Below are 112604 nucleotides of genomic sequence, written 5' to 3' on the forward strand. Positions count from 1 at the left end.
TGCGGGATCAACGGCGTAGTGGAGTCGATGAACTCCTGCAGGTCGCGCCGCAACTTGTCCAGGTTTGCCCCACACGCGCGCAAGACCGTGGCCGCAGCCTCGTTATCCAGGAGCGCCAGCAACAGGTGCTCGACGGTCATGAATTCATGCCGTTTTGCCCGCGCCTCCTTGAAGGCGAGATTGAGGGTGACTTCGAGCTCTCGATTCAACATGACTTCACCTCGCTCCCAAACATCCGCATCAGCTTTCTTTCTCTATCTCACACAACAGTGGATGCTGGCTTTCCCTCGCGTACTGATTGACCTGCATGGCCTTGGTTTCGGCGATGTCGCGGGTGAACACGCCGCAAACGGCCTTACCCTGAGTATGCACTGTCAACATGACCCGTGTGGCTTGCTCGCGATTCATGCTGAAGTACGACTCAAGCACCTCTACCACGAAATCCATTGGCGTGTAGTCATCGTTGAACATGATGACCCTGTACATCGGCGGAGCCTTCAGGGCCGGTTTGGATTCCTCAACCGCCAGTCCAGTGCCCTCGTCTTCCAGGGGATCAGGACGGTCATGATTGAATGTTAGTCGAATCTGGCTACTTGCATGCATGCTGAAATAAAAGGCTTCGCCATAGAGAAAGTTGAAGGTCGGCACGTACTTTGACCCACATCGCAGGCGCAGACGAGAGCGCCTTGACTAACCACAAAACGGTGTTACAAACAATGGATACCCACTAGAGGGTATCGGGCGTTCCGAAGCCCAGTCTTTTCTAAGGCTGCAGCGGAATCGTGTAGTGGATGATACTCCAGCGATGGAGTCCTTTGCAGAGGGATATCAGCATGCTCAGCGGTAAGGTCAAGTGGTTCAACAACGCCAAGGGCTATGGATTCATCCTTGCTGACGGCCGAGACGAGGACCTGTTCGCTCATTACTCGGCTATTCAGATGGATGGTTACAAGACGCTCAAGGCCGGCCAGCCGGTCAGCTTCGAGATCCTGCAAGGTCCCAAGGGACTGCATGCGGTCAACATCCAACCGATCAGCGCCAATGCCAGCAACGCCACCACCTCGTCCGCTACCAGCGAGCAGGTGCAGAGCGTAACCGCCGAGGCCTGACCCTCCCCCTGACGCCTTTCGGCGCAGCCAAGAAAAAGGCCGGTCATACCGGCCTTTTTCATGCGTTTGTCCCGCCTTACATCTTGGCGATCATCGCCTCACCGAATTCCGAACACGACACGAGCTTGGCACCGTCCATTAGGCGCTCGAAGTCATAGGTCACGGTCTTCGCCGCAATGGCACCGTTCATGCCTTTGATGATTAGGTCGGCAGCTTCGACCCAACCCATATGGCGCAGCATCATTTCTGCGGAAAGGATCAGCGAACCAGGGTTGACCTTGTCCTGCCCAGCATACTTTGGCGCAGTGCCATGGGTTGCTTCGAACATGGCTACCGAGTCGGACAGGTTGGCCCCAGGCGCGATACCGATACCCCCCACCTCAGCTGCCAATGCATCGGAGAGATAGTCGCCGTTCAGGTTGAGGGTAGCGATCACGTCGTACTCCGCCGGGCGAAGCAGAATCTGCTGCAGCATGGCGTCTGCGATCACATCCTTGACCACGATGCTCTTGCCGGTATTGGGGTTCTTGAACTGCATCCAGGGACCGCCATCGAGCAGTTCGGCACCGAACTCATCGCGGGCGAGCTCGTACCCCCAGTCCTTGAAGGCGCCCTCGGTGAATTTCATGATGTTGCCTTTGTGCACCAGGGTGACCGAGCTGCGGTCATTGTCCACGGCGTACTGCAGCGCCTTGCGCACCAGGCGCTTGGTGCCCTCCTGGGAAACCGGCTTGATGCCGATACCGCAGCCTTCGGTGAAGCGGATCTTCTTGACGCCCATTTCCTCGGTGAGGAACTTGATGACTTTCTCCGCCTCGGGCGAACCGGCCTTCCATTCGACACCGGCGTAGATGTCCTCGGAGTTCTCGCGGAATATCACCATGTCCACGTCGCCAGGCTTCTTAACCGGACTGGGCACGCCTTCGAACCAACGCACCGGGCGCAGGCAGACATAGAGGTCGAGCTGCTGGCGCAGAGCCACGTTGAGGGAGCGGATGCCTCCACCGACCGGAGTGGTCAGCGGGCCCTTGATGGACACTACATAGTCACGCACGGCATCAAGGGTTTCCTGTGGCAGCCAAGTGTCCTGATCGTACACCTGGGTGGCCTTCTCGCCCGCATAGACCTCCATCCAGGCGATCTTGCGCTGACCGTTATAGGCCTTCTCGACGGCAGCATCGACGACTTCGATCATGACCGGACTGATGTCCACGCCAATACCATCGCCCTCGATATAAGGAATGATCGGGTTGTTCGGTACATTCAGGGAATTGTCGGCACTTACGGTGATTCGCTCACCGGCCGGCACCTGGATCTTCTGGTATCCCATGCTGAACTCCGTTTGGTGGTTGAACCCTGTAGCAGCCCCTGAGGGTAGCCCAGTTACATGGGGGCAACCACATCTTATTCCTTAGTCTAAAAGGCTCTGGTGCGTCACCCTGTCGATAGAGTGGTATACTGCGCGCCGTGACTTTCCAGTCATCGAGGTCCGAGTAGTCTGGGACCAGACCCCTCTCCTCGCCGCGACCGCGTCGCCACCCTGACCCGGTCGCACAACGTTTCTACTGGCGCCCCCTATATCCCCGCGGCAACTCTCGAATGTCGACTCTGCGGAGTCGAACTAAAGCGTCCACCAAGGCGTATCGAGATTCTGTGCGCGCCCAGCAAAGAAGAGAGTCTTAGTAGATGTCTAACCGCTCGAAGATCACCTACACCTTCACCGACGAAGCACCCGCCCTCGCCACCTACTCGCTGCTCCCCATCGTCAAGGCCTTCGCTGCCTCTGCCGACATTGACGTCGAAACCCGAGACATCTCTCTTGCAGGACGCATCCTCGCCTCGTTCACCGACAAGCTCGGCGACAAGGCCATCGAGGACGATCTGGCCTACCTGGCCCGCCTGGCCACCGCGCCGGACGCGAACATCATCAAACTCCCGAACATCAGCGCCTCGGTCCCGCAACTGAAAGGCGCCATCGCCGAGCTGCAAGCCCTGGGCTACGCCGTGCCGGACTTCCCGGAAGATCCGCAGACCGATGAAGAGAAAGACACCCGCGCCCGCTACGCCAAAGTCCTGGGCAGCGCCGTGAACCCGGTTCTGCGTGAAGGCAACTCCGACCGCCGTGCACCGGCAGCAGTCAAGGCCTATGCCCGTAAGCACCCGCACAGCATGGGCAAGTGGAGCATGGCTTCCCGCTCGCACGCAGACTACATGCGCGGCGGCGACTTCTTCTCCAGCGAACAGTCGGTCACCATTCCGAAGGCAGGTGAAGTCCGCATCGAGTTCATCGGCAAAGACGGCAAGGTCGAGGTCAAGAAGAAGCTCGCGATGCAGGAAGGCGAAGTCCTCGACAGCATGTTCATGAGCTGCCAGAAACTGCGCGCCTTCTTCGAGAAGACTCTGCAAGACTGCAAAGAAACCGGCGTCATGTGGTCCCTGCACGTCAAGGCGACCATGATGAAGATCTCCCACCCGATCGTCTTCGGCCACGCCGTGACCGTCTACTACAAGGACGTCTTCGAGAAGTACGGCCAGTTGTTCGACGAGTTGGGCGTCAACCCGAACAACGGCATCTCCAGCGTCTACGAGAAGATCAAATCCCTGCCGGCCTCCCAGCAGGAAGAGATCCTCCACGACATCCACGAGGTGTACAGCCACCGCCCTGAAATGGCGATGGTCGACTCGGTCAAGGGCATCACCAACCTGCACATCCCCAGCGACGTGATCGTCGACGCCTCCATGCCGGCCATGATCCGCAACTCCGGCCAGATGTGGGGCAAGGACGGCAAGCAGAAAGACACCAAGGCAGTGATGCCGGAAAGCACCTATGCCCGCATCTACCAGGAGATGATCAACTTCTGCAAGACCAACGGCGCCTTCGACCCGACCACCATGGGCAGCGTACCGAACGTAGGCCTGATGGCGCAGAAGGCCGAGGAATACGGCTCGCACGACAAGACCTTCGAGATGGAAGCCGACGGCACCATGCGCGTGGTCGATGCCGACGGCAAGGTGCTGATGCAGCATGAAGTCGAAGCCGGTGACATCTGGCGCGCCTGCCAGACCAAGGACGCCCCGATCCGTGACTGGGTCAAGCTGGCCGTTACCCGTGCCCGCCAGTCCAACACCCCGGCCATCTTCTGGCTGGACCCGGAGCGCGCCCACGACAACGAACTGCGCAAGAAGGTCGAGCTGTACCTGAAAGACCACGACCTGACTGGCCTGGACATCAGCATCAAAGGCTACAACGAAGCCATCCGCACCAGCATGGAGCGCATGATTCGCGGCCAGGACACCATCTCGGTGACTGGCAACGTGCTGCGCGACTACCTGACCGACCTGTTCCCGATCATGGAACTGGGCACCTCGGCGAAGATGCTGTCCATCGTTCCGCTGATGGCGGGCGGCGGAATGTACGAGACCGGCGCCGGCGGTTCGGCTCCGAAGCACGTACAGCAACTGGTCGAAGAGAACTGCCTGCGCTGGGATTCCCTGGGTGAATTCCTGGCCCTTGCCGTGTCCTTCGAAGAGGAAGGCATCAAGACTGGCAACGCCAAGGCCAAGATCCTGGGCAAGACCCTCGACGAAGCTACCGGCAAGCTGCTGGACAACAACAAGTCCCCGGCGCGCAAGGTCGGCGAAATCGACAACCGCGGCAGCCACTTCTACCTGGCGATGTACTGGGCCCAGGCCCTGGCTGCGCAGAACGAAGATGCCGAACTGAAAGCGCACTTCGCTCCGCTGGCCAAGACCTTGACCGAACAGGAAGCGGCCATCGTCGCTGAACTGAACGGTGCCCAGGGCAAGCCCGTGGACATCGGTGGCTACTACCGCTCCAACCCGGAGAAAACCAGCCAGGTGATGCGTCCGAGCGCCATCTTCAACGCCGCCATCGACAGCCTGAACTGATCCGTCGCACAGCGTGAACTGCGAAAACCCCGGCCCGGTGCCGGGGTTTTCGCATTCTGGGGAACGGCTCCGCCGAAAACTCGCTCCTATTACGATAGGCACCTGGACACCCCCTGTCCGAGGCTATGATGAGCGTTTTTCTCCAGAGGACCATCCATGCGCTGGCAACCCCACATCACAGTTGCAACCATCGTCGAAGACCAGGGACGCTTCCTGCTGGTAGAGGAAGAGTCCGCCGGCAAGGCCGTACTGAACCAACCGGCGGGCCACCTGGAAGCCAACGAAAGCCTGCTCCAGGCCGCCGTGCGCGAAACCCTCGAGGAAACCGGCTGGGAAGTCGAGCTGACCGCCGTCACCGGAATCTACCTCTATACCGCGCCGAGCAATGGAGTCACCTACCAACGCGTTTGCTTCGCCGCCCGCCCGCTTAAACACCGACCGGAGCTGCCGCTCGACGCCGGCATCATTGGCCCGCGCTGGCTGACCCGCGACGAGCTGGAAGCCCGCAAGGGAAGCTGGCGCAGCCACCTGGTAGCGCGCTGCATCGACGACTACCTGAGCGGCGAGCGCTTCCCCCTGGCACTGATCCGCGACAGCGAACTGCCCGCGCCGAGCCCGGCCTGATAGAATCCCGCTTTTGCACCGACTTCCGCGATCGCCTGCCATGTCTGAATCCAGCCTCACCAGCACCCCTGCCCCGTCCTCCAAGGGCCGCGTCATCGTCGGCATGTCCGGCGGCGTGGACTCCTCGGTTTCCGCCCTCCTGCTCAAGGAGCAGGGGTACGAGGTGGAAGGCTTGTTCATGAAGAACTGGGAAGAAGACGACGGCACCGAATACTGCACCGCAATGACCGACCTGGCTGACGCCCAGGCCGTCTGCGACCGAATCGGCATCAAGCTGCACACCGCCAACTTCGCCGCGGAGTACTGGGACAACGTTTTCGAGTACTTCCTCGCCGAGTACAAGGCCGGGCGCACGCCGAACCCGGACATCCTGTGCAACCGCGAGATCAAGTTCAAAGCCTTCCTCGACTACGCACTGGCCCTGGGCGCCGACCTGATTGCCACTGGCCACTACGTGCGCCGCCGCGACATCGACGGCCGCACCGAACTGCTCAAGGGCCTGGATCCGAACAAGGACCAGAGCTACTTCCTGCACGCCGTCGGCGGTGAACAGATCGCCAAGACCCTGTTCCCGGTAGGCGAACTGGAGAAGCCGGAGGTCCGTGCCATCGCCGAGAAATACGGCCTGGCCACCGCGAAGAAGAAGGACTCCACTGGCATCTGCTTCATCGGCGAACGTCGCTTCAGCGATTTCCTCAAGCAGTACCTGCCGGCGCAGCCGGGCGACATCGAGACCACCGAAGGCAAGGTCATCGGCCGTCATGCCGGGTTGATGTACCACACCATCGGCCAACGCCAAGGCCTGGGCATCGGCGGCATGAAGAATGCCGACGACAGCCCCTGGTACGTGCTCGAGAAGGACCTGGCGCGCAACGTGCTCGTCGTCGGCCAGGGCAACGACCATCCGTGGCTGTTCTCCCGGGCCCTGCACGCCTCGAGCATTTTCTGGGTCAACCCGATCGATCTCGCCCAACCGCGCGTCCTGCGCGCCAAAGTGCGCTATCGCCAGGCCGACCAGAATTGCGTGCTCGAGCGCACGACCAACGGTTATCGCGCCTTATTCGACGAACCGCAGCGCGCCGTCACTCCCGGGCAGTCGGTGGTGTTCTACGACGGTGAAGTCTGCCTCGGCGGCGGCGTCATCGAATCGGCCGAACCGGCCTTCGCGAAGGAGCGCGCATGAGCGACCGCCGCGATCAACTGATTGCCCTGGCCGGGGTTTTCGAAGCGGCCGCCCTGGTGGACCGCCTCGCCCGCACCGGCCAGATCCCGGAAGCGCCGCTGGCCTGCATGCTCGGCAGCCTGCTGGTGCGCGATCCGCAGACCACCCTGGACGTCTACGGTGGCGACAACCAGAACCTGCGCGAGGGCTTCCGCGCCCTTGCCAGCGCCCTGGAACGCGACCCCAACAGCCTGCAGCGCGAACCGCTGCGCTACGCCCTCGCGCTGATCGGCCTGGAGCGCCAACTGGCCAAGCGCGACGACATGCTCGACCTGATCGGCTCGCGCCTGGATCAAATCCAGCAGCAGGTGCAGCATTTCGGCCTGGTCCACGAGAACGTCATCGCCTCCTGCGCCGGCCTCTACCAGGACACCCTCAGCACCTTCCGCCAACGCATCCAGGTGCACGGCGACATGCGCCACCTGCAGATCAACGCCAACGCCGCGCGCATCCGCGCCCTGCTGCTGGCCGGCATCCGCTCCGCGCGCCTGTGGCGACAGCTGGGCGGCAACCGCTGGCAGATGGTGTTCGGCCGGCGCAAGCTGCTGAGCGAATTGCGCCCGATCCTCCGCGGCCAGGACTGAGCCGCACGACAGGCGCCCACGAGGACGCCTTCCGTACAGCAGCAAGTACGGGCGTAGGCGCCGCCGTTCGTGTATGATGTGCGCCCTTTTCGTTGACCGACAGCTACGAGAACGCCCCATGCAGCTTTCCTCCCTTACCGCGGTTTCCCCCGTCGACGGCCGTTACGGCAGCAAGACCAGCGCCCTGCGTCCGATCTTCAGCGAATATGGCCTGATCCGTTTCCGCGTCCTGGTAGAGGTCCGCTGGCTGCAGCGCCTCGCATCGCACGCCGGCATCCCTGAAGTCGCCCCCTTCTCCGCCGAAGCCAACGCCCTGCTGAACAAGCTGGCCGAGGACTTCCAGCTGGAGCACGCCGAGCGCATCAAGGAAATCGAGCGCACCACCAACCACGACGTGAAAGCCGTGGAGTACCTGCTCAAGGAGCAGGCGGCCAAGCTGCCGGAACTGGCCAAGGTCAGCGAGTTCATCCACTTCGCCTGCACCAGCGAGGACATCAACAACCTGTCCCACGCCCTGATGCTGCGCGAAGGTCGCGACCAAGTGCTGCTGCCGCTGATGCGCCAGATCGCCGAGTCGATCCGCGCCCTGGCCGTCCAGTTCGCCGACGTCCCCATGCTCTCCCGCACCCACGGCCAGCCGGCTTCGCCGACCACCCTGGGCAAGGAACTGGCCAACGTCGTCTACCGCCTGGAGCGCCAGATCAAGCAAGTCGCCGGCATCGAGCTGCTGGGCAAGATCAACGGCGCCGTGGGCAACTACAACGCCCACCTGTCCGCCTACCCGCAGGTCGACTGGGAAGCCAACGCCCGCGAATTCATCGAAGGCGACCTGGGCCTGAACTGGAACCCCTACACCACCCAGATCGAGCCGCACGACTACATCGCCGAGCTGTTCGACGCGATCGCGCGCTTCAACACCATCCTCATCGACTTCGACCGCGACGTCTGGGGCTACATCTCCCTCGGCTACTTCAAGCAGAAGACCGTCGCCGGCGAGATCGGCTCCTCGACCATGCCGCACAAGGTCAACCCGATCGACTTCGAGAACTCCGAAGGTAACCTGGGCATCGCCAACGCGATCTTCCAGCACCTGGCCAGCAAGCTACCGATCTCCCGCTGGCAGCGCGACCTGACCGACTCCACCGTGCTGCGCAACCTCGGCGTCGGCTTCGCCCATAGCGTCATCGCCTACGAAGCCAGCCTCAAGGGCATCGGCAAGCTCGAACTGAACGCCGCACGCCTGGCCGAAGACCTGGACGCCTGCTGGGAAGTCCTGGCCGAGCCGGTACAGACAGTAATGCGCCGCTACGGCATCGAGAACCCCTACGAGAAGCTCAAGGAACTGACTCGCGGCAAGGGCATCAGCCCGGAAGCCCTGCAGGTGTTCATCGACGGTCTGGACATGCCCGCCGAAGCCAAGGCCGAGCTGAAGAAGCTGACCCCGGCGAACTACATCGGTAACGCTGCCGCCCAGGCCAAGCGCATCTGACATGCGCTGAACTTTTGCACGCCCGGCTGTGCGGGGCGTTTTTGTTTCAAGGACTTACATATGAATTCTGCTATTCCTCTTGAGCTCCTGGGCGGCATCAGCGCCGACGAATTCCTTCGCGACTACTGGCAGAAAAAGCCCCTGCTGGTCCGCCAAGCCCTGCCCGGCTTCGAGAGCCCGCTGGAGCCGGACGAACTGGCCGGCCTGTCGCTCGAAGAGAGCGTCGAGTCGCGCATCGTCCTCGAACATGGCAAGACCCCGTGGGAAATGCGTCGCGGCCCCTTCACCGAAGAAACCTATAAAGAGCTGCCCGAAAACGACTGGACCCTGCTGGTGCAAGCGGTCGACCAGTTCGTACCGGAAGTTGCCGAACTGCTGGAACACTTCAAGTTCCTGCCCAGCTGGCGCATCGACGACGTCATGATCAGCTACGCCGCTCCCGGCGGCGGCGTCGGTCCGCACTTCGACAACTACGACGTCTTCCTGCTCCAGGGCCATGGCCGCCGCCGCTGGAAGATCGGCCAGATGTGCGACGCCGACAGCCCGATGCTGCCGCACGCCGATCTGCGCATCCTCGCCAACTTCGAACAGAGCGAAGAGTGGGTGCTTGAGCCGGGCGACATGCTCTACCTGCCGCCGCGCGTCGCCCACTACGGCATTGCCGAAGACGACTGCATGACCTACTCGGTCGGCTTCCGCGCACCCAGCGCCGCCGAAGTGCTGACCCACTTCACCGACTTCCTCGCCCAGTTCCTCTCCGATGAGGAGCGTTACAGCGACGCCGGAATGGCCGCAGTGAAGAGCGGCGAAGACCAGCACAAGATCCAGCGCGACGCCCTCGATCGCCTGAAGAACCTGTTGCAAGAACACATGAGCGACGAGCGCCTGCTGCTCACCTGGTTCGGCCAATTCATGACCGAGCCGCGCTATCCCGAACTGGTTACCGGCGAGGAAATCGACGACGGCGAACTGCAACAGGCTTTGCGCGAAGGCGCAGTACTGGTGCGCAACCCAAGCGCTCGCCTGGCCTGGAGTGAAGTGGATGTCGGCCTGCTGCTGTTCTCCAGCGGCCAGAGCGTCGTCCTGCCCAAGCACATGGAGCCGCTGCTCAAGCTGGTCTGCTCGGCCGACGCCCTTCACAGCGAGAACCTAGGCCAATGGCTGGCCGATGAGGATGGGCGTAAGCTATTGGCCGAATTGGTCAAACAGGGCAGTTTGGAGTTCGCCGATGAGTAACAAGATCAGGGTTCGCCTGGCTGACTGGCAAAAGGACAATGCCGACTTGCGGCGCATTCGCGAAGCCGTGTTCATCGCCGAGCAGGCTGTCCCTCCGGAGCTCGAATGGGACGCCGAAGACGCAGAGGCGGTGCACTTCCTGGCCTTCGAAGGCGACTACGCGATTGGCACCGCGCGCCTGCTGACTGACGGCCACATCGGCCGCGTTTCGGTCCTCAAGGACTGGCGAGGCCTGAAGGTTGGCGACCTGCTGATGCGCGCCGCCATCGAAGAAGCCGAGCGCCGCGAGCTCAAGCGTCAACTGCTGACCGCCCAGGTCTACGCCATTCCGTTCTACGAGCGACTAGGCTTCAAGGTGGCCAGCGGCGAATTCCTCGAAGCCGGCCTACCCCACGTGGACATGGTCCGCGAAAGCGCCTGAGGAATCGCCATGAACGACGCCCCGGAACACGACGGAACCCCGGACAACCTGCCGGACATCGAATTCCAGTCGCCGGGGCGCTTCAGCGTGCACAACCCTGACAGCGAGCTGCCTGCCCCACCCACCTGGGAGCCGGCACCTTTCCAGCTCGGCGCCCACAGCCAACTGGAGCGCTTCAGCGATCCGGAAACCGCCCGCGCTCATGCCCTGGCCCTGATGCAGCAAGCCGCCCGCAGCCTGAGCCTGTACAGCCCCGACCTGGAACCCTGGCTATACAACTACGCCAGCATCCAGGACGCCTGCACTCGACTGCTTCTGCGTCACCCGCAGAACCGTCTGCGCATCCTCGTCCGCGACAGCAGTCGGGCCATCAAGGAAGGTCATCGCCTGCTCAACCTCAGCCGGCGCCTGTCGAGCAACTGCCACATCCGCCTGCTCAACCCGGACTACCCCAACCCGGAGCAAGCGTTCCTGCTCGCAGACCAGAGCGGCCTGCTACTGCGCACCGAACCTGCGATTCCCGCAGGTCACACCCACTACAACGATCCCGGACGGGTTCGCCAACTGCAGGCGCAGTTCGACCAGGCCTGGGACACCAGCCTATCCGACCCGGACCTGCGGAGTTTCCTGCTGTGAGTCATCGCCGAATCGCCCTGCTGCTCGCCTGCGCCATCAGTTTCGCCGCCCAGGCCGAGCCGCGCACCGAAATCCTCCAGCTGAGCTATCGCACTGCCGACGAGGTATTGCCGGTCGTCCAGCAGATACTCGGCAACGAGGGTCGCGTCACCGCTTACGGCAGCCAACTGATCGTCAATGCAGAGCAATCGAAGATTCGCGAGCTGCAGCAGGTGCTGGAGCAGATCGACACCCGCCCCCACCGCCTGCTGATCACCGTCGACACCAGCGACTCCAGCCAGCGCGACAGCAGCGGCTACGCGGTGAATGGCAGCGTCAGCGCCGGCAACGTGGAAATCCAGAGCGGGCGCAGCCAGGTCAACGGCAGCAACCAGGTCCGCATCATCAACAACTCCACCGCCAGCCGCGGCGGCGGCATGCAGCAAGTTCAGACCACCGAAGGCTCTCCGGCGATGATCCAGGTCGGTCAGAGCCAGCCCGTCTACAACGTCGGTGTCGGCCCGTACGGACAGGTCTACAGCCAGACCGAGTATCGCGACGCCAACCGCGGCATGTATGTAACCGCGACCCTGAGCGGCAACATCGTCCACCTCGACCTCAGCACGCGAAACGATCGCTTCAACAGCAGCTACCCCGGCGCCATGGACACCGCGAGCACCGACACACGCCTGACCGGCCGGGTCGGCGAGTGGATCGAAGTCGGCGGCGTCAGCCAGAGCAGCCAGAACAACCAGGGCGGCCTGACCCGCAACTACAGCACCCAAGGGCACAGCGACAGCAGCCTGCGCGTCAAGGTCGACGTACTCGACTGAACCTCCCCGAACCGACCAGACAGTCTCCGTTAGACCTTCGTGTAGTAGTCCAAAAAAAACACTACAAAACGTTTGACGAACATTTGTTTGAAAGGCATGATGGCCTCGCTCCCGCTAACCAGGGGCCCTGAATAGGGCCTCCGGATCGAGCTCCGGCCCACTCGCCGAACTGATCCGTGTTGTTACAGCCCACAAGGCGAAATGACGAGGTTGCGACTGGCAAGAAGTTGTCCTGAGGGACGGGGAAGCAACCACGTATCAGCAAGATGGTCGAATGCAGCCATTCGCCCTCGCCCAACGGCAGCCACGAGCCGGCAAGCGATCTCGAATGCCACCGCTGCGGTCATCTACCTGTTCGCCCGCTCCACCCCTCCTCTCAGCGTCAATCCTTCCTTCCGGTCGTCATTTCGCCATCTGCGGCGAGCATCCCGCTTCAATACCGTGAATTCACAGGTCTTGCGTGGGAAGTCGGTGCTCAACCAACACATTTTTTGAAGGATTGTTGACCATGTCCGCATATCAGAACGACATCAAGGCCGTTGCCGCCCTGAAAGAGAAGTTCGGCAGCAGCTGGAGCGCTATCAACCCCGAGTCCGTCGCCCGTATGCGCGCCCAGAACCGCTTCAAGACTGGCCTGGACATCGCCAAGTACACCGCGGCCATCATGCGCAAGGACATGGCCGAGTACGACGCCGACTCCTCCGTCTACACCCAATCGCTGGGTTGCTGGCACGGCTTCATCGGTCAGCAGAAGCTGATCTCGATCAAGAAGCACCTGAAGACCACCAACAAGCGCTACCTCTACCTGTCCGGCTGGATGGTTGCCGCGCTGCGTTCCGACTTCGGCCCGCTGCCCGACCAGTCCATGCACGAGAAGACCGCCGTTTCCGGCCTGATCGAAGAGCTGTACACCTTCCTGCGCCAGGCTGACGCCCGCGAACTGGACCTGCTGTTCACCGCCCTGGACGCCGCCCGCGCTGCTGGCGACAAGGCCAAGCAGGACGAAATCCAGGCTCAGATCGACAACTACGAAACTCACGTAGTACCGATCATCGCCGACATCGACGCCGGTTTCGGCAACGCCGAAGCGACCTACCTGCTGGCCAAGAAAATGATCGAAGCCGGTGCCTGCTGCATCCAGATCGAGAACCAGGTTTCGGACGAGAAGCAGTGCGGCCACCAGGACGGTAAAGTGACCGTTCCGCACGAAGACTTCCTCGCCAAGATCAACGCTGTTCGCTACGCCTTCCTCGAGCTGGGCGTTGACGATGGCGTGATCGTTGCCCGTACCGACTCCCTGGGCGCCGGCCTGACCAAGCAGATCGCCGTTACCCGCCAGCCGGGCGACCTGGGCGACCTGTACAACTCCTTCCTGGACTGCGACGAAATCAGCGCGGCCGAACTGCAGAACGGCGACGTGGTGATCAACCGCGGCGGCAAGCTGCTGCGTCCGAAGCGCCTGGCTTCCAACCTGTTCCAGTTCCGCAAGGGCACCGGCGAAGACCGTTGCGTCCTGGACTGCATCACCTCGCTGCAGAACGGCGCCGACCTGCTGTGGATCGAAACCGAGAAGCCGCACGTTGGCCAGATCAAGGGCATGGTTGACCGCATCCGCGAAGTCATCCCGAACGCCAAGCTGGTGTACAACAACAGCCCGTCGTTCAACTGGACCCTGAACTTCCGTCAGCAAGTGTTCGATGCATTCGTTGCCGAAGGCAAAGACGTCTCCGCCTACGACCGCGCCAAGCTGATGAGCGTCGAGTACGACGAGACCGAACTGGCCCAGATCGCCGACGAGAAGATCCGCACCTTCCAGCGCGACGGTTCGGCTCACGCAGGCATCTTCCACCACCTGATCACCCTGCCGACCTACCACACCGCCGCTCTGTCGACCGACAACCTGGCCAAAGGCTACTTCGCCGACCAGGGCATGCTGGCCTACGTGAAAGGCGTTCAGCGTCAGGAACTGCGTCAGGGCATCGCCTGCGTCAAGCACCAGAACATGGCTGGCTCGGACATCGGCGACAACCACAAAGAGTACTTCGCTGGCGAAGCCGCTCTGAAAGCCTCGGGTAAAGACAACACCATGAACCAGTTCCACTAAGGAACAGGTTCGACCGGCCCCTCGGGGCCGGGAGGCACCTCGCAGAACCCCGGCTTATGCCGGGGTTCTGCTTTTTGTGCAGCTATAAGAAGAGCTTGGCCGCCGCGCCAGACGCACCACCCTCCTCCGCCAAGGGCAACGCCAGCCATGCGTGCGAGCTTGATGCTCCCCACACGCGTAGAGGACGAACCATGCCCAAGCGCAATCGCCTGGCCCTTGCCGCCAGCCTCATCCAACGCCTACCCCACCCCATGCACGAACCGCTACTCAGCCGCCTGTTCGGATCCCAGGTGCATTTCGCCGGCACCGCTCAGGTGCGCATTCAGCGCATGTCCCAGCATGAAGTCCGAATGAGCCTGACCAATCGCCGACGCGTACAAAACCACATCAAGGGCATCCACGCCGCCGCCATGGCATTGCTGGCCGAGTCGGCGAGCGGCTGCGTGGTTGGCATGAATCTTCCGGACGACAAACTACCCCTGATTCGAACGCTCAAGGTCGACTATCTCAAGCGAGCCCAGGGCAACCTGCATGCCACGGCCACGTTGAGCGATGCACAACGTCAGGCGATGCAGGAGCAGGACAGGGGCCAAGTCGTCGTCGAGGTGACCATCCTGGACGAAAGCCACGAGCAGCCGATCCGCTGCGAAATGCACTGGGCCTGGATCAAGCGCTGACTCCCCCCGAGCAGAGGGGTGGCCGCCAGGGTATTTCCCGCGAGAATAGCGCCCCCAGGAATCCGGCAACTAAAAGTGCCGGCGCATATATGTAGTAAAGTTACGGATAAACGACACTGCAATTGATAATTATTATCATTAATAGCACTGCAAAAAGACTTTCTTCGTAATCACAACAATGCCATTCGACCAAAGCCTGAGCCGCGCCAACCCAGGCGCGGAGCGGCCTGCAGCCGGGCTTGGAACAAAATGGCAAAAGCCTTTTGCCCAAGTTAGAAGCATCTGTTTGTGTTAGAAAAATTTACTTGCTGGAGGCTTTGGGCATAAAATTGAACGGATCACTTGAACCCTTAGCTCACTATTCTTGAGTCGGGTTCGTTCAATCGGGCAAAAGCCCGCCCCCCAAGACCACCGTTTATTTGTAGGAAGGAGTATCGGCATGCCCAACCCAGCTGAACTTGCAGCACAACACTGGGGACTCGCCGCCTTCCTTCTAGGGGTCGTAGGCCTGCTGGCCTTCATGCTAGGGGTTTCCTCGCTGCTCGGCAGCAAGGCATTTGGTCGCAGCAAGAACGAGCCCTTCGAATCGGGCATCGTTCCTACCGGCAGCGCACGTCTGCGCCTGTCGGCAAAATTCTATCTGGTCGCGATGCTCTTCGTGATCTTCGACGTCGAAGCCCTCTTCCTCTTCGCCTGGTCCGTGTCCGTCCGTGAAAGCGGCTGGGCCGGTCTGATCGAGGCAACCATTTTCATTGCAATTCTGTTGGCAGGTCTTGTCTACCTCTGGCGGGTCGGCGCGCTCGATTGGGCACCGGCGGCACGTCGCGAGCGGCAGGCGAAGCTAAAACAATGAGGCTTTGGCGATGCAATACAAACTTACCCGGATCGACCCCGATGCGGCCAATGATCAGTACCCGATCGGCCAGCGCGAAACGGTAGAAGACCCTCTTCTGGAGGATCAGGTCCACAAGAACATCTTCATGGGCAAGCTCGAAGATGTTCTCAATGGCGCCGTCAACTGGGGTCGCAAGAACTCGCTGTGGCCCTATAACTTCGGCCTGTCTTGCTGCTACGTGGAGATGACCACGGCGTTCACCGCGCCGCACGACATCGCCCGTTTCGGCGCCGAAGTGATTCGTGCATCACCGCGTCAGGCGGACTTCATGGTCATCGCCGGCACCTGCTTCATCAAGATGGCCCCGGTCATCCAGCGCCTGTATGAGCAGATGCTGGAACCCAAGTGGGTGATCTCGATGGGTTCGTGCGCCAACTCCGGTGGCATGTACGACATCTACTCGGTAGTTCAGGGGGTCGACAAGTTCCTCCCCGTGGACGTTTACATCCCCGGCTGCCCGCCCCGTCCGGAGGCTTTCCTGCAAGGCCTGATGCTGCTGCAGGAATCCATCGGCCAGGAGCGTCGCCCGTTGTCCTGGGTGGTTGGCGATCAAGGCGTCTACCGCGCCGAAATGCCTGCCCAGAAGGACCTGAAGCGCGCAGAACGCATCCAGGTCACCAACCTGCGCAGCCCCGACGAAGTGTGAAACGGACCTCCACGAGAGGCCCGTTTTCACTCCACCGTTGACCGATAGCGACCGAGACCATGACCGCAGACTCCGCTCTGTATATCCCGCCCTACAAGGCAGACGACCAAGATATCGTCGTCGAACTGAATTCGCGTTTTGGCGCCGAGACCTTCACCGTCCAGGCTACCCGCACCGGCATGCCGGTTCTCTGGGTACCCCGTGAGAAGCTGATCGACGTCCTGACTTTCCTGCGCAACGTGCCCAAGCCCTACGTGATGCTCTACGACCTCCACGGGGTCGACGAGCGCCTGCGCACCCACCGCCGCGGCCTGCCGAATGCCGACTTCAGCGTGTTCTATCACCTGATGTCGCTCGAGCGTAACAGCGACGTGATGATCAAGGTCGCGCTCTCCGAGGGCGACCTGAACCTGCCCACCGCCACCCGTATCTGGCCGAACGCCAACTGGTACGAGCGTGAGGTCTGGGACATGTACGGCATCCACTTCAATGGGCACCCGCACCTCGCGCGCATGCTCATGCCGTCGACCTGGCAGGGTCACCCGCTGCGCAAGGACTACCCGGCGCGCGCCACCGAGTTCGACCCCTACGCCCTCTCCGCTGCCAAGCAGGAACTGGAGCAGGAAGCCCTGCGCTTCAAGCCCGAAGACTGGGGCATGAAGCGTCACGGCGAGAACGAGGACTACATGTTCCTCAACCTGGGCCCGAACCACCCTTCGGCCCACGGCGCCTTCCGCATCATCCTGCAACTCGATGGCGAAGAGATCCTCGACTGCGTTCCGGAGATCGGCTACCACCACCGTGGCGCCGAGAAGATGGCCGAGCGTCAGTCCTGGCACAGCTTCATTCCTTACACCGACCGTATCGACTACCTCGGCGGGGTGATGAACAACCTGCCGTACGTGCTTTCGGTGGAGAAGCTCGCCGGCATCAAGGTGCCGCAGCGCGTCGACGTCATCCGCATCATGATGGCGGAGTTCTTCCGCATCCTTAACCACCTTCTGTACCTGGGTACCTACATCCAGGACGTCGGCGCCATGACTCCGGTGTTCTTCACCTTCACCGACCGTCAACGCGCCTACAAGGTGGTCGAAGCCATCACCGGCTTCCGCCTGCACCCGGCCTGGTACCGCATCGGTGGCGTCGCCCACGACCTGCCGCGCGGCTGGGACCGTCTGGTCCGCGAATTCCTCGACTGGATGCCCAAGCGCCTGGACGAGTACGAAAAGGCCGCCCTGAAGAACAGCATCCTGCGCGGCCGTACCATTGGCGTTGCGCAGTACAACACCAAGGAAGCACTCGAGTGGGGCACCACCGGTGCCGGCCTGCGTGCCACCGGCTGCGATTTCGACCTGCGCAAGGCGCGCCCCTACTCCGGCTACGAGAACTTCGAGTTCGAAGTGCCGCTGGCGCACAACGGCGACGCCTATGACCGCTGCATGGTCAAGATGGGCGAAATGCGCCAGAGCCTGCGCATCATCGAGCAGTGCCTGAAGAACATGCCCGAAGGCCCGTACAAGGCCGACCACCCGCTGACCACGCCACCGCCCAAAGAGCGCACGCTGCAGCACATCGAGACGCTGATCACCCACTTCCTGCAGGTTTCCTGGGGCCCGGTCATGCCGGCCAACGAATCCTTCCAGATGATCGAAGCGACCAAGGGCATCAACAGTTACTACCTGACGAGCGATGGCAGCACCATGAGCTACCGGACCCGTATCCGGACGCCCAGCTTCGCGCACCTGCAACAGATTCCGTCGGTCATCAACGGCAGCATGATCGCCGACCTGATCGCCTATCTGGGCAGCATCGACTTCGTTATGGCCGACGTGGACCGCTGATCATGAGCACCCTCATCCAGACTGACCGTTTCGCCCTGAGCGAAACCGAGCGCTCGGCCATCGAGCACGAGATGCATCACTACGAGGACTCCCGCGCGGCGTCCATCGAAGCCCTGAAGATTGTCCAGAAGCAGCGCGGCTGGGTACCGGACGGCGCCATTCCGGCGATCGCCGAGATCCTCGGCATCCCCGACAGCGACGTCGAGGGCGTGGCTACCTTCTATAGCCAGATCTTCCGCCAGCCCGTCGGCCGCCACATCATCCGCGTCTGCGACAGCATGGTCTGCTACATCGGCGGCCACGAGTCGGTGGTCGGCGAGATCCAGAAGCAGCTCGGCATCGGCCTCGGCCAGACCACCGCCGACGGCCGCTTCACTCTGCTGCCAGTGTGCTGCCTGGGCAACTGCGACAAGGCTCCGGCCCTGATGATCGACGACGACACCCACGGCGACGTCGTCCCCGCAGGTGTCGCCAAACTGCTGGAGGCCTACGCATGACCCGCCTCACCTCCTACGGCACGCCCAACCGCAGCCCGCGCGCTGCGGAAACCCACCCGCTGACCTGGCGCCTGCGTGACGACGGCGCCCCGGTCTGGCTGGAGGAGTACCAGGCCAAGGACGGTTACGCCGCTGCCCGCAAGGCGCTGGCCGAAATGGCCACCGACGACATCGTGCAGACCGTCAAGGACTCCGGCCTCAAGGGCCGTGGCGGCGCCGGCTTCCCCACCGGGGTGAAGTGGGGCCTGATGCCCAAGGACGAATCCCTCAACATCCGCTACCTGCTGTGCAACGCGGACGAGATGGAGCCCAACACCTGGAAGGACCGCATGCTCATGGAGCAGCTGCCGCACCTGCTGGTGGAAGGCATGCTGATCTCCGCGCGCGCCCTCAAGGCCTACCGCGGCTACATCTTCCTGCGCGGCGAATACGTCGACGCGGCGCGCAACCTCAACCGCGCCATCGAAGAAGCCAAGGCCGCCGGCCTGCTGGGCAAGAACATCCTGGGCAGCGGCTTCGACTTCGAGCTGTTCGTCCACACCGGTGCCGGCCGCTACATCTGCGGCGAAGAAACCGCGCTGATCAACTCCCTGGAAGGCCGCCGCGCCAACCCGCGTTCCAAGCCGCCGTTCCCGGCCGCCGTGGGCGTGTGGGGCAAGCCGACCTGCGTGAACAACGTCGAGACCCTGTGCAACGTCCCGGCCATCGTGGCCAACGGCGTGGACTGGTACAAGACGCTGGCGCGCCCGGGCAGCGAAGACATGGGCACCAAGCTCATCGGCTTCTCCGGCAAGGTGAAGAACCCCGGCATCTGGGAACTGCCCTTCGGCATCCCGGCCCGTGAAGTCTTCGAGGACTACGCCGGCGGCATGCGCGACGGCTACAAGCTCAAGGCCTGGCAGCCGGGCGGCGCCGGCACCGGCTTCCTTCTGCCGGAACACCTGGACGCCCCGCTCTACGCCGCCGGCGTCGCCAAGGTCGGCACCCGTATGGGTACCGGCCTGGCCATGGCGGTGGACGACAGCGTCAACATGGTTTCCCTGCTGCGGAACATGGAAGAGTTCTTCGCCCGCGAGTCCTGTGGCTGGTGCACACCGTGCCGCGACGGCCTGCCGTGGAGCGTGAAGATCCTGCGTGCGCTGGAGCGTGGCGAAGGCCAGCCCGGCGACCTCGAGACCCTCGAGCAGCTGGTCAACTTCCTCGGCCCCGGCAAGACCTTCTGCGCCCACGCGCCGGGTGCCGTCGAGCCGCTGGGCAGTGCCTTGAAGTATTTCCGTCCCGAGTTCGAAGCGGGCGTCTCCCGCCAGGCTCAGGCCGCGCCGAAACCACAGAGCGTCGGCGCGTAAAGCTTTGCAGCCGGGCCCGCGGGCCCGGCGATGTTTCGTTGCAGCGCCGCGGTTGCCGCAGGCCCAACGAAGCCGTGATTTCTATTAGCCACGCCCGCTGACAACGGGCCAACGAAGAACTTGAACCATGGCCACTATCCACGTAGACGGCAAGACGTTAGAAGTCGATGGTGCGGACAACCTGTTGCAGGCCTGTCTGTCCCTCGGACTCGACATCCCCTACTTCTGCTGGCATCCGGCGCTCGGTAGCGTCGGCGCCTGCCGGCAGTGCGCGGTCAAGCAGTACACCGACGAGAACGACAAACGCGGTCGTATCGTCATGTCCTGCATGACCCCCGCCACCGACAACACCTGGATTTCCATCGACGACGAAGAGTCCAAGGCGTTCCGCGCCAGCGTCGTCGAATGGCTGATGACCAACCACCCGCACGACTGCCCGGTGTGCGAGGAAGGCGGTCACTGCCACCTGCAGGACATGACGGTGATGACCGGCCACAACCAGCGCCGGTACCGCTTCACCAAGCGCACCCACCAGAACCAGGAGCTCGGCCCGTTCATCGCCCACGAGATGAACCGCTGCATCGCCTGCTACCGCTGCGTCCGTTACTACAAGGACTACGCCGGCGGCACCGACCTGGGCGTCTACGGTGCGCACGACAACGTCTATTTCGGCCGTATCGAGGATGGCGTGCTGGAGAGCGAGTTCTCCGGCAACCTGACCGAGGTCTGCCCGACCGGCGTGTTCACCGACAAGACCCACTCCGCGCGCTACAACCGCAAGTGGGACATGCAGTTCGCCCCGAGCATCTGCCACGGCTGCTCCAGCGGCTGCAACATCAGCCCCGGTGAGCGCTACGGCGAGATCCGCCGCATCGAGAACCGCTACAACGGCTCGGTGAACCACTACTTCCTGTGCGACCGCGGCCGCTTCGGCTACGGCTACGTCAACCGCGAAGACCGTCCGCGCCAGCCGATGCTGATGCTCAGCAAGCAGAAGCTGACCCTCGACGGCGCCCTCGACCAGGCCGCTGCCCTGCTCAAGGGCCGCAAGGTCATCGGTATCGGTTCGCCGCGTGCCAGCCTGGAAAGCAACTACGCGCTGTCCGAACTGGTCGGTGCCGGCAACTACTACAGCGGCATCTCCGCCGACGAACTGCAACGCCTGCGCCTGGTGCTGAAGGTGATGCAGGAAGGCCCCCTGCCCTCCCCCACCATCCGTGACATGGAAGACCATGACGCGGTGTTCGTGCTCGGCGAAGACCTGACCCAGACCGCTGCCCGTATCGCCCTGGCCCTGCGCCAGTCGGTCAAGGGCAAGGGCGAGGACATGGCCGCCGCGATGAAGATCCAGCCGTGGCTCGACGCCGCGGTGAAGACCATCGCCCAGCATGAGAAGAACCCGCTGTTCATCGCCAGCCTGGCCGAGACCCGCCTGGACGACGTCGCCGCCGAGTGCGTGCACGCAGCGCCCGAAGACCTCGCCCGTCTCGGTTTCGCCGTGGCCCACGCGATCGATCCGAGCGCCCCGGCCGTCGCCGGCCTGGACCCGGAAGCCGCCGAGCTGGCCAAGCGCATTGCCGAAGCCCTGGTCGCCGCCAAGCGTCCGCTGGTCATCGCCGGCACTTCGCTGGGCAGCAACGCCCTGATCGAGGCCGCCGCGAACATCGCCAGCGCCCTGAAGCAGCGCGAGAAGAACGGCTCGCTGAGCCTGGTGGTACCGGAAGCCAACAGCCTGGGCCTGGCTCTCTTCGGTGGCGAGTCCGTCGAAGCCGCGCTCGAGCAACTGACCTCCGGCGCCGCCGATGCCGTAGTGGTACTGGAGAACGACCTGTACCGCCGCGCCGACGCTGCCCTGGTGGATGCCGCGCTGGCCGCCGCCAAGCTGGTCATCGTCGCCGACCACCAGAAGACCGCTACCTCCGACAAGGCGCACATCGTCCTGCCGGCGGCCAGCTTCGCCGAAGGCGACGGCACCCTGGTCAGCCAGGAAGGCCGCGCCCAGCGCTTCTTCCAGGTCTACGACCCGGCCTACTACAACGCCGACATCCTGGTCCGCGAAGGCTGGCGCTGGCTGCACGCGCTGCACAGCACCCTGGAAGGCAAGCGTGTCGACTGGACCCAGCTCGACCACGTGATCGACGCTGTCGTCGCCGCCAAGCCGCAACTGGCTGGCATCCGCGATGCTGCGCCGAACGCCTCGTTCCGCATCAAGGGCATGAAGCTCGCGCGCGAGCCGCACCGTTACTCCGGCCGCACCTCGATGCGCGCCAACATCAATGTCAGCGAGCCCCGCGCTCCGCAGGACATCGATACCCCGTTCGCCTTCTCCATGGAAGGCTATGCCGGCAGCACCGAACCGCGTCAGCAGATTCCCTTCGCCTGGTCCCCGGGCTGGAACTCGCCGCAGGCCTGGAACAAGTTCCAGGACGAAGTCGGCGGTCACCTGCGCGCTGGCGATCCGGGCGTACGCCTGATCGAAGCCAAGGGCGACGCCCTGTGGTTCAGCGAAGTACCCGCGCCCTTCCACGTCCCGGCCAGCCAGTTCAAGGTCGTGCCGTTCCATCACCTGTTCGGTAGCGACGAGACTTCCTCGCGCGCCGCGCCGGTGCAGGAACGCATCCCGGAAACCTACGCAGCCCTGGGTCGTGACGAGGCCGAGCGCCTCGGCCTGGCCGAAGGCTGCCTGGTGCGCCTGACCGTCAAGGGCCAGGAGCTGCGCCTGCCGCTGCGCATCAGCGAAGAGCTGGGCGCCGGTCTCGTTGCCCTGCCGGCCGGCCTGGCCGGTATCCCCGCCGGCGTGTTCGGCAGTGTCGCTGAAGGTCTGCAGGAGGCTGCCCAATGAGCTGGCTGACACCCGCGCTGCTCGCCGTTCTCATCGAGGTCATCAAGGCCATCGTCATCCTGCTCGTGGTCGTCGTCTGCGGCGCCCTGCTGAGCTGGGTGGAGCGTCGCCTGCTGGGCCTCTGGCAGGACCGCTACGGTCCGAACCGGGTCGGCCCCTTCGGGGCCTTCCAGCTCGGTGCGGACATGATCAAGATGTTCTTCAAGGAAGACTGGACCCCGCCGTTCGCCGACAAGATGATCTTCACCCTCGCCCCGGTCATCGCCATGGGCGCGCTGCTGATCGCCTTCGCCATCATCCCGATCACCCCGAACTGGGGTGTGGCGGACCTGAACATCGGCATCCTGTTCTTCTTCGCCATGGCTGGCCTGACCGTGTACGCGGTGCTCTTCGCCGGCTGGTCGAGCAACAACAAGTTCGCCCTGCTCGGCAGCCTGCGCGCCTCGGCCCAGACCATCTCCTACGAGGTGTTCCTGGCCCTGTCGCTGATGGGTATCGTCGCTCAGGTCGGCTCGTTCAACATGCGCGACATCGTCGAATACCAGGCCCAGCACCTGTGGTTCATCATTCCGCAGTTCTTCGGCTTCTGCACCTTCATCATCGCCGGCGTCGCCGTGACCCACCGTCACCCGTTCGACCAGCCGGAAGCGGAGCAGGAACTGGCGGACGGCTACCACATCGAGTACGCCGGGATGAAATGGGGCATGTTCTTCGTCGGCGAGTACATCGGCATCGTGCTGATCTCGGCGCTGCTCGTGACCCTGTTCTTCGGCGGCTGGCACGGCCCGTTCAACATCCTGCCGCAGATCCCGTTCATCTGGTTCGCGCTGAAGACGTCCTTCTTCATCATGCTGTTCATCCTGATCCGCGCCTCGCTGCCGCGTCCGCGCTATGACCAGGTGATGGCCTTCAGCTGGAAGGTCTGCCTTCCGCTGACCCTGATCAACCTGCTGGTGACCGGCGCCTGCGTGCTCGCGGCCCAGTAAGGAGAATCGCCATGATCAAAGAAATTCTGCACATCGTGCATGGCACCTACACCCAGCTGCGCAGCCTGGTGATGATCTTCAGCCATGCCTTCCGCAAGCGTGACACCCTGCAATACCCCGAAGAGCCCGTGTACCTGCCGCCGCGCTACCGCGGCCGCATCGTCCTGACCCGCGATCCCGACGGCGAAGAGCGCTGCGTAGCCTGCAACCTGTGCGCCGTGGCCTGCCCGGTCGGCTGCATCTCGCTGCAGAAGGCCGAGACCGACGACGGTCGCTGGTACCCGGAATTCTTCCGCATCAACTTCTCCCGCTGCATCTTCTGCGGCCTGTGCGAAGAAGCCTGCCCGACCACCGCAATCCAGCTGACTCCGGATTTCGAGATGGGCGAGTTCAAGCGCCAGGACCTGGTCTACGAGAAGGAAGACCTGCTGATCTCCGGCCCCGGCAAGAACCCGGAATACAACTTCTACCGCGTCGCCGGCATGGCCATCGCCGGCAAGCCGAAAGGCAGCGCGCAGAACGAAGCCGAACCGATCAACGTCAAGAGCCTGCTGCCGTAAGGAGACGTCGCGTGGAATTCGCTTTCTACTTCGCCGCCGGCGTCGCCGTGCTGGCAACCCTGCGGGTCATCACCAACAGCAATCCGGTGCATGCCCTGCTCTATCTCATCGTTTCGCTGCTCGCCGTATCGATGACCTTCTTCAGCCTCGGCGCTCCGTTCGCCGGCGCTCTGGAAATCATCGTCTACGCCGGCGCGATCATGGTGCTGTTCGTCTTCGTGGTGATGATGCTCAACCTCGGCCCGGCCATCGCCGAGCAGGAACGCAAGTGGCTCAAGCCCGGCGTCTGGGTCGGCCCCGGCGCGCTGTCGCTGGTGCTGCTGGTCGAGCTGCTGCTGGTCCTGGCCCGCACCCCGAGCGGTGCCGGCATCGGCCACACCACCGTGGACGCCAAGGCCGTCGGCATCAGCCTGTTCGGTCCTTACCTGCTGGTCGTCGAACTGGCCTCGATGCTGCTGCTGGCGGCTCTGGTCGCCGCCTACCACCTCGGCCGCCACGAAGCGAAGGAATAACCCCATGAATGCAATCCCCCTGGAACACGGGTTGGCACTCTCCGGCGTGCTGTTCTGCCTCGGCCTGGCCGGTCTGATGGTGCGCCGCAACATCCTGTTCGTTCTGATGAGCCTGGAAGTGATGATGAACGCCGCCGCGCTGGCCTTCGTGGTCGCCGGTAGCCGTTGGGGTCAACCCGACGGCCAGGTGATGTTCATCCTGGTGCTCAGCCTGGCCGCGGCCGAGGCGAGCATCGGTCTGGCGATCCTGCTGCAACTGTATCGCCGCTTCCATACCCTCGATGTCGACGCTGCAAGCGAGATGCGCGGATGAACCTGCTGCCCCTCACCTTCCTGTTCCCTCTGATCGGCTTCCTGCTGCTGTCTTTCTCCCGCGGCAAGTGGTCGGAAAACCTCTCCGCGCTGGTCGGCGTCGGCTCGGTCGGTCTGTCCGCCCTGTCCGCCTTCTGGGCGATCTGGAGCTTCCACAGCGCACCGCCCGCCGGCGGCGCCTACACCCTGGTCCTCTGGCAGTGGATGAACGTCGCCGGCTTCGCGCCGAACTTCGCCCTCTACCTGGACGGCCTGTCGGTCACCATGCTCGGCGTGGTTACCGGTGTCGGCTTCCTGATCCACCTGTTCGCCAGCTGGTACATGCGCGGTGAAGCCGGTTACTCGCGCTTCTTCGCCTACACCAACCTGTTCATCGCCAGCATGCTGTTCCTGGTGCTGGGCGATAACCTGCTGTTCCTGTACTTCGGCTGGGAAGGCGTGGGCCTCTGCTCCTACCTGCTGATCGGCTTCTATTACAGCCATGTACCGAACGGCAACGCGGCGCTGAAAGCCTTCATCGTCACCCGCGTCGGCGACGTGTTCATGGCCTTCGGCCTGTTCATCCTGTTCCAGCAACTCGGCACCCTGAACATCCAGGAACTGCTGGTGCTGGCGCCGCAGCACTTCGCCCAGGGCGACCTGTGGGTCAGCCTCGCGGCCCTGGCGCTGCTCGGTGGCGCGGTCGGTAAATCCGCCCAGCTGCCGCTGCAGACCTGGCTGGCCGACGCCATGGCCGGTCCGACCCCGGTTTCCGCACTGATCCACGCGGCGACCATGGTGACCGCGGGCGTCTACCTGATCGCCCGCTGCCACGGCATCTTCACCCTGGCGCCGAACGTGCTCGAGCTGGTCGGCGTGGTCGGTGCGGTGACCCTGGTCCTGGCCGGCTTCGCCGCCCTGGTGCAGACCGACATCAAGCGTATCCTCGCCTACTCGACCATGAGCCAGATCGGCTACATGTTCCTGGCCCTGGGCGTCGGCGCATGGGATGCCGCGATCTTCCACCTGATGACCCACGCCTTCTTCAAGGCGCTGCTGTTCCTTGCCTCCGGTGCGGTGATCGTCGCCTGCCACCACGAGCAGGACATCTTCAAGATGGGCGGCCTGTGGAAGAAGCTGCCGCTGGCCTACGCGAGCTTCATCGTCGGTGGTGCCGCCCTGGCTGCCCTGCCGCTGCTGACCGCCGGCTTCTACTCCAAGGACGAGATCCTCTGGGAAGCCTTCGCCAGCGGTCACCAGAAGCTGCTGATCGCAGGTCTGGTCGGCGCCTTCATGACCTCGCTGTACACCTTCCGCCTGATCTTCATCGCCTTCCACGGCGAAGCGAAGACCGAAGCGCACGCCGGCCACGGCATCAGCCACTGGCTGCCGCTGTCGGTGCTGATCGTGCTCTCGACCTTCGTCGGCGCGCTGATCACCCCGCCGCTGCACGGTGTGCTGCCGGAAAGCGTCGGCCATGCCGGCGGCGAAGCCCAGCACAGCCTGGAAATCGCCTCGGGTGCCATCGCCATCGCCGGCATCCTGCTGGCCGGCCTGCTGTTCCTCGGCAAGCGCCGCTTCGTCAGCGCCCTCGCCCAGAGCGCGCCGGGCCGCTTCTTCGGCACCTGGTGGTTCCATGCCTGGGGCTTCGACTGGCTCTACGACAAGCTGTTCGTGAAACCCTATCTGCTGCTCTGCCGCCTGCTCGGCCGCGACCCGATCGACCAGTCCCTGGTCCTGGTGCCGCTGACCGCCCGTGGTGGACACAAACTCCTCAGCCTCACCGAGAACGGCCGCCTGCGCTGGTACGCCGCTTCCCTGGTGGGTGGCGCCGCGCTGCTGCTCGCCGCGCTGCTGCTGGCCTAACGAATTCACGGAGAGATTGAGCCCGTCATGATTCTGCCCTGGCTAATCCTGATCCCCTTCATCGGCGGCTTCTTCTGCTGGATCGCCGAATACACCAGCAAGTCCCTGCCCCGCTGGGTCGCGCTGGCGTCGATGTCGCTGACCCTGGCCCTGAGCCTGTGGCTGTGGCACACCGGCGACTTCCACCTGGCGCCCGCCCCCGGCGGCGCGCCGCAGTGGACCGCGGAGTTCCACATCGGCTGGATCGAGCGTTTCGGTATCAGCATCCATCTGGCAATGGACGGCCTGTCCCTGCTGATGGTCGCCCTGACCGGTCTGCTCGGTGTGCTGTCGGTCCTCTGCTCGTGGAACGAGATCCAGCGTCGCGTCGGTTTCTTCCACCTGAACCTGCTGTGGATTCTGGGTGGCGTGATCGGCGTGTTCCTGGCCGTCGACATGTTCCTGTTCTTCTTCTTCTGGGAAATGATGCTGGTGCCGATGTACTTCCTCATCGCGCTCTGGGGTCATAGCTCGGACGATGGCAAGAAGACCCGCATCTACGCCGCCACCAAGTTCTTCATCTTCACCCAGGCCAGCGGCCTGGTGATGCTGGTGGCGATCGTCGCCCTGGTCCTGGTGCACTACAACGCCACCGGCGTGCTGACCTTCAACTACGCCGAACTGCTGAAGACCCCGATGAGCGCCCACGTCGAGTGGCTGCTGATGCTCGGCTTCTTCGTCGCCTTCGCGGTGAAGATGCCGGTGGTTCCGGTGCACTCCTGGCTGCCCGATGCCCACGCCCAGGCGCCGACCGCCGGTTCCGTGGACCTGGCCGGCATCCTGCTGAAGACCGCTGCCTACGGCCTGATCCGCTTCGCTCTGCCGCTGTTCCCGAACGCGTCGGCCGAGTTCGCGCCCATCGCCATGACCCTGGGTCTGATCGGTATCTTCTACGGTGCCCTGCTGTCCTTCGCCCAGACCGACATCAAGCGCCTGGTGGCCTTCTCCAGCGTGTCGCACATGGGCTTCGTGATGATCGGCATCTTCTCCGGCAGCCCGCAGGCGCTGCAGGGCGTCGTGGTGCAGATGATCGCCCACGGCCTCTCCGCTGCCGCGCTCTTCATCCTGTGCGGCCAGCTGTACGAGCGCCTGCACACCCGTGACATGCGCAAGATGGGCGGCCTGTGGTCGCGTATCCCGTACCTGCCGGCCGTGGCCCTGTTCTTCGCCACCGCGTCGCTGGGCCTGCCGGGTACCGGCAACTTCGTCGGCGAGTTCCTGATCCTGCTGGGCACCTTCAAGACCTGGACCTGGACCATCGTCATCGCCACCTTCGGCCTGGTGTTCGGTTCGGTCTACTCGCTGATCATGATCCACCGCGCCTACTTCGGCCCGTCGAAGGCGGACACGCCGATCGCCGGCCTGAACTTCCGCGAGCTGAGCATGGTGCTGGGCCTCGCCGCCCTGCTGGTCCTGCTCGGCATCTACCCGCAGCCGGTACTCGATACCTCCGCCGCCACCATGCACGGTGTGCAGCAATGGTTCGACTCCGCCCTTTCCACCCTTGCCGCACGGTAGTCGCGAAATGACCTTCACGATCCAACACTTCATCGCGCTCCTGCCGCTGCTCATCACCAGCGCCACCCTGGTGGTGGTGATGCTGGCAGTTGCCTGGAAACGCAATCACCAGCTGATCAGCACCCTCACTGTGATCGGCCTGAACCTGGCGCTGGTCTCGATCTTCTGGGCGGTCAAGGCCACCCCGATCGCCGTCACCGAATTGATGCAGATCGATAACTTCGCCCTGTTTTACTCGGCGTTGATCCTGGTCGCCGCCCTCGCCTGCTCGACCCTCGCCCATGCCTACATGGAGAGCTACCCGGGGAACCGCGAAGAGCTCTACCTGCTCCTGCTGCTGTCCACCGCGGGCGGCCTGGTGCTGGTAGCGGCGCAGAACCTGGCCGGCCTGTTCATCGGCCTGGAGCTGCTGTCGGTGCCGGTCTACGGCATGGTCGCCTATGCCTTCTTCAACCGTCGCAGCCTGGAAGCCGGCATCAAGTACACCGTACTGTCCGCCGCCGGCTCCGCCTTCCTGCTGTTCGGCATGGCCATGCTCTACGCCGAGTCGGGCACCCTGACCTTCGCCGGTCTGGGCGCTCAACTGGCCGAAGGCACCGTGCACGGTCCGCTGCTGACCATCGGCGTCGGCATGATGATCGTCGGCCTGGGCTTCAAGCTGTCGCTGGCGCCCTTCCACCTGTGGACCCCGGACGTCTATGAAGGCGCCCCGGCGCCGGTGGCAGCCTTCCTCGCCACCGCCTCCAAGGTCGCGGTCTTCGCCGTGCTCCTGCGTCTGTTCCAGATCGCTCCGGCGGCCCTGCACAGCGGCCTGCTGCACACTGCCCTGGCAGTCATCGCCGTTGCCTCGATCCTGGTCGGCAACCTGCTGGCGCTGACCCAGAGCAACATCAAGCGTCTGCTCGGCTACTCGTCCATCGCTCACTTCGGCTACCTGCTGATCGCCGTGGTGGCGAGCAACGGTCTGGCCGTGGAAGCGGTGGGCGTGTACCTGACCACCTACGTGGTCACCTCGCTGGGCGCCTTCGGCGTGGTCACCCTGATGTCCACTCCGTACAGCGGCCGCGACGCCGATGCCCTGTTCGAGTACCGCGGCCTGTTCTGGCGCCGTCCGGTGCTGACCGCCGTGCTGACCGTGATGATGCTGTCCCTGGCCGGCATCCCGCTGACCGCCGGCTTCATCGGCAAGTTCTACGTGATCACCAGCGGCGTCGAAGCGCACCTGTGGTGGCTGGTCGGTTCCCTGGTACTGGGCAGCGCCATCGGCCTGTTCTACTACCTGCGCGTCATGGTCACCCTGTTCCTGGTCGAGCCGAACCTCAAGCGCCACGACGCTCCGCTGAACTGGGGCCAGCGCGCCGGCGGCATCATGCTGGTAGCCATCGCCCTGCTGGCCGTGCTGCTCGGCGTCTACCCGCAACCGCTGCTGCACCTGCTGCAGCAATCGGGTCTGACCCTGCTCGCCGCCGGCTGATAGCCACAAGCGACGATGAAAACCCCGCCTCGGCGGGGTTTTTTATTGCCCGCTCGATAGGCGCTCACGCGAGCAGCCAGTTGCAAAGGATGATGCAGGGAGGCTCTTGCTCCTTTACTACTGTTCAACAAATCGTTCACTCCCGGATAGCCTGAACGCACACCCCAGCGCCCGAAAGGAGCGTCATGGCGAAGCGCCATAAGGCCTCTAGCGCACACCCCACCAACTGCCCGACAAAAAATTGCCGGCAATCCGCAAATAACTGTAAAGAAAAGCGCACAAGCGCCGATAAGCTGACACCACCCCCACTTTCCCCATGGAAGGACGCTCCCATGCTGTCTCGCCGCTTCTCCATCCAGTGGAAGATCACCCTCCTCTCCGGTCTCTGCCTCCTCGGCGTGGTATCGCTGCTCGCCGGCCTCTCGGTCTATCGCATGCAGCACAGTACCGAGCTGGTGAAGGAATCCAGCACGCACATGCTGGGCAATGCCGCCGAAGCCCGGCTGCGCGCCCGCGGCGAAATCCAGGCGATGCGCATTCAGCGCTATTTCATGGATGCCTACCGCTACGCGCAGTCCTTCTCGCGACAGGCCTTGGCACTGCGCCAGACGGCTACCCAGCGCGGTCTCGCCCCACAGGTGCTGCGTGAGGAGCTTGCCCGGCAGATGCAGGAAGCCGTGGCTGCCAACCCCGAACTGCTGGGGCTGTATGTCGCCTTCGAGCCGGATGCCCTGGACGGAGCAGACGCCCCCTTCGCCGGGCAAAGCGCCAATGGCTCCAATGAGAAAGGCCGCTTCTCGCTCTACTGGTCCCAGGCCACCGTGGGCAAGCTGGAAGCCGACAACATGAGCGAATCCATGCTCGCCGACACCAGCCCCGGCCCGAGCGGCGCCGCCTACAACGCCTGGTACACCTGCCCGAAAGCCGGCAACAAGGCCTGTGTGCTCGAGCCCTACGTCGACGAAGTCGGCGGCCGCAAGATCCTCATGACCAGTATCGCCCTGCCATTGCTCGTCGACGGCAAGCTGGTTGGCGTACTGGGTGTGGACATCGCCCTCGACCGCCTGCAGGAGATCGCCAAGCAAGGCAGCGAGGAGCTCTATGAAGGCCAGAGCCGCGTGGCCATCGTCAGCGCCTCCGGCCTGCTCGCCGGTTACAGCGCCGATGCCGGCAAGCTGAGCAAGAAGCTGCAGGACATCTATCCCGGTCAGGGCAGCGAGCTGCTGCAGGCGATGGCCGCCAACCACGCACAAGTGCTCACCCACGACGAAGAACTGCGCGCTCTGCAACCGCTCAAGCCGATTCCCGAGGCGCAGCCCTGGGCCGTGCTGATCGACGTGCCACTGAAAGCCTTGCAAGGTCCGGCGCTGAAGTTGCAAAGCGAGCTCGACGAACAACGCACCCAAGGCACCGCCATAGAACTCGGCCTCGGCCTGCTCGCCGCCCTCCTCGGCCTGCTGCTGGTCTGGCTGACCGCCCGTGGTGTGACCCGCCCGATCCTCGGCGTGGCCGGAATGCTGCGCGACATCGCCAGCGGCGAGGGCGACCTGACCCAGCGCCTGAAGTACCAGGGCCAGGACGAACTCGGCGAGCTGGCCGGCTGGTTCAACCGCTTCCTCGACAAGCTGCAACCGATCATCCGCGACGTGAAGGCCTCGGTGCAGGATGCCCGCGCCACTGCCGACCAGTCCGCCGCACTGTCGACCCAGACCAGCGCTGGCATGCAGCAGCAGTTCCGCGAGATCGAGCAGGTCGCCACCGCGTCCCAGGAAATGAGCGCCACCGCCCACGACGTGGCCAACAGCGCAGCCATGGCCGCCGACGCCGCACGCGGCGCTGACGGTGCCACTCGCGATGGCCTGTCGGTGATCCAGCAGACCACCCAGGTGATCGACAGCCTGGCCGCCGACATGACCCAGGCGATGAGCCAGGTCCAGGGGCTGGCGTCGAGCAGCGAGCAGATCGGTTCGGTGCTGGAAGTGATCCGTGCGATCGCCGAGCAGACCAACCTGCTGGCGCTCAACGCGGCCATCGAAGCGGCCCGTGCTGGCGAGGCCGGTCGCGGTTTCGCGGTGGTCGCCGACGAGGTCCGCAACCTCGCCAAGCGCACCCAGGATTCGGTGGAAGAAATCCGCCAGGTCATCGAAGGCCTGCAGAATGGCACCCGCGAAGTGGTCGGCGCGATGCACAGCAGCCACCAGCTGGCGCAGGGCAGCGTCAGCCAGGTCGAGCAGGCGGTCGCCGCGCTGCAACGCATCGGCGATGCGGTGGGCGTGATCAACGACATGAACCTGCAGATCGCCAGCGCCGCCGAGGAACAGAGCGCGGTGGCCGAGGAGATCAACCGCAACGTGGCGGGCATTCGCGACGTCACCGAATCGCTGTCCGGCCAGGCGCAGGAATCGGCGCAGATCAGCCAGTCGCTGAACGAATTGGCCAACCATCAGCAGGGGTTGATGGGGCAGTTCCGCGTGTAAACGAAAAGGCCCGCTGATCAGGCCGTGTGAAAAAACGCTGTGAGCAAGGCAAAACAAACGCCCCGACTGGTTCGGGGCGTTTGTTTTTCGGAGGGATCAGCCCATCAACTCGATCAGGCGACGCGCGCCGAATACCCACTGTTTCAGGTTACCGGAGGGGTGTTCGACGATCGCCCGGCGCTTGGCCATCATCTCCGGCCGGGCGTCCAACCTTGCTCGCCTGCGCCTTGCTGAAGCCAAGTCGCCGCAGATCCAGTCGTGCCACATAGGCCTCGATCACGCGGACCAGATGTTCTTCAGGGAGCAACTCATCCAGCGACACCGGAAACAAGCTGCCCTGACCACGCCCTTCACCGCGGATATAGCCCATGAACGACAATGCCCGTATCGATCGATACGGGCATTGTCTTTGGCTTGCACTCAGACCGCTAGGTTTTCACACGGTCTGATATGCCGGCCTTGTTCTTTCCAGAGGTGGGCTTGGCGAAGAGCGTATAACCGTTCGCGGATATACGCTGCCTCACCTCGCGTATCGGTAACGCCGTGGCCGAACCTGGCACATCCAACACCGCCAAGTTCATCTCCGAGCAGACCGGCAACCAAGGTCGAACGGCGTATAACGCGGAGCGTTATAAGCCCTACGCCGCTGCCCGCCTTGGCAACACCACCCGCACCCGCAAACCGCCCAGCTCGCTGCTTTCCAGCAGGAGCTTGCCGCCGCAGGCCTCGGCGATATCGCGAGCGATACCCAGCCCCAGACCGTGGCCGGCCACCTGCTCATCCAGCCGGGTGCCGCGTTCCAGCACGCTCTCGCGCTGGTCCGCGGCGATCCCCGGGCCGTCGTCATCCACCTGCAGCAGGTAATTGTCGGCGCCCTTCTCCACGCGCAGGCGCACTTCGCCAGCGGCCCATTTGCAGGCGTTGTCCAGCAGGTTACCGAGCAGCTCCAGCAGGTCCTCGCGGTCGAACGGCAGGCGCAGGCCCGGCGCCGACTGGCAATCGATGCGCAGCTGCTGGCCGTGGATCAGCTGCAGCATCTCGCGCAGGCTCGGCAGCTCGGCGTCGCAGTCGAAGTGCGCGCCCGGCAGCGCCTCGCCGACCAGGCGCGCGCGGCCCAGTTCGCGGGCCAGGCGCTGGTCGATCTGCTCCAGCTGCTCCTGCAATACCCGCCGCAGTTCCGGCTGGGTACGCAACTCGTCGCGATCCGCGAGGCTGATCAGAACGGCGAGCGGCGTCTTCAGCGCATGGCCGAGATTGCCCAGCGCATTGCGCGAGCGTTTGAGGGTGTCCTCGGTGTGCTGCAGCAGGTGGTTGACCTGCTGTACCAGCGGCTCGAGCTCTTCCGGCACCTGGGTATCGAGCTGGCTGCGCTGGCCCTCCTGCAGCTGCGCGATCTGCTGGCGCACCTGCTCCAATGGGCGCAAGGCGCGGCGCACCGCCAGGCGCTGGAAGAACAGGATCAGCAGCAGCGCCAGCGCGCCGGCGCCCAGGCCGAAATTGCGCAGGCGCTTGAAGCTCTTGAGGATCGGCGTGTAGTCCTGCGCCACGCTGATCTGCAGGTCGTAGCCGAAACGCCGGTAGTCGCCGCGGTAGACCAGCAGGCGCTGGCCCTCGGGGCCCTTGACCAGGCCCGCGCTTAGGCCGGGGCGGTCCTGCACCTTGAGTTCATGGTCCCAGAGCGAGCGCGAACGCAGGTCGGTCTGGCCGTAATGGATCTGGAAGTAGCGCCCGGAAAACAGCCGCTCATAGGCAGCATCGACCCGCTGCGGGTCCAGTTGCGGCCCCGTCGGTCCACGGGCGATCGCCACCAACAGACTCTGCGCCTCGTCCTGCAGGCCGTTGGCCAGGTACTGCCGCAGCCCCTGGTCGAACAGCCACAGGCCGGTCTGTGCGAGGACCAGGCCGACTACCAGCAATACCGCGGCGAGGCCGAAGCCCAGGCGCCGCTGGATGGAAATCAAGCCACGCCCCCGCTGTTGCCGGCGAAGCGATAGCCCTGGCCACGGCGGGTCTCGATGATCTCGCGGCCGAGCTTGCGGCGCAGGTGATTGACGTGCACCTCGATGACATTGGAGTCGCGCTCGGTCTCGCCGTCGTAGAGGTGCTCGGCCAGGTGCCCTTTGGACAGCAGTTGGCCGGGATGCAGCATGAAGTAGCGCAGCAGGCGGAACTCCGCCGAGGTCAGGTCGATCTCCCGCCCATCCTGCAGCACGCACTGGCGCGACTCGTCCAGGCTCAGGCCGCCGGCTTCGAGTTGCGCCTGGTTGGCCACGCCATGGGCCCGCCGCAACAGCGCCTGGATGCGCAGGAACAGCTCCTCGGGATGGAAGGGTTTGGTCAGGTAGTCGTCGGCGCCGGCTTTCAGCCCGTCGATGCGCTCGGCCCAGGAGCCGCGCGCGGTGAGGATCAGCACCGGCACCGCGATCCCTTGCGAACGCCACTCGCGCAGCACATCTAGGCCCGGCCGGCCGGGCAGGCCGAGGTCGAGGATGATCAGGTCGTAAGGCTCGCTGGCGCCCTGCACCGCGGCGTCGCGGCCGTCGGCCAGCCAATCCACCGCGTAGCCCTGGCGCGTCAGCCCGGCGAGCAGTTCATCGGCGAGGGGCACATGGTCTTCCACCAGCAGCAGGCGCATCAGTCGTCTTCCTTATCCGAGAGGATGCGCCCGTCGCGGGCATCCAGTTTCAGTTCGCGCACCACGCCGCCGGAGGTCAGCAGCTCGATCTCGTAGACGTAGGAGTCGTGCTCGCGATCCAGTTCCGCCTCCAGCATCCGCGAGCCGGGATAGAGTGTCTGCGCACGCGGCAATATCGCCTCGAAGGGCTGGATCACACCCTCGCGTGCCAGGCTCAGGGCCTCGTCCTGGCTCAGGTCGCGGGCCAACGCCGAGCCGCTGCAGAGCAAGGCGGCGCAGAGCGCGTATCGCAGAGGATAGGTCATCGAAGGTCCTGTCGATCCTGGGGCAGATTGCCGCCCGCCACGTCCGTTTCGAGCGCGCAATCGTACACCCTGGCGCAGGCCCACGCGGACCGGCGGGATGCGCCCGCCAGCGAGGCGACGATCGCGGATGTCAGTAATTTCACCAGATGATTCCCACAGAATTCCACTGTGCGCAGCCTAGCCGGAGGGTATTAAACCAACCTGAATGCCGGCAGCGGCCTCATTCACGGTGTGAAGTTTCCTAGTGTTCCTGGGCCTGCGTTTATAATTCGCGGCTCGCCGGAGAGAGCCCGCATGACCGCCATCCACATCAAGTCCCCCGCCCTCACCCTCAAGGCCGGTGCCCGCGCCTTGCGCCGCATCCGCGAGAACGGCCTGGCGCCGGCCGATGTCGGCATCCTCCCCGGCGCCGCCGGCGGACCCAAGGCACTGGGCATCCAGGGGCTCGACCTCGCTCTGTTCGGCGACTGGCTGCCACGCGCGCCGCGCGAGCGCTCGCTGATCGGCGCCTCCATCGGCTCCTGGCGCTTCGCCAGCGCCTGCCTGCCGGATGCCGCGCGAGGCATCCGCCGGCTCGGCGAGCTCTATACGCAGCAGTGCTTCTCGCGCAACGCCGACATCTTCGAGGTTTCCGCCAGTTGCACGCGCATGCTCGACGACCTGCTCGACGGCCAGGACGCCCAGGTCCTGGCCAACCCGCACTACCGGCTCAACGTGGTGGTGGTGAAGAGTCACGGCCGACTCGCTGACGACGCCAAAGGCACTCTTGGTCTAGGGCTGGGCGCGGTGATTCGCGACAACCTGCTCGGCCGCCGCCATCTGCATCGCCACTTCGAGCGGGTCATCCTGCACGACGCGCGCCTGGCTCCGCCGCTGGAAGCGCTACGCGACTTCCCCTCGCGCTGCCTGCCGCTGGACGTCGGCAACCTGCGCCACGCGCTGCTCGCTTCCGGCTCCATCCCCATGGTGATGCAGGGCGTGCGCGACATCCCCGGTGTCGGCCCGGGCACCTACCGCGACGGTGGCCTGCTCGACTATCACCTGGACCTGCCCTACCAGGGCGGCGACGTGGTGCTCTACCCGCACTTCACCGACAAGGTCATCCCCGGCTGGTTCGACAAGGGCCTGCCGTGGCGCCGCGGCGACGCCGGTCGCCTGCAGGATGTGCTGCTGCTCGCTCCGTCGCGCGAATACCTGGCTCGCCTGCCCCACGGCAAGCTGCCGGATCGCAAGGACTTCAAGCGCTACCTGGGCGATGACGCCGGACGCCAGCGCTACTGGAACAAGGCGATGGAAGAGAGCCGGCGGATGGGCGACGAGTTCCTCGAACTGGTCGATGGCGGGCGGCTGGGCGAGCACCTGCAACCGCTCTGAATTTTGTTCGCGAGCAAGCTCGCTCCTACGCAAAGCGCCATTCGCGGCGACTGTAGGAGCGAGCTTGCTCGCGAACCATCTCTACCCCGGCTGCCCATCCGCACGGGCGGACCACAGCATCGGCCCGTAGTACCAGGCGAAGACCAGGAAGGCCGAGGCCCAGCAAAGCGCCGCGAGTATCAGGCCGGCCAGCGGCATCCAGGGCACCAGCAGCACCCGCGCCGCCACGCCAAGGTTGAGCAAGGCGAAGGCCCACCCCATCGCCGCCGGTGGTTGTAGCGCACGGCCGGTATGGCCGAGGGTGACGCGGGCGATCATGGCGAGGATCAGTCCGCCGATGCCGCCCAGTGTCAGCGCGTGCAGCGGCAGGCTCGACGGAATGCCGAACGACAGCGCCGAGAGCGTCAGACCGACCAGCGCTACGGCCATCCAGGCATAGGCCAGGTGCAGCGACCAGAGCAGCGGCACGCGCCAGAGGTCGCGGTCGTACCAGCGCCCCAGGCGCAGCAGATGACCGGTTGCCAACAGGCCGAACAACGGCGCCAGTAACGGGCCCGGCTGCAGCGTCAGGCCCAGCGCACTCAGCAGCGCGAGCAGCAAAGTGCCGAGGAACAGCACCCAGTCCAGCCACGGCCAGGCCGGCACCTGCGCCGTGCGCCCAAGGCCGCGCTGGGTGAAGAAGGGAATCACCCGCCCGCCGATCAGCGTCATCAGCGCCGCCACCAGCCAGAGCGCAGCGAACACGCCGCCGCGTTGCCAGGTCTCGTTGCCGCTGGCCAATCCGGCCATGACTTCGGCATCGGCCAAGGTGAACATCAGAAGAACGGCCAGCACCGGGTAGTTTCGAACCTGGCGCACCTGCACCAGGCTGCGGCCGACGAACCAGGCCAGGGCCGGCGCGAAGGCCAGTTCCAGTACCGCCGCCAGCCACCAGGGTGCGCCAAATAGCCAGACCAACCGAGCCGCCAGCCAGAGGCCGGCCAGGACGCGCAGCGGCGAGCCATTCAGCCCCGGCCGCCCGGTCCAATTCTGCACGGCGGTAAGCAGGAATCCGGCGACTATCGCCAGCGCGAAGCCGAACACCATTTCGTGGCGATGCCAGCCCAGCCATCCGCCCAGCGGCTGCCAACCCGGCAAACCGAAGAGCGCGGCGAGCCAGAGCGGCACCGCGAGAGCGGCGAACAGCGCGCCACCCAGGAAGAAGGGGCGAAAGCCCAGCCGCCACAGCGGCGGGATCGCCAGCAGCACACGGCGATCAAGCAACAGCACAGCACTGCTCCCACTGAGGCTCGCGCATCTGGCGCTGGGCGATCAGGCGCAGCACGTAGCCAAGCTTGATCGAAGTCGGACCGAGGATGGTGAGGCCGTGGGCCGCGACCAGGGCCGGCAGCGCCAGGTACTGGTCGATGAAATAGGCGCCGAAGATCCCACCCAGCAGCATGGCGACACCCGCGCAGAGCAGGCTGCTGGAATGACTCAGGTTGCGTTGCGGACAAGCGAAGAAGCCTTTCATCACACACCTCCGGTAAGGATGGCCGGCCCAATTGGGCCGGCCGGCATTGCATCAGGCCTCCAGCGCGCTGGCCGGGCCGAAGAACTCGTAGTGGCTCTGCGCCTCGGGCACGCCCAGCTCGCGCAGGTGGCGTTTCACCTGGGCCATAAAGGGTTTGGGACCGAGGAAGTAGGCGTCCAGGTCGCGCTCGGCCGGCAGCCACTCGCCCAGCAGTTGCTGGCTGAGGAAGCCCTCGGCATGCGCCTGGTCGGTTTCACGCGGTTCGCTGTAGCAGAAGAAGTGCAGTAGCTGCGGGTGCTTGCTCGCCTGGCGCTCGATGAACTCGCGGAAGGCGTGCACGCCGCCGTGGCGGGCACAGTGGATGAAGTGCACCACGCGGCCGGCATCCAGCGCGCGCTGCAGCATGGCCAGCGCCGGGGTGATGCCGACACCGGCGGTGATCAGGGCAACCGGCTTGTCGCTGTCGCGCAGGACGAATTCGCCGGCCGGCGGGAACAGGTCCAGCTCGTCGCCTTCGTGAAGTTCGTCATGCAGGTAGTTGGAGACCTTGCCTTCGGGCTCGCGCTTGACGCTGATGCGGTACTCGCGGCCGTTGGCCGGAGCCGACAGCGAATAGGTGCGGCGCACTTCCTCGCCGTCCAGCACCAGACGCAGACCGATGTACTGGCCGGGCTGGAAGTCGAGCAGCGCACCGCCATCGACCGGCTGCAGGTAGAAGGAAGTGATTTCCTCGCTCTCGGCCACCTTGCCGGTGACACGGAAACGGCGGGCGCCGCGCCAGCCGCCCTTATCGGCCTCGTTCTTGGCGTAGGCGGATTCCTCGGCGCCGATCAGGATGTCGGCCAGTTGCTGGTAGGCCGCGGCCCAGGCGGCAATCACCGCGTCGGTGGCGATTTCCGCGCCGAGCACTTCACGGATGGCGCGCAGCAGGCAGGCACCAACGATCGGATAGTGTTCCGGCAGGATCTGCAGGGCGACATGCTTGTTGACGATCTGCGCCACCAGCGGGCCGAGTTGCTCCAGCTCGTCGATGTGACGGGCATACATCAACACGCCGTTGGCCAGGGCGCGCGGCTGGTCGCCGGAGGCCTGGTGGGCCTGGTTGAACAGCGGACGCACTTCGGGATATTCGCTCAGCATCATCTTGTAGAAGTGCTGGGTCAGGGCTTCACCGCCGGTTTCCAGCAGCGGGACGGTGGCCTTGATCAGGGTGCGGTGTTCTTGGGACAGCATGCGTATCTCCTTGGAGCGCAAGACGGGTTGGGGTCTGCCTGTGCTGTTTCAGGAACCGTGCCATCCGTGCGAGCCAGTATTTACGGGACTTCCAGACGAGAAGAGGTCATAATGACCCGCGCCATTTCGAGTCAATTCGACTGCACGAGGTCAAAATGACCAGCAACCCGCTGCTCGCCACCCTGCTCCCCCTGGTCGACGACCTGTCGCGCGAACTGCCTGAAGCGGAGCGCTATCGCCGCTTGCTGGAAGCGCTGCGCCAGCTGCTGCCCTGCGATGCCAGCGCGCTGCTGCGCCTGGAAGGCGAACAACTGGTGCCGCTGGCCGTGGACGGGCTGAGTCCGGACACCCTCGGCCGCCGCTTCAAGATTGCCGAGCACCCGCGCCTGCGGGCCCTGCTCGAGCGCCCGGAGCCGACGCTGTTCGGCGCCGACTGCGGCCTGCCCGACCCTTATGACGGTCTGGTGGAAGGTGTCCATGGCCACCTCGAAGTGCACGACTGCATGGGCTGCCCGCTGTACCTCGACGAACAGCCCTGGGGCCTGCTGACCCTCGACGCCCTGGAGCCCGGACGCTTCTCCGGTGGCGACCTGGACAACCTGCAGGCCTTCGCCAGCTTGGCGGCCGCCACGGTCAAGGCCAACCAGCGCATGCTCGACCTGACCCGCCGCGCCGAGCAGGAACAGCAGCGCGCCGATGCCTACCAGCGCGCCGCCGGCGAAACCCCGCGCGAGCTGATCGGGCAGAGCCCGGCGCACCGCCAGCTGGTCGACGAAATCCAGTTGGTCGCCGGCAGCGACCTCAGCGTGCTGGTCACCGGCGAGACCGGCGTCGGCAAGGAGCTGGTGGCCCAGGCGATCCACCAGCAGTCGCTGCGCCACGCCCAGCCGCTGGTCAGCCTGAACTGCGCGGCGCTGCCGGAAACCCTGGTGGAGAGCGAGCTCTTCGGCCACGTCCGTGGCGCCTTCTCCGGCGCGGTCGGCGAGCGCCGCGGCAAGTTCGAACTGGCCGACGGCGGCACCCTGTTCCTCGACGAAGTGGGCGAGCTGCCGCTGGCGATCCAGGCCAAGCTGCTGCGCGTGCTGCAGAGCGGCCAATTGCAGCGCCTGGGCTCGGATCGCGAGCACCATGTGGATGTGCGCCTGATCGCCGCGACCAACCGCGACCTGGCCGAAGAAGTGCGCGCCGGACGCTTCCGCGCCGACCTCTACCATCGCCTGAGCGTCTACCCGTTGCGCGTGCCGGCGCTGCGCGAACGGGGCAACGACATCCTCCTGCTGGCCGGCTACTTCCTCGAACAGAACCGCCCGCGCCTCGGCCTGCGTAGCCTGCGCCTGAGCGCACAAGCCCAGGCCGCGCTGCTCGCCTACCCCTGGCCGGGCAACGTCCGCGAACTGGAGCACCTGATCGGCCGCGCCTCGCTCAAGGCCCTGGCGGCGAGCCCCGAGCGACCGCGCATCCTGACGCTGGAAAGCAGCGACCTGGACCTCGAACAGGCCCTGCCTGCGCCCGTTGGTCCCAACGATGAGCTGCCGCGCCTCAGCGTACCGGCAGCGGCCGGCGAATTGCGCCCGGCGCTGGACGCCTTCCAGCGCCAGCTGATCGCCGCCAGCCTGCAACGCCATTCAGGCAACTGGGCGGCCGTTGCTCGAGAGCTGGGCGTCGACCGGGCGAACCTGAATCGCCTGGCCCGGCGGCTGGACCTGAAATAGACCGGGCATCGGCTATCTTTTCCGGCAGGCCGCAGCATTCACCCACCGGCGTGCGGCAACCAGCCCGAGGAGAAGGTCCATGCGTCAGCTTGTCGTGTTCCTCGCCGTACTCGCCCTGACGGGCTGCATCTCGCCCAATCGCGGCCGCCCGATCGACTACGGCGAGTTCCCCGCGGCCGAGTACCAGGCGCTCGCCACCTACGGCACCGCGCACGTCAGCGGCCGCGCCTTCGCCAAGAACCGCGCCGGCAACATCAAGCCGGCGGCCGGCCAGGAAGTCTCGCTGATCCCGGCGACCGACTACATGAAGCCCCTCCTCCAGGCCTACACCGAACAGCGCCCGATCACCGCGCCCGACCCGCGGGCTCGTGCCTATACGCGCCAGGTCCGCGCCGACAGCAATGGCAACTTCAACTTCGTCCAAGTGCCGGCCGGCCGCTACTACCTGACCTGCCAGGTGAACTGGGAAGTCTCAGGCACCAGCGGCCCGTCCACCGTGGGCGTGTTCGTGCTGTCGACGCTGACGGTCCGCGAGGGCGAGAAGGTCGAGGTGCAGCTGACCCGCTGAGGCCACGGGCGACCTGCCGGCAGACGGGCGCCCTGCCCTGTACACAAAACGGGTATAATTTGCGCCGCTCTTTCCGCTCCAAGCCTTCGGCTTCTGATTCATAGGTCAATCTTCGTGGAATTGTTCAAAGAGTTTGTATTCGAGTCCGCCCACCGCCTGCCCCATGTGCCGGAGGGCCACAAGTGCGGCCGCCTGCACGGCCATTCGTTCCGCGTGGCCCTGTACATCGAGGGCGATGTCGACCCGTACACCGGTTGGATTCGCGACTTCTCCGAGATCAAGCAGATCTTCAAGCCGATCTACGAACAGCTCGACCACAACTACCTGAACGATATCCCCGGCCTGGAAAACCCCACCAGCGAGAACCTGTCGCGCTGGATCTGGCAACAGGTCAAACCGCTGCTGCCGGAGCTGTCGCGCGTACGCGTGCACGAGACCTGCACCAGCGGCTGCGAGTATCGCGGCGACTGATAGCGTCGAGCCGGGCAAACGAAAACGCCGTTTCTCCTTCGGGGAAACGGCGTTTTTCATTCAGGCCAGAGATAAAGACATGTAGGAGCGGCCCATGGCCGCGAATCGCGCGCATGGCGCGCTCCTACAGGGAGCATCGGTGTGGGGGATTTTCGCGGATAAGATCCGCTCCTACAGGGCAACCTCTCCAACGCCAAACAAAGAGCCCCGCCTAAGCGGGGCTCTTTCATGGGCGAGAAGCTTAACGCGAGCCCGCCGCGCGGCCGCCCTTCTTCTTGCCCGAAAGCAGGTGCGAGAACACCGCGTGCAGGTCGCCGGAAGCGCTGTCGCCTTCCAGGTTCAGCTTGTCATCGATGTGCGCCATGTGGTGCATCATCAGGGTCACGGCCTTTTCCTTCTCGCCCTTCTCGATGGCATCGAGGATTTCGTTGTGCTCGTCGAACGAGCAGTGCGAACGGCCGCCCGCCTCGTACTGGGCGATGATCAGCGAGGTCTGCGACACCAGGCTGCGCTGGAAGCTCACCAGCGGGGCGTTCTTCGCCATCTCGGCGAGCTTGAGGTGGAACTCGCCGGACAGGCGGATACCGGCGCCGCGGTCACCGCGGGCGAAGCTGGCCTGTTCCTGCGCCACCATCTCGCGCAGCTCGGCCAGCGGCTCGGCGCTGGCGTTGTCCACGGCCAGTTCGGTGATGGCGCGCTCGACGGTACGGCGGGCAAAGAGGATCTGCCGCGCCTCGTCGATGCTCGGGCTGGCCACCACCGCGCCGCGGTTGGGACGCAGCAGCACCACTTGCTCATGAGCCAGGCGTGACAGCGCGCGTCGAATGATGGTGCGGCTGACACCGAAGATTTCCCCCAGGGCCTCTTCGCTCAGCTTGGTGCCGGGCGCCAGGCGCTGTTCGAGGATGGCGTCGAAGATGTGCGCGTAGACGATCTCGTCCTGCGTGCCGGTGCGGCTCTTGCCATTGCGCGGCTGCTTCTTGATCTGTTGCAACGGGTCGGTCATGGGGTGCGGAACCTTGTGGGCTGGGCGGCGGCTGGGTGCGATTGTCCGCACCGGGCGCCGGGCACGACGAAATGATGGCCATCAGTGTACACAAAACGCCCAGTACCGCGCATCCGCCCTCTGCCGCGGAATTCGCCGCATTACGCGTCAGTCCCGACGCATTCCTGGCGGCGATTCGGAGGAAATCGTCTGAGAAATTGTTTGTAAGGGCGCCTCGAAAACGTACGAAACATTATTTGATTTTTTTGTATACAACCGCATAATCCACGGCGTGATTTCCTGACCTTTCAGTCAGAAAAACGCAACCCTCACAACCTTCCGTTGCGCAAGGGACAGGTGAACCAGCCGACGGCAAGGACCTACAACAAAAGCGTTGAGGAGTACCCGCTGTGGAAAGCACCAAACAAGAACAACAAGCCTATTCATCTAGCCCACCCGCCAGCGGCCTGCTCGAACGCCTGTTCAAGCTCAGCCTGCACGGCACCACGGTGAAGACAGAACTGGCCGCAGGCCTGACGACCTTCATCACCATGGCCTACATCATATTTGTCAACCCGAACATCATGGCCGATGCCGGCGTGAACCACGGCGCCGCCTTCGTCGCCACCTGCCTGGCCGCCGCGCTGGGCTGCTTCCTCATGGGCCTGTACGCCAACTGGCCGGTGGGGCTGGCGCCGGGCATGGGCCTCAACGCCTTCTTCACCTACACCGTGGTCAAGACCATGAACTACAGCTGGGAGATCGCGCTGGGCGCGGTGTTCATCTCCGGCGTGCTGTTCATGATCCTGACCTTCTCGCGCATCCGCGAATGGCTGCTCAACAGCATCCCGCCGAGCCTGCGCTTCGCCATGGGCGCCGGTGTCGGCCTGTTCCTCGGCCTGATCGGCCTGAAGACCGCCGGCATCGTGGTAGCCAACCCGGCGACCCTGGTACATGTCGGCGACCTGACCAAGCCCGGCCCGCTGCTGGCGGCGATCTGCTTCCTGATGATCGCCGTGCTCGAGTACCGCCGCGTGTTCGGCGGCATCCTCATCAGCATCCTCACCGTCACCGTGGCCGGCATCGGCCTGGGCCTGGTGAAGTTCGGCGGCGTGTTCTCGATGCCGCCGAGCCTGGCGCCGACCTTCCTGGCCATGGACATTTCCGGCGCCTTCAACGTGACCATGGTCAGCGTGATCCTGGCCTTCCTCTTCGTGCACATGTTCGACACTGCCGGCACCCTGATGGGCGTGGCGCAGCGCGCACACCTGGTGCGTGACGACGGCCGCATCGAGAACCTGTCCAAGGCGATGAAGGCCGACAGCGCCTCCAGCGTGGTCGGCGCGGTGCTCGGCGTACCGCCGGTGACCAGCTACGTGGAAAGCGCCGCGGGCGTCGCCGCCGGCGGCCGTACCGGCCTGACCGCGGTGACCGTCGGCGCACTGTTCATCGCCGCCATGTTCTTCGCCCCGCTGGCCGGCATGATCCCCGCCTACGCCACCGCCGGCGCGCTGATCTACGTGGCCATGCTGATGATGGGCGGCCTCGCCCACATCGACTGGAAGGAACACACCGAGACCATCCCGGCCATCGTCACCGTGATCATGATGCCGCTGACCTTCTCGGTCGCCGACGGCATCGCCCTGGGCTTCGTGACCTACGTGGTGATGAAGGTCTTCACCGGCCGCCAGAAGGATGTAACGCCAAGCCTGTATGCACTCTGCCTGATATTTGTAGCCAAGTTCATCTTCCTGTAGTCTGGCCGCAGCCCTTCCCCGGCCCCGGCGCTTGCGTCGGGGCCTTTGCATTTGCGAGAGCACCGCGATGAACCTGGAAACCTGGCTGCTCTTCAGCAGCGCCGCCCTGATCGTCATCCTGATTCCCGGCCCGCTGTCGCTGCTGATGATCAGCAACACCCTCAACTACGGCCTGCGCCGTTCGCTGCCGGCCTTCCTCGGCGGGGTCAGCGCCTCGATCTGCCTGCTTAGTGCCTCCGCGCTCGGCCTCGGCGCCCTGCTGCTGGCGTCCGAAAAGCTGTTCAGCGTGCTAAAGACCCTCGGCGCGCTCTACCTCTTCTACCTCGCCTGGCAGAGCTGGAAAGCCTCGCGGGTCGCGGCGCGGCCCGGCACCGTCGAGGAGCAGCCGGTCAACCCGGGCTTCCGCAGCCTGTTCTGGAAAGCCTTCGGCCTGGGTGCGAGCAATCCCAAGGACATCCTGTTCTTCGCCGCTTTCCTGCCGCAGTTCCTCAAGGCCGACCATCCGCTGTGGCAGCAGTTGCTGGTGATGATCCTCACCTGGGCCGTCCTCGACTTCGCCTGCAAGCTGTTCTACGGCCTCACTGCCCAGGGCGCGGCGCGCTTCCTGCGCTCGGGCAAGGGCCAGGCCTGGTTCAACCGTGGCAGCGCTGCGCTCTTCGCTACGGCAGGCGGGGCTTCGCTGCTCAGTCGCTGATCCCGTCACACCCCGTTCGCGAGCAAGCTCGCTCCTACGCAAAAGCGGCTCCGCCTGTAGGAGCGAGCTTGCTTGCGAATGCTTATTCATCGCGCATAAAAAAAAAGCCCGCCATCGAGGCGGGCTGTTAAAGACTCCACGAAGAGTCCGAGGGAAGCCGGGTATCGCGGCGGGCTAGCTGCCGCGATAGGTCGAATAGCTGTATGGCGAAATCAGCAGCGGCACGTGGTAGTGGTCGCTTTCCGAGGCGATGCCGAAGCGCAGCACCACCTGGTCGAGGAAGGCCGGCTGCGGCAGCTGCACACCGCGAGCGCGGTAGTAGTCGCCAGCATTGAACTGCAGCTGGTAGACCCCGGCGCGGAAGTCCTCGCCCTGCAGCAGCGGCTCGTCGCAGCGGCCGTCGTCGTTGGTCGTCCGGGTGGCGATCAGCTCCAGCTGCTGGCCTTCCACGCGGTACAGCTCGACCTTGATGCCATGGCCAGGGCAGCCGTGGGCGGAATCCAGTACATGCGTCGTCAAACGTCCCATGGGCTCTCGGCATCGCCGGTGTGACCGACCGATGCCTTCCTCCTCTCGATGTCTAGCGGTTGCGGAACGCCCCGCACGGCCTGAGGCCGGTGCAGCAGCGGTTGATGGGAAGGACCATACGACATCACCGGAACATTGTATACAAAAATATCGCCACGCACTCGCACAGCGCCCGCGCATCCAGCGCTGCACCATTTCGCTGCAGCCCAGCCACCATGATGTGCGTAGACGCCGCAACTGACCGAACAGGCAAGTTCCTTGCTTATCGATGAGAGCAGTGGTCAACGGATGACCGGCGATTCTCGCGAGCAGGATTGTATTTACATACCGCCACACAACTTGTATACAATGTTCCGCACTAGGGTTGCGCAAAGCCCTCTAGGCCAACCGCACCGCCCCCAACAAGAAGGAACACTGCAGTGAGCGCTGACTACCCACGCGACCTGATCGGTTACGCCGACAACCCTCCCCATCCGCACTGGCCGGGCGACGCCCGCATCGCGCTGTCCTTCGTCCTCAACTACGAGGAAGGCGGCGAGCGCTGCATCCTGCACGGCGACAAGGAGTCCGAGGCCTTCCTCTCCGAGATGGTCGCCGCCCAGCCGCTGCAGGGCGCGCGCAACATGAGCATGGAATCCCTCTATGAATACGGCAGCCGCGCCGGCGTGTGGCGCCTGCTCAAGCTGTTCAAGAAGTACGACCTGCCGCTGACCGTCTTCGCCGTCGCCATGGCCGCCCAGCGCCATCCGGACGTGATCAAGGCGATGGTCGCCGCCGGCCACGAGATCTGCAGCCACGGCTATCGCTGGATCGACTACCAGTACATGGCCGAGGAACAGGAGCGCGAGCACCTGCTCGAAGCCATCCGCATCCTCACCGAGCTGACCGGCGAGCGCCCGCAGGGCTGGTACACCGGCCGCACCGGTCCGAACACCCGGCGCCTGGTGCGCGAGGAAGGCGGCTTCCTCTACGACTCCGACACCTACGACGACGACCTGCCCTACTGGGACCCGGCGAGCACCGCCGAGAAGCCGCACCTGGTGATCCCCTACACCCTGGACACCAATGACATGCGCTTCACCCAGGTGCAGGGCTTCAACAAGGGCGACGACTTCTTCGAGTACCTCAAGGACGCCTTCGACGTGCTCTACGCCGAAGGCGCCGAGGGCGCACCGAAGATGCTCTCCATCGGCATGCACTGCCGCCTGCTGGGCCGCCCGGCGCGCCTGGCCGCGCTGGAGCGCTTCATCCAGTACGTGAAGGGCCACGAGAAGGTCTGGATCACCCGCCGCGTAGACATCGCCCGCCACTGGCACGAAAAACACCCCTTCAAGGAGAGCCAGGCATGAGCCGCTTCCAGACCCTGACCCCGGCCAGCCTCGACCGCGCCGCCTTCGTCGCCGCCTTCGCCGACATCTACGAGCACTCGCCGTGGGTCGCCGAAAAGGCCTACGACATCGGCGTCGACGCCAGCCTCAACGACATCGAAGCGCTGCAGCAGCGCATGGCCGACATCCTCCTGTCGGCCAGCCACGAAGCCCAGCTGGCACTGATCAACGCCCACCCGGACCTCGCCGGCAAAGCCGCCGTGCGCGGCGAACTGACCGCCTCCAGCACCTCCGAGCAGGCCGGCGCCGGTATCCACGAATGCACCGCCGAGGAGTTCGCCCGCTTCAATGAACTCAACGACGCCTACAAGGCCAAGTTCGGCTTCCCCTTCATCAAGGCGGTGAAGGGCAGCAACCGCCACCAGATCCTCGCGGCCTTCGAGGAGCGCATCCACAACACGCCGGAGCAGGAATTCCAGACCGCCCTGGCCGAGATCAACAAGATCGCGATGTTCCGTCTGCAGCAGCTCTGAAGCGCGCAGCCGGAATTCACCGTCACCAAGGAGAACAAGATGAGAAGCTACAACGCTCCCTTCGAGAAATTCGTCAACCTGGCCGACGAGCGCCTGGGGAGCAAGGTGATCAGCGTCACCGACGAATGGTTCGCCGCCGCCAACCGCATGCTGCAGCCCACTCCCGCCGTCTGGAAGGAAGGCGTGTTCGACGACAACGGCAAGTGGATGGACGGCTGGGAATCCCGCCGCAAGCGCTTCGAGGGCTATGACCACGCGGTGATCCGCCTGGGCGTGCCGGGCTCGATCAAGGGCGTGGACATCGACACCAGCTTCTTCACCGGCAACTTCCCGCCGTCGGCCTCCATCGACGGCTGCTTCGTCGTCGAAGGCGACCCGAACGAAGACACCCAGTGGACCGAAGTGCTGCCCTCCGTAGAACTGCAGGGCAACAGCCACCACTACCACGAGATCAATGACGACCGTCCCTACACCCACCTGCGCCTGAACATCTATCCGGACGGCGGCGTGGCGCGCCTGCGCGTGCACGGCATCCCGTTCCGTGACTGGGCGAAGCAGGACCCGAACGAGCAGGTCGACCTCGCCGCCGCGCTGAACGGCGGCCGCGCCCTCGCCTGCTCCGACGAACACTTCGGCCGCATGAGCAACATCCTCAACCCGGGCCGTGGCGTGAACATGGGCGACGGCTGGGAAACCGGCCGCCGCCGCACCCCGGGCAACGACTGGGTGATCGTGGCGCTGGGCCACGCCGGCATCGTCGAGCAGATCGTCGTCGACACCCTGCACTTCAAGGGCAACTATCCGGAAAGCTGCAGCATCCAGGGCGCCTTCGTGAAGGGCGGCACCGACAGCCAGATCGCCACGCAAAGCCTGTACTGGCGCGAGCTGCTGCCGAGCCAGAAGCTGCAGATGCACAGCGAGCACACCTTCATCGAACAGATCAAGGAACTCGGCCCGATCACCCACGTCCGCCTGAACATTTTCCCGGACGGCGGCGTCAGCCGTCTGCGCCTGTTCGGCAAGGTGGCGAAGTAAGCGCATACGAAATCGTCATTCCCGTGAACGCGGGAATGACGAACTCCAGAACAACGAACACAAGCAGACCAGCCATGCGTACCCTGAAGATCGAGCCGTTGACCAAGGAAGCCTTCGCCCCGTTCGGTGATGTCATCGAAACCGAAGGCAGCGACTACTTCATGATCAACAACGGCTCCACCCGCCGCTATCACCGCCTCGCCACCGTCGAGACGGCGCAGCCGGAAGACAGCGCGATCATCAGCATCTTCAGCGCCGAAGCGCTCGAGATGCCGCTGCGCATCCGCATGCTGGAGCGTCACCCGCTGGGCAGCCAGGCCTTCATTCCGCTGCTCGGCAACCCCTTTCTGGTCGTGGTCGCGCCCCTTGGCGATGCACCTGTACCGGGTCTTGTCCGCGCCTTCCGGAGCAACGGAAAGCAGGGCATCAATTACCACCGCGGCGTCTGGCACCACCCGGTGCTGACGATCGAAAAGCGGGATGACTTCCTGGTGGTCGATCGCAGCGGTTCTGGCAACAACTGCGACGAGCATTTCTTCACCGAGGACGAACAGCTCCTCCTCGACCCCCAACTAAACTAATAAGAGAGGTCCGCCGGCGGGCAACCGCGGGTGGGCGAGAGGTAAAGAACTGTGGAAGCACATCTCATCGAATGGGCGAACCTGCTGGTTCGCTGGGTTCACATGATCGTCGGCATCGCCTGGATCGGTGCCTCGTTCTACTTCGTCTGGCTGGAAAACAACCTCAACCGGGTCAACCCGCGCGAAGGGCTTTCCGGTGACCTCTGGGCGATCCACGGTGGCGGCATCTACCACCTGGAGAAGTACAAGCTGGCGCCGCCGAAGATGCCGGACAACCTGCACTGGTTCAAATGGGAGGCCTACTCCACCTGGATGTCGGGCATCTGCCTGCTGACCATCGTCTTCTACCTGAACCCGACCCTGTACCTGATCGCGCCCGGTAGCGATCTGGCGCCGGCCGCGGCCATCGCCATCGGCATCGGTTCGCTGGTCGCCGGCTGGTTCGTCTACTCCACCCTGTGCGACTCGCCCCTGGGCAAGACCCCCGGCCTGCTTGGCGCCATCCTGTTCGCCCTGCTGGTGCTCGCCGCCTATCTGCTGAGCCAGGTGTTCAGCGGTCGCGGCGCCTACCTGCACGTCGGCGCGATCATCGGCACCATCATGGTCGGCAACGTGTTCCGGGTGATCATGCCGGCCCAGCGCGCCCTGGTGAAAGCCATCGAGGAAGGCCGCGAGCCCGATCCGGTGCTGCCGGCCAAGGGCCTGCTGCGTTCGCGCCACAACAACTACTTCACCCTGCCGGTGCTGTTCATCATGATCAGCAACCACTTCCCGAGCACCTACGGCAGCCACTACAACTGGCTGATCCTGGCGTGCATCGCGGCGCTGGCGGTGATCGTGCGGCACTACTTCAACACCCGCCACAACGGCAACGGCATGGCCTGGGCGCTGCCCGCCGGCGCGGTCGGCATGATCGCCCTGGCCTTCGTCACCGCTCCGACTCCGGTCGGCACCCCGACCTCCGCCAGCGCACCGGCGAAGATCGAGTACCAGCCGCTTCCGGCCACCGCCATCGGTGGCAAGACGGCCGCCGAGCAAGCCAAGGAAGACGCCGAGAAGGCTGCCGCCCCTGCCGCTCCGGCTCAGGCACAAGCGACCAACCCCGGCAGCGATGCGGATTTCGACAAGGTTCATCACGTGATCCAGGAGCGCTGCCAGGTCTGCCACTCGGCCAAGCCGACCAGCCCGCTGTTCAGCGCCGCCCCGGCTGGCGTGATGTTCGACACGCCGCAGCAGATCCAGGCCCAGGCCGCCAAGATCCAGGCCCTGGCCGTGGCCTCCCAGGTGATGCCGCTGGGCAACATCACCCAGATGACCCAGGACGAGCGCAACCTGCTCGGCTCCTGGATCGCCAAGGGCGCCCAGACGAATTGAGCTGACGCCCGCAACACAGGAAACCGCGCCTTAGGGCGCGGTTTTTTTGTGCCCGGCGAACCAGAGAGTGGTGCCTGTGTAGGAGCGAGCTTGCTCGCGAACCGCCCGGATGCCCAAAGCCCCCGCCGTTCCCGCCAATGCGGGAATCCAGCGGCGCCATTGTGTAGCGGCTGACGAAGGTCCCTGGTTCCCCGCGTTCGCGGGGATGACGGGTTGGAGGGCGGTGGCCGGGCACTGTTCGCGAGCAAGCTCGCTCCTACGAGAGCACGCGAGCGCTGAAGCAAAAACGTAGCCTCACCCGACCTACGGCTACATCGCGCCAGCCCTCGGATCGCGCGTGCTAGAGCGATGCGGAACCGACCAGCCACACGCCGACCAGATAGTTGTATACAAAAACATATTGAACGGAATACATATCGCCGCTATAAAGTCCCGCACCGCTTCACCCGCACGGCCCCGGGGGTGAGGCGAGCCAGTACTACCCGGTCGCCGAACCCGCTCGGCGCCCACCGTGACACAACAATAAAAATCGAGGTGTTGCATGTCCGAGGTAACTGAGCGCCGCGCTGCCGGCTCCCCTGCCGATCAGCGTCTGCCATTGCTGCAACTGCTGCTTGTGGGTTTCCAGCACGTGCTCCTGATGTATGGCGGCGCCGTGGCCGTCCCGCTGATCGTCGGCCAGGCCGCCGGTCTGTCCCGCGATGAAATCGCCTTCCTGATCAACGCCGACCTGCTGGTCGCCGGCATCGCCACTGTCGTGCAGTCGCTCGGCATCGGCCCGGTCGGCATCCGCATGCCGGTGATGATGGGCGCCAGCTTCGCCGCCGTCGGCAGCATGGTGGCCATGGCCGGGATGCCCGGCGTGGGCATCGACGGCATCTTCGGCGCGACCATCGCCGCCGGCTTCTTCGGCATGCTCATCGCGCCCTTCATGAGCCGCATCGTGCGCTTCTTCCCGCCGCTGGTGACCGGCACCGTGATCACCTCCATCGGCATGTGCCTGTTCCCGGTGGCGATCAACTGGGCCGGCGGCGGCAAGGGCGCGGCCCACTTCGGCGCCCTCGAATACCTGTTCCTGTCCAGCCTGGTGCTGGCCGCCATCCTGCTGGTCAACCGCTTCCTGAAAGGCTTCTGGACCAACGTCTCGGTGCTCATCGGCATGCTGCTGGGCTACATCGTCGCCAGCGCCATGGGCATGGTCGACCTGTCCGGCATGGACGCGCGCCCGCTGTTCGAGGTGGTCACCCCGCTGCACTTCGGCGCGCCCTCCTTCCACCTCGCGCCGGTGCTCTCGATGTGCCTGGTGGTGCTGATCATCTTCGTCGAGTCCACCGGCATGTTCCTCGCCCTGGGCAAGATCACCGGCGACGAGATCTGCCCCAAGCGCCTGCGCCGCGGCCTGCTGTGCGACGCCACGGCCTCGTTCTTCGCCGGCTTCATGAACACCTTCACCCACTCCTCGTTCGCCCAGAACATCGGCCTGGTGCAGATGACCGGCGTGCGCAGCCGCTTCGTCACGGTGGCAGCCGGCGGATTCCTGATCCTGCTCAGCCTGCTGCCGAAAGCCGCCTACGTTGTCGCCTCGATCCCGCCGGCAGTGCTCGGCGGCGCCGGCATCGCCATGTTCGGCATGGTCGCCGCCAGCGGCATCCGCATTCTCCACGAGGTGGACATCGTCGACCGCCGCAACCAGTTGCTGGTAGCCGTGAGCATCGGCATGGGCATGGTCCCGGTGGTACGCCCGGACTTCTTCGCCGCCCTGCCCGCCTGGATGGAACCGATCACCCATAGCGGCATAGCCATGACTGCGATCTGGGCCGTATTGCTCAACCTGCTGTTCAACATCCTCGGCGAACGCGGCCGCGACGCCCTCTGCGGCCACCACTGAGCCCAGCGTTTCGGCAGGCTTCTCCCGGGACCTGCCGCCTTCAGCCGCGCCCCACTCCTGCGCGGCTTTTTTCATTCCGCAATGAAGAGGCCGCGCCCCTTTTGGGAGGCGCGGCCTTGGTGCATCTGGCGGAATTAACGCCCGACGGCGGCTTCGCGGCGGACCGGGCTGCTCAGCGCCGGCGTATCGCTCAGCGGCATGCTCTCCGGCCGATAGCCCAGGCGCAGGCCGCCCCAATGGCGACCATTGACGAAGATCGGCACGGAAAGGTCATGCATCAGCTCGCCCGTGTCACGGCAGTAGGTCTGCAGCAGCAGCGCCTGCTGGTGGCTGCCGCAGCGGATGCCGGTGCGGTCGTCGAACAGGCGCTTGCTGCGGCTTTTCAGACGATCCACCTCGGGGTCGCCTATCGGCGCCTGGGCGAACGCGCGGTTGTGGGTCGGCACGTAGCCCTCAGCGGTACAGGCGATGGCGAACACCAGGCCCTCATGACGTTGCAGCAGGTCTTCCTGGATGCGCGGCAGCACCTCGTCGGTGTAGCGATCGAAGCGCGTGCCGTACTTCTGCGGGTCGGTGCCAGGCACCGGCTGATAGTTGCGGTCGAACAAATCGTCCAAGGAAATGCGGCCGTCATCGATATCCGCGGCGAAGCGCGCCCCAATTGCCGACGCGCCCTCGCGAGCCAGGTCATAGATGCGCTGGTGATAGTCGTCCAGACCGACTTCGGCCAGGCGCTCGCTGATCGCCTCGGCCTGCGCCTCCAGGTGCACAGCGGCATCCGCCAGGCGGTGGGTCTGCTCGTCGCTCACACGCAGGTCGCCGCGCATGCGCTCGACCGCGGCGAACAGGCTGTCCAGTTGGTGGCGGTTGATCTCGGCACCCTCGGCAATCTCGGTGATCTGCCGCTCGACCCCGGCGGCCAGCCCCGCGATACCTTCCAGCTGGAGCCCGGTGTGTTCGACCTGGGCGACACCTGCGTCGAGATCGCTGGCCAACTCGCGGATCTGCTCGGCCACTTCGGCGGTGCGCTGCTGGATTTCCTCGACCATCAGACCAACCTCGTCGGTGGCCTCGGCAGTACGCCCTGCCAGGCCGCGAACTTCCTCGGCAACCACCGCGAAGCCCCGGCCATGCTCGCCGGCGCGGGCCGCTTCGATGGCGGCATTGAGCGCCAGCAGGTTGGTCTGGTTGGCGATCGACTGAATCACATGCGCCACCCGCTGGATTTCCTCGCCGCGCTGGTTGAGCGCCTCGATCAGCTCGCGGCTCGCACGCGCGCGGCTGCTCAGCTGGTGCATGCGGGCGATGGCCTGCTGCAACTCGGCTCGCCCGGCATCGCTGCCGACACGAGCCTGAACGGCAGCGTCGGTCGCCTGCCGGGCAAGGTTCGAAGTGGCGCGCTCGGTATGGATCATCACCTCGGCGCTGCCAACGATCTGCTCGGCGGCGGCCAATTGCGACTCCAGCCGCTCGACCAGGCGCTGCACCGAATAGGACACGCCGGCGGCGGACAACGCGTTATGGCTGGTGCCATGCGATAGGTCGCGGGTCAGGGCAGCAAGCTCCTGCGTCGAAGGTGGCGCGCCCGGCACAGGGCGCCGATTACCGACAAACCACGGCAGCCAGAGCAAGGCAGCACCCAGCAACAGGCACAACGATAACGGCCAGCCGCCCAGCGCCAGGGCGATGAGCAGCAGCAGGAGTCCGGTGGTTTGCAGGGAAAGAACGAGGAAAAGACGAGAACGCGCGGGGTCCATGAGGGCACCTTTCCGACCGTCGACCAAACCCTGGAGCGGGATTGGCGCTGGCCCTGATTATTTTTGTCCTAATCATTAGGCGACGATTCGCCGGGCGCGGCTATCGTCCCTTAGTCGGAAGTGGCGGGCGTTTGCGGCCAGCTTCGATCAGCCCTGGTCGAGGAAGCGACCACGATGCTCCACCGCGGGCAGCAGGCACTGTTCGTAGCGGCCGAACAGCGCGTAGCGATTCTGCGCGATACGGTCGTAGCACCAATCGCGCAGCCAACGCGGCAACACGCGCAACCAACGCAGGTGGCGCCAGGGCCCTGGAAGCTGGGCGATCACGGCGAGGAAGGCGTCGCTCTTTTCGAAAGCACGGGCGCCCTCGACGTAGAGCATGGTGTCAAAGTGATCGATGGGCAGGTCGAACCAAGCAAGGATCGCCTGGCCCTGAGGCGACTGCACGCTGCACAGGCGAATTGCTCCAGCGCTGTCGCGGCGGATGAGGAACTGGCTCCAGCCATTGCACAGGCGACAGACACCGTCGAAAAGAACCACGCGGTCGTTGGCGCCGATGTGCGGGGGAAGCTCCATGCCATGGTCTCCTTGAATTATTGCCGGCAAGTCTAGCGCGACCGTCGGGGCTCCTGCGCTCGGGGAGGAGCGATTCCTGTTAGACTGGCGACCGTTTCGTTGCAGTCTGCCCGACAGGCTGCGCTCCGCTTTCCCCGCTCTCGCGCGCCAAGGCACTGAGCGGCCCAGAACAGACACCCGCATGACCACCTCGATCGCCCCCACGCCCGCCAGCACTCGCCCCGAACCCTCTCGCCGCTTCTCCGTGGCGCCGATGATGGATTGGACGGACCGCCACTGCCGCTATTTTCTGCGCCAGCTGTCGAGCCATGCCCTGCTCTACACCGAGATGGTCACCACCGGTGCGCTGCTGCATGGCGATGCCGCGCGCTTCCTGCGCCATGACGAATGCGAACACCCGCTGGCCCTGCAGCTTGGCGGCAGTTCGCCGGCGGATCTTGCGGCTGCAGCACGCCTGGCCCAGGAGGCCGGCTATGACGAGGTCAACCTGAACGTCGGCTGCCCCAGCGACCGCGTGCAGAACAACATGATCGGCGCCTGCCTGATGGCCCACCCGGCACTGGTGGCCGATTGCGTCAAGGCGATGCGCGATGCCGTGGAGATTCCAGTGACGGTCAAGCACCGCATCGGCATCAACGGCCGCGACAGCTACGCCGAGCTCTGCGATTTCGTCGGCCAGGTCCGCGAGGCCGGCTGCCGCAGCTTCACCGTGCATGCCCGCATCGCCATCCTCGAAGGCCTGTCGCCCAAGGAAAACCGCGAGATTCCGCCACTGCGCTACGACGTCGCTGCCCAGCTCAAGCAGGATTTCCCGGACCTGGAGATCATCCTCAACGGCGGCATCAAGACCCTGGAGGAGTGTCGCGAGCACCTGAAGACCTTCGACGGCGTCATGCTCGGCCGCGAGGCTTATCACAACCCCTATCTGCTGGCGCAGGTGGATGCCGAACTGTACGGCGCGCAGACGCCGGCCATCAGCCGCGCCGACGCCCTGCGGACCCTGCGCCCCTACATCGAACGGCACATCGCCGAAGGCGGCGCGATGCACCACGTCACCCGCCATGTGCTGGGCCTCGGCCAGGGTTTCCCGGGTGCGCGACGCTTCCGCCAGCTGCTTTCGGTGGACGTGCACAAGGCCGCCGATCCACTGCAGGTATTCGACCAGGCCGTCGAACTTCTCGCGGGGCGCTAAGTCCCGTTGAGCGCGGGATTGCGCTCGGGTAAGGTCGTGGCATCGCAAACGGAAGACCTGCCATGACCTCCAAGCTGGAACAACTGAAGCAGTACACCACCGTCGTTGCCGATACCGGTGATTTCGACGCCATTGCCCGCCTGAAGCCGGTGGATGCCACCACCAACCCCTCGCTGCTGCTGAAGGCGGCAGCCCTGCCCCGTTACGCCGAGCACCTCGCGCGCGCCACCGCGTCCAGTGGCGGCGATACCGGGCTGGCTTGCGACCGCTTTGCCGTGGCGGTAGGCAAGGACATCCTCGGAGTAATTCCGGGGCGTGTTTCCACCGAAGTCGATGCGCGCCTGTCATTCGATACCGCAGACACCCTGGCTCGCGCCCGCCGCCTGATCGAGCTCTATGCCGAACAGGGCGTGGCGAAGGACCGCGTGCTGATCAAGATCGCCGCCACCTGGGAAGGCATCCGCGCCGCCGAACAACTGGAGCGCGACGGCATCCAGACCAACCTGACCCTGCTGTTCTCCTTCGCCCAGGCCGCAGCCTGCGCCGACGCCGGCGTGTTCCTGATCTCGCCCTTCGTCGGCCGCATCTACGACTGGTACAAGAAGGCCAACAACCGCGATTACATCGGCGCCGAAGACCCGGGCGTACAGTCGGTTGCCCGCATCTATCGCTACTACAAGGCCAACGGCTACCGCACCGTAGTAATGGGCGCGAGCTTCCGCAACCTCGGGCAGATCGAGCAACTGGCCGGCTGCGATCGCCTGACCATCAGCCCCGAGCTGATCCAGCAACTGGCCGACACCCAGGGCGAGCTGCCGCGCAACCTGCAGCCGGGCGGTGGCGAGCCGCGCCAGGTGCTCGACGAAAGCGCCTTCCGCTGGCAGCACAACGAAGACGCCATGGCCACCGAGAAGCTGGCCGAAGGCATCCGCCTGTTCGCCCGCGACCAGGAGAAGCTCGAGGCCCTGCTCGGCAATCGCTGAACGGCACGCAGCCGAAAACGAACCGGCGCTTCAGGGCGCCGGTTTCCGTTTCATCGACGAGGATCGCAGCGATCAGTGGCGCTCGAGGGCGCTCACCAGGTCGTGGAAGGCTTCTCGGTTGGACTCGTTCAGCCCCATGAGGATGCGGTGGGCTTCCAGCACTTTGCTGCGCACCACTTCCTCCGACTGATCCTGCGGCGGCAGGTCGGTCAGGCATTCCGGGCACGGAATGGGACGGTCGACGATGTTGAACACCTGATCGAAACCCATCGACTGCAGCAGACGGGTCATGTCGGGATTGGTGGTCACCACGGTCGGCAACAGCCCCACCTTCTGCCGGGACAGGATCGACAACTTGGCCAGCAGGCCGAGGGTCGTGCTGTCGATGCTCTGGGCTTCGGTGAGATCGATGATGATCGCCGTGAAATTCAGCGCGGCGAAGATTTTTTCAATGGTGGCATCCAGCGCCGAACACAACGTCAGTCGGACTTCGCCCACGAACTTCAGGACGAAAGAGCCATCCTGCTCGGCGAACTGGATTTTACCGGTACTCATGCAAGGTTCCTGCTCAACACCAGCAAGGCGATATCATCCGGCATCTCGGACAACTTGGCCAGTCCGAAGACTTGGCGCAGGCCATCCAGAGTACCGCCGGCGGCGACGACCTGCTCGGGCAGAGTCGCCTCCTTTTCTTTCAATGTAGTCCCCGGCAGCACGTCCAGGATGCCGTCGGAGAACAGCGACAGGCTGAAGGACCGCGGCAGGTCCATCGTCCGATCTTCGTAGGTGGCCTCTTCGAACAGCCCGACCGGCAGGCCGCGGCCTTCCAAATAGCGCGCCTCGCCGTCCACGTAGATTACCGGGAGCGGCAGGTGACCACCGATGCTGTAAGTCAAACGATCGGTTTCCAGGTCGATCACCCCGCCGAGCATGGTCACGTGCTTGCCCAGCTTGGTGTTGATCAGCCCACGGTTGATGTGGCCGAGCACCTCGGACGGCTTGAAGTCGGGCAACGACCCGCCCCGCCGCGACTCGTAGAGCAGACGGGTGGTCATGAACTTCAACAGCACGGTGACGAAAGCCGAGGAAGCGCCATGACCGGAAACGTCGGCCAGGTAGAAGCCGATGCGCCGATCATCGACACGGAAGTAGTCGACGAAGTCACCGGACAGGTACAGCGACGGAATGATCTGGTGGGAGAACTGCAGACCTTCGGCTTCCCAGGGGGTGACCGGGAGCATGTTCATCTGCACCTGGCGACCGGCGTTCTGGTCTTCCTGCAGCAGGCTCAGGCTGGCCTGCAGCTCGCGGTTGGTCGCTTCCAGCTTCTCGCGGTAGCGGCGGTTCTCCGAACGAAGGTGCGCGCGATCGAGGGCGCGGCGGACCGAGTGCTCCAGCACTGCGAGGTCTTCCAGCGGTTTGATCAGGTAGTCGGCGGCGCCCAGTCGCAGCGCTTCGACCACATCGCTCATCACGCCAGCACCGGACAGGACAATCACCGGGATTTCCACGGCCATGTCGCCGACCCGACGGATCAGCTCGAGGCCGTCCATCTGCGGCATGCGCAGATCGCATACAACCAGATCGGGCAGCTCATGCTGGAAAATCTGCAGCCCTTGCTGGCCGTTGGTGGCCTGCAGGACCTTGAATCCACTGTCTTCCAGGTAGGCAGCGAGGCTCTCGCGGACAACCTCGTCGTCATCGATGATCAGCAGCGTGGCACTGGGTTTGTGCATGGGTCATCCAGGCAAACGGCGCCGGAATTGTTGTGAATGGCGCGCATGGAACGGAATTCGGCGCGGGTCGGGGTCGACAAGGCGCAGACACTACTCCCATCCGTCCTAGGGTTCAAGACAGAGCCCGCCGGGGCGCGCACGGCGCACCCCGGGCCGGAAGAGGAAGGGAGCATGGCCGTCAGAAGTCGTCTTCTACCTGGCCGTCCTTGACCTTGAACTCGCGGTTCTGCAGGTAGGCGTTGCGAATGAAGTTGTACTTGTCACCGCTGATCAGCTTCTCGGACTTGAGCAGGTCGGCGCGGGTGTCGACCACATCGCCCCCACGGATGCTGTTACGCACTGGCACGTTGTCGATGTACGGGTACATGCCGGTATAGGCGTCCGGAATCTTCGACGGCGCGTCACGCAGGGTGCTCGGGCCGAGCAGCGGCAGCATCACGTACGGGCCGCTACCCACCCCCCAGTGGCCAAGGGTCTGACCGAAGTCCTCATCGTTGCGCTGCAGGCCCATCGGGGTAGCCACGTCGATGAAGCCGGCCAGGCCGAAGGTGGTGTTGAACAGCAGGCGGCTGGTGTCGATGCCGGCGTGGCGAGCCTTGCCTTGCAGCAGGTCGTTCACCAGGTTGCGCACATCGCCGATGTTGCTGAAGAAGTTATGGATGCCGGTCTGCATGAAGTCCGGCGTTACCTTCTGGTAACCCTGCGCCAGCGGTTTCAGGGCATAGGTGTCGAGGGTGTCGTTGAACACGAAGATCGGACGGTTGACGCTTTCCCAGGGGTCCTCGTCGCTCGCCGCTTGGGCCAGGAAAGGAACCAGAGCCAGGCCGGCGCCGGCCAGCAGGCGTGCGCAGCACTTCATCCAATTGACGCCTAGTGGGCGCATCGACATATCTCCTTAGCAAGATCTGAAGAGCCGGCGAGACGGCTCCGAATCGCCGCGCAGTATATAGTTCCGCGCCGCTTTTGCAGACACCGGAATATTTCGATGCACGAACAACCCCTCCTTCACTCGGCCCTGGTCCCGGTTCGCTGGGGCGACATGGACAGCTACGGCCACGTCAACAACACCGTCTACCTGCAATACGTGGAAGAGGTCCGCTGCAGCTGGTTCGCCAGCGTCGGCATCGATATCAATCACGATAGCCAAGGGCCAGTGGTTCTGCAGAACCTGCACACCTACCTGCGCCCTGTCGTCTATCCAGCCACCGTACGGGTGGAGTTGCGCGTGTTGCAGATTGGAAACAGCAGCCTGACCCTCGGGCATCGCCTGAACACCCAGGAGGCGCCCGACACCCTCTTCGGCGAAGGCCACTGCAAGCTGGTCTGGGTCGATCACGCGGACAATCGCTCGATCCCGTTGCCCGAATCCCTTCGCGCACACCTGCAGCGCTACCTGCCAAGCTGATCAGTCCGGGTATTGCACCTGCATGACGATTTCCAGGGCGTCCGGGCGCCAGAACTCCTGGTCCAGCTCGACCGCTCGCACGCCGTCGGCGTAGCTCAGCCGCTCCAGGAACAAGCCGGGAGAGCCAGGCGCCAACTGCAGCGAGTCGGCCTCGATAGCGCCCAGTGCACAAGGATGCATGGCCAAGTCGCAGCGCCGCGGACGCAGGTCGAAGCGCTCCTGCAGCAGCCGGGTCAGCGAAGTGTCCAGGTCTTCTTCGAGCAAGGCCGGCGAACACCAGGCCGCGTCCAGCAGGATGTGCTCCAGCAGTACCGGGCGCTCGTCGACCCAGCGTCGCCGCTCGATGCGCAGCAACGCGGCGCCCTCCTCCAGCCCCATGCGCAGGGCGATCGCGGCATCGGCCCGGGCGTGTTCGCGGCGCAGGGTTTCGGTCCGCGGCACACGCCCCTGGGCGGCGACATAGTCCATGAAGCCGACCGTGCGCGTCGGGTTGTAGCGCACCCGTGGAGGCGAGACGAACCAGCCGCGGCGATTTTCGCGGTACACCACGCCCTCGGTTTCCAATTGCTGCAGGGCTTCACGCAGGGTCACCCGTGTGCAGCAGAAGCGTTCGGCCAACTCGCGCTCGCCAGGCAGGCGCGCAGCCAGCCGTTGCTGGGCAATGTCCAGTGCCAGTTGATCGCGGATGCGCAGGTAATGCAGGGGTTGTTCGGCCGACATGGAAGCTCTCGGTGCATCTGACCGGCCAATTATAAAGGAGACATCACAGCACCCGGCGCCCTTCACCGGACCGTCACATTGCCCCGCTAATCTGGCCTAGACCATTGTCCAGACCACCTGCCATGCCCGCATCCGCTGTCGAACTGCCCCCCTTCACCGCCCTGCTCTTCGGCCTCTGCGGCGACCTCGTCGACTTCGGCGCGCAAACCCTGCCGCTGGCCTTGCAGCGCCTGTTCCCGCATGCCGCGCCGGAACGCATTGCCGAAGCCACTGCGCACCCACCACGGCAGGCGCTGACGTATCTGCTCGGCCGCGAGCCCAATGCCGATGAATGCGCCAACTTCTTCAGCGAGCTGCGCGACAGCGCCGACGAACAGGCCGAAGCGGTTCCCGAGGCCCTGGAGGCGCTGCACCGCCTCGGCCACAGCGATATTCCCTGTGTCTGGCTCGACGAACTGCCGCCGGCCGCACGCGAACGCCTGGCCAAGCCGCTGAACGGCACCATCGTCGGCTCCTCAGGCGGCGAAGCCCGCCCATGGCCCGCGCCGGACGCCTGCTGGCAGGCGCTGATCACGCTGGGCAGCCCGCAGCTGGACGGTTGCGTACTCGTCAGCAGCCAGCCGCGCCTGCTGCAATCGGGGCTCAATGCCGGTCTCTGGACCATCGGCCTGGCCGCACGCGGTCCGCACTGCGGCCTCTCGGCGCAGGACTGGGACGCGCTGGAACACGGCGCGCGCGAACAGCGCCGGGCGCAAGCCACCCTGGAGCTGTACCGCCTGGGCGTGCATTCGGTGATCGACCATCTGGGCGAGCTGGAACCCTGCCTGCGGGACATCGCCTGTCGCCGCGCGAAAGGAGAAAAACCATGAAACACATTCGCCACGCCTTTCTCGACGAGCTCGCCGAGCGCTTCGCCAGCTTCGGTGCCGAGCCCTACGGAGAGTCGGTGAGCCAGGCCGAACACGCGCTGCAATGCGCGACCCTGGCCGAGCGCGCGGGCTGCGCCGACAGCCTGGTGATCGCCGCGCTGCTGCACGACATTGGCCACCTCTACGAGAACCCCGGCGAGATCGAGAGCCGCGACCTGCGCCACGAGGAAGTCGGCGCCCATCTGCTGCGCCGGATGCTGCCCGAATCGGTCTGGCAACCGGTGCTGCTGCATGTCGCCGCCAAGCGCTACCTCTGCGCGGTCGACCCGGCCTATCACGCCGGCCTTTCGCCCGCCTCGCGGCACAGCCTGGCGTTGCAGGGCGGGCCTTTCGACGAACGCGCCGCCATGGCCTTCCTCAAGGCGCCCTACGCCGAAGACGCCATCACCCTGCGGCGCCTCGACGACCTCGGCAAGGACCCGGCCATGCGCACGCCGGAACTGAGCCACTTCTTCCCTGCGCTGGAACGTCTGCTGCGGGTTGATCCGCATCAGGCACGGCTGCGCCCGGCGAGTTAAGCTGTGTGGCATGGTGATGGACTTTCGCCGGCGCGGCGCGGTCCATCCTGGGTAGCCCACTGCTGAAGGAAACCGCCATGCCGACACGTCAACTGCGTGAAGAACTGCAGAAGCTGCGCGAGCAGCTGGAGCATGAGCCGCCGCTGAGCGAAGAGCAGCGCGGCGAGTTGGAGACGCTGATCCGGGACATCGAATTGCAGCTGGCCAATGAGGACGCGCTCTCCGACGAGAGCCTGATGGATGGCATCAACCTGGCGGTGGAACGCTTCGAAGTCAGTCACCCGACCCTGGCCGCCACGCTCCGTTCCGTGGTGCAGAGCCTGGCGAACATGGGCATCTGAGCCCCGCGCAGAAACAAAAAACCCGGCCTTGGCCGGGTTTTTTCGTCTTTGCCAGTTACTGGCGCACCAGGCGGCGGTTATCCGCAACCACGGCTTCGCTGCTGCGATAGGGGTTGATGTCCAGCCCGCCGCGGCGCACGTAGCGCGCGTAGACGGTGAGGCGGCTCGGCTGCAGCAGGCGCTGCAGATCGAGATAGATGCGCTCGACGCACTGCTCGTGGAAGTCCTGGTGCTGGCGGAAGGACACCACGTAGGCCAGCAGGCTGGCAGGGTCCAGCGCCGGGCCACTGTAGTCGACCACCAGGGTGCCCCAGTCCGGCTGGCCGGTAACCGGGCAGTTGGATTTCAGCAGGTGGCTGTAGAGCACCTCGTCGACCCGCTGTGCATCGTTGCAACGCAGCAGTTCCGGGCGCGGGTGATCGTAGCTCTCCACGGTCACGTCCAGCTCGTCGACGCAACGCCCCGGCAGGCGGGCGACGCCCTCCTCGGCCACTTCGTCAAGGCTGCGCAGACGCACCGCCACCGGCGCACCGGCAGCTGCCGAGAGATCGCGGACCAGCACCGCCTTCACGGCTTCACGGCTGTCGAACGGGCTCTGGTTCAGCGAGTTCAGGTAAAGCTTGAACGACTTCGATTCGATGATGTTCGGCGAGGCCGCAGGAATGGCGAACTCACCGATGGCGACCACCGGCTTGCCACCCGGGGTCAGCCAGGACAGCTCGTAGCAGTTCCAGATGTCCACGCCCTGGTACGGCAGGTTGCTGCCATCCAGGCCCAGCTCGGCCCACTTGGTGGCGCGACTGATGGGGAACAGCAGCTCCGGCGAATAAGTGGAGACGTATTCGCTGGACTTGCCAAGCGGCGAATGTTCGGCGGGATGCTGCATGACGGAAACCTGCGGAGTCGGATCGGCGCCCGCCCCGGAGTGGCGGGCGCGGCAAGTGTATACAAATGCTCCGGCGCTTTCAGCAGGCAGAGGACGAGACGCCCTCGCGGTGCGGCCTCAGGAGTCCACGTTCAGCTTGCCGACCATACCCGCCTGATAGTGGCCAGGAATGTTGCAGGCGAACTCGAGGCCGGTCGCCTTGCTGAAGGTCCAGGTCAGCTCGGCGCTCTTGCCCGGTTCGATCAGCACGCTGTTGGGGTCGTCATGCTTCATGTTCATTTGCGAATGGTCCATGCCGGCCATCTGGCCCATCTGACTCATGTCGTGCTGCATGCCGGTGGGGCTGAGCATGCCCATCTCCTGCATGTGCTGCATTTCCTTCTGGTGCTCGGCATGCATAGCCGCGCTGCCTAGGTTGAACTCATGCAGCAGCTTGCCGTTGTTGTGAATGACGAAGCGCACTGTCTCGCCAGCCTTGACCTGTACGGACTTGGGCTCGAAGTACATGTCGCCGAGCGTGATCTCGACGGTGCGCGTGGCCTGTTCGGCCTTGGCCGGCTTGCCGAAGTCGTAGCCGCGGCCGGCATCGGCCAGCGCCGGTACGGCCAGGCTCGCAGCCAGGCTAAGCAGTGCAGCTCGGAACAGGGAATTCAAGGACATCGGGTGAACCTCGTTGGATTGATCTGTCGCCATCCTGCCCAGTGCCAGCTGCCCGCTGGCTGTCGGGAGGATTACAGTTCTGTCAGCTTGGCGGTGCCGACGGCCTGCCTGGATACAATGTGCCCATACAGCAGCCGCCAGGAGCACTCGCGTTGAAACTCTTGATCGTCGAAGACGAACCTCGCATCGGCCAGTACCTGCGCCAGGGCCTGAGCGAAGCCGGCTATGCCGTCGACCTCAGCACCGATGGCGCCGAGGGCGAGCATCTGGCGCTTTCCGGCGGCTATGACCTGCTGATCCTCGACGTCATGCTCCCCGGCCGCGACGGCTGGCAGATCCTCGCCAGCGTGCGCCAGGCCGGCCAGGGTGTGCCGGTGCTGTTCCTCACCGCCCGCGACGCCGTGGAAGACCGCGTGCGCGGCCTGGAACAAGGCGCCGACGACTACCTGGTCAAGCCCTTCGCCTTCGTCGAACTGCTCGCCCGCGTGCGCACCCTGCTGCGCCGGGGCGGCCAACCGGTGCAGGACACAACGCTGCAGTTGGCCGATCTCGAACTGGACCTGCTGCGCCGCCGCGTACAACGCGCCGGCAAGCGCATCGAGCTGACCGCCAAGGAGTTCGCCCTGCTCGAACTGCTGTTGCGCCGCCACGGCGAAGTGCTGCCCAAGTCGCTGATCGCCTCGCAGGTGTGGGACATGAACTTCGACAGTGACACCAACGTCATCGAGGTGGCGATCCGCCGCCTGCGCGCCAAGGTCGACGACGACTTCCCGCAGCGCCTGATCCACACCGTGCGCGGCATGGGCTACGTGCTCGAAGAGCGGCCGGCATGAGCCTGGGTTCGCGCCTTTCCCTAGGGGTCCGCCTCAGCCTGCTGTTCGCTGCCGCCACCGCGGCCATCTCGCTGCTCGCCGGCGCCCTCTTCAGCCGCGCCAGCGAGGCGCACTTCATCGAACTCGACCGCGAAACCATGGGCAGCCGCCTGCCAGCCTTCCGCGAACTGCTCGCCGACGTCCGCTCGCCTGCCGACCTGGCCACGCACCGGGCCGGCCTCGAGCTCGAACTGACCCGCCACCCGGACCTGGGCATCCGCCTGAGCGGCGCCGACGGCCAACGCTGGCTCGACGAGCCGCCACGCATGAGCGGTGCCGGGGGCGACATGCCGGGGATGGACGACGAGCTCGCCTACCGCGAAATGAATGCCCCGCTGGACCCAGCCGATCCCGACGGGCGCCAGCTCACCCTGGTGCTGGACATCACCCATCACCAGCATTTCCTCCAGCACATGCAGCAACTGATCTGGCTGACCATGAGCCTCTCCGCCCTGGCCACCGCCCTGCTCGGCGCCTGGGCCACCCGCGCCAGCCTGCGTCCGCTGCGACGCATGGGCGAGGTGGCGGCGCAAGTCTCGGCGCAGTCGCTGACCACTCGCCTCGACGCCGCGCGCCTGCCGAAAGAGCTCAGCGGCCTGGCCGACGATTTGAACGCCATGCTCGCTCGCCTGGAAGAAGCCTTCCAGCGCCTGTCGGCCTTCTCCGCGGACATCGCCCATGAACTGCGCACGCCGCTCACCGCCCTGCTGACGCAAACCCAGGTGGTGCTCTCGCGCTCACGCGACGCGGACGAATATCGCGAGGCGTTGCACGGCAACCTGGAGGAGCTGCAGCGGCTGACGGCGATGGTCAACGACATGCTCTTGCTGGCCAAGGCCGATCACGGCCTGCTGGCGCCGCGCCGCGAAAGCCTGGCGCTGGAAGGCGAGGTAGATGCGCTGCTGGAGTTCTACGCGCCGCTGGCCGAAGAAAATGGCATCGAATTGCAGCGCCAGGGCGAGGCACTGCTGCTAGCCGATCGCGGCATGCTGCGCCGTGTGCTAGCCAATCTGCTGGACAACGCCTTGCGCTTCACCGCCGCCGGAGGCGCCATTCGCGTACGCCTGCAACCCGGCCGGATCAGCGTAGAGAACCAGGGCCCGGCGATTCCCGCCGAACAACTGCCGCTGCTGTTCGACCGCTTCCATCACCGCGATCCGGCAGACCGCGACGGACATGGCGTACACGCCGGGCTTGGCCTGGCGATCTGTCGCTCCATCGTGCAAGCCCATGGCGGTAGCATCCGCGCCGAATGCGCGGATGGCTGGACGCGCTTCGTGATCGAATTTCCGCAGGATTCGACGGGCGCCTGAGCAGGCGCCCGTTTCGACTCAGACGAACAGGCGTCCGGCAGCGATCAGCCGCGCGTGGCCGGCGATGCTCACGCGGTCGCCCTGCAGGCGGCACCAGAGTTCGCCGCCGCGCGCCGAGCACTGGTAGGCGCGCAACTGCAACTTGTTCAAGCGCTGCGACCAGTAGGGAATCAGGCCGCAATGCGCGGCGCCGGTGACCGGGTCTTCCTCGATGCCAATGGCCGGGGCGAAGAAGCGCGAGACGAAGTCATAGTCGTCGCCGCGCGCGGTGACTATCACTCCCAGGTACGGCAAGCGCGCCAGGGCGGCGAAATCCGGCTTGCATTGGCGCACCGCCAGTTCGGACTCCAGCAGCACTACCAGGTGACTGTTGTTGCCCAGCACGTCCACCAGCGGCACACCCAGGGCCTGCTCCAGCTCGACGGTGCTGCCGACCTCGCTCGGCGGCTGCGCCGGGAAGTCCAGGGCCAGGTGCGGGTCCTCGCGGAAGACCCGTAGCGGGCCGGATTGCGAGGCGAACTCCAGGCGCTCGCCCGGTTCGCCGTAAATCTCGAAGAGCACGTGGGCCGCAGCGAGCGTGGCATGACCGCAGAGCGGCACTTCCACCGTCGGCGTGAACCAGCGGATGCGCCAGCCGTCCAGCTCATTCACGACGAAGGCGGTTTCCGCCAGGTTGTGCTCGGCGGCGATCTTCTGCATCAACTCGTCGGCGAGCCAGGCGTCGAGGCGATAGACGATAGCCGGGTTGCCGCTGAAAGGTCGGTTGGTGAAGGCATCCACCTGGTGGAAGTCGAGCTGCATGGCGTTCTCCTTGAATTCGCCGGCAGAGGATGCCGGTTCGCGTGCGACGTATCGCCGTACAGTATGTGGCTTTCGCAGCGTAACAGTGGACCGTTCAGCCGCGACCGATGGCGGCGAAACTGCCCGCTGTGAGGCTGGCCAGGGTCTCGGCGCTGAGTTCCACTTCCAGCCCACGGCGTCCGGCGCTGACGTGGATGGTCGGATAGCTGCGTGCGGACTCGTCGATGAAGGTGCGCAGGCGTTTCTTCTGCCCCAACGGGCTGATGCCGCCGACCAGGTAGCCGGTGGCGCGCTGTGCGGCGTTGGGGTCGGCCATGTCGGCTTTCTTCGCGCCGGCGGCGTGCGCCAGGGCCTTCAGGTCGAGGGTGCCGGCCACCGGCACCACGGCCACCAGCAGCTCGCCCTTTTCGGTGGCGGCGAGCAGCGTCTTGAATACGCGGGCCGGCTCCAGGCCGAGTTTCTCCGCAGCCTCCAGGCCATAGGACGGCGCCTTCGGATCGTGTTCGTAGCTCAGGACGCGGTGTTCGGCGCGGGCTTTCTTCAGCAGGTCGATAGCGGGAGTCATGGCGTTCCGTCGGTCATGCGGGGCGATGGCCAAGCATAGCAAGCGGCGACGGCCGAATCCGCCACCCGCACCTGCGCCATCGGCCCTTCACCCGGCCCGCGGAATCGCCTATGGTCGCCACTGTCCCGGGCTCTGCCGGATGCAGCACAAGGCCAACGTCATGACCGACAGCCAGAACAAGAAATACATAGTCGCCCTCGACCAGGGCACCACCAGCTCCCGCGCCATCATCTTCGACCACGACGCCAACATCGCCAGCATGGCCCAGCGCGAATTCGCGCAGATCTATCCGCAGGCCGGCTGGGTCGAGCACGACCCCATGGAAATCTGGGCGACCCAGAGCTCGACCCTGGTCGAGGCCCTGGCCCAGGCCGGCATCGGCTTCGGCGAAGTCGCCGCCATCGGCATCACCAACCAGCGCGAAACCACGGTCGTGTGGGACAAGGCCACGGGCCGGCCGATCCACAACGCCATCGTCTGGCAATGCCGGCGCAGCGCGGCGATCTGCGAGCAACTGCGCCGCGACGGCCTGGAGGACTACATCCGCGACACCACCGGACTGGTGCTCGACCCCTACTTCTCCGGCACCAAGCTGAAGTGGATCCTCGACAACGTCGACGGCGCCCGCGAGCGCGCCCGCAACGGCGAGCTGCTGTTCGGCACCGTCGACACCTGGCTGCTGTGGAAACTCACCGAAGGCGAGGTGCATGTCACCGACTACACCAATGCCTCGCGCACCCTGCTGTTCGACATCCACAAGCGCGACTGGGACGACAAGCTGCTCGCCGCGCTGGACATCCCGCGGGCCATGTTGCCGCAGGTGAAGACCTCCTCCGAGGTCTACGGCCAGGCGCGCGTCGGCGGCCTCGGCGTGCACCGCACCCCCATCGCCGGGATCGCCGGCGACCAGCAGGCCGCTCTGTTCGGCCAGCTCTGCGTGGGGCCGGGCCAGGCAAAGAACACCTATGGCACCGGTTGCTTCCTCCTCATGCACACCGGCGAGAAGGCGGTGAAATCCACCCACGGCCTGCTCACCACCATCGCCTGCGGGCCGCGTGGCGAGCCGCAATACGCGCTGGAAGGCGCGGTGTTCAACGGTGGGTCCACCGTGCAGTGGCTGCGCGACGAGCTGAAGGTGATCGACGACGCCCACGACTCCGAGTACTTCGCGACCAAGGTCAAGGACAGCAACGGCGTCTACCTGGTCCCGGCCTTCACCGGCCTCGGCGCGCCCTACTGGGACCCGTACGCGCGCGGCGCGCTCTTCGGCCTGACCCGCGGGGTCGGCGCCGCCCACGTGATCCGCGCCACCCTGGAATCCATCGCCTACCAAACCCGCGACGTGCTCGACGCCATGCAGCAGGACGCCGGCGAAGCCCTGCGCGCGCTGCGCGTGGATGGCGGCGCGGTGGCCAACAACTTCCTCATGCAGTTCCAGGCGGACATCCTCGGCACGCCGGTGGAGCGCCCGCAGATGCGCGAAAGCACCGCTCTCGGCGCGGCCCTGCTGGCGGGCCTGGCTACCGGCTTCTGGAAATCGCTGGATGAGCTGAAGAGCAAGGCGGTGATCGAACGGGTGTTCCAGCCGCAACTCGACGAAGCCGCCCGCGCGAAGCTCTACGCCGGCTGGAAGAAGGCCGTGGAGCGCACGCGCGGCTGGGCGGCGGAAGACCTGTAGGAGCGGATCTCATCCGCGAAATCCCACACCCCCGTAGGAGCGCGCCATGCGCGCGATTCGCGGCCATGGGCCGCTCCTACAGGGGGACACCGTGCCGCGGGGTTCGACCCCTCCGAAATGACAGCCGCAGCGCGCTGCGGCATCCTTGGGCCTTCGGCCCGGACGCATGAGAGCGCAGATGAACCTGCCACCCCGACAGCAAAGCATCCTCGACCTGGTTCGCGAACGCGGCTACCTGAGCATCGAGGAACTGGCCCAGCAGTTCGCCGTCACCCCGCAGACCATCCGCCGCGACATCAACCAGCTCGCCGAGCAAAGCCTGCTGCGCCGCTACCACGGCGGCGCCGCCTGGGACTCGAGCATCGAGAACACCGCCTACAACACCCGTGCCGACCAGATGCGCGACGAGAAGCAGCGCATCGCCGAAGCGGTGGTCGCGCACATCCCCGACAACGCCTCGCTGTTCATCAACATCGGCACCACCACCGAAGCCATCGCCCGCGCCCTGCTCGGCCACCGCAACCTGAAGATCATCACCAACAACCTGCACGTGGCGGCGACCCTGAGCGCCAAGCCGGACTTCGAAGTGCTGGTCGCCGGCGGCACCGTGCGCAGCGACGGCGGCGTGGTAGGCCAGGCAGCGGTGGATTTCATCCAGCAATTCCGAGTCGACTTCGCCGTGGTCGGCATCAGCGGAATCGACGAAGACGGCAGCCTGCTCGACTTCGACTACCAGGAAGTGCGCGTCTCCCGCGCCATCATCGAGAACGCCCGCCAGGTGCTGCTCGCCGCCGACTCCAGCAAGTTCGGGCGTAACGCCCTGGTGCGCCTGGGGCCGATCGACCTGGTCGACCGCCTCATCACCGACCACGCGCCTCCGGCTGCAGTCGCGCGCCTGCTCGCCCAGCACAAGGTCCAGCTGGAACTCGCCTGACCCCGAAAGTTCATTTTCGAAAACGCGACATTTTCCACGATTTCTCAGCCGCTCCTGCTGGTCACAATTCGTTCACTCGCCTACTATATTTTCGAATTCGAACGCATTCATGTTCATTTTCAGTCAGGAGAAGTCGTCATGAGCCACTCCCACAAGCGCTCCGCTCCCCTGGCTGAGGTCTACGATCTGGCGGTGATCGGCGGCGGCATCAACGGCGCCGGCATCGCGGCGGATGCCGCCGGCCGCGGCCTGTTCGTCTTCCTCTGCGAACAGCACGACTTGGCGAGCCACACCTCCTCCGCCAGCAGCAAGCTGGTCCACGGTGGCCTGCGCTACCTGGAGCACTACGAATTCCGCCTGGTGCGCGAAGCCCTCGCCGAGCGCGAAGTGCTGCTGGCCAAGGCCCCGCACATCGTCCACCCGCTGCGCTTCGTGTTGCCGCACCGGCCGCACCTGCGCCCGGCCTGGATGATTCGCGCCGGGCTGTTCCTCTACGACCACCTGGGCAAGCGCGAGAAGCTGGGCGCCTCGCGCGGACTGCGCTTCGGCCCCGAGAGCCCGCTGCAAAGCGGCATCCGCCGCGGCTTCGAATATGCCGACTGCGCAGTCGACGACGCCCGCCTGGTGGTGCTCAACGCCATGGCCGCCCGCGAGCGCGGCGCCCACGTGCACCCGCGCACCCGCTGCGTCAGCGCACGGCGTAGCAAGGGCCTCTGGCACCTGCACCTGGAGCGCAGCGACGGCAGCCTGCTGTCGATCCGCGCCCGCGCCCTGGTGAATGCCGCCGGACCCTGGGTCGCCAGCTTCCTGCGCGACGAGCTGCACCAGCGCCCGCCCTACGGCATCCGCCTGATCCAGGGCAGCCACCTGGTGGTGCCGCGCCTGTACGAAGGCGACCAGGCCTACATCCTGCAGAACGAGGACCGGCGCATCGTCTTCGTCATCCCCTACCTGCAGCGCTTCACCCTGATCGGCACCACCGACCGCGAATACCTGGGCGATCCGGCGAAAGTCCGCATCACCGAGGAAGAGACGCGCTACCTGCTGGAAGTGGTCAACGAACACTTCAAGCGCCAGCTGCACCGCGAGGACATTCTCTGGAGTTATTCCGGCGTGCGCCCGCTGTGCGATGACGAATCGGACGATCCCTCCGCCGTCACCCGCGACTACACGCTTTCGCTGCAAGGCGCGCCGGGCGAGGCGCCGCTACTTTCGGTGTTCGGCGGCAAGCTGACCACCTACCGCAAGCTCGCCGAAGCGGCGCTGGCGGAACTCGCGCCAAGCTTCCCACGCATGGGCCCAGCCTGGACTGCCCACGCCCCACTGCCGGGCGGCGAGCAGATGGGCACGCCCGAGCGCCTGGCCAATGAAATCGAGCGCGACCACCCTTGGCTGCCGGCCGGCCTGGCACTGCGCTGGGCGCGCAGCTACGGCATGCGCAGCTGGCGGCTACTCGACGGAGTGGAATGCGAAAGCGATCTCGGCGAACACTTGGGCAACGGCCTCTATGCTCGTGAAGTCGACTATCTGTGCCACGAGGAATGGGCCGAGGAAGCCGACGACATCCTCTGGCGGCGCAGCAAGCTGGGGCTGTTCCTCGACGCCGGCGAGCAACAGCGCCTGGGCGAGTACCTGAAGCGCGAGCATCCGCACAAGGCACGCCCACAGGTGGCTTGATGCGCAGGCGGGCGCGTGGATAATGCGCGCCGCCAGCGCCCGGCAGCGGCGCACCCTTAGAGATTCCCGTGGACCTGATACTCAAGGCGACCCTCGGCGCCGGCGTGGTGCTGATCCTCGCCGCGCTGTCGAAGACGCGTAATTACTACATCGCCGGCCTGGTGCCGTTGTTCCCCACCTTCGCCCTGATCGCCCACTACATCGTCGGCAAGAGCCGTTCGCTGGACGACCTGAAGACCACCATCGCCTTCGGCATGTGGTCGATCATCCCCTACTTCGTCTACCTGGCCGCGCTCTACCTGCTGGTCGACCGCCTGCGCCTGGAGCTCTCGCTGGCGCTGGCCGCACTGGCCTGGCTGGTGGCGGCGAGCGTGCTGGTCGGCATCTGGGTGCGCCTGCACTGACTCAGGCGCGGGCGGCCAGCTGGGCCTCGAGTTCGGCAATGCGCGCCTGCAGGCGCTCGCGCTCGGCGCGCACCGGGCCGATGTCTTCGAAGACGCTGATCAGGTGCTCCGGCAGGCCGTCCTGGCGCCGCCGCTGCAGCGAAGTGCGCGCGCGCAGCCAGACATAGCTGCCGTCCTTGCGCCGGCAACGCTTCTCGACCACGTAACGCTCGATCTCGCCGGCCAGCATGCTGCGCAGCAGTAGCAGGTTGCGCTCCAAGTCGTCGGGATGGGTGAGCTGCTGGAAGGTCATGCCGTAGAGCTCGTCGGCGCTGTAACCGAGCAGCTCGCAGAGGCTGCCGTTGACCCGCTGCCAGGTGCCGTCCAGGCCGATGTAGGCCAGCGCGCCCCAGGTCAGCTCGAAGATCGCGCGGAAGCGCTCCTCGCTGTTGCGCAGCTCTTCCTCGGCGGCCATCCGCGCAGTGTTGTCCATGCTGATGCCGACCATCTTCACCGGCCGCCCGGCGCTGTCCTTCACCACACTGGCGCGCGAAGCGATCCAGCGCATCTCGCCGTCGGGCCGGTAGATGCGGAAGTCGTATTCGCAGCCGCTGCCGCTGGCGATGGCCTGGTCGTACATGGCGCGCATGGCGGTCACGTCCTCGGGCGGCAGGTGCTCCCAGAAATCCTGGTTGCGCCTGACCGGCCAGCCATAGACCTCCTCGACGTTCGGCGAGTAGGTGAGTTCGTCGCTGATCAGGTTCCATTCCCAGGTGACGATGCGCGCGCCCTCCTGGGCCAGCTTCATGCGCGCTTCGCTTTCCATGATCTCGGCGGTGTAGCGGCGGCGCACGTCGGTCATCGGCAGCTCGACCGGTGCGGCACCCTGCAGGTCGCGCAGGGCTTCCTCGCCGTAGCGCAGCCAGATCCAGTTGACCTTGAGGAAGGCCGCCAGCTTGCGCAGGTTGTCGTAGTCGATCTCGCCCCCGCGCGTCCACTTGTGCACCGCGGTGCGCGAAATACCCAGCGCGGTACCGACCGCCTGCAGGGTCAGCTTGTGGTGTTCGAGAAGTTCCTTGAGGCGGAAGGCGAAGCTGGTTTCGGTCATGCGCTGTCCTGTCCTGGAGATGCCGAGCCGGCAGTATACACAGCTGTAAACTAGCGGATGACAGGGAACCGGTAGGAGCGAGCTTGCTCGCGAACGGACTCGCTGCGGAGCTGTTCGCGAGCAGGCTCGCCCCTACAAAGAGCCAAACCTTAGAGATCGATCACCAGCCGCGCCGTGCGCGAGCGCGACACGCAGAGCATCAGGCTCTGCTGGGATGCTTTCTCAGCGTCGGACAGGTACTGGTCGAAGTGCTCCGCCTCGCCTTCGAGGATGGCCGTCTCACAGGTGCCGCAAACGCCCTCGCGGCACAGGCACTCCACCTTGGCCGCCTTCACGTTCTCGATGGCCTGGAGGATGGTCATGCCCTCCTCCACCCGCAGCTCGCGACCGGAACGCGCCAGCACCACGGTGAAGGCGGCGCCTTCGGCCGGGGCGGCGGCGAACTGTTCCCAGTGCACGCGCTCATCGGCAATGCCGGCAGCCTTGGCGCCATCGATCACCCCATCGATCAGCGGCTTGGGACCGCACACGTAGAGGTGCGCGCCCTCTTCCAGGCCGGCGAACAGCACCTTGAGGTCGAGCCTGCGATCCAGGCTGTCGATGTAGAAACGCACGTACCTGGCGTGCGGACCGGCTTCCAGGTCGCCCAGGAAAGCGCCGTGTTCCGGGCTGCGGAAGGCGTAGTGCAGCTCGTAGGGCGTGTCGCCGCCTTCCAGGTCGTGCAACTGCGCCAGGAACGGGGTTATGCCGATGCCGCCGGCGATCAGCACGTGGCGCGCCGCGCTCGGGTCCAGGGCGAACAGGTTGTTCGGCGTTGAAATGGTCAGCCGGGTGCCGACTTCCACTTGCTGGTGCATGAAGGCCGAGCCGCCCTTGGACGGCTCCTCCAGGCGCACACCGATCTGGTAGTGACTGAGATTGCGCGGGTCGCTCATCAGCGAGTAGGCGTTGCTGAAGCTGTCGCCCTGCACGATCACGTGGCTGCCGCCGCTGAACGCCGGCAGCGGCTGGCCGTCCTCGCGCACCAGGGTGAAGCGCTTGATCAGGGGAGACGCCTGTTCTATCGCGCTGACCCGGACCTCGAACATCTCGTAGGGATTGCTCATCTTTCACCTCGACCGCAGGGCACCGCTCGTTGAAAGTCAGAAAGGCCGCTTTCAGGCGTCCAGGTGAGCCACAGCGATCAGGTTGTGGAAGTGCGCGATGCCATGCTCGCTGATCCCGCTGCGCTGCTTGTCCACCATGATCCGCCCCTGGCCGCGATAGCCGCGCGACTTCAGGCCCTTCTGCACGCTTTCCACCAGGCGCAGGTCTTCCGGGCGGAAGACGTCGCGGTACCAGTCGATCAGCGCCTGCTGCTCGGGGGTGATGTCCTTGTTCAGGAAGTAGATGTCGTAGTGCTGCAGGGTGGTTTCCGCATCGACCGGGAACTCGTAGATCACGGTCATGAAGTCGCCGCCCGGCGGTGCGTTGAACATGCTGCAAGGCCAGGCCCAGAAGCCCGAGTAGGCAGGGTCGGCGACCGACTCGGCGAGCTTGAACGACTGCTCGGAGGACTTCGCCACGCCATGCTGCAAGGTCCAGTTGCCATGCAGGGTGTGTCCGTACTGGCTGACATCCACCGAGTCGGCGAAGCTCGGGTGCGCCGGCGCGCAGTGGTAGCACTCCAGGTAGTTGTCGACAATGGACTTCCAGTTGGCCGGCGTGCGGGTGACGAAGCGTGCCGCCAGGTGCAGGTCGTCGATCACCGCGCAGGCCTGGCGCATGCGCGCTTCCAGGCCCGGCAACTGCTCTTCGACGCTGCCCGCTTCGGCGTCCATGTTGATGAAGATGAAGCCGGCGTACTCCTCGACGCGCAGCGACACCAGGCCGAAGTCGCCTTTGTCGAAGCCCTGCACCGCGTCGCAGTTGCGCGCGTGGCTCAGCTCGCCGTCGAGCTTGAAGGTCCAGGCATGGTAGGGGCAGGCAATGACGTTCCTGGCCTTGCCGCTGCCTTCGAGCAACTGGTGGCCGCGGTGCGGACAGACGTTGTAGAAGGCACGCAGCACGCCGTCGCGGCCGCGCACGACGATGATGCTTTCGCCGATCACCTCGCGGGTGATGTAGGCGTTGTTCTCCGCCACTTCGCTGCGGTGCGCCACGCAGATCCAGCTGCGGGCGAAGATGGCTTCCTTCTCGTGCTCGAATACCGCCGCGCTCGTGTAGAACTGCGCCGGAATGGTGTACGCCTCTTCGGGGTTGCTGCAGAAATCGGCGGGCAGACGCTGGAAATCGTTCATGAATCAACTCCTCGCTGAGGGGCAGGCCGGCCCCCTTTGTTGTTCTTGTGAGAGATCGATCGACTTCTGGAACCGAGGGCCGCTGTGGTGGAAGTTACGGCCCGATTGTTAACTATCAGATAACGCAAATCCAATGGTTAACAGTCTGCCTGCAACTTTTCCGCGCTGCAAGAGCGCGCAGCAACTGCCGCCAGGCCTACAGATATCCGGACAAGCCCGGTCCGCAACGCCGCAAGGCGCCGGACAGGCTCAGAAGAAGGGGATGCGTGCGGCGATCGACTCGCCCGGCGCGGTCAGAGCTGAGCGACGTGGCCGCTCGCCTGGTGCGCCCGCAGGTAGGGCAACACCGCCGACAGCAGCGGCTCCTTGAAGGCTTCCTGGAAGCGATGCGCCATGCCGGGGATCAGCTTCAGCTCGGAGCCGCGGACATGCGCCGCCACGTGTACGCCGTGCATGACCGGCAGCAGCGGATCGGCGGTGCCGTGGATCACCAGGGTCGGCACGTCCAGGCGGTTGAGCAGATCGACCCGGCTGGGTTCGGCGAGGATCGCCAGCATCTGGCGCTGCACGCCTTCGGGGTTGAAGGCGCGGTCGTAGGACACCGCCGCCTGATGCAGCAGCTGCTGGCGGTCGTCCTTCACCTCCGGGCTGCCGAGCGCGGCAAGCAGGTCGGCCTGCTGCTCCAGGGCCTGTTCGCGGCTGCTCGCTTCACGCCGGGCGAGCAGTTTGAGCAGGCTGTCACTGGGCGCCGGCAGGCCTTCGGCGCCGGAGCTGGTCATCACCAGGGTCAGGCTGGTCACCCGTTGCGGGGCGAGGTCGGCGACATGCTGCGCGATCATCCCGCCCATGCTGGCGCCCAGTACATGAGCGCGCTCGACGTGCAGGGCATCGAGCAGACGCAGCGCGTCCCACGCCATGTCAGTAAGGCTGTAGGGCGCGCTGACCGGCAGGCCGAGGCGGTAGCGGATCACTTCATAGGTGAGATTGGCGCTGGGCGTCGGCACCCGCCAGGCGCTGAGGCCGACGTCGCGGTTGTCGTAGCGGACCACGCGGAACCCCTGCTGGCAGAGCGCCTGCACCACCTCGTCCGGCCAATGGATGAGCTGCCCGCCCAGGCCCATGATCAGCAGCAGTGTCGGGTCCTTGGGCGAACCGATGCTCTGGTAGGCCAGGCGCACGTCGCCCAGGTCCACAGTCTCGGTCGGAACCCGTGGATCGCAACGATCGCTGGCAAAAGCAGAGAGGGGCGCTGAGCATAGAAGTGCCAGCGCCAGCAGAAACGCACGCATGTGAAAATCCGAAATGCAGAATCCCAGTGAAGGCGGATTCTGATGAAATTTCGTACGGCGCTCTGCCACACAACAGTGACACTTTGATGAAAGGCGCTGAGCGGTCGTGACCTTCGGTCAGCTGCGGGCGCTATACCGAGCCCGCAGCCAGCCCCTTATTCACGCTTACGCGGCGCAGGCCGCCAGGCTGGCCAACGCATCGGGATTACTCAGGGCGCGGGTGAGGATGCCCACGTCGCGGCACTTGCGAACGCCGAAGCTCAGCTCCGTATCCACATAATCATCCCTCGAGGGCAGCAGCGAAGCGCCCGATAGCGACGAGGACGGCGCCACCCAGAGACGCTCGCCCAGCCGGTCGTGTGCGTGTTGCAGCACCTCGAACGCCTGGCGCAAGTCACCCGCGCCTTCATTGCGGGCGTCGACCAGACCGAGGGACAGCACCTTGTACGCCGGCAGGCGGTCGAGCACGGCCGGGTACTGATCGGGAGCGCCAACGAGGTCGACATGCAGTCCGTCCACCGGCAGCCCCACGGCGACGCCCAGGTTGTCTTGCAGGCCGCCAAAACAGGCCGCAACCAGCTTCTTCAGAGGGTCGCGCTGCAGCAGGTTGTAGGCGCGCTCGAAGGCGTTTTTCCATGCCTGCGGCAATTCCAACGCCAGGACGGGTTCGTCGATCTGCACCCACTCCACGCCCTGCCCGGCCAGGCGCTGGAAGATCTCGCCGTACACCGGCAGCAGGCGCTCCAGCAGATCGAGCCGGTCAAATCCGGCGTCCTTGCTCTGCCCGAGCCAGAGGTAGCTGATCGGGCCGAGTAGTACCGGCTTGACCTGGTGACCGAGTGCGCGAGCTGCCTCGACCTCCTCGAACAGCGCCTCCCAATCGAGCCGGAAGTGCTGGTCGGCGTCGAATTGCGGAATGGCGTAGTGATGCACGCCATCGAACCAGCGGCCCAAGTCGACGCTCGGCGCAACCTCTCCCGATCGGGATTCGGCAACCACCCCAAAACCCAGGGAATGCGCGAGCACCTGGTCGCCGCCGGCGAAGTCGGCCACCGGCAGCAGGTCGATACCGGCATCCCGCTGCAATTGCCAGCGCGCGGCGAGCTGCTCGCGGTCGTAGCCGAAGCGGGGGAAGCCGAGGGAATGGGCCAGTGCCATGGCGGAAATCTCCAGAAGTGCGAATTGATGCCGCGCATTGTCGACAGCCGCCACCCCATGAGACAAACTCAATCCATTCGCGTTGAAATCAAGTTTTCCTCATGTTGGGTGCAGCGCCATGCTCGAACTTCGTCATCTGAAAACCCTGCACGCCCTGCGGGAAGCCGACAGCCTGGTGGAAGCGGCCGAGCGCCTGCACCTGACCCAGTCCGCCCTCTCCCACCAGTTCAAGGAACTGGAGGACCGCCTCGGGCTGTCGCTGTTCATCCGCAAGACCAAGCCTGTGCGCTTCACCAGCGCCGGCCTGCGCCTGCTGCAGCTGGCCGATTCGGTACTGCCGCAGCTGCGCGCGGCCGAGCGCGACCTGGCTCGCCTGGCCGGGGGCACCGCCGGACGTCTGCACATGGCCATCGAGTGCCACAGCTGCTTCCAGTGGCTGATGCCGACCATCGACCAGTTCCGCGACGCCTGGCCGGAGGTGGAGCTGGACCTGGCCTCGGGCTTCTCCTTCGCCCCGCTGCCGGCGCTGGCGCGCGGCGACCTCGACCTGGTGGTGACCTCGGACCCGGTGGAGATCGCCGGCATCACCTACGTACCGCTGTTCACCTACGAGGCGCTGCTGGCCGTGGACAATCACCACGCACTGGCGGCAAAGCCGTTCATCGTGCCGGATGACCTGGCCAGCCAGACGCTGATCACCTACCCGGTGGAGCGCGATCGCCTGGACGTCTTCACCCGTTTCCTCGAACCGGCCGATGTCGAGCCGGCGCAGGTGCGCACCGCCGAGCTGACCGTGATGATGATGCAGCTGGTGGCTTCCGGCCGTGGCGTCTGCTGCCTGCCGAACTGGGCCTTGCACGAGTACAGCTCGCGCGGTTACGTGACCGCCAAGCGCCTCGGCGAGAAGGGCCTGTACTGCACGCTGTACGCAGCCATCCGCGCAGACATGCTGGACGCGCCCTTCATGCGCGACTTCCTGCTCACCGCCAAGGACACCTCCTTCGCCACCCTAGAAGGGGTCAGCGCGGCCAAGGGCTGAGCGACACGGAAACGAAAAAGGCGGCCCCAGGGCCGCCTTTTTCATGCGTCGCGTACACCTATCAGTAGTAGGCGTTCTCGCGGTTGCTGTGGTCGGTGACGTCACGTACACCGTTCAGCTCCGGGATGCGCTCTTTCAGGGTCTTCTCGACGCCGTCCTTGAGGGTCATCTCGACCGCGCCGCAGCCCTGGCAACCGCCGCCGAAACGCAGCACGGCAATGTTGTCCTCGACCACGTCCACCAGGCTCACCTGGCCGCCGTGGCTGGCCAGACCGGGGTTGATCTCGGTCTGCAGGTAGTAGTTGATGCGCTCGGTGATCGGGCTGTCTTCGTTGACCATCGGCACCTTGGCGTTCGGCGCCTTGATGGTCAGCTGGCCGCCCATGCGGTCGGTCGCGTAGTCGACCACGGCGTCTTCCAGGAAGGGTTCGCTGATGGCGTCGATGTAGGCGGTGAAATCCTTCAGGCCGACCGGGGTGTCTTCCGGCTTCTGCTCGCCCGGCTTGCAGTAGGCGATGCAGGTTTCGGCGTACTGGGTACCGGGCTGAGTGATGAAGATGCGAATGCCGATCCCGGGGGTGTCCTGCTTGGCCAGCAGTTCGGCCAGGTAACCCTGGGCAGCTTCGGTAATGGTGATGGCGCTCATGGCAACTCCTCGCAAACGTGCCGCCAGTGTACGTCATTCGGCCCTGACGGAGAAAGCCCTACTAATTTGGTAGGAATAATTCGCAGTTGGCGTCCGGACACGGGCGCTCCCGGTTTCTGGATCCCCGCGTTCGCGGGGACGACGCAGCGGAAAGCGAATCTTGATCCCGTCACTCCCGCGAACGCGGGAGCCCAAAAGACTGCTGCTCCCGCAGGAGGGGCGGGGATCAGAGGTTCTCGTAGCGGTTCATATCGAGGATGCCCGCCTCCACCGGCTCGAATTCGCGCAGGTAGGCGTCGAGGTCGTGGAAGTAGGTCCAGAACTGCGGGTTGCTGCGGCGGATGCCCCAGTGCTCGACGACCTGCTCGAAGCCCGCCTGGTCCTTCGCCTGCTCCAGCGCGCTGACGAAGTCGCCCGCCTCTTCTGCCTTGAGCGAGAACATGAAGTTCGGATAGCTGGAGAGCACGCCCGGGTAGATCGTCAGGGTATCCAGGCCCGGCTGGTAGCGCAGCGACTCTCCGAGCATGAAGGCAACGTTGCTGTGCGCGCGGTTGCGCAGGACCGTATAGATCTCGCGCTTACCATCAGCCATCTCGACGCGCAGCATGGTCGCCTCAGGCAGGAAATCGATCACCTTGAGCCCCGCCGCCGGCCGGCCGGAAAGGCGGCTGAATGCCTGCTCGGCATCTTGCAGCGGGCGCGACACCTGCGGCCGGTAGCAGGCCCCGCTCTGGCACAGGTTGATCGGGTCGGGACGCGCATTGAGGCTGGCGAAGCGGCTCAGCAGCTGGCTGGCGAAAGCGCCCTTGGCGCCGTGTTCGGGCAAACCTAGATCGCTGGGCGCGTCGTTCTCGACGTTCTGGTAATCCAGCCACATCTTCAGCTTGCCGCTGCTCTGGTACCAGTCGTCGAGCAGCTTGGGCCGCTCCGCCACCGGCATCAGGCGCAGGAAGTTCTGCTCGGCGCCGTTGCGGATCAGGTCGAAGTACAGCCGCGTCTGCGCCTGGTGCGAGACGTTGCCGAAGACGTCGAAGTTGACCACCAGCCCGTAGTAGGTGCGTTCGAGCAGCGGGTAATCCATCCACCACATCGTCTGCGGCACGCCGCCGATCAGGCCCTTGCGCACCGAGGCGCTGTCGTACTGGCGGAAGATCGACAGCAGCGCGTTGTCGTTGCCGCGCCAGATGTCCGCCCAGGTCGGCGCCGGCGCATCCTCGTAGGTGTCCAGGCGCAGCGCCTCGTACTCGTTGCGCTTGTCGCGGTAGGCGGTCCACTGCTGCAGCATCTGGCTCATGTCGTCGATCTGCCCGGGCAGCGCCAGCAGCGGCGTGGCCTTGGCCCGATAGACCGGATCGGTGATGTAGAGGTCGTGGTCCGGGTCCTGGAAGAACGTCCAGAAGTTGTCGCGGATCACGTCGGTGGCGATCTGCCCGCGGCATACCGGCCCGCGGATGAAGGTGCGGACGAAGTACTCGGCGTTATCCAGCATAAACTGGTAGCGCGCCCGCGCCGGGATGGCGGCGAAGGTCTCGAAGGGGTTGGCACGATGCTGCAGGCCGTAGCCGGGCACCTTGTCGGTAGTCCAGTCGCCGCTGAAGAACAGCTCGCGGGTGTGCGCCAGCTTGGCCGGGCTCAGCGGATAGGTGATGTGGGTCTTGTGCACGATCACGCCCTGGATCGGCCACAGGCGGTAGTAGAACTCGACGCCGGGGTCGTCGTTGGGACGGCGCGTCGGGATCGGGTCGATGGGCACGCCGCTGGGCGTGCGTGAGCGCACCAGCTGGAAGAAATGCCCCGGCGCGCCCTTGTCCTGGAAGTACAGGTGGGCGAGGAACAGATGTTCGTAGAGCCAGCGCGACACCAGCGTCTCGCGCGCGCCCCGCTGGTTGAGGAAAGTCTCCCAGGCGTTGACCTGGCGCGCCTCAGCGGCGGACGGCAGCCAGGCCTGCTCGTCGACCGGCGCGCCCTCGGCCAGCCATTTCTTCAGGGTGCCGTACTGCTGGTCGCTCAGCCCGCTGACGGCGAAGGGCATGCCACTGCGCGGATTCTTCGCCACGAAGTCGTCGATGCTGTCCGGCGTCGGGCACTGGTTGCTGCGGTTGATCGACAGGTCGAGGCCGTCGGGGATCTTCGCGTTGGGCACCAGCGGGTGGTTGTGGCCCAGGTCGATCATGCGCGCCATCAGCGCCGCCTGGCCGTTGCGCGCGTCGAGCACCGACCAGAAGTCCTTGCGCCGCCAGGCATCGGCGCCATGGGCGTCGAGGAACAAGCGGGTGGTGTCCTGGGCCTTGGTGCGCGAGCCGTTGTACACCGGCAGCTTGTTGGCGCCGCGCTGGGCGCCTTCGGCGGCGCTGAGGTTCAGCTGGCAAGGCGAGTCGTAGCAGGCATGGCAGGCCACGCACTTGTCGGTGAAGATCGGCTGTATGTCCTTGCTGTAGGAAATGTTCGCGGCACGCGCACCGCCGGCAAGCAGCATGAACGCCATGGTCAACGCAAGGGATGCGCGCAAGGACATGTAGGTCTCCCAACCTCGTGAATGGGCGGATTCTAGCGGGTTGGCGAGGATTTTCGGTCAATGAGCGATGGATTCAACATGAATCGCGCTCATGCAAATCCGCCACAAGCTCAAATCTCTTGCAGCTTTGCTATTATCACCGCCCCTTTGTCACAGCCTTTTCCAGGTAGTTCCCATGAAAGATCGTGCCGCTCGCCAGCAAGCCCTACAGCAAGCTCTGAAGGATCGCATCCTGATCCTCGACGGCGGCATGGGCACCATGATCCAGAGCTACAAGCTGCAGGAAGAGGACTACCGCGGCGCCCGCTTCGCCGACTGGCCGAGCGACGTGAAGGGCAACAACGACCTGCTGCTGCTCACCCGCCCGGACGTCATCCAGTCCATCGAGAAGGCCTACCTGGACGCCGGCGCCGACATCCTCGAGACCAACACCTTCAACGCCACCCGCGTATCCCAGGCGGACTACGACATGGAGGAGCTGGTCTACGAACTGAACGTCGAAGGCGCGCGCCTGGCCCGTGAAGTGGCCGACGCCAAGACCGCCGAGACCCCCGACCGCCCGCGCTTCGTCGCCGGCGTGCTCGGCCCGACCAGCCGCACTTGCTCGATCTCCCCCGACGTCAACGACCCCGGCTTCCGCAACGTCACCTTCGACGAACTGGTGGAAAACTACAGCGAGGCGACCCGCGGCCTGATCGAAGGCGGCGCCGACCTGATCCTGATCGAGACCATCTTCGACACCCTCAACGCCAAGGCAGCGATCTTCGCTGTTCAGGGCGTCTTCGAAGAACTCGGCATCGAACTGCCGATCATGATCTCCGGCACCATCACCGACGCCTCCGGCCGCACCCTGTCGGGCCAGACCACCGAGGCCTTCTGGAACTCGGTGCGCCACGCCAACCCGATCTCCGTGGGCCTGAACTGCGCCCTCGGCGCCAAGGAACTGCGCCCGTACCTGGAAGAGCTGGCGACCAAGGCCGGCACCCACGTCTCCGCGCACCCCAACGCCGGCCTGCCGAACGCCTTCGGCGAGTACGACGAGACCCCGGCGCAGATGGCCGAAGTGGTCGAGGAGTTTGCCGCGTCGGGCTTCCTGAACATCATCGGCGGCTGCTGCGGCACCACGCCCGGGCATATCGAGGCCATCGCCAAGGCCGTCGCCAAGTACGCGCCCCGGGCCATTCCCGAGATTCCCAAGGCCTGCCGCCTGTCGGGCCTCGAGCCGTTCACCATCGACCGCAACTCGCTGTTCGTGAACGTCGGCGAGCGCACCAACATCACCGGTTCCGCCAAGTTCGCCCGACTGATCCGCGAGGAGAACTACGCCGAGGCCCTGGAAGTGGCCCAGCAGCAGGTCGAGGCCGGCGCCCAGGTGATCGACATCAACATGGACGAGGGCATGCTGGACTCGAAGGCGGCCATGGTCACCTTCCTCAACCTCATCGCGTCCGAGCCGGACATCTCCCGCGTGCCGATCATGATCGACTCCTCCAAGTGGGAAGTGATCGAGGCGGGCCTGAAGTGCATCCAGGGCAAGGGCATCGTCAACTCGATCTCCATGAAGGAAGGCGTCGAGCAGTTCAAGCACCACGCCCGCCTGTGCAAGCGCTACGGCGCCGCCGTGGTGGTGATGGCCTTCGACGAAGCCGGCCAGGCCGACACCCAGGCGCGCAAGGAAGAGATCTGCCAGCGCTCCTACGACATCCTGGTCAACGAAGTGGGCTTCCCGCCGGAAGACATCATCTTCGACCCGAACATCTTCGCGGTGGCCACCGGCATCGAGGAGCACAACAACTACGCGGTCGACTTCATCAACGCCTGCGCCTACATCCGCGACAACCTGCCCTACGCGCTGAGCTCGGGCGGGGTGTCCAACGTGTCCTTCTCGTTCCGCGGCAACAACCCGGTGCGCGAAGCGATCCACTCGGTGTTCCTCTACTACGCGATCAAGAACGGCCTGACCATGGGCATCGTCAACGCCGGCCAGCTGGAGATCTACGACGAGATCCCGCAGGAGCTGCGCGACAAGGTCGAGGACGTGGTGCTCAACCGCAGCCCGGACGCCACCGAGGCGCTGCTGGCCATCGCCGACAAGTACAAGGGCGGCGGCGCGACCAAAGAAGTGGAAGACGAGGAATGGCGCAGCCATAGCGTCGAGAAGCGCCTGGAACACGCCCTGGTAAAAGGCATCACCACCTACATCGTCGAAGACACCGAGGAGTGCCGGCAGAAGTGCGCGCGCCCCATCGAGGTCATCGAAGGCCCGCTGATGAGCGGCATGAACGTGGTCGGCGACCTGTTCGGCGCCGGCAAGATGTTCCTCCCGCAGGTGGTGAAATCCGCTCGCGTGATGAAGCAGGCCGTGGCCCACCTGATCCCGTTCATCGAAGCGGAAAAGGGCGACAAACCGGAGGCCAAGGGCAAGATCCTCATGGCCACCGTGAAGGGCGACGTGCACGACATCGGCAAGAACATCGTCGGCGTGGTGCTCGGCTGCAACGGCTACGACATCGTCGACCTCGGCGTGATGGTGCCGGCGGAGAAGATCCTGCAGACCGCGCGCGAGCAGAAGTGCGACATCATCGGCCTGTCCGGCCTGATCACCCCGTCGCTGGACGAGATGGTCCACGTCGCCAAGGAAATGCAGCGCCAGGGCTTCCACCTGCCGCTGATGATCGGCGGCGCGACCACCTCCAAGGCGCACACCGCGGTGAAGATCGACCCGCAGTACAGCAACGACGCCGTTGTCTACGTCACCGACGCCTCGCGCGCCGTGGGCGTGGCCACCACCCTGCTGTCCAAGGAAATGAAGCCCGAGTACGCCCGCAAGCTGCGCGAGGAGTACGCCGAAGTCCGCGAGCGCACCGCCAACCGCAGTGCCCGCACCGAGCGCCTGAGCTACGCCCAGGCCATCGCCGCCAAGCCGAAGTTCGACTGGGCCGGCTACCAGCCGCCGGTGCCCTCCTTCACCGGCACCAAGGTGCTGGAAGACATCGACCTCAACGTGCTGGTCGACTACATCGACTGGACTCCCTTCTTCATTTCCTGGGACCTGGCCGGCAAGTACCCGCGCATCCTCACCGACGAAGTCGTGGGCGAAGCGGCTACCACGCTGTTCAACGACGCCCAGGCGATGCTGAAGAAGCTGATCGACGAGAAGCTGATTCGCGCCAAGGCCGTGTTCGGCTTCTGGCCGGCCAACCAGGTCGAGCATGACGACCTGGAGGTCTACGGCACGGACGGTCACAAGCTGGCCACCCTGCACCACCTGCGCCAGCAAACCATCAAGACCGACGGCAAGCCGAACTTCTGCCTGGCCGACTTCGTCGCGCCCAAGGACAGCGGTGTGAAGGACTACGTCGGCGGCTTCATCACGACCGCCGGCATCGGCGCCGAGGAAGTCGCCAAGGCCTACGAGGCCAAGGGCGACGACTACAACGCGATCATGGTCAAGGCCCTCGCCGACCGCCTCGCTGAAGCCTGTGCCGAATGGCTGCACGAGCGCGTGCGCAAGGACTACTGGGGCTACGCCCGCGACGAGCACCTGGACAACGAGGCGCGGATCAAGGAGCAGTACGTCGGCATCCGCCCGGCCCCCGGCTACCCGGCCTGCCCGGACCACACCGAGAAAGGCACCCTGTTCAAGCTGCTCGACCCCAAGGGCACCTCCGGCGTGACCCTGACCGAGCACTACGCCATGTTCCCCGCCGCCGCCGTCAGCGGCTGGTACTTCGCCCATCCGCAGGCGCAGTACTTCGCCGTCGGCAAGGTCGACAAGGACCAGATCGAAAGCTACAGCGCGCGCAAGGGCCAGGAAGTGACCAGCAGCGAGCGCTGGCTGTCGCCGAACCTGGGCTACGACGCCTGATCCCCATTAGCAGGAGAAACACATGAAATACCTCACCCCCGAACAGATGGAAAAACCCCGCAAGCGCCGCCTTCAGAAGAAGCTGCGCCTGGGCGAGTTCAAGGAATTCGGCTTCAGCCTGGAAGTGAACTACAGCGGCGACCTGGATGACGTGCTCGACCAGTGGATCGACTTCGTCGAATCCCAGGGCTGGGTCTTCGTCGGCGGCGCCACCGAAGACGGCGAGTTCACCGGCTACCTGTGCCTGAACGCCGTCGGCAGCCTCAGCGAAGCCGACCGCGAGACCGCCCAGCAGTGGCTGAAAGGCCAGAGCTGGTGCAAGTCCTTCGAACTCGGCGAGCTCAGCGACTGCTGGCACGGCCTGTTCGAGTAAGACCCCACGCCGCCCCGCGTTCGGGGGGCGGCGCTTTGTCTCACCCCCGTCCCCTCGCGGTTGCCTACCGCCCCTCGCTCTGCGAACCTGCGCCCACTCGATTGAAGGATGGGCAACATGGAACACATCACCATCATCGGCAGCGGCTTCTGCGGCACGGCACTGGCCGTGCAATTGCTGACCCGCGCCCAGGGACCGCTGCGCGTCAGCCTGATCAACCGCTCCGGCCGACTGGCCCGCGGGCTGGCCTACGGCACCCGCTCGGCCAGCCACATCCTCAACGTCCCGGCCGAACGCATGAGCCTGTTCCCGGAACGCCCCTCGGATTTCCTCGAATTCGCCCGCCGGCAACTGCCCGAGGCACGCCCCGGCGACTTCCTGCCGCGACGCTTCTACGGCGACTACCTGCAGGACCGCCTCGGCCACGCCATCGCCGAAGCAGCACCCGGCGTGCGCTTCAGCAGCCTGTGCCAGCAGGTAGTGGAACTGGTCGACCAGGGCGATCACCTGCGTTTGCATCTCGATGACGGAGAGCTCCTGGACAGCCGCCAGGTAATCATTGCCACCGGCAACTTCGCTCCGTCCACCCCCGCCGCGCTGCAGAGCCTGGCTGGCGACCCGCGCTACCTGCGCGACCCGTGGCAGGCTGGCGCCCTCGAACAGATTCCGGGCGATGCACGCGTTCTCCTGCTCGGCACCGGACTGACCATGTACGACATGGCTCTGGCCCTGCAGGACCACGGGCACCGCGGCCAGATCACAGCCCTGTCGCGCCGGGCCCTACTGCCCCATGCGCACCGCGACAACGCCCAACATCCGCTGTTGCCCGAGCTGCCGGAAAGTTTCCGGCAGCCAATGCACCTCAACGAACGCGTCAGCAGCCTACGCCGACTGATTCGCGAAGCAGCGAAGGACGGACACGACTGGCGCGACCTGGTTGCAGCCCTGCGTCCGCTGACCCCGCAAATCTGGCAGCAACTGAGCGACATCGAGCGCCGACGCTTCCTCCGCCATCTGCAACCGTATTGGGACGTGCATCGCCACCGTGCGGCGCCACCGGTCGCCCAGCGCATCACTGAACTGCGCGATAGTGGCCAACTGCAGGTTCGCGCCGGCCGGCTGCTCTCCGCTCACGCCGGGGATGATGGCCTGCAGCTGGAATTCCGCCCGCGGGGCCACAGCCGGCCTGTACGCGAACGCTTCGACTTCCTGATCAACTGCACCGGCCCGAGCACGGATCTGCGGAACATCGGCGAGCCACTGCTCGAAGGCTTACTGAAGCGCGGCCAGATCGTGCAAGACGCGAACTGCCTGGGCCTGCACACCGACTCTGAGTACCGTCTGCTCGATGCCACCGGCAAGGCGCAGCCAAACCTATTCCTGCTCAGCCCCATGTTGCGCGCCAGCCACTGGGAAAGCACTGCCGTGCCGGAACTGCGCCAGCACGCCGAACGCCTCGCCATACAGCTGCTGGAGACGAAATGAGCCACCCCCTGCACGGCAGCTGCCACTGCACAAATCTCCAGGTGCATGTCGGCCTGAGCCGCGAACCGCTCGATTACCAGCCCCGCGCCTGCGATTGCGGGTTCTGCCAGGCTCATGGCGCCGCTTACATCTCCGATGCCGCCGGCAGCCTCGCCATCGAATGGCACGAGGAGCCCGGGCGTTACCGGCATGGCAGCCGCAATGCCGAGTTCCTCTTCTGTCGCCAGTGCGGCGTGCTGGTTGCCGTGACCTACGAAGCGGACGGCCGCACCTTCGCCGCCTTGAACGTCCGCGCGCTCGGCAGCGATACGGGCTTCGCCGCCGAGGCGCCGGCATCGCCGCAGCAACTGCCACCCGAACAGCGCATCGAACGCTGGAAAAAACTGTGGTTCGCCGATGTCGTGCTGCGTCCTGCAACTGCAGCAGCACCCGCCTGACCCGACCGGACGCCACGCGGCGTCCTTCCCCATACGCTAGGCTTTTTCCTCAAGGGCAGCGGCCACCGGCACGCCGCCAGCCCAGCCAAGAATCGCCGGATTACCTGCTGCCAGAGACGCCATGCTAGAGCGCCAGCGCCTTCAGAACATTCTCAGCCTGGGTCTGCCGATCATCGGCGGAATGCTTAGCCAGAGCCTGCTCAACCTGGTGGATGCCGCCATGGTCGGCCACCTGGGCGAGAAGTCGCTGGCCGGCGTGGGCATCGGCAGTTACGCGAACTTCGTCGCCATCTCCCTCGTCATGGGCCTGGGTGCAGGCGTCCAGGCCATGGTCGCGCGTCGCCGTGGCGAAGGGCGTATCGATGACCTGGCCAGCCCGCTCAATTGCGGCCTGCTGGTGTCCCTCGGACTGGCCGTACCCATCAGCCTGATCTGCCTGCTGTTTGCCCACCCCATAGTGCGGTTGCTGTCGAGCGACCCGCAGGTGCTCGACATCGGCGTGCCCTACTTCGAGTGGCGCGCGCTCTCGGTGCTGGCGGTGGGCCTGAACTTCTCCTTCCGCGGCTACTGGAACGGCACGCGCCGCTCGGGCATGTACATGCGCACCCTGGTGGTCATGCACCTGGCCAACGCCGGCATCAGCTACAGCCTGATCCACGGCCTGTTCGGCCTGCCGCAGATGGGCGCCATCGGCAGCGGCCTGGGCACCACGCTGGCGCTTTACCTGGGCTCGGCGATCTACGCCTGGATCACCTGGCGCGACGCCCGCGGCCACGGTTTCCTCACCCGACGGCCCAGCGAGCGCGACGTCCGCGTGATGCTGCGCCTGTCGCTGCCCAACTCGCTGCAACAATTCTTCTTCGCCGCCGGCATCACCTTTTTGTTCTGGATCATCGGCCAGGTCGGCACCCGCGAGCTGGCGGTGGCCCACGTGCTGATCAACCTGGCGCTGTTCCTGATCCTGCCCGGAATAGGCCTGGGCATGGCGGCGACCACCCTGGTCAGCCAATGCATGGGCGAGCGCGACTTCGACAGCGCGCACCGCTGGGGCTGGGACGTGGTGAAGGTCGCCGCGTGCGGGCTGGCGTTGCTCGGGACACCGTTCTGGATGTTCCCCGAGGCGATCCTGCGGCTGTTCGTCAGCGACCCGTCGCTGATCGAGCTGGGCCGCGTGCCGCTGACCCTGACCGGACTGGGCATGGTGATAGACGCCACCGCCCTGGTGCTCACCCAGGCCCTGCTCGGCGCCGGCGCCACGCGCACCGTGATGGCGGTCAGCCTGGGCAACCAGTGGCTGTTCTTCCTGCCGCTGGCCTATCTGGTCGGCCCGGTGCTCGGCGGCGGCCTGCTGGCGATCTGGAGCATGCAGATCCTGCAGCGCGGCCTGGCGTCGGCGATCTTCGCGGTGATGTGGCAGAAGCGCCAATGGACCGAAATCGAACTCTGAGCGGGTCTATGCTTGCCCGCAGGCAGGAGGGGCTTTCATGAACGACGATTCGCAGAACAAACCGCCGAGCTTCTGGCAGATGCTGCAAAGCGTGCTCGCCGCCGCCTTCGGCGTGCAGAGTGGGAAGAACCGCACCCGCGACTTCACCTACGGCAAACCCAGCCACTTCATCCTGCTGGGCATCGCCTTCACCCTGATCTTCGTCGTGCTGCTCTATGGGCTGGTGCAGCTGGTGCTGCACCTCGCCGGGGTCTGAACCTAGCGCAGCAGGGGCTGCACCGAGAACTCATAGCGCTTGCGCTCCGGATGCAGCGCCAGGCTGAAGTCGCGGAAGTCGATACCGAAGCCCGGGCGCGCGAGATTGGCCTTCATGCGTGCGGCCTGGCGACGGTCGAGCAGAACGAAGATCGGTATCTGCCGATCCTTGCCGCCGTGGGTAGCGAAGTCGACTCCGGCATCGTAGTCATGCAGCAACACCATCGCCCAGGCACCGAGGCTGAAGTGGCCGGTAGCCGCCACGCTTACGCGGCCATCGACAGTGCTGTCGAGCATCTCCGGGGAGTTGTTCAGCGCACTGAACAGCAGGTCCTTGCCCGGCACGCGGCCGAGCTGCTTGGCCGCGCGCATGGCACCGAAGGCCATCTCATCGTTCGCCGACCAGACCAGCCGCGTCTGCGGGTAGCGCTTGAGCAGCTGCAAGCCCTGCTCGTAGGCCCGCTCGTTGGCCCAGCCGGCATAGACCAACTGCAACAGCCGCGCCTGCGGATACTCCGCCAGCGCCCGGCGCATGCCTTGCTCGCGGAACTGCGAGGCGGGTGTCTGCTTGCTGCCGGAGAACGCCAGCATCTGCAGCGGTGCCCCGCTCGCTTCACCCTGGCGCAGCAACGCCTTGGCCATCAGGTAGCCGGCCGCTTCGTCGTCGGCCACCAGGCTGCCGATCCAGTTCGGGTAGCGCCCGCGGCTGGCGCCGGCGATGCGCTGCTGGTCGGCGGTCAGGGTGCTGTTCACGGCGAACAGGCGCACACCGCTGCCCACCGATAGGCGCAGGATTTCCGGGCCGGCGTAGTTCTCGTTGACGAAGATCAGGTAGTCGGGACGCTGCGTCCCCTGCAGCACTTCGCGGGCTTCGCGAAGCATCTTCTGGGTATCGCGTTCGCCGTAGCGCACCTGCAGCGACATACCCAGGTCGCTCGCCGCGGCCTGCATGAATTGCGTGTAGCTGACCCAGAACGTTTCGTTGGCGCGCCCGGGGTTGAGAAAGACCACCGAAGCCGCCTGGCAGCCCATGGAGAGCAACAGGCCGGCGACCAACACCCAGGATTTACGCAGAAAACTCACTTGCCCTACCCCGACAGTCACAACCGCCGAAGTATAGCCATTTGCCTCTATTGAAAGCCCCCGCCCCTGACCAACGGGGCGGGCAGCGACTTACTGATGGCTGACCCAGTACACCGCGGTGGCGACCACCAGCAGGATCAGGATGAAAGCGGCGCGGGCGTCGATGACGCTGTCGCGGTTGTCGTTGTGGGACTCTTCGCTCATTTCTCCCCCTCTTTTTCTTGCTGTTGTCGGTGGACCCACCAGCAGTTAAGACCAGCCCGGCGATCGCTACAAGGCGCGCCGCGCCCTTCTGCCGGCCCGGCAAACCCGCTAGGCTGGGGCGGTTCCCCGACTGCGACAAGGCATCCCGATGGACTCTCTTTCCCTGCAAGACAGCGCCGCGCCCGAAGGCATCTGCTACGGCTGCGGCGGCGCCAACCCCCATGGCCTGCACATCAAGAGCTACTGGCACGAGGACGGCATCCACGTCATGGCCAAGCACCTGCCCGAGGCCAAGTACACGGGCTGGCCGGAGCTGGTCTACGGCGGCCTGATCGCCATGCTGGTGGACTGCCACTCGAACTGGACCGCCATGGCCCACCACTACCGTTCCGAAGGCCGCGAGCCGGGCAGCCTGCCGCGCCCGGACTGCGTCACCGGCAACCTCGGCATCAAGTTCATCAAGCCGACCCCGATGGGCGTGCCACTGACCCTGCGCGCACGGGTGGACGGCGATCTTGGGCGCAAGACCCGGATCATCTGCGAGGTGTATGCCGACGATGTGCTGACTGCAATCGGCGACTCCATTTTCGTCCGCGTCGATACCGCTCAGCTGGGCGCCCAGGCCCACGGCCGCGACGCCTGAACCACCGCCGGGCGGGCGCATCGCCCTGCCCGCCTGGCGCCGTCGCAGCGGCGGTTCGCCTGGAGCCGCCGCTTAGATCAGAAAGTTCTCGCCATATACTCAAACTTCACTTTTACGAATATTCCCTGACTGGTATCGTGCGCCCCACTCCGCGTGGAGCGCGTTGCCGTGCGCGCTTGGAAGCGCAGTACGCCCGAGCGCTATAGCCTGACAGCAGGAAATTTCATGTACGTATATGACGAATACGATCAGCGGATCGTAGAGGATCGCGTCAAGCAGTTCCGCGATCAGACCCGCCGCTACCTGGCGGGCGAACTGACCGGCGAGGAATTCCGCCCGCTGCGTCTGCAGAACGGCCTCTATATCCAGCGATACGCGCCCATGCTGCGCGTCGCCGTGCCCTACGGCCTGCTCTCCTCGGTGCAGGTACGCAAGCTGGCGCAGATCGCCCGCGACTACGACAAGGGCTACGCCCACATCAGCACCCGCCAGAACGTGCAATACAACTGGCCGGAGCTGGAAGACGTACCGGAAATCCTCGCCGAGCTGGCCACCGTGCAGATGCACGCGATCCAGACCAGCGGCAACTGCATCCGCAACACCACCACCGACCAGTTCGCCGGCGTCGCCCGCGACGAGCTCGTCGATCCGCGCCCCTGGTGCGAGATCATCCGCCAGTGGTCGACCTTCCACCCCGAATTCGCCCACCTGCCGCGCAAGTTCAAGATCGCCGTCAACGGCGCCGTGAGCGACCGCGCCGCCATCGAGGTGCACGACATCGGCCTGGAAGCGGTGCAGAACGCTGCCGGTGAGCTTGGCTTCCGCGTTTCCGTCGGCGGTGGCCTGGGCCGTACCCCGATCGTCGGCAGCTTCATCAATGAATTCCTGCCGTGGCAACACCTGCTGTCGTACCTCGACGCCATCCTGCGCGTGTACAACCGCTATGGCCGTCGCGACAACAAGTACAAGGCGCGCATCAAGATCCTGGTCAAGGCGCTGACCCCGGAAGTCTTCGCCCAGAAGGTCGACGCCGAGTGGGCGCACCTGAAGGACGGCCCAAGCACCCTGACCGAAGCCGAAGTGCAGCGCGTGGCCGCGCACTTCGTCGACCCGGCCTACAAGGCCCTGGAAGACCAGGATGCCGCCCTCGCCCAGCTCGACGCCGAGAACCCCGGCTTCGCCCGCTGGCGCCAGCGCAACACCTTCGCCCACAAGAAGCCCGGCTACGTCGCCGTGACCCTGTCGCTCAAGCCCACCGGCGTGGCGCCTGGCGACATCACCGACAAGCAGCTGGACGCTGTCGCCGACCTGGCCGATCGCTACAGCTTCGGCGAAGTGCGCAACAGCCATAACCAGAACATCATCCTCGCCGACGTCGAGCAGGCGCAGCTGTTCACCCTCTGGGGCGAACTGCGCGAGCAAGGCTTCGCCACCCCGAACGTGGGCCTGCTGACCGACATCATCTGCTGCCCGGGCGGCGACTTCTGCTCCCTGGCCAACGCCAAGTCGATCCCGGTGGCCGAAGCCATCCAGCGTCGCTTCGAGGACCTGGACTACCTGTTCGACATCGGCGACATCGACCTGAACATCTCCGGCTGCATGAACGCCTGCGGCCACCACCACGTCGGCCACATCGGCATCCTCGGCGTGGACAAGAAGGGTGAGGAGTTCTACCAGGTTTCCCTCGGCGGCAGCGCCAGCCGTGACGCGAGCCTCGCGCAGATCCTCGGCCCGTCGTTCGCCCAGGAGCAGATGGCCGACGTGATCGAGAAGATCATCAACGTCTACGTCGAACAGCGCACCGAAGAGGAACGCTTCCTCGATACCTACCGCCGTATCGGCATCGATCCCTTCAAGGAGCGCGTATATGCAGCGAATCATTAAGCACCGCGAAGTGGTCGACGACCGCTGGCACCTGCTGCCCAAGGACGCGACCCTGGAAAGCGTGCCCAACAGCGACGACGTGATCATCCCGCTGAACCTGTGGCTCGAGCACGGCGCCGCCCTGCGCGGCCGCGACGGCGGCCTGGGCGTATGGCTGGACGCGGACGAGGAACCGGAAGCCATCGCCGGCGACCTGGACAAGTTCCAGGTGATCGCGGTGAACTTCCCGGCCTTCACCGACGGCCGTGGTTTCAGCACGGCGCGCCTGCTGCGCGAGCGCTTCGGCTACAAGGGCGAAGTGCGCGCCATCGGCGACGTACTGCGCGACCAGCTGTTCTTCATGCAGAGCTGCGGTTTCGACGCCTACGCCATCCGCGCCGACCGCGACCCGCATGACGCGCTGGCCAGCCTGGACGACTTCAGCGAGGTCTACCAGACCTCGGTGAGCCAGCCGCAGCCGCTGTTCCGCCGCCGCAGCGCCTGATCGGCGCTGCCTCGAAAGGCCCCGCCCAGTGCGGGGCTTTTTCGTTGCTGCCGCAAGCAGAGCTTTTCGTAGGAGCGAGCTTGCGCGCGAACCGCACGGCACGGCGCTCCCCTGTAGGAGCGGCCCATGGCCGCGAATCGCGCGCATGGCGCGCTCCTACATGGATGAAGTGGCGCAAGGACCTTCGCGGATAAATCCGCTCCTACAGGAAGGGACAGAGTCGTCCCGAGATGCCCGTGCATCCGGGACACGTCGTTCGCGAGCAAGCTCGCTCATACAGGGGTGGTTTGTGCGCGGGGTGCACAGAAATGAAAAAGCCCGGCCTGAGCCGGGCTTTTGCACAGCAGCCGCCTTACTCGCCGAAACGCTCGTCGAACAGGTCGAACATCGCCTGGAAGGCCCGGCGGGCGATCTTGGCGTCGTACTGCATCATGCCCGGCACCTGGGCATGCGGGTCGGTGAAGGAGTGCACCGCGCCGCCATAGCTGGTCAGCGCCCAATCCACGCCGGCGTCGGTCATTTCCTTGGCGAAGGCCGGCAGGGAGTCACGCGGCACCAGTGGGTCGGAAGCACCGTCGAGCACCAGCACAGCGCCCTTGATGTTCTTCGCATCGGCCGGGTTCGGCGTATCCAGGGTGCCGTGGAAGGACACCGCAGCCGCCAGCGGCGCGCCGTCACGGGCCAGTTCCAGCGCGCAGCAGCCGCCGAAGCAGAAGCCGAAACTGGCCAGCTTGGTGGTGTCGAGCGGTACTTTTCCGGCTTGCGCCTGCAGGGTCTTGAAGGCGGCCTGCATGCGCTTACGCAGCAGGGCGCGGTCGTTCTTCAGCGGCATCATGGCGGCGCCGGCCTGGTCCGGGCCGTTGGGGCGCACATCCTTGCCGTAGAGATCGGCCACCAGCACCACGTAACCGTGGCCAGCGACCTGACGGGCGACGTCCAGCGCGCCCTGGCTGACGCCCATCCAGTTCGGCGCCATCAGCAGGCCGGGACGCTGCACGCTGCTGGAGGCATCGAATACGAGCTGACCTTCGAAAGAAACACCATCGACTTCGTAGGCGACGGGCTGGACGCTGATCTGACTCATCGGTGATTTCCTTGAGTGGGGGTAGGAAAAGCACAAAGCCCGCAGTAGCGGGCTTTGTGGGAGGTTACTCGCTTAGGCGGAAAGTTCCACCAGCAGCTTGTTCAGACGCCGTACGTAGGCGGCCGGGTCCTTGAGGCTGTCGCCAGCGGCCAGCGCGGCCTGGTCGAAGAGAATGCGTGCCAGCTCGCCGAAGCGGTCTTCGTCGGGCTCGGCATCGAGCTTCTCGATCAGCGGGTGGGCCGGGTTGAACTCGAAGATCGGCTTGGACTCCGGAACCTTCTGCCCGCTGGCCTCGAGGATCTGGCGCATCTGCAGGCCGAGGTCGGCCTCGCCGATGGCAAGGATCGCCGGGGAATCGGTCAGGCGGTGCGAGACACGCACTTCGGCGACTTCGTCACCCAGCGCGGTCTTCAGGCGCTCAACCAGGCCCTCTTTGGCCTTGGCGATTTCTTCCTGGGCCTTCTTGTCCTCTTCCGAGTCCAGGCTGCCCAGGTCCAGGTCGCCGCGGGCGACGTCGACGAACTGCTTGCCGTCGAAATCCGACAGGTAGCTCATCAGCCACTCGTCGATGCGGTCGGTGAGCAGCAGAACCTCGATGCCCTTCTTGCGGAAGACCTCCAGGTGCGGGCTGTTCTTCACCTGGGCGAAGCTTTCGCCGGTAAGGTAGTAGATCTTGTCCTGGCCTTCCTTCATGCGACCCAGGTAGTCGGCCAGCGACACACTCTGCTCGCCGGATTCGTCGCTGGTGGAAGCGAAGCGCAGCAGGCCGGCGATCTTCTCCTTGTTGGCGAAGTCTTCCGCCGGGCCTTCCTTGAGCACCTGGCCGAAGTTCTTCCAGAAGCCCTTGTAGGCCTCGGCGTCGCTGCTCGCCAACTTCTCCAGCATGTCCAGCACGCGCTTGGTCAGCGCCGACTTCATCGAGTCGACGACCGGGCCGGACTGCAGGATCTCGCGGGAGACGTTCAGCGACAGGTCGTTGGAGTCGACAACGCCCTTGATGAAGCGCAGGTACAGCGGCAGGAACTGCTCGGCCTGGTCCATGATGAACACGCGCTGCACGTACAGCTTCAGGCCACGCGGAGCTTCGCGGTGGTACAGGTCGAACGGCGCGCGGCCCGGCACGTAGAGCAGCGAGGTGTATTCCAGCTTCCCTTCGACCTTGTTGTGGCTCCAGCTCAGCGGGTTCTCGAAGTCATGCGCGATGTGCTTGTAGAACTCCTGGTATTCCTCGTCCTTGATCTCGGTGCGCGGACGGGTCCAGAGGGCGCTGGCGCGGTTGACCACTTCCCACTCGACTTCGGCCGGCTTGTCCTCACCGTAATGCTCTTTCGGCAGCTCGATGGGCAGGGCGATGTGGTCGGAGTATTTCTTGATGACGTTGCGCAGGCGCCAGCCGTCGGCGAACTCTTCTTCGCCGCTCTTCAGGTGCAGGACGATGCGGGTGCCGCGGTCAGCCTTCTCGACGGTGGCGACTTCGAAGTCACCCTCGCCTTTCGACGACCAGTGCACGCCCTCGGCTGCCGAAGCGCCGGCGCGACGGGTAAAGACGTCTACCTTGTCGGCGACGATGAAGGCGCTGTAGAAGCCCACGCCGAACTGGCCGATCAGGTGCGAATCCTTCTTCTGGTCGCCCGACAGGTTCTTCAGGAAGTCGGCGGTGCCGGACTTGGCGATGGTGCCCAGGTGCGCGATCACTTCCTCGCGGCTCATGCCGATGCCGTTGTCTTCGAGGGTGACGGTCTTGGCGTCCTTGTCGAAGCTCACGCGGATCTTCAGCTCCGCGCCGCCTTCGAGCAGCTCCGGCTTGGCCAGGGCTTCGAAACGCAGCTTGTCGGCCGCGTCGGAGGCGTTGGAAATCAGCTCGCGGAGGAAGATTTCCTTGTTCGAATACAGGGAATGGATCATCAGGTGAAGCAGTTGCTTCACTTCGGTCTGGAAGCCCAGGGTCTCTTTTTGAGTCTCCACGCTCATTGGTTCTCGCTCCGAGGATGACAAAAGCCGCATCGAACGGCGGATGTCAGCGAGATGGGGGCTTCCTTTGCCTTTTCAAGGGCTTGCCATCGGCACGATCAAGGGGCGAGGAGTTCGACCTGGACTATTTCGTCGGGACGCAGGCTGTAGCTGACCTCTCCCGGGCCGCTGAGAACCTGACGGATGACCAGCCGACCTTCCTGGTCGAGGCCGGTGAAGATGCCCTGGGCGCTGCGCCCGCTCTCGGTGGTCACGCGCATGCTGCGGTTGATGAAGCGTTGCGGATCGGCCTGCAGGCGCTCGATCGGCAACAGGCCATAGGCCGGACGGGGCGCCGGCGCGCGGACCGCAGTCGTCGGCTCGGCCGGTTTGCTCGCCGCCGGGTGCGTAGAACGCTTGGGATAGTGATCGTCGCGCACCGCCCAGCCACGGTTTTCGCTGCGCTGCAACGACAATTCCAGCTGTTCGGCGCGACCATCCAGGGTGAAAGCCACTGGCAGCGCCAGCTCATGACGCTGCAGGTCGACGTGCGGCAAGGGCGACAGCGCCACGACGTTGTCCGGGAAGCGCCGCTCGAGATAGTCGCGCGCCACGTAGGCCAGCGTATCGAGCGAGTCGTAGTGGGTATCCACCACGCCGTTGCGGTAGCGCAGGCGGTCGGTATAGAGCTCGACCTCGCCGGTCAGGGAAGTCCGGTACTCGGTGGGCAGCACCAGGTGGAAGACCCCGCGCAGGCGGTTCGGCGCCTCCGGCTGCAGGTCCAGGTGCAGGCTGTAGCCATGGTTCAGGCGGCGGGCCTCGGGCAGGTCGCTGTCCGGCGCCAGCCAGCTGATTTCCACGTCGGGCAACGGGCCCTTGTCTTCCGGCAGCACGTCCAGGCGCAGTGCGCCCGTAACCGGCTGGCGCAGGCGAATCTGCAATTCGCGGCGGGCGTAGAAGTCATCGCCCTCGCGCAGGCTCAATACGCCGTCGATCAATTCCGCCTGCTGCGGCGCGAAGGGTTTGCCGTCGAGTTCGCCGCGCAGGGCGATGGCCAGGTCCGGCACCACCGTTTCGCTGCGCAGCCATTGCAGGCGCAGGATGGCTTCCAGGCGCGCGCCGTCATGGCTGGCGAGCATGGCCAGGCCGACCACCAGCGGAATGCCGCCCAGCGCGCCGAGCACCACGGCCTTGCGCCCGTAATCCCAGTGGCGCGCGAGGAACAACGGAGCCAGCGGCGGCAGCACGCACGCCAGGCCCCACAGCGGACCGCGTTCGAAGGCGAGAATGATCAGCCAGACGTAGCCGGCGAGGATCAGCAGCAGGCCGGCGAGGATCAGCAGCGTATCCATCGGAGCGCTCCCGCCCGGCTCAGGCGCCGTCGACCTTGAAGTGCGCGCGGGCGGTGGCGATGGGCTCGCCGCGGGTGGTCTGCCAGGCGCTGATGGCGACGTTGGTCACCCGCCGGCCCTGGCGCCAGACCTGGCACTGCGCGTAGGTATCGCGGAAGTGCCCGGCGCGCAGGTAGTCGATGGAGAAGTCGATGATCTTCGGCAGATGCGGCATGTCCATGAACATCAGCAGGTGCAGCATCGCCGCATGTTCCATGAAGCCGGCGATCACGCCGCCATGCAGCGCCGGCAGGGTCGGGTTGCCGATGTTGTCGCGGGCGGCAGGCAGGTGGAAGATCACGTCCTCGCCCAACTGCAGGCAGCGCATGCCGATGAGCCGGGCGTAGGGAATGCTTTCCAGCAGCGGCGCGAAGTCGCTGTTCTGCCGGCACTGGAGTATCAGCTGTTCGAAACTCGACGTGCTCATGCGCCCGCCCCCTTCTCCGCCGTCCGCGCACCCACGCTCTTGCCCAGGCGCATGAAGGTGCCGACCACGTGGGCGATGGGCTGCTCGGGATCGTCCTGGTAGGCGATACCGCGGGTGAAAATGATGTTCGGCGTGACGCGGTAGCACTCGGCGAAGCCGAAGACATCCTTGTGCGGCTCCGCCGGGTGCATGTAGTCGATGCGCAGGTCCAGGGTCGGGCAGATCTCGAACTCCGGCAGCACGCAGAGCGTGGAGATGCCGCAGGTGGTGTCCATCAGGGTGGTGATGGCGCCGCCGTGGATCACGCCGGTTTCCGGGTTGCCGACGATGGCCTCGCTGTAGGGCAGGCGCAGGGTCAGCCCCTTGGCGTCAGCCGCGTGTGCGCTGATGCCCAGCACCTGGCAATGGCGCAGCACCGCGAGAAAGCGCTCGACGCGCTCTAGAAGGAGGGTTTCGCTCATGAGGATCGGGTCGCTGGTTTGCTGAAGCGCGCATCATACTCCGCTGCCAGGAGTCGCAGCAGCGATAAATCACCGGCTTGGCGCAACCTTACATGGAACTTCTAAGACAAGTCTCAACTCCAAGCTGCACGTCCCAGGAATGCCGCACAAGGAGGCTCCACGATGAAAAAGACCCTTACCGTTGCTCTGCTGCTGGCCGCCGGCCTGACCCTCGCCGGTTGCAACAAGAAAGAGGAGCCCAAGGCTCCACCGGCCGCTGAGCAACCAAGCGCCCCGGCTGCCGCGCCGACCACCCCGCCGGCCAACGAAGCCGCTCCGGCCGCCCCGGCCCCGAGCACTCCGGCCCCGGCCGGCGAGGAGCCGAAGCAGCAGTAAGCTCCACCCGTGACGCACTAGGCCCGCATCACAGGCCGTGTGAAAACACGCTGTGAGCAAGGCAAAACAAACGCCCCGACTGGTTCGGGGCGTTTGTTTTTCGGAGGGATCAGCCCATCAACTCGATCAGGCGCCGAGCACCGAGCACCTGGATCGCGCGCTTGAGGTTGTAGGCCTGTACTGCCAGGGCCATTTCCGTAGTAAGTCGGCCGGATCATAGGCCGGGCGTCCAACCTTGCTCGCCTGCGCCTTGCTGAAGCCCAGTCGCTGCAAATCCAACCGCGCCACGTAGGCCTAGATCACGCGGACCAGATGTTCTTCGGGAACCCACTCATCCAGCGACACTGGAAACAAGCTGCCCTGATCACGGCCTTCACCACGGATATAGCCCATGAACGAAAATGCCCGTATCGATCGATACGGGCATTGTCTTTGGCTTGTGCTCAGACGGCTAGGTTTTCACACAGTCTGTGATGCGGGCCTTGTCGTTCTCAGCAGTTGTCTTTTACTGCCTCACCTGTCGGCGAGTGCAACGGAGCCGGCGTCAGGGTCGGCGTGTAGACCATCACCTTGAGCACGTCGGAATGGAACTCGCGCTGGTAGAGGACGCCGACCACGCCGGCACTGACCAGCATGAACAGCCAGGGGTTGATGAACCAGGCCAGCATCCCCAGGCCGAAATAGTAGGAACGCAGGCCCTGGTTGAACTGGTGCGCCGCCATCGAAACCACCCGCGCGGCGCGTTCGGCGAAGGCCTTGCGCTCCAGCTCGCCGACATGCCGTTCGCCGATCAGCGGCGCCGAGCCCACCAGTACCGCGGCGAAGTTGTACTGGCGCATGCACCAGCTGAAGGTGAAGAAGGCGTAGACGAACAGCACCGCGAGGCACAGCAACTTCAGCTCGGACAGGCCGCGGGTCGGCGGCATGACGAACGGCAGGTCGTTCAGCACCGACAGGGTGCGCTCCGCCGAGCCCAGCAGGGTGAGCACGCCGGCGATGATGATCAGGGTGCTGGAGGCGAAGAACGAGGCGTTGCGCTCCAGGTTGCCGATCACGCTGGCGTCGGCCACGCGGTTGTCGCGCAGCAGCAGGCGGCGCATCCAGTCCTCGCGATACAGGTGCAACACGCTGGCCAGGCAGGCGGTGTCGCGTGCCTTCCAGCTTGCATAGCGGGTGTAGCCCACCCAGCAGAGCAGGAACCAGAGCACCGCCAACAGGTTCCACAGGTACTGGATATCGAAGAGATCGACGACGTCGGTCATGGCATTCCTTGAATGCTCCGGGCTGGCCGGAACGGGATTGAGCGGAGTCCGCGGAAAAGGCGCCAGATAGACGCAAGAAGTCGGCGACGAGACACGTGTTATGCGTAAATCGCAGACTTTCCCGTCACTGCGCAGCAAATGCCGGCAGGTTCAGCGCCGGTTCAGTGTTTGGTCAGGTGGCGTTCAGGCAGTCCGCCGGAGAATGACGATCACTGAACCGGAGAGCTCAACCATGTATGTCGAACTGCTGACCAAGACCCTGAAAGACACCCTGCTGACCGTCTCCGAGCGCAACGAACGCGCCGCCAGCACCCTGCTCTACGCAACCTACGGCCAGGCCCAGGACGACTCCGAGCTGATCCTGCAGGTGGTCGTCGATCTGCAGCAGCAGGCAGAGCAGCTGCGCAAGCTAAGCCAGTCGCTGCAATAAGTGGCTCAGTTTTCCGAAGAATCGCTGCTCGCCGTTTCCGAGCCCAGTGGCAGGTGCTCGCGGCGCGGGAACAGGCGCCCATCGGCAGGCGGCGAGATGGCGGGCGGATGCGGCAGGAAACATTGCACCCCCGGATGGCTGGACACGTACTGGCGGGCCGTCTCCAGACAGGCGACGGCCTCTTCTTCGCTGTTGCACACGATGAAGAACGTCCCCAGGAAGACCTTCCATACGGGCGGATCACCATCGATCTGTTCGATCCGGATGTCCATGCGCCAAGCGTAGTCGAGTGCCCGGCGTCGACCGCGCAGTTCATCGGCTGCGCAGCACTGACCTAGACTTCGGCAACCGCCCGGCGCTATCCGCGCCCCGCTTCCGCGGCTCGTCCGGCCGTCCTGCCCCGGTGTTTCCGCCACCTTTGCCGGAGGTCACAGCATGTCCCCTACCCACCCCCGATTCGCGTGTATGTTGCTCGTCGCCTTGCCGCTCGTCGCCACGGCGGCCATGCATCTCACCCCCGCCGATAGCAGCGCAGCCTTCAAGGCCGCAGGGTTCACCCTCAAGGGCAAGGATTGGCGCAGCGATTGCGACGATGGCAGCCCGTCCTATACCCCGGCGAGCCTCGACCAGGTGGCGGATTTCAATGGCGACGGACGCCCCGAGGCGCTCATCAGCGAAGGCGGGACCAATTGCAACGGCGCGACGGGCGCGGGATATCGACTCGTCAGCAAACAGGCCGACGGCAGCTGGAAGCTGGTGACCGGCGGCACCGGCATGGTGACCATCCTGGGCAGCAAGGGCGTCGGCGGCTGGCCGGATATCGAAGTGGGCGGGCCGGGCTTCTGCTTCCCGGTGGAACGCTGGAACGGCAAGGAATACAAGCTGCACGGCTACCAGTACGAAGGCAAAGCGTGCAAACCGTAGGGCGTACAACCGTTAGCGGTTGTACGCTGTGATCGATGGGTTTCGCTGCGCTCAACGCCATCCTACGGGCGATCAATAAACCTCCGGCACCAGCATTTCCCGCGGCGTCGGGATGCGCACGTAATCGGCGTTTCGCTGCCGTGCCGGCAGCTGCACCGCCGGATGCTCGATGTCCTCGTAGGGAATCTGCCCGAGCAGGTGATGGATGCAGTTCAGCCGTGCGCGCTTCTTGTCGTCGGCCTGCACCACCCACCAGCGCGCCTCGGGTATGTGGGTGCGTTCGAGCATGATTTCCTTGGCCTTGGTGTAGGCCTCCCAGCGCCGCCGCGACTCCAGGTCCATGGGGCTGAGCTTCCACTGCTTGAGCGGGTCGTGGATGCGGCTGAGGAAGCGCAGGTGCTGCTCGTCGTCGCTGATCGAGAACCAGTACTTGATCAGCTGGATGCCCGAACGCGCCAGCATGCGCTCGAACTCCGGCACGCTGCGGAAGAACTCCTCGTACTGCTCGTCGCTGCAAAAGCCCATCACCCGCTCGACCCCGGCGCGGTTGTACCAGCTGCGGTCGAACAGCACGATCTCCCCCGCCGCCGGCAGGTGCGAGACGTAGCGCTGGAAGTACCACTGGGTCTGCTCGCGGTCGTTCGGCGCGGGCAGCGCGGCGACCCGGCACACGCGCGGGTTGAGGCGCTGGGTGATGCGTTTGATGACCCCGCCCTTGCCGGCGGCGTCGCGGCCTTCGAAAAGAATCACCACCTTGTGCCCGCTCTTCACCACCCAGCTCTGCAGCTTCACCAGCTCGCCTTGCAGGCGGAACAGCTCGCGGAAGTAGCGCTGGCGCGCCAGGCGCGTCTCGAAATCATCCAGGGTGCCGGTGGGCAGACCGTCCAGGTCGTAGAGGTCCTGCCACTCCAGTTCGAGCGCTTCGTCGAGATCGTCGAGGGATTCACGGCGAATTCGCTGGGGCAGGGTCTTGTCGTTCAGCAGCATGATCATCGCAGGCAGGAAAGGTTGGGCCGTCAATGGCGCCGTCACTCGGAGGTGACAGTTTGATGACGGAAAAATGTAGTGACGCCTGATGACAAAATCATGACAAATGCGCTTGTGAACGCACGAAAACCTGCGAGCCAGAGCGGTTGGTGAATACCGGACGACTGTAGGAGCGCCTGGCTCAGGCGTCGGCCAGCGGACGCGGCTTGTTCTGGTACTTGAAGGTGCCCGAGGCCGTCGCCACCGTCTCGCCGGCGGCATTGCGCACCTCCGCCTCGCAGAAGGCGATGGAGCGCGTGCGATGGCGCACGCTGCCGAAGGCTTCGAGGACTTCGCCGACATCGCCGCCCGGCCGGAGGAAGCTGGTCTTCATCTCGACGGTCACACAGCCGCGACCCTGCTCGTCGGCGTGGCTGCAGGCCAGCGCCATGGCAACGTCGAGCAGGCTCATGAGCACGCCGCCGTGGGCATTGTTCCAGCCGTTGAGATGCTCGCGCTCCACCCGAAGCACCAGGTGGCCGTCGCCGCCATCCTCCCCCGCCGGCTGGTAGCGGAAATTCAGGTGGTCGAGCAGCGGAATGTCGATGCCACGGAACTGGGTGTAGGACTGCAACTGGGTCGGGTCGATGGGCATGGCTGATCCTGGCAGGAGTGGTTGGCGAGGTGCGGACGAATGAACGCCAGCCCGCATTTCACCCGATCGACCGGATGGCGCGTATCACTCCTTCGGATGAATCGGCGTTTCAGCGACGCTTGTGCTTGAGCGTGCCGGCACTGCGCAATTCCACGGCCTGAACGAAGAGTTCGTCGACCATCAGGCTCGGGATGGGGGTGTCGCTGAGCAGCGACAGGCTCATGCCATCGATGCCGTGGGTGTATTCCAGGCGGGCGACGCCGCACAGCAGGATGCGCTGGTTGAAGGCCGGGCGACCGCGGTCGATTAGCTGCTCGCGGGTCTGTTCGCCGTCCTGGTAGCTGAGCTTCAGGGTCACTGGCTGGTCGCCGGTGCCGGCCAGGTGGAGCCAGGCGGCGACGTTGAAATCGGCACGCCAGCCGCGCCCGAACTTCTTCGGCACGGCCTGCTGGATCAGGTGCGTGGGCACCTGGCCGATGAATTTGCTGTGGGAGGCGGAAGACGACATCTGGCTACGCGGGAACGGGGCTATTGCGGACGACCGAGTCTACGGCAGGGCTTTCAGGGTTGCTGTCGGCACCCTGTAGCAAGTCGTATCGGCCTTGATACACGGCTGCACCCGGCGCGAACGGGCCAGCGCCAGGCGCAACGCCTTGGCGGGGTCAACCGAACAAATCGAAGGAAGGCTGTTTTCGTTCACCGCTGTACATCTGCATCAGGGCCACCGGAGTGGCAGTGGGAGCGACCGGCTGGCTGCCGGCGTCGGCCTGCAGCTTGATCTTTTCCCTGATGCGCTGGGCGATCTCGTTCTCGACCTTCTCCCGATCCGCGGGCGACATGGCGTCGAGCTGGTCCTGGGTGACGTTCATCTCCTTCATGACGCCGTAGCGCAGCTTTTCGCCGGGGCTGAGCTTCATGTAGGCGAGGAAATCGTCCAGGGCGCCGCCGGTGTCGCTGGCGGCCGAGGCGGAGGATGCTACCGCGCCGGCCGAAGCGCCGCTCGTACCGCTCGTCGCGCGGCTATCCGCGGCGCTGCCGGCCTCGGCCAGCAGGCTGGCGAACTCGCTGGCGCCGGCGACGACGCCGCGCACCACCTTGCCGGCGAGGTTCAGCGCACTCAGACCACTGATGATGTTCACGGACGGCACTCCCGGCACGATGGAAACCTCGTATCAGGCAAGAAACACACCAGTTAACAGGGCCTTGTCCGACGCGGGGCGGCCAGGCGGCAAGCGGCAAATCCTTGCCGCCCAGCGGCCGGCGATTGCCGGAGCCGGCACGCAGCTGCCAGGCGCAGGTACGAAAACGCCCGCCCCGGATCGCTCCGGGGCGGGCGTCTGCCGAAGACCTATCGATCAGCCGAAGCGGCCGGTGATGTAGTCCTCGGTCTGCTCCTTGGCCGGCTTGGTGAACAGCGTGTCGGTGTCACCGAACTCGATCAGGTCGCCGAGGAACATGAAGGCGGTGTAGTCCGAGCAACGCGCGGCCTGCTGCATGTTGTGGGTCACGATGACCACGGTGAACTCCTGCTTGAGCTCGGTGATCAGCTGCTCGATGCGCCCGGTGGAGATCGGGTCCAGCGCCGAGGTCGGTTCGTCGAGCAGCAGCACCTGCGGCTTCAGCGCGATGGTGCGGGCGATGCACAGACGCTGCTGCTGGCCGCCGGAGAGGCCCTGGGCGTTGTTCTTCAGCTTGTCCTTCACCTCGTCCCACAGGGCCGCGCCGCGCAGGGCCTGCTCGACGCGATCGTCCATCTCGCGGCGCGAGACTTTCTCGTGGTGGCGAATGGCGTAGGCGATGTTCTCGTAGATGGTCATCGGGAACGGCACCGGCTTTTGGAACACCATGCCGACCTGGCTGCGCAGGCGGTTCATGGAGTAACCGGGGGCCAGGATGTTCTCGCCGTTGAGGATCACCTCGCCGCGCGCTTCCTGCTTCGGGTACAGGGAGTAGATGCGGTTGAAGATGCGCAGCAGGGTCGACTTGCCGCAGCCGGACGGGCCGATGATCGCGGTGATGCACTTCTCCGGGATGTCCATGTTGATGGACTTCAGGGAGCGGTGTTCACCGTAGAAGAACTCCAGGTCGCGAACCTTGATCTTGGTGCGTTCGGCGGTAATGGGGTTGGTCATGCTGGTCATCAGGATGCCCTATTGCGCAAGAGGATGAGACGGGAGGTCAGGCTGAGCATCAGTACGAAGAGCGTCAGCACCAAGGCACCGGCCCAGGCGAGGGCGTGCCAGTCGTCGAAGGGGCTCATGGCGTACTGGAAGATCACTACCGGTACGTTGGCCATGGGTTTGAGCAGGTCGCTGCTCCAGAACTGGTTGCCGAAGGCGGTGAACAGCAGCGGCGCGGTTTCGCCGGTGATGCGCGCCAGCGCCAGCAGGATGCCGGTGACCACCCCGGCGCGAGCGGCGCGCAGGATGATCTGCAGGGTCAGCTTCCATTGCGGCACGCCGAGGGCCAGCGCGGCTTCGCGCATGGTGGTCGGCTGCAGCTGGAGCATCTCGTCGGTGGTCCGCACCACCACCGGGATCACCAGCAGCGCCAGGGCCAGGGCGCCGGCAATGGCGGAGAAGCCGATGCGATGGTCGCTGAGGTAGTTCAGCGGCAGGATCACGCTGGTATAGACGAACAGACCCAGTACGATCGACGGCGCCGACAGCAGGATGTCGTTGATGAAGCGCACCACCATGCCCATGCGGGTGTGGCGGGCGTATTCAGCCAGCCAGATGCCGGCCATCAGGCCGATCGGCGTGCCGATCAGCAGCGCCAGCAGGCTCATCAGCGCACTGCCGTAGAAGGCGTTGGCCAGGCCACCCTCGGTGCCCGGCGGCGGAGTCATCTTGGTGAACAGGTCGAGGTTCAGCGCGCTGACACCGTGGCTGATGGTGGTCAGCAGGATCCACGCCAGCCACATCAGGCCGAACAGGGTAGCGCCGCAGCTGAGAACCATCGCGATGTTGTTCTTCAGCGCACGCATGCGGTAAAGGCTTTCGTTGCCGCTCATCAGAGGCCCTCCTTCTTGGACAGGCGCAACAGCATCAGGCGCGCCGCGGCGAGAACGACGAAGGTGACCACGAACAGCAGGAAGCCCAGGGCGATCAGCGAGGAGCGGTGCAGGTCGGTGTAGGCCTCACTGAACTCGTTGGCGATCACCGAGGCGATGGACGAGCTGGGCATCATCAGCGATGCCGAGAACTGCTGGGAGTTGCCCAGCACGAAGGTCACCGCCATGGTTTCGCCAAGGGCGCGGCCGAGGCCGAGGAAGATGCCGCCGACCACCGCCGAGCGGGTGTACGGCAGGACGATGTCCCAGACCACTTCCCAGGTGGTGTTGCCCAGGGCGTAGGCCGACTCCTTGAGGGTGGTCGGTACGCTGTGGAACACCTCGTTCATCACCGAAGTGATGAAGGGAATGATCATGATCGCCAGGACGATGCCGGCGCTGAGCATGCCGATGCCCAGCGGCGGGCCCTGGAACAGGCCGCCGATCAACGGCAACGCGCCCAGGTAATCGTTGATCCCGGGCGCTAGGTGCTCGGCCATGAACGGGCCGAAGATGAACAGGCCCCACATGCCGTAGATGATCGACGGAATACCGGCGAGCAACTCGACTGCGGCCGCCACCGGCATGCGCAGCCAGGTGGGCGCGAGCTCGGTGAGGAAGATGGCGATGCCGAAACTGACCGGCACGGCGATCAACAGGGCGAGGAAGGAGGTCACCAGGGTGCCGTAGATCGGTACCAGGGCGCCAAACTGGTTGTTCACCGCATCCCATTTGGTGCTGGTGAGGAAGTCCAGGCCAAAGGTCGTGAAGGCCAGGCTGCCGCCCCAGAGGGTGGAGCCGGCGACACCGGCCAGCAGCAGCAGTACGAGGACTGCGGCGCCGAACATGGAATTGCGGAACCAGCGGTCGTGGCGCTGGTCGCGCAAGGCACGGTCCTCCGCCTCTTTGGCGGACTGCAGACTGTCGATGCTCATGGTCTGGGAGGATTGGGTAGACATCGGTTCATCCAAGCAAGCGAACCGCCGCCAAGGAGTGCACTCCCGGGCGGCGGTCCAAGTCATTCACTCGATCAGCGAGCGAAGTCCGACTTCCAGTAGCCTTCGATGCGCTCGACCAGGGACTTCGGCAGAGCGACGTAGTCCAGGGAAGCGGCTTGTTGCTGGCCGTTCTCCAGGGACCACTTGAAGAAGTGGAAGGCCGCAGCGGCCTGCTCAGCGTTCTTCGGTTGCTTGTACATGATGATCCAGGTGGTGGCGGTGATCGGCCACGCGTTGTCGCCCGGAGCGTTGGTCATGATCAGGTTGAAGTCCTTGGCGCTCGACCAGTCGGCAGTGTCGGCAGCAGCCTGGAAGGCCTTGGCGTTCGGCTCGACGAACTTGCCGGCGGCGTTCTTCAGCGAGGCGTAGGACATCTTGTTCTGCAAGGCGTAGGCGTACTCGACGTAGCCGATGGAGTTCTTGACCTGCTTCACGTAGGCGGAAACGCCTTCGTTACCCTTGCCGCCCATGCCAACCGGCCAGGGTACGGTGGTGCCGAAGCCGACCTTTTCTTTCCACTCGGCGCTGGCCTTGGACAGGTAGTTGGTGAAGTTGAAGGAGGTGCCCGAGCCGTCCGAACGGTGTACGACGGTGATCTTGGCAGCCGGCAGCTTCAGGTCCGGGTTCAGCGCGGCGATGGCCGGGTCGTTCCAGTCAGTGATCGAGCCCATGAAGATCTTGCCAAGCACTTCGCCGTCCAGGCGCAGTTTGCCCGGGGCGACGCCTTCGAGGTTGACCACCGGCACGATGCCGCCGATCACGCTCGGGAACTGGCCCAGGCCAGCGGCTTTCAGGTCGTCGGCGGACAGCGGGGCGTCGGAGGCGCCGAAGTCAACGGTAGCGGCCTTGATCTGGGCGATGCCGCCGCCGGAGCCGATCGACTGGTAGTTGATGCGATTGCTGGAGCTCTTGCTGTATTCCTGCGACCACTTGGACAGGACCGGATAGACGAAGCTCGAGCCGGCGCCGGTAACATCGGTGGCATGGGCCAGGCCGGTCAGGGCCATGGAAGCCAGCAGCACAGACAAGCGGGTTTTGCTAAGCAGCATCACGTCAATTCCTCAATATGGGAGGGAGGCTGGGAACGCCCCAGCAGTTGGAAGACGTGATCATTAAATGCTCTTAATGTGACTCTCTTATGACAGTCAGATTAATAATCCGCGTAATGGCCAGCTGATGTCAGCGACGGGCATTGCGGCCCTCCGGATCCCGCGCGCCAGACCGCCCGCGCGCCCTCTCCGGCGTTGCCGATGGGCCTGCATCCACAGGCAGGGGTGGATGCGAAGCGGGGGCCATTGCGCGCCTCCGCATGTCCTTGATGTGACGCCCCCTCCGCCGGCGATGCCCTCCCCGTCGGAGTCGGCACCGCGCGGCGGCATCACCCCTCAGCGCAGTTCGTCGACCAGGCTCGCCAGGGTCGAGAGCACAGCGCCGGCCAGCTTCTTCGCCCGCGCGCCGCTCCAGCCGGTGCGGGCATCGGGCGACAGGTCGTGGTCCTTGAAGGGCATTTCCAGGGTCAACGACAGGCACTGGTAGGTTTCGCCGACGAAGTTGCAGGCCAGCGTCATGTTCGCCTGGCCCGGCTCGTCATGCGGATAGCCATGCACGCTCTGGAACTCGCCGCGCGCTTCCAGCCCCGCGCGGAATGCCTGCTCCAGATGCGCTTGACGCGGGCTGTAGCCGGGGTTGCCCTCGCAGGCGGCGGCGAAGACGTAGGGGATCTCCTCATCGCCGTGTATGTCGAGGAACAGGTCCACGCCGTACTGGCGCATCTGTTCCTGGACGAACAGCACTTCCGGACTCGCCTCGGCGCTTGGCGCCTGCCAGGCGCGGTTGAGGTCGGTGCCTGCGGCATTGGTACGCAGATGGCCGCGGAAGGCGCCGTCAGGGTTCATGTTCGGCACCAGGTACAGCTCGGCCTGTTCGAGCAGCCCGTTGAGCTCCGCGTCATCGCGCTGGCGCAGGCGCTCGATCAGCCCTTCCATGAACCACTCGGCCATGTGCTCGCCGGGGTGCTGCTGGGCGATCAGCCAGAGCTTGCGCTGTGCCTGCGGGTTGCGACGGACGCGCAGCAGCTCGATGTCGCGCCCCTCGATGCTCTTGCCGGTGGCGATCAGCTCGGCGCCGGCTTCCTCGACGGCAGTGCGGATCAGCGCGGCATGGCGCTCGCGGCTGTACGGCTCGAAATAGGCGAACCAGGCCTGCGGCTGCTCGGCGTCGAGGCTGAAGTGCAGCCCTTCCTCGTCGAAGCGAGTGGGTACGCGGAACCAGTCGCGCTGGTCGAAGGAAGCCACCGCGCGGTAGCCCGGCCAGCCGCCCTTGTAGCTCGATTGCCCGGCGTTGGTCAGGCAGAACTCATAGCGCTGGCCCGGCTGCAGGCCGTCGGCGCGGAAGTGGAACCACTGGAAATGCGGGCTCTTCAGGTCGGGGCGCAGCGCCAGACGCACGTTCTGCGGGTTGCTGGCGTCGATGACCTGGATGTTGCCGCTGTCGAAGTCGCAACGAATGTCCATGCGTCCTCCCGGGACTGCGAAAAAAACAGGGCGCTATCTTCCTGCGCCGGGCAGCCGCTGTCACGGCCTCTGACGATCGAAGGCGCTTGGCGGCAGCACTTATATTATGCTCATAATAAAAACAGCAGCGACTCGCCTGGCCAATGGCCGGCCACCCGCTAACCTCGATGCATTCGCCCCTCAACCTGGAGAACTCCCATGAGCGATTACGACGTCATCGTCATCGGCGGCGGTCCGGGCGGCTACAACGCCGCCATCCGCGCCGGCCAGCTGGGCCTGAAGGTGGCCTGCGTGGAGGGCCGCGAAACCCTCGGCGGCACCTGCCTGAACGTCGGATGCATGCCGTCCAAGGCGCTGCTGCACGCCTCCGAACTGTACGAGGCGGCCAGCGGCGGCGAGTTCGCCCGCCTCGGCATCCAGGTCACGCCGAGCCTGGACCTGGCGCAGATGATGAAACAGAAGGACGAGAGCGTGACCGCGCTGACCAAGGGCGTGGAGTTCCTCTTCCGCAAGAACAAGGTCGAGTGGATCAAGGGTTGGGGCCGCCTCGACGGACCGGGCAAGGTGGTGGTCAGCGCCGCCGACGGCTCCAGCAGCAGCCACACGGCGAAGGACGTGATCATCGCCACCGGCTCCGAACCTACTCCGCTGCCGGGCGTGACCATCGACAACAAACGCATCCTCGACTCCACCGGCGCCCTTTCGCTGCCGGAAGTGCCCAAGCACCTAGTGGTGATCGGCGCCGGGGTGATCGGCCTGGAGCTGGGCTCGGTCTGGCGCCGCCTGGGCGCCGAGGTGACTGTCCTGGAATACCTCGACCGCATCTGTCCGGGCATGGACGACGAGACGGCGAAGACCTTCCAGCG

107 protein-coding genes and 5 pseudogenes (2 of these 112 only partly in view) are annotated in these 112604 nt (G+C 65.1%); 65 read left to right on the forward strand and 47 right to left on the reverse strand.

The window, feature by feature from the left end:
- Positions 1-212, reverse strand: a pseudogene (gene clpA / locus PKB_RS16640) (ATP-dependent Clp protease ATP-binding subunit ClpA); its annotated part reaches 2053 nt to the left of the window's first position; the annotation flags it as partial.
- 28 nt (positions 213-240) lie between these two features.
- Entirely contained in the window at positions 241-603 is a 363-nt protein-coding gene (gene clpS, locus PKB_RS16645) for an ATP-dependent Clp protease adapter ClpS (RefSeq protein ID WP_043257449.1), read from the reverse strand.
- 230 nt (positions 604-833) lie between these two features.
- Between clpS and cspD the strand changes: the two genes are divergently transcribed.
- Positions 834-1109 (forward strand): cold shock domain-containing protein CspD, encoded by a 276-nt coding sequence (gene cspD / locus PKB_RS16650; RefSeq protein WP_043253229.1) that lies wholly within the window; start codon positions 834-836, stop codon positions 1107-1109.
- A gap of 76 nt (positions 1110-1185) precedes the next feature.
- Here cspD and icd read toward each other — a convergent pair whose 3' ends face one another.
- Entirely contained in the window at positions 1186-2439 is a 1254-nt protein-coding gene (gene icd, locus PKB_RS16655; protein ID WP_043253230.1) for an NADP-dependent isocitrate dehydrogenase, read from the reverse strand.
- A gap of 356 nt (positions 2440-2795) precedes the next feature.
- Between icd and PKB_RS16660 the strand changes: the two genes are divergently transcribed.
- The 26 genes and pseudogenes from PKB_RS16660 to PKB_RS30615 all read left to right on the forward strand — a co-directional run bounded on the left by PKB_RS16660 (position 2796) and on the right by PKB_RS30615 (position 32613).
- Positions 2796-5018, forward strand: a complete 2223-nt coding sequence (locus PKB_RS16660; protein WP_043253231.1) for an NADP-dependent isocitrate dehydrogenase — start codon at positions 2796-2798, stop codon at positions 5016-5018.
- Between the two features lie 156 nt (positions 5019-5174).
- Positions 5175-5642, forward strand: coding sequence for an NUDIX hydrolase (locus tag PKB_RS16665; protein WP_043253232.1), 468 nt, complete (start codon positions 5175-5177; stop codon positions 5640-5642).
- A gap of 40 nt (positions 5643-5682) precedes the next feature.
- A complete protein-coding gene (mnmA, locus tag PKB_RS16670) occupies positions 5683-6825 on the forward strand; it encodes a tRNA 2-thiouridine(34) synthase MnmA (RefSeq protein WP_043253233.1) in 1143 nt (380 codons plus the stop codon).
- Positions 6822-7448, forward strand: coding sequence for a high frequency lysogenization protein HflD (hflD, locus tag PKB_RS16675; protein WP_043253234.1), 627 nt, complete (start codon positions 6822-6824; stop codon positions 7446-7448). Before mnmA ends, hflD begins: the two co-directional genes overlap by 4 nt.
- A 118-nt stretch (positions 7449-7566) precedes the next feature.
- Positions 7567-8937: an adenylosuccinate lyase gene (purB, locus tag PKB_RS16680; protein ID WP_043253235.1), complete on the forward strand. Its 1371-nt coding sequence runs from the start codon at positions 7567-7569 to the stop codon at positions 8935-8937.
- Between the two features lie 60 nt (positions 8938-8997).
- The gene (locus tag PKB_RS16685; protein WP_043253236.1) at positions 8998-10173 is read left to right on the forward strand and encodes a ribosomal protein uL16 3-hydroxylase; all 1176 of its coding nucleotides are present in this window, start codon (positions 8998-9000) and stop codon (positions 10171-10173) included.
- On the forward strand, positions 10166-10594 hold the full coding sequence (locus PKB_RS16690; protein WP_043253237.1) for a GNAT family N-acetyltransferase: 429 nt from the start codon (positions 10166-10168) through the stop codon (positions 10592-10594). Before PKB_RS16685 ends, PKB_RS16690 begins: the two co-directional genes overlap by 8 nt.
- Before the next feature lie 9 nt (positions 10595-10603).
- Positions 10604-11230: a DUF7931 domain-containing protein gene (locus tag PKB_RS16695; protein WP_043253238.1), complete on the forward strand. Its 627-nt coding sequence runs from the start codon at positions 10604-10606 to the stop codon at positions 11228-11230.
- Positions 11227-12042: a secretin N-terminal domain-containing protein gene (locus PKB_RS16700; RefSeq protein WP_052355310.1), complete on the forward strand. Its 816-nt coding sequence runs from the start codon at positions 11227-11229 to the stop codon at positions 12040-12042. The genes PKB_RS16695 and PKB_RS16700 overlap by 4 nt, the downstream gene beginning before the upstream one ends.
- Before the next feature lie 508 nt (positions 12043-12550).
- Positions 12551-14146, forward strand: coding sequence for an isocitrate lyase (locus PKB_RS16705; RefSeq protein WP_043253239.1), 1596 nt, complete (start codon positions 12551-12553; stop codon positions 14144-14146).
- Positions 14147-14337: 191 nt separating this feature from the next.
- Positions 14338-14823 (forward strand): DUF4442 domain-containing protein, encoded by a 486-nt coding sequence (locus PKB_RS16710; RefSeq protein ID WP_043253240.1) that lies wholly within the window; start codon positions 14338-14340, stop codon positions 14821-14823.
- 439 nt (positions 14824-15262) lie between these two features.
- Positions 15263-15676, forward strand: a complete 414-nt coding sequence (locus PKB_RS16715; protein WP_043253241.1) for an NADH-quinone oxidoreductase subunit A — start codon at positions 15263-15265, stop codon at positions 15674-15676.
- 10 nt (positions 15677-15686) lie between these two features.
- Positions 15687-16364 carry a NuoB/complex I 20 kDa subunit family protein gene (locus PKB_RS16720; RefSeq protein WP_043253242.1) on the forward strand — a complete coding sequence of 226 codons (678 nt, stop codon included), beginning with the start codon at positions 15687-15689 and terminating at the stop codon, positions 16362-16364.
- A 59-nt stretch (positions 16365-16423) separates the two neighbouring features.
- The gene (nuoC, locus tag PKB_RS16725; RefSeq protein WP_043253243.1) at positions 16424-18205 is read left to right on the forward strand and encodes an NADH-quinone oxidoreductase subunit C/D; all 1782 of its coding nucleotides are present in this window, start codon (positions 16424-16426) and stop codon (positions 18203-18205) included.
- Positions 18202-18702: an NADH-quinone oxidoreductase subunit NuoE gene (gene nuoE, locus PKB_RS16730; protein WP_197539282.1), complete on the forward strand. Its 501-nt coding sequence runs from the start codon at positions 18202-18204 to the stop codon at positions 18700-18702. Before nuoC ends, nuoE begins: the two co-directional genes overlap by 4 nt.
- On the forward strand, positions 18699-20048 hold the full coding sequence (gene nuoF / locus PKB_RS16735; RefSeq protein ID WP_043253244.1) for an NADH-quinone oxidoreductase subunit NuoF: 1350 nt from the start codon (positions 18699-18701) through the stop codon (positions 20046-20048). The genes nuoE and nuoF overlap by 4 nt, the downstream gene beginning before the upstream one ends.
- 127 nt (positions 20049-20175) lie before the next feature.
- Entirely contained in the window at positions 20176-22890 is a 2715-nt protein-coding gene (gene nuoG / locus PKB_RS16740) for an NADH-quinone oxidoreductase subunit NuoG (RefSeq protein WP_043253245.1), read from the forward strand.
- The gene (gene nuoH, locus PKB_RS16745) at positions 22887-23876 is read left to right on the forward strand and encodes an NADH-quinone oxidoreductase subunit NuoH (RefSeq protein WP_043253246.1); all 990 of its coding nucleotides are present in this window, start codon (positions 22887-22889) and stop codon (positions 23874-23876) included. The genes nuoG and nuoH overlap by 4 nt, the downstream gene beginning before the upstream one ends.
- An 11-nt stretch (positions 23877-23887) precedes the next feature.
- Positions 23888-24436, forward strand: a complete 549-nt coding sequence (gene nuoI, locus PKB_RS16750; protein WP_043253247.1) for an NADH-quinone oxidoreductase subunit NuoI — start codon at positions 23888-23890, stop codon at positions 24434-24436.
- A gap of 11 nt (positions 24437-24447) precedes the next feature.
- Positions 24448-24948: an NADH-quinone oxidoreductase subunit J gene (gene nuoJ, locus PKB_RS16755; protein ID WP_043253248.1), complete on the forward strand. Its 501-nt coding sequence runs from the start codon at positions 24448-24450 to the stop codon at positions 24946-24948.
- A 4-nt stretch (positions 24949-24952) separates the two neighbouring features.
- Positions 24953-25261, forward strand: coding sequence for an NADH-quinone oxidoreductase subunit NuoK (gene nuoK / locus PKB_RS16760; protein ID WP_043253249.1), 309 nt, complete (start codon positions 24953-24955; stop codon positions 25259-25261).
- On the forward strand, positions 25258-27105 hold the full coding sequence (gene nuoL, locus PKB_RS16765; RefSeq protein ID WP_043253250.1) for an NADH-quinone oxidoreductase subunit L: 1848 nt from the start codon (positions 25258-25260) through the stop codon (positions 27103-27105). The genes nuoK and nuoL overlap by 4 nt, the downstream gene beginning before the upstream one ends.
- 27 nt (positions 27106-27132) lie before the next feature.
- Positions 27133-28662 carry an NADH-quinone oxidoreductase subunit M gene (nuoM, locus tag PKB_RS16770; RefSeq protein ID WP_043253251.1) on the forward strand — a complete coding sequence of 510 codons (1530 nt, stop codon included), beginning with the start codon at positions 27133-27135 and terminating at the stop codon, positions 28660-28662.
- A 7-nt stretch (positions 28663-28669) separates the two neighbouring features.
- On the forward strand, positions 28670-30136 hold the full coding sequence (nuoN, locus tag PKB_RS16775; protein WP_043253252.1) for an NADH-quinone oxidoreductase subunit NuoN: 1467 nt from the start codon (positions 28670-28672) through the stop codon (positions 30134-30136).
- A 665-nt stretch (positions 30137-30801) separates the two neighbouring features.
- Positions 30802-31755: pseudogene (locus PKB_RS30610) on the forward strand (methyl-accepting chemotaxis protein); the annotation flags it as partial.
- A gap of 102 nt (positions 31756-31857) precedes the next feature.
- The gene (locus PKB_RS30615; RefSeq protein ID WP_479687525.1) at positions 31858-32613 is read left to right on the forward strand and encodes a methyl-accepting chemotaxis protein; all 756 of its coding nucleotides are present in this window, start codon (positions 31858-31860) and stop codon (positions 32611-32613) included.
- Between the two features lie 190 nt (positions 32614-32803).
- Here PKB_RS30615 and PKB_RS29635 read toward each other — a convergent pair.
- The 4 genes and pseudogenes from PKB_RS29635 to PKB_RS16800 all read right to left on the reverse strand — a co-directional run.
- Positions 32804-32983: pseudogene (locus PKB_RS29635) on the reverse strand (IS5/IS1182 family transposase); the annotation flags it as partial.
- A gap of 268 nt (positions 32984-33251) precedes the next feature.
- Positions 33252-34574: a sensor histidine kinase gene (locus tag PKB_RS16790; RefSeq protein ID WP_043253255.1), complete on the reverse strand. Its 1323-nt coding sequence runs from the start codon at positions 34572-34574 to the stop codon at positions 33252-33254.
- A complete protein-coding gene (locus tag PKB_RS16795) occupies positions 34571-35248 on the reverse strand; it encodes a response regulator transcription factor (protein WP_043253256.1) in 678 nt (225 codons plus the stop codon). The genes PKB_RS16790 and PKB_RS16795 overlap by 4 nt, the downstream gene beginning before the upstream one ends.
- Complete coding sequence (locus PKB_RS16800) at positions 35248-35553, reverse strand: PepSY domain-containing protein (protein WP_043253257.1); 306 nt, start codon at positions 35551-35553, stop codon at positions 35248-35250. The genes PKB_RS16795 and PKB_RS16800 overlap by 1 nt, the downstream gene beginning before the upstream one ends.
- 294 nt (positions 35554-35847) lie before the next feature.
- Between PKB_RS16800 and PKB_RS16805 the strand changes: the two genes are divergently transcribed.
- On the forward strand, positions 35848-36927 hold the full coding sequence (locus PKB_RS16805) for a patatin-like phospholipase domain-containing protein (RefSeq protein WP_043253258.1): 1080 nt from the start codon (positions 35848-35850) through the stop codon (positions 36925-36927).
- An 81-nt stretch (positions 36928-37008) separates the two neighbouring features.
- Here PKB_RS16805 and PKB_RS16810 read toward each other — a convergent pair whose 3' ends face one another.
- From PKB_RS16810 to hmpA, 3 genes are read right to left on the reverse strand one after another with little or no spacing between them, the layout of a single operon-like run.
- Positions 37009-38196, reverse strand: a complete 1188-nt coding sequence (locus PKB_RS16810) for an NnrS family protein (protein ID WP_043253259.1) — start codon at positions 38194-38196, stop codon at positions 37009-37011.
- Positions 38183-38440 (reverse strand): hypothetical protein, encoded by a 258-nt coding sequence (locus PKB_RS16815; RefSeq protein ID WP_043253260.1) that lies wholly within the window; start codon positions 38438-38440, stop codon positions 38183-38185. The genes PKB_RS16810 and PKB_RS16815 overlap by 14 nt, the downstream gene beginning before the upstream one ends.
- 51 nt (positions 38441-38491) lie before the next feature.
- A complete protein-coding gene (gene hmpA, locus PKB_RS16820) occupies positions 38492-39673 on the reverse strand; it encodes an NO-inducible flavohemoprotein (protein WP_043253261.1) in 1182 nt (393 codons plus the stop codon).
- 155 nt (positions 39674-39828) lie between these two features.
- Between hmpA and norR the strand changes: the two genes are divergently transcribed.
- From norR to queD, 3 genes are all read left to right on the forward strand, one after another.
- Entirely contained in the window at positions 39829-41385 is a 1557-nt protein-coding gene (gene norR / locus PKB_RS16825) for a nitric oxide reductase transcriptional regulator NorR (protein WP_043253262.1), read from the forward strand.
- Between the two features lie 79 nt (positions 41386-41464).
- Positions 41465-41953 (forward strand): hypothetical protein, encoded by a 489-nt coding sequence (locus PKB_RS16830; protein ID WP_043253263.1) that lies wholly within the window; start codon positions 41465-41467, stop codon positions 41951-41953.
- A gap of 114 nt (positions 41954-42067) precedes the next feature.
- Positions 42068-42424 carry a 6-carboxytetrahydropterin synthase QueD gene (gene queD, locus PKB_RS16835; protein WP_084166663.1) on the forward strand — a complete coding sequence of 119 codons (357 nt, stop codon included), beginning with the start codon at positions 42068-42070 and terminating at the stop codon, positions 42422-42424.
- A 241-nt stretch (positions 42425-42665) separates the two neighbouring features.
- On the opposite strand, the gene PKB_RS16840 is transcribed toward queD, so the two are convergent.
- On the reverse strand, positions 42666-43430 hold the full coding sequence (locus PKB_RS16840) for a GntR family transcriptional regulator (protein ID WP_043253265.1): 765 nt from the start codon (positions 43428-43430) through the stop codon (positions 42666-42668).
- A 389-nt stretch (positions 43431-43819) separates the two neighbouring features.
- Here PKB_RS16840 and PKB_RS16845 point away from each other — a divergent pair, with 389 nt between their 5' ends.
- Entirely contained in the window at positions 43820-45166 is a 1347-nt protein-coding gene (locus PKB_RS16845) for an NCS2 family permease (RefSeq protein WP_043253266.1), read from the forward strand.
- A gap of 67 nt (positions 45167-45233) precedes the next feature.
- Complete coding sequence (locus tag PKB_RS16850; protein ID WP_043253267.1) at positions 45234-45860, forward strand: LysE family translocator; 627 nt, start codon at positions 45234-45236, stop codon at positions 45858-45860.
- Between the two features lie 174 nt (positions 45861-46034).
- Here the strand turns inward: PKB_RS16850 and uraH are convergent, their stop codons facing one another.
- Positions 46035-46388: a hydroxyisourate hydrolase gene (uraH, locus tag PKB_RS16855; protein WP_043253268.1), complete on the reverse strand. Its 354-nt coding sequence runs from the start codon at positions 46386-46388 to the stop codon at positions 46035-46037.
- 419 nt (positions 46389-46807) lie between these two features.
- Here uraH and puuE point away from each other — a divergent pair, with 419 nt between their 5' ends.
- From puuE to PKB_RS16885, 6 genes are all read left to right on the forward strand, one after another.
- A complete protein-coding gene (gene puuE, locus PKB_RS16860; protein ID WP_043253269.1) occupies positions 46808-47737 on the forward strand; it encodes an allantoinase PuuE in 930 nt (309 codons plus the stop codon).
- The gene (uraD, locus tag PKB_RS16865) at positions 47734-48249 is read left to right on the forward strand and encodes a 2-oxo-4-hydroxy-4-carboxy-5-ureidoimidazoline decarboxylase (protein ID WP_043253270.1); all 516 of its coding nucleotides are present in this window, start codon (positions 47734-47736) and stop codon (positions 48247-48249) included. The genes puuE and uraD overlap by 4 nt, the downstream gene beginning before the upstream one ends.
- 39 nt (positions 48250-48288) lie before the next feature.
- Positions 48289-49284: an allantoicase gene (alc, locus tag PKB_RS16870; protein ID WP_043253271.1), complete on the forward strand. Its 996-nt coding sequence runs from the start codon at positions 48289-48291 to the stop codon at positions 49282-49284.
- A gap of 74 nt (positions 49285-49358) precedes the next feature.
- Positions 49359-49865 (forward strand): ureidoglycolate lyase, encoded by a 507-nt coding sequence (locus tag PKB_RS16875; RefSeq protein ID WP_043253272.1) that lies wholly within the window; start codon positions 49359-49361, stop codon positions 49863-49865.
- A gap of 51 nt (positions 49866-49916) precedes the next feature.
- Positions 49917-51239 (forward strand): urate hydroxylase PuuD, encoded by a 1323-nt coding sequence (locus tag PKB_RS16880; RefSeq protein WP_043253273.1) that lies wholly within the window; start codon positions 49917-49919, stop codon positions 51237-51239.
- 541 nt (positions 51240-51780) lie between these two features.
- Positions 51781-53127 (forward strand): nucleobase:cation symporter-2 family protein, encoded by a 1347-nt coding sequence (locus tag PKB_RS16885; RefSeq protein WP_043253274.1) that lies wholly within the window; start codon positions 51781-51783, stop codon positions 53125-53127.
- Between the two features lie 134 nt (positions 53128-53261).
- On the opposite strand, the gene PKB_RS16890 is transcribed toward PKB_RS16885, so the two are convergent.
- Both PKB_RS16890 and PKB_RS16895 read right to left on the reverse strand, forming a co-directional pair.
- Positions 53262-54884: a methyl-accepting chemotaxis protein gene (locus PKB_RS16890; protein WP_043253275.1), complete on the reverse strand. Its 1623-nt coding sequence runs from the start codon at positions 54882-54884 to the stop codon at positions 53262-53264.
- Positions 54885-55031: 147 nt separating this feature from the next.
- A complete protein-coding gene (locus tag PKB_RS16895; protein WP_043253276.1) occupies positions 55032-55460 on the reverse strand; it encodes a thiol-disulfide oxidoreductase DCC family protein in 429 nt (142 codons plus the stop codon).
- A gap of 181 nt (positions 55461-55641) precedes the next feature.
- Between PKB_RS16895 and dusA the strand changes: the two genes are divergently transcribed.
- The gene (gene dusA / locus PKB_RS16900; protein ID WP_043253277.1) at positions 55642-56652 is read left to right on the forward strand and encodes a tRNA dihydrouridine(20/20a) synthase DusA; all 1011 of its coding nucleotides are present in this window, start codon (positions 55642-55644) and stop codon (positions 56650-56652) included.
- 62 nt (positions 56653-56714) lie between these two features.
- Positions 56715-57635, forward strand: a complete 921-nt coding sequence (tal, locus tag PKB_RS16905) for a transaldolase (protein WP_043253278.1) — start codon at positions 56715-56717, stop codon at positions 57633-57635.
- Between the two features lie 72 nt (positions 57636-57707).
- On the opposite strand, the gene rssC is transcribed toward tal, so the two are convergent.
- The 3 genes from rssC to PKB_RS16920 all read right to left on the reverse strand — a co-directional run bounded on the left by rssC (position 57708) and on the right by PKB_RS16920 (position 60254).
- The gene (gene rssC, locus PKB_RS16910; RefSeq protein ID WP_043253279.1) at positions 57708-58190 is read right to left on the reverse strand and encodes an anti-sigma factor antagonist RssC; all 483 of its coding nucleotides are present in this window, start codon (positions 58188-58190) and stop codon (positions 57708-57710) included.
- Positions 58187-59371: a two-component system response regulator RssB gene (gene rssB, locus PKB_RS16915; RefSeq protein WP_043253280.1), complete on the reverse strand. Its 1185-nt coding sequence runs from the start codon at positions 59369-59371 to the stop codon at positions 58187-58189. The genes rssC and rssB overlap by 4 nt, the downstream gene beginning before the upstream one ends.
- 178 nt (positions 59372-59549) lie before the next feature.
- The gene (locus PKB_RS16920) at positions 59550-60254 is read right to left on the reverse strand and encodes an MlaA family lipoprotein (RefSeq protein WP_052355311.1); all 705 of its coding nucleotides are present in this window, start codon (positions 60252-60254) and stop codon (positions 59550-59552) included.
- A 102-nt stretch (positions 60255-60356) separates the two neighbouring features.
- On the opposite strand from PKB_RS16920, the gene PKB_RS16925 reads away from it, so the two are divergent.
- A complete protein-coding gene (locus PKB_RS16925; protein ID WP_043253282.1) occupies positions 60357-60776 on the forward strand; it encodes an acyl-CoA thioesterase in 420 nt (139 codons plus the stop codon).
- Here PKB_RS16925 and PKB_RS16930 read toward each other — a convergent pair whose 3' ends face one another.
- The gene (locus PKB_RS16930) at positions 60777-61496 is read right to left on the reverse strand and encodes a UTRA domain-containing protein (RefSeq protein WP_043253283.1); all 720 of its coding nucleotides are present in this window, start codon (positions 61494-61496) and stop codon (positions 60777-60779) included.
- Between the two features lie 122 nt (positions 61497-61618).
- Between PKB_RS16930 and PKB_RS16935 the strand changes: the two genes are divergently transcribed.
- The 3 genes from PKB_RS16935 (at position 61619) to PKB_RS16945 (ending at position 63284) form a co-directional block, all read left to right on the forward strand.
- A complete protein-coding gene (locus tag PKB_RS16935) occupies positions 61619-62365 on the forward strand; it encodes an HAD superfamily inactivated hydrolase PcrP (protein ID WP_043253284.1) in 747 nt (248 codons plus the stop codon).
- Positions 62362-62943: a phosphonate degradation HD-domain oxygenase gene (locus tag PKB_RS16940; protein WP_043253285.1), complete on the forward strand. Its 582-nt coding sequence runs from the start codon at positions 62362-62364 to the stop codon at positions 62941-62943. Before PKB_RS16935 ends, PKB_RS16940 begins: the two co-directional genes overlap by 4 nt.
- Positions 62944-63020: 77 nt before the next feature.
- Positions 63021-63284, forward strand: coding sequence for a DUF4404 family protein (locus tag PKB_RS16945; RefSeq protein ID WP_043253286.1), 264 nt, complete (start codon positions 63021-63023; stop codon positions 63282-63284).
- Between the two features lie 55 nt (positions 63285-63339).
- Here PKB_RS16945 and queF read toward each other — a convergent pair whose 3' ends face one another.
- Both queF and copI read right to left on the reverse strand, forming a co-directional pair.
- Positions 63340-64170, reverse strand: a complete 831-nt coding sequence (queF, locus tag PKB_RS16950) for an NADPH-dependent 7-cyano-7-deazaguanine reductase QueF (protein ID WP_043253287.1) — start codon at positions 64168-64170, stop codon at positions 63340-63342.
- A 117-nt stretch (positions 64171-64287) separates the two neighbouring features.
- On the reverse strand, positions 64288-64830 hold the full coding sequence (gene copI, locus PKB_RS16955; protein ID WP_043253288.1) for a copper-resistant cuproprotein CopI: 543 nt from the start codon (positions 64828-64830) through the stop codon (positions 64288-64290).
- Between the two features lie 152 nt (positions 64831-64982).
- Here copI and PKB_RS16960 point away from each other — a divergent pair, with 152 nt between their 5' ends.
- Positions 64983-65663 (forward strand): heavy metal response regulator transcription factor, encoded by a 681-nt coding sequence (locus PKB_RS16960; RefSeq protein WP_043253289.1) that lies wholly within the window; start codon positions 64983-64985, stop codon positions 65661-65663.
- Positions 65660-67015: a heavy metal sensor histidine kinase gene (locus PKB_RS16965; protein WP_043253290.1), complete on the forward strand. Its 1356-nt coding sequence runs from the start codon at positions 65660-65662 to the stop codon at positions 67013-67015. Before PKB_RS16960 ends, PKB_RS16965 begins: the two co-directional genes overlap by 4 nt.
- A gap of 18 nt (positions 67016-67033) precedes the next feature.
- Here the strand turns inward: PKB_RS16965 and PKB_RS16970 are convergent, their stop codons facing one another.
- Entirely contained in the window at positions 67034-67816 is a 783-nt protein-coding gene (locus tag PKB_RS16970) for a PhzF family phenazine biosynthesis protein (RefSeq protein WP_043253291.1), read from the reverse strand.
- A gap of 94 nt (positions 67817-67910) precedes the next feature.
- Entirely contained in the window at positions 67911-68381 is a 471-nt protein-coding gene (gene ybaK, locus PKB_RS16975) for a Cys-tRNA(Pro) deacylase (RefSeq protein ID WP_043253292.1), read from the reverse strand.
- A gap of 160 nt (positions 68382-68541) precedes the next feature.
- On the opposite strand from ybaK, the gene glpK reads away from it, so the two are divergent.
- The 4 genes from glpK to PKB_RS16995 all read left to right on the forward strand — a co-directional run bounded on the left by glpK (position 68542) and on the right by PKB_RS16995 (position 73074).
- The gene (gene glpK / locus PKB_RS16980; RefSeq protein WP_043257454.1) at positions 68542-70059 is read left to right on the forward strand and encodes a glycerol kinase GlpK; all 1518 of its coding nucleotides are present in this window, start codon (positions 68542-68544) and stop codon (positions 70057-70059) included.
- 178 nt (positions 70060-70237) lie between these two features.
- Positions 70238-70993 carry a DeoR/GlpR family transcriptional regulator gene (locus PKB_RS16985; protein ID WP_043253293.1) on the forward strand — a complete coding sequence of 252 codons (756 nt, stop codon included), beginning with the start codon at positions 70238-70240 and terminating at the stop codon, positions 70991-70993.
- Positions 70994-71131: 138 nt separating this feature from the next.
- The gene (glpD, locus tag PKB_RS16990; protein WP_043253294.1) at positions 71132-72670 is read left to right on the forward strand and encodes a glycerol-3-phosphate dehydrogenase; all 1539 of its coding nucleotides are present in this window, start codon (positions 71132-71134) and stop codon (positions 72668-72670) included.
- 77 nt (positions 72671-72747) lie between these two features.
- Complete coding sequence (locus PKB_RS16995; RefSeq protein ID WP_156958135.1) at positions 72748-73074, forward strand: GlpM family protein; 327 nt, start codon at positions 72748-72750, stop codon at positions 73072-73074.
- A gap of 1 nt (position 73075) precedes the next feature.
- Here the strand turns inward: PKB_RS16995 and PKB_RS17000 are convergent, their stop codons facing one another.
- The 5 genes and pseudogenes from PKB_RS17000 to PKB_RS17020 form a co-directional block, all read right to left on the reverse strand.
- A complete protein-coding gene (locus PKB_RS17000; RefSeq protein WP_043253296.1) occupies positions 73076-74161 on the reverse strand; it encodes a PAS domain-containing protein in 1086 nt (361 codons plus the stop codon).
- Positions 74162-74310: 149 nt separating this feature from the next.
- Positions 74311-75267: a PDR/VanB family oxidoreductase gene (locus PKB_RS17005; protein WP_043253297.1), complete on the reverse strand. Its 957-nt coding sequence runs from the start codon at positions 75265-75267 to the stop codon at positions 74311-74313.
- Positions 75268-75318: 51 nt separating this feature from the next.
- Positions 75319-76440 (reverse strand): aromatic ring-hydroxylating oxygenase subunit alpha, encoded by a 1122-nt coding sequence (locus tag PKB_RS17010; protein ID WP_043253298.1) that lies wholly within the window; start codon positions 76438-76440, stop codon positions 75319-75321.
- Positions 76441-76733: 293 nt separating this feature from the next.
- Positions 76734-77729 carry an alpha/beta fold hydrolase gene (locus PKB_RS17015; protein ID WP_043253299.1) on the reverse strand — a complete coding sequence of 332 codons (996 nt, stop codon included), beginning with the start codon at positions 77727-77729 and terminating at the stop codon, positions 76734-76736.
- 177 nt (positions 77730-77906) lie between these two features.
- Positions 77907-78887, reverse strand: a pseudogene (locus tag PKB_RS17020) (5-methyltetrahydropteroyltriglutamate--homocysteine S-methyltransferase); the annotation flags it as partial.
- A 118-nt stretch (positions 78888-79005) separates the two neighbouring features.
- Between PKB_RS17020 and metR the strand changes: the two are divergent.
- Positions 79006-79926: a transcriptional regulator MetR gene (gene metR, locus PKB_RS17025; RefSeq protein ID WP_043253300.1), complete on the forward strand. Its 921-nt coding sequence runs from the start codon at positions 79006-79008 to the stop codon at positions 79924-79926.
- A gap of 61 nt (positions 79927-79987) precedes the next feature.
- Here the strand turns inward: metR and nfuA are convergent, their stop codons facing one another.
- Both nfuA and PKB_RS17035 read right to left on the reverse strand, forming a co-directional pair.
- A complete protein-coding gene (gene nfuA / locus PKB_RS17030; RefSeq protein WP_043253301.1) occupies positions 79988-80572 on the reverse strand; it encodes a Fe-S biogenesis protein NfuA in 585 nt (194 codons plus the stop codon).
- Between the two features lie 226 nt (positions 80573-80798).
- Positions 80799-83057: a fatty acid cis/trans isomerase gene (locus PKB_RS17035; protein WP_052355452.1), complete on the reverse strand. Its 2259-nt coding sequence runs from the start codon at positions 83055-83057 to the stop codon at positions 80799-80801.
- 205 nt (positions 83058-83262) lie between these two features.
- On the opposite strand from PKB_RS17035, the gene metH reads away from it, so the two are divergent.
- From metH to PKB_RS17065, 6 genes are all read left to right on the forward strand, one after another.
- Complete coding sequence (gene metH, locus PKB_RS17040) at positions 83263-86955, forward strand: methionine synthase (protein ID WP_043253303.1); 3693 nt, start codon at positions 83263-83265, stop codon at positions 86953-86955.
- Between the two features lie 22 nt (positions 86956-86977).
- Positions 86978-87328 (forward strand): YggL 50S ribosome-binding family protein, encoded by a 351-nt coding sequence (locus PKB_RS17045; RefSeq protein WP_043253304.1) that lies wholly within the window; start codon positions 86978-86980, stop codon positions 87326-87328.
- A gap of 117 nt (positions 87329-87445) precedes the next feature.
- A complete protein-coding gene (locus tag PKB_RS17050; RefSeq protein ID WP_043253305.1) occupies positions 87446-88813 on the forward strand; it encodes an FAD/NAD(P)-binding protein in 1368 nt (455 codons plus the stop codon).
- A complete protein-coding gene (locus PKB_RS17055) occupies positions 88810-89250 on the forward strand; it encodes a GFA family protein (RefSeq protein ID WP_043253306.1) in 441 nt (146 codons plus the stop codon). Before PKB_RS17050 ends, PKB_RS17055 begins: the two co-directional genes overlap by 4 nt.
- 121 nt (positions 89251-89371) lie before the next feature.
- Complete coding sequence (locus tag PKB_RS17060; protein ID WP_043253307.1) at positions 89372-90697, forward strand: MATE family efflux transporter; 1326 nt, start codon at positions 89372-89374, stop codon at positions 90695-90697.
- Between the two features lie 37 nt (positions 90698-90734).
- Complete coding sequence (locus PKB_RS17065; protein WP_043253308.1) at positions 90735-90953, forward strand: DUF2970 domain-containing protein; 219 nt, start codon at positions 90735-90737, stop codon at positions 90951-90953.
- A 2-nt stretch (positions 90954-90955) separates the two neighbouring features.
- Here the strand turns inward: PKB_RS17065 and PKB_RS17070 are convergent, their stop codons facing one another.
- Positions 90956-91984 (reverse strand): ABC transporter substrate-binding protein, encoded by a 1029-nt coding sequence (locus PKB_RS17070; RefSeq protein WP_052355453.1) that lies wholly within the window; start codon positions 91982-91984, stop codon positions 90956-90958.
- A gap of 403 nt (positions 91985-92387) precedes the next feature.
- Here PKB_RS17070 and PKB_RS17075 point away from each other — a divergent pair, with 403 nt between their 5' ends.
- The 3 genes from PKB_RS17075 to PKB_RS17085 all read left to right on the forward strand — a co-directional run bounded on the left by PKB_RS17075 (position 92388) and on the right by PKB_RS17085 (position 95250).
- Entirely contained in the window at positions 92388-92882 is a 495-nt protein-coding gene (locus tag PKB_RS17075) for a PaaI family thioesterase (RefSeq protein ID WP_043253310.1), read from the forward strand.
- 225 nt (positions 92883-93107) lie between these two features.
- A complete protein-coding gene (locus PKB_RS17080; RefSeq protein ID WP_043253311.1) occupies positions 93108-94766 on the forward strand; it encodes a nitrite/sulfite reductase in 1659 nt (552 codons plus the stop codon).
- Positions 94750-95250, forward strand: coding sequence for a DUF934 domain-containing protein (locus PKB_RS17085; RefSeq protein ID WP_043253312.1), 501 nt, complete (start codon positions 94750-94752; stop codon positions 95248-95250). The genes PKB_RS17080 and PKB_RS17085 overlap by 17 nt, the downstream gene beginning before the upstream one ends.
- Before the next feature lie 352 nt (positions 95251-95602).
- Here PKB_RS17085 and PKB_RS17090 read toward each other — a convergent pair whose 3' ends face one another.
- The 5 genes from PKB_RS17090 to PKB_RS17110 all read right to left on the reverse strand — a co-directional run bounded on the left by PKB_RS17090 (position 95603) and on the right by PKB_RS17110 (position 100563).
- Entirely contained in the window at positions 95603-96334 is a 732-nt protein-coding gene (locus tag PKB_RS17090; RefSeq protein WP_043253313.1) for a dienelactone hydrolase family protein, read from the reverse strand.
- Positions 96335-96406: 72 nt separating this feature from the next.
- Positions 96407-98305 carry a molecular chaperone HtpG gene (htpG, locus tag PKB_RS17095; protein WP_043253314.1) on the reverse strand — a complete coding sequence of 633 codons (1899 nt, stop codon included), beginning with the start codon at positions 98303-98305 and terminating at the stop codon, positions 96407-96409.
- A 98-nt stretch (positions 98306-98403) separates the two neighbouring features.
- Positions 98404-99636 carry an LSm family protein gene (locus PKB_RS17100; protein ID WP_043253315.1) on the reverse strand — a complete coding sequence of 411 codons (1233 nt, stop codon included), beginning with the start codon at positions 99634-99636 and terminating at the stop codon, positions 98404-98406.
- 19 nt (positions 99637-99655) lie between these two features.
- Positions 99656-100102: a PaaI family thioesterase gene (locus tag PKB_RS17105; RefSeq protein ID WP_043253316.1), complete on the reverse strand. Its 447-nt coding sequence runs from the start codon at positions 100100-100102 to the stop codon at positions 99656-99658.
- Positions 100099-100563: a PaaI family thioesterase gene (locus tag PKB_RS17110; RefSeq protein WP_043253317.1), complete on the reverse strand. Its 465-nt coding sequence runs from the start codon at positions 100561-100563 to the stop codon at positions 100099-100101. Before PKB_RS17110 ends, PKB_RS17105 begins: the two co-directional genes overlap by 4 nt.
- A gap of 162 nt (positions 100564-100725) precedes the next feature.
- On the opposite strand from PKB_RS17110, the gene PKB_RS17115 reads away from it, so the two are divergent.
- Positions 100726-100938: a hypothetical protein gene (locus PKB_RS17115; RefSeq protein ID WP_043253318.1), complete on the forward strand. Its 213-nt coding sequence runs from the start codon at positions 100726-100728 to the stop codon at positions 100936-100938.
- Between the two features lie 153 nt (positions 100939-101091).
- Here PKB_RS17115 and PKB_RS30170 read toward each other — a convergent pair.
- Positions 101092-101331 (reverse strand): annotated as a pseudogene (locus tag PKB_RS30170) (transposase); the annotation flags it as partial.
- A gap of 98 nt (positions 101332-101429) precedes the next feature.
- Complete coding sequence (locus PKB_RS17120) at positions 101430-102200, reverse strand: DUF599 domain-containing protein (protein WP_052355313.1); 771 nt, start codon at positions 102198-102200, stop codon at positions 101430-101432.
- A gap of 232 nt (positions 102201-102432) precedes the next feature.
- Here PKB_RS17120 and PKB_RS17125 point away from each other — a divergent pair, with 232 nt between their 5' ends.
- Complete coding sequence (locus PKB_RS17125; protein WP_043253319.1) at positions 102433-102630, forward strand: hypothetical protein; 198 nt, start codon at positions 102433-102435, stop codon at positions 102628-102630.
- A gap of 5 nt (positions 102631-102635) precedes the next feature.
- On the opposite strand, the gene PKB_RS17130 is transcribed toward PKB_RS17125, so the two are convergent.
- Positions 102636-102902, reverse strand: a complete 267-nt coding sequence (locus PKB_RS17130) for a hypothetical protein (RefSeq protein ID WP_043253320.1) — start codon at positions 102900-102902, stop codon at positions 102636-102638.
- A 193-nt stretch (positions 102903-103095) separates the two neighbouring features.
- Between PKB_RS17130 and PKB_RS17135 the strand changes: the two genes are divergently transcribed.
- On the forward strand, positions 103096-103554 hold the full coding sequence (locus tag PKB_RS17135) for a hypothetical protein (RefSeq protein ID WP_084166665.1): 459 nt from the start codon (positions 103096-103098) through the stop codon (positions 103552-103554).
- Positions 103555-103626: 72 nt separating this feature from the next.
- Here PKB_RS17135 and ppk2 read toward each other — a convergent pair whose 3' ends face one another.
- From ppk2 to PKB_RS17180, 9 genes are all read right to left on the reverse strand, one after another.
- The gene (gene ppk2, locus PKB_RS17140; RefSeq protein ID WP_043257460.1) at positions 103627-104541 is read right to left on the reverse strand and encodes a polyphosphate kinase 2; all 915 of its coding nucleotides are present in this window, start codon (positions 104539-104541) and stop codon (positions 103627-103629) included.
- Between the two features lie 181 nt (positions 104542-104722).
- The gene (locus tag PKB_RS17145; protein ID WP_052355314.1) at positions 104723-105175 is read right to left on the reverse strand and encodes a PaaI family thioesterase; all 453 of its coding nucleotides are present in this window, start codon (positions 105173-105175) and stop codon (positions 104723-104725) included.
- Between the two features lie 109 nt (positions 105176-105284).
- Positions 105285-105683 (reverse strand): hypothetical protein, encoded by a 399-nt coding sequence (locus tag PKB_RS17150; protein ID WP_043253322.1) that lies wholly within the window; start codon positions 105681-105683, stop codon positions 105285-105287.
- A gap of 154 nt (positions 105684-105837) precedes the next feature.
- The gene (locus tag PKB_RS28790; RefSeq protein WP_052355315.1) at positions 105838-106314 is read right to left on the reverse strand and encodes a hypothetical protein; all 477 of its coding nucleotides are present in this window, start codon (positions 106312-106314) and stop codon (positions 105838-105840) included.
- Between the two features lie 216 nt (positions 106315-106530).
- Positions 106531-107307, reverse strand: coding sequence for a phosphate ABC transporter ATP-binding protein PstB (gene pstB, locus PKB_RS17160; RefSeq protein WP_043257466.1), 777 nt, complete (start codon positions 107305-107307; stop codon positions 106531-106533).
- 8 nt (positions 107308-107315) lie between these two features.
- Positions 107316-108188 carry a phosphate ABC transporter permease PstA gene (gene pstA / locus PKB_RS17165; RefSeq protein WP_043253323.1) on the reverse strand — a complete coding sequence of 291 codons (873 nt, stop codon included), beginning with the start codon at positions 108186-108188 and terminating at the stop codon, positions 107316-107318.
- Positions 108188-109162 carry a phosphate ABC transporter permease subunit PstC gene (gene pstC / locus PKB_RS17170; RefSeq protein WP_167333394.1) on the reverse strand — a complete coding sequence of 325 codons (975 nt, stop codon included), beginning with the start codon at positions 109160-109162 and terminating at the stop codon, positions 108188-108190. The genes pstA and pstC overlap by 1 nt, the downstream gene beginning before the upstream one ends.
- A gap of 95 nt (positions 109163-109257) precedes the next feature.
- Entirely contained in the window at positions 109258-110274 is a 1017-nt protein-coding gene (pstS, locus tag PKB_RS17175; protein WP_084166666.1) for a phosphate ABC transporter substrate-binding protein PstS, read from the reverse strand.
- Between the two features lie 336 nt (positions 110275-110610).
- Positions 110611-111738, reverse strand: a complete 1128-nt coding sequence (locus PKB_RS17180) for a M14 family metallopeptidase (RefSeq protein WP_043253326.1) — start codon at positions 111736-111738, stop codon at positions 110611-110613.
- 198 nt (positions 111739-111936) lie between these two features.
- Between PKB_RS17180 and lpdA the strand changes: the two genes are divergently transcribed.
- On the forward strand, positions 111937-112604 hold the 5' end (the start) of the coding sequence (gene lpdA, locus PKB_RS17185; protein WP_043253327.1) for a dihydrolipoyl dehydrogenase. 733 nt of this gene lie beyond the right edge of the window; the window shows 668 of its 1401 coding nt (coding positions 1-668); it begins with the start codon at positions 111937-111939; the stop codon falls past the right edge of the window.

This window comes from Pseudomonas knackmussii B13 (assembly GCF_000689415.1).
GTDB lineage: Bacteria > Pseudomonadota > Gammaproteobacteria > Pseudomonadales > Pseudomonadaceae > Pseudomonas > Pseudomonas knackmussii.

Excerpts from the sequence above, each read along its gene's own strand:
- clpS (WP_043257449.1), bottom strand. The coding sequence starts at position 603 with ATGCATGCAAGTAGCCAGATTCGACTAACATTCAATCATGACCGTCCT.
- cspD (WP_043253229.1), top strand. The coding sequence starts at position 834 with ATGCTCAGCGGTAAGGTCAAGTGGTTCAACAACGCCAAGGGCTATGGA.
- icd (WP_043253230.1), bottom strand. The coding sequence starts at position 2,439 with ATGGGATACCAGAAGATCCAGGTGCCGGCCGGTGAGCGAATCACCGTA.
- PKB_RS16660 (WP_043253231.1), top strand. The coding sequence starts at position 2,796 with ATGTCTAACCGCTCGAAGATCACCTACACCTTCACCGACGAAGCACCC.
- PKB_RS16665 (WP_043253232.1), top strand. The coding sequence starts at position 5,175 with ATGCGCTGGCAACCCCACATCACAGTTGCAACCATCGTCGAAGACCAG.
- mnmA (WP_043253233.1), top strand. The coding sequence starts at position 5,683 with ATGTCTGAATCCAGCCTCACCAGCACCCCTGCCCCGTCCTCCAAGGGC.
- hflD (WP_043253234.1), top strand. The coding sequence starts at position 6,822 with ATGAGCGACCGCCGCGATCAACTGATTGCCCTGGCCGGGGTTTTCGAA.
- purB (WP_043253235.1), top strand. The coding sequence starts at position 7,567 with ATGCAGCTTTCCTCCCTTACCGCGGTTTCCCCCGTCGACGGCCGTTAC.
- PKB_RS16685 (WP_043253236.1), top strand. The coding sequence starts at position 8,998 with ATGAATTCTGCTATTCCTCTTGAGCTCCTGGGCGGCATCAGCGCCGAC.
- PKB_RS16690 (WP_043253237.1), top strand. The coding sequence starts at position 10,166 with ATGAGTAACAAGATCAGGGTTCGCCTGGCTGACTGGCAAAAGGACAAT.
- PKB_RS16695 (WP_043253238.1), top strand. The coding sequence starts at position 10,604 with ATGAACGACGCCCCGGAACACGACGGAACCCCGGACAACCTGCCGGAC.
- PKB_RS16705 (WP_043253239.1), top strand. The coding sequence starts at position 12,551 with ATGTCCGCATATCAGAACGACATCAAGGCCGTTGCCGCCCTGAAAGAG.
- PKB_RS16710 (WP_043253240.1), top strand. The coding sequence starts at position 14,338 with ATGCCCAAGCGCAATCGCCTGGCCCTTGCCGCCAGCCTCATCCAACGC.
- PKB_RS16715 (WP_043253241.1), top strand. The coding sequence starts at position 15,263 with ATGCCCAACCCAGCTGAACTTGCAGCACAACACTGGGGACTCGCCGCC.
- PKB_RS16720 (WP_043253242.1), top strand. The coding sequence starts at position 15,687 with ATGCAATACAAACTTACCCGGATCGACCCCGATGCGGCCAATGATCAG.
- nuoC (WP_043253243.1), top strand. The coding sequence starts at position 16,424 with ATGACCGCAGACTCCGCTCTGTATATCCCGCCCTACAAGGCAGACGAC.
- nuoF (WP_043253244.1), top strand. The coding sequence starts at position 18,699 with ATGACCCGCCTCACCTCCTACGGCACGCCCAACCGCAGCCCGCGCGCT.
- nuoG (WP_043253245.1), top strand. The coding sequence starts at position 20,176 with ATGGCCACTATCCACGTAGACGGCAAGACGTTAGAAGTCGATGGTGCG.
- nuoH (WP_043253246.1), top strand. The coding sequence starts at position 22,887 with ATGAGCTGGCTGACACCCGCGCTGCTCGCCGTTCTCATCGAGGTCATC.
- nuoI (WP_043253247.1), top strand. The coding sequence starts at position 23,888 with ATGATCAAAGAAATTCTGCACATCGTGCATGGCACCTACACCCAGCTG.
- nuoK (WP_043253249.1), top strand. The coding sequence starts at position 24,953 with ATGAATGCAATCCCCCTGGAACACGGGTTGGCACTCTCCGGCGTGCTG.
- nuoL (WP_043253250.1), top strand. The coding sequence starts at position 25,258 with ATGAACCTGCTGCCCCTCACCTTCCTGTTCCCTCTGATCGGCTTCCTG.
- nuoM (WP_043253251.1), top strand. The coding sequence starts at position 27,133 with ATGATTCTGCCCTGGCTAATCCTGATCCCCTTCATCGGCGGCTTCTTC.
- nuoN (WP_043253252.1), top strand. The coding sequence starts at position 28,670 with ATGACCTTCACGATCCAACACTTCATCGCGCTCCTGCCGCTGCTCATC.
- PKB_RS30615 (WP_479687525.1), top strand. The coding sequence starts at position 31,858 with ATGCAGCAGCAGTTCCGCGAGATCGAGCAGGTCGCCACCGCGTCCCAG.
- PKB_RS16795 (WP_043253256.1), bottom strand. The coding sequence starts at position 35,248 with ATGCGCCTGCTGCTGGTGGAAGACCATGTGCCCCTCGCCGATGAACTG.
- PKB_RS16800 (WP_043253257.1), bottom strand. The coding sequence starts at position 35,553 with ATGACCTATCCTCTGCGATACGCGCTCTGCGCCGCCTTGCTCTGCAGC.
- PKB_RS16805 (WP_043253258.1), top strand. The coding sequence starts at position 35,848 with ATGACCGCCATCCACATCAAGTCCCCCGCCCTCACCCTCAAGGCCGGT.
- PKB_RS16815 (WP_043253260.1), bottom strand. The coding sequence starts at position 38,440 with ATGAAAGGCTTCTTCGCTTGTCCGCAACGCAACCTGAGTCATTCCAGC.
- hmpA (WP_043253261.1), bottom strand. The coding sequence starts at position 39,673 with ATGCTGTCCCAAGAACACCGCACCCTGATCAAGGCCACCGTCCCGCTG.
- norR (WP_043253262.1), top strand. The coding sequence starts at position 39,829 with ATGACCAGCAACCCGCTGCTCGCCACCCTGCTCCCCCTGGTCGACGAC.
- PKB_RS16830 (WP_043253263.1), top strand. The coding sequence starts at position 41,465 with ATGCGTCAGCTTGTCGTGTTCCTCGCCGTACTCGCCCTGACGGGCTGC.
- PKB_RS16840 (WP_043253265.1), bottom strand. The coding sequence starts at position 43,430 with ATGACCGACCCGTTGCAACAGATCAAGAAGCAGCCGCGCAATGGCAAG.
- PKB_RS16850 (WP_043253267.1), top strand. The coding sequence starts at position 45,234 with ATGAACCTGGAAACCTGGCTGCTCTTCAGCAGCGCCGCCCTGATCGTC.
- uraH (WP_043253268.1), bottom strand. The coding sequence starts at position 46,388 with ATGGGACGTTTGACGACGCATGTACTGGATTCCGCCCACGGCTGCCCT.
- uraD (WP_043253270.1), top strand. The coding sequence starts at position 47,734 with ATGAGCCGCTTCCAGACCCTGACCCCGGCCAGCCTCGACCGCGCCGCC.
- alc (WP_043253271.1), top strand. The coding sequence starts at position 48,289 with ATGAGAAGCTACAACGCTCCCTTCGAGAAATTCGTCAACCTGGCCGAC.
- PKB_RS16875 (WP_043253272.1), top strand. The coding sequence starts at position 49,359 with ATGCGTACCCTGAAGATCGAGCCGTTGACCAAGGAAGCCTTCGCCCCG.
- PKB_RS16885 (WP_043253274.1), top strand. The coding sequence starts at position 51,781 with ATGTCCGAGGTAACTGAGCGCCGCGCTGCCGGCTCCCCTGCCGATCAG.
- PKB_RS16890 (WP_043253275.1), bottom strand. The coding sequence starts at position 54,884 with ATGGACCCCGCGCGTTCTCGTCTTTTCCTCGTTCTTTCCCTGCAAACC.
- PKB_RS16895 (WP_043253276.1), bottom strand. The coding sequence starts at position 55,460 with ATGGAGCTTCCCCCGCACATCGGCGCCAACGACCGCGTGGTTCTTTTC.
- dusA (WP_043253277.1), top strand. The coding sequence starts at position 55,642 with ATGACCACCTCGATCGCCCCCACGCCCGCCAGCACTCGCCCCGAACCC.
- tal (WP_043253278.1), top strand. The coding sequence starts at position 56,715 with ATGACCTCCAAGCTGGAACAACTGAAGCAGTACACCACCGTCGTTGCC.
- rssC (WP_043253279.1), bottom strand. The coding sequence starts at position 58,190 with ATGAGTACCGGTAAAATCCAGTTCGCCGAGCAGGATGGCTCTTTCGTC.
- rssB (WP_043253280.1), bottom strand. The coding sequence starts at position 59,371 with ATGCACAAACCCAGTGCCACGCTGCTGATCATCGATGACGACGAGGTT.
- PKB_RS16920 (WP_052355311.1), bottom strand. The coding sequence starts at position 60,254 with ATGCGCCCACTAGGCGTCAATTGGATGAAGTGCTGCGCACGCCTGCTG.
- PKB_RS16925 (WP_043253282.1), top strand. The coding sequence starts at position 60,357 with ATGCACGAACAACCCCTCCTTCACTCGGCCCTGGTCCCGGTTCGCTGG.
- PKB_RS16930 (WP_043253283.1), bottom strand. The coding sequence starts at position 61,496 with ATGTCGGCCGAACAACCCCTGCATTACCTGCGCATCCGCGATCAACTG.
- PKB_RS16935 (WP_043253284.1), top strand. The coding sequence starts at position 61,619 with ATGCCCGCATCCGCTGTCGAACTGCCCCCCTTCACCGCCCTGCTCTTC.
- PKB_RS16940 (WP_043253285.1), top strand. The coding sequence starts at position 62,362 with ATGAAACACATTCGCCACGCCTTTCTCGACGAGCTCGCCGAGCGCTTC.
- PKB_RS16945 (WP_043253286.1), top strand. The coding sequence starts at position 63,021 with ATGCCGACACGTCAACTGCGTGAAGAACTGCAGAAGCTGCGCGAGCAG.
- queF (WP_043253287.1), bottom strand. The coding sequence starts at position 64,170 with ATGCAGCATCCCGCCGAACATTCGCCGCTTGGCAAGTCCAGCGAATAC.
- copI (WP_043253288.1), bottom strand. The coding sequence starts at position 64,830 with ATGTCCTTGAATTCCCTGTTCCGAGCTGCACTGCTTAGCCTGGCTGCG.
- PKB_RS16965 (WP_043253290.1), top strand. The coding sequence starts at position 65,660 with ATGAGCCTGGGTTCGCGCCTTTCCCTAGGGGTCCGCCTCAGCCTGCTG.
- PKB_RS16970 (WP_043253291.1), bottom strand. The coding sequence starts at position 67,816 with ATGCAGCTCGACTTCCACCAGGTGGATGCCTTCACCAACCGACCTTTC.
- ybaK (WP_043253292.1), bottom strand. The coding sequence starts at position 68,381 with ATGACTCCCGCTATCGACCTGCTGAAGAAAGCCCGCGCCGAACACCGC.
- glpK (WP_043257454.1), top strand. The coding sequence starts at position 68,542 with ATGACCGACAGCCAGAACAAGAAATACATAGTCGCCCTCGACCAGGGC.
- PKB_RS16985 (WP_043253293.1), top strand. The coding sequence starts at position 70,238 with ATGAACCTGCCACCCCGACAGCAAAGCATCCTCGACCTGGTTCGCGAA.
- glpD (WP_043253294.1), top strand. The coding sequence starts at position 71,132 with ATGAGCCACTCCCACAAGCGCTCCGCTCCCCTGGCTGAGGTCTACGAT.
- PKB_RS17000 (WP_043253296.1), bottom strand. The coding sequence starts at position 74,161 with ATGACCGAAACCAGCTTCGCCTTCCGCCTCAAGGAACTTCTCGAACAC.
- PKB_RS17005 (WP_043253297.1), bottom strand. The coding sequence starts at position 75,267 with ATGAGCAATCCCTACGAGATGTTCGAGGTCCGGGTCAGCGCGATAGAA.
- PKB_RS17010 (WP_043253298.1), bottom strand. The coding sequence starts at position 76,440 with ATGAACGATTTCCAGCGTCTGCCCGCCGATTTCTGCAGCAACCCCGAA.
- PKB_RS17015 (WP_043253299.1), bottom strand. The coding sequence starts at position 77,729 with ATGCGTGCGTTTCTGCTGGCGCTGGCACTTCTATGCTCAGCGCCCCTC.
- metR (WP_043253300.1), top strand. The coding sequence starts at position 79,006 with ATGCTCGAACTTCGTCATCTGAAAACCCTGCACGCCCTGCGGGAAGCC.
- nfuA (WP_043253301.1), bottom strand. The coding sequence starts at position 80,572 with ATGAGCGCCATCACCATTACCGAAGCTGCCCAGGGTTACCTGGCCGAA.
- PKB_RS17035 (WP_052355452.1), bottom strand. The coding sequence starts at position 83,057 with ATGGCGTTCATGCTGCTTGCCGGCGGTGCGCGTGCCGCGAACATTTCC.
- metH (WP_043253303.1), top strand. The coding sequence starts at position 83,263 with ATGAAAGATCGTGCCGCTCGCCAGCAAGCCCTACAGCAAGCTCTGAAG.
- PKB_RS17045 (WP_043253304.1), top strand. The coding sequence starts at position 86,978 with ATGAAATACCTCACCCCCGAACAGATGGAAAAACCCCGCAAGCGCCGC.
- PKB_RS17050 (WP_043253305.1), top strand. The coding sequence starts at position 87,446 with ATGGAACACATCACCATCATCGGCAGCGGCTTCTGCGGCACGGCACTG.
- PKB_RS17055 (WP_043253306.1), top strand. The coding sequence starts at position 88,810 with ATGAGCCACCCCCTGCACGGCAGCTGCCACTGCACAAATCTCCAGGTG.
- PKB_RS17060 (WP_043253307.1), top strand. The coding sequence starts at position 89,372 with ATGCTAGAGCGCCAGCGCCTTCAGAACATTCTCAGCCTGGGTCTGCCG.
- PKB_RS17065 (WP_043253308.1), top strand. The coding sequence starts at position 90,735 with ATGAACGACGATTCGCAGAACAAACCGCCGAGCTTCTGGCAGATGCTG.
- PKB_RS17070 (WP_052355453.1), bottom strand. The coding sequence starts at position 91,984 with ATGGGCTGCCAGGCGGCTTCGGTGGTCTTTCTCAACCCCGGGCGCGCC.
- PKB_RS17075 (WP_043253310.1), top strand. The coding sequence starts at position 92,388 with ATGGACTCTCTTTCCCTGCAAGACAGCGCCGCGCCCGAAGGCATCTGC.
- PKB_RS17080 (WP_043253311.1), top strand. The coding sequence starts at position 93,108 with ATGTACGTATATGACGAATACGATCAGCGGATCGTAGAGGATCGCGTC.
- PKB_RS17085 (WP_043253312.1), top strand. The coding sequence starts at position 94,750 with ATGCAGCGAATCATTAAGCACCGCGAAGTGGTCGACGACCGCTGGCAC.
- PKB_RS17090 (WP_043253313.1), bottom strand. The coding sequence starts at position 96,334 with ATGAGTCAGATCAGCGTCCAGCCCGTCGCCTACGAAGTCGATGGTGTT.
- htpG (WP_043253314.1), bottom strand. The coding sequence starts at position 98,305 with ATGAGCGTGGAGACTCAAAAAGAGACCCTGGGCTTCCAGACCGAAGTG.
- PKB_RS17100 (WP_043253315.1), bottom strand. The coding sequence starts at position 99,636 with ATGGATACGCTGCTGATCCTCGCCGGCCTGCTGCTGATCCTCGCCGGC.
- PKB_RS17105 (WP_043253316.1), bottom strand. The coding sequence starts at position 100,102 with ATGAGCACGTCGAGTTTCGAACAGCTGATACTCCAGTGCCGGCAGAAC.
- PKB_RS17110 (WP_043253317.1), bottom strand. The coding sequence starts at position 100,563 with ATGAGCGAAACCCTCCTTCTAGAGCGCGTCGAGCGCTTTCTCGCGGTG.
- PKB_RS17115 (WP_043253318.1), top strand. The coding sequence starts at position 100,726 with ATGAAAAAGACCCTTACCGTTGCTCTGCTGCTGGCCGCCGGCCTGACC.
- PKB_RS17120 (WP_052355313.1), bottom strand. The coding sequence starts at position 102,200 with ATGACCGACGTCGTCGATCTCTTCGATATCCAGTACCTGTGGAACCTG.
- PKB_RS17125 (WP_043253319.1), top strand. The coding sequence starts at position 102,433 with ATGTATGTCGAACTGCTGACCAAGACCCTGAAAGACACCCTGCTGACC.
- PKB_RS17130 (WP_043253320.1), bottom strand. The coding sequence starts at position 102,902 with ATGGACATCCGGATCGAACAGATCGATGGTGATCCGCCCGTATGGAAG.
- PKB_RS17135 (WP_084166665.1), top strand. The coding sequence starts at position 103,096 with ATGTTGCTCGTCGCCTTGCCGCTCGTCGCCACGGCGGCCATGCATCTC.
- ppk2 (WP_043257460.1), bottom strand. The coding sequence starts at position 104,541 with ATGCTGCTGAACGACAAGACCCTGCCCCAGCGAATTCGCCGTGAATCC.
- PKB_RS17145 (WP_052355314.1), bottom strand. The coding sequence starts at position 105,175 with ATGCCCATCGACCCGACCCAGTTGCAGTCCTACACCCAGTTCCGTGGC.
- PKB_RS17150 (WP_043253322.1), bottom strand. The coding sequence starts at position 105,683 with ATGTCGTCTTCCGCCTCCCACAGCAAATTCATCGGCCAGGTGCCCACG.
- pstB (WP_043257466.1), bottom strand. The coding sequence starts at position 107,307 with ATGACCAACCCCATTACCGCCGAACGCACCAAGATCAAGGTTCGCGAC.
- pstA (WP_043253323.1), bottom strand. The coding sequence starts at position 108,188 with ATGAGCGGCAACGAAAGCCTTTACCGCATGCGTGCGCTGAAGAACAAC.
- pstC (WP_167333394.1), bottom strand. The coding sequence starts at position 109,162 with ATGAGCATCGACAGTCTGCAGTCCGCCAAAGAGGCGGAGGACCGTGCC.
- pstS (WP_084166666.1), bottom strand. The coding sequence starts at position 110,274 with ATGCTGCTTAGCAAAACCCGCTTGTCTGTGCTGCTGGCTTCCATGGCC.
- PKB_RS17180 (WP_043253326.1), bottom strand. The coding sequence starts at position 111,738 with ATGGACATTCGTTGCGACTTCGACAGCGGCAACATCCAGGTCATCGAC.